Source organism: Clostridioides sp. ES-S-0054-01, from assembly GCA_021561035.1.
In the GTDB taxonomy this organism is placed as follows: Bacteria; Bacillota; Clostridia; order Peptostreptococcales; family Peptostreptococcaceae; genus Clostridioides.
This window is the reverse complement of the sequence record CP067346.1, coordinates 270,343-385,685: the sequence shown is the minus strand read 5'-3', so window position 1 is coordinate 385,685 and position 115,343 is coordinate 270,343. Positions and strand designations below refer to the sequence as shown.

Sequence of the window (115,343 nt, the reverse complement as noted above, 5' to 3'; positions counted from 1 at the left end):
CGATTGCTCTAACAGATCCCCTTAACCTTCCAGCACCGGGCAGGCGTCAGCTCCTATACATCGTCTTGCGACTTAGCAGAAACCTATGTTTTTGGTAAACAGTCGCTTGGGCCTATTCTCTGCGGCCACCGGATGGTGGCACCCCTTATCCCTAAGTTACGGGGTCATTTTGCCGAGTTCCTTAACAACAGTTCTCTCGCTGGCCTTAGGATACTCTCCTCACCCACCTGTGTCGGTTTGCGGTACGGGTACCTTTAACCTCGATAGAGACTTTTCTTGACAGTGTGAAATCAGCTACTTCGCTACTAAATTTCGCTCCCCATCACATCCCAGCATTATCAAAGCGGATTTACCTACTCTGACTGCCTCAATGCTTGGGCACACATAACCAACAGTGTGCTTAGCTTATCCTACTGTGTCATCCCATCTCTCAAACGGTTATCGGTAGTACAGGAATATCAACCTGTTGTCCATCACCTACGCCTTTCGGCCTCAGCTTAGGTCCCGACTAACCCAGGGCGGACGAACCTTCCCCTGGAAACCTTGGGTTTACGGCCTGTGGGATTCTCACCCACATCTCGCTACTCATGCCAACATTCTCACTCCCATACTGTCCACATGTCCTTACGGTCATGCTTCAACCCGTATGGGAAGCTCCCCTACCCATCATAATGATGCCGTAGCTTCGGTAGTAAGTTTTAGCCCCGGAAATCTTCGGCGCAGGATCACTCGACCAGTGAGCTATTACGCACTCTTTGAATGAGTGGCTGCTTCTAAGCCAACATCCTGGTTGTCTGTGCAATCCCACATCCTTTACCACTTAACTTACATTTAGGGACCTTAGCTGACGATCTGGGCTGTTGCCCTTTCGACTATGAATCTTATCACCCACAGTCTGACTCCCAAGTATAAGATGACGGCATTCGGAGTTTGATAGTCTTCGGTAGGTGCAATACCCCCTAGGACATTCAGTGCTCTACCTCCGTATCTCTCACCTTGAGGCTAGCCCTAAAGCTATTTCGGGGAGAACCAGCTATCTCCGGGCTCGATTGGAATTTCACCGCTACCCACAAGTCATCCCCGAGCTTTTCAACGCTCGTGGGTTCGGACCTCCACGAAATTTTACTTTCGCTTCATCCTGCTCATGGGTAGGTCGCCCGGTTTCGGGTCTACGTCAAGTAACTGAACGCTCAGTTAAAACTCGCTTTCGCTACGGCTCCACACCTTAAGTGCTTAACCTTGCTACTTAACGTAACTCGTTGGCCCGTTCTACAAAAAGTACGCGGTCACACAAGAAATGTGCTTCCACAGCTTGTAAGTGCAGGGTTTCAGGTTCTATTTCACTCCCCTCCCGGGGTTCTTTTCACCTTTCCCTCACGGTACTATACGCTATCGGTCACTAGGTAGTATTTAGCCTTGGAGGGTGGTCCCTCCTGCTTCCCACAGGGTTTCACGTGTCCCGTGGTACTCTGGATCATATCTGAAGTCTTCTCGTTTAACATACAGGACTATTACCTTCTGTGGTGGGTCTTTCCAAACCTCTTCAATTACGATACCTCTTCGTTATGATATGTCCGCAACCCCAATAAAGAAAACTTTATTGGTTTGGGCTAATCCGCGTTCGCTCGCCGCTACTTACGGAATCGAATTTCTTTCTCTTCCTTCAGGTACTTAGATGTTTCAGTTCCCTGAGTTCCCCTCATTAAGCTATGTATTCACTCAATGATACTTAGACATTACTCTAAGTGAGTTTCCTCATTCGGAAATCTTCGGATCAAAGTTTACGTGCAACTCCCCGAAGCTTATCGCAGCTTATCACGTCCTTCATCGGCTCCTAGTGCCAAGGCATCCGCCCTGCACCCTTAATAACTTGACCAGTTAAAAAGGTTTCATAGATTAAAGTCTATCAACTTGATAATTTTAAAAAGTTATCAGCTTTATATATTACAAATTAGATGTCATATCACTAAATATATATGCAGTTTTCAAAGTGCTAACGCACAGCGCCAACGGATAAATCCCGTTGCTTAAAGTGCTAACAATGAGTATTCGTAAAAACGAACCCTCAAAATTAAACAGTAGGTAATTCTCCTTAGAAAGGAGGTGATCCAGCCGCACCTTCCGATACGGCTACCTTGTTACGACTTCACCCCAGTTATTGATTCCACCTTCGACGACTTCTTCCAAAAGGTTAGATAATCGGCTTCGGGCGTCTCCAACTCCCGTGGTGTGACGGGCGGTGTGTACAAGACCCGGGAACGCATTCACCGCAGCATTCTGATCTGCGATTACTAGTAACTCCAGCTTCATGTAGGCGAGTTTCAGCCTACAATCCGAACTGAGAGTAGCTTTAAGGGATTAGCTCCACCTTACGGCTTGGCAACCCTCTGTACTACCCATTGTAGCACGTGTGTAGCCCTAAGCATAAGGGGCATGATGATTTGACGTCATCCCCACCTTCCTCCAGGTTATCCCTGGCAGTCTCTCTAGAGTGCCCAACTTAATGATGGCAACTAAAGACAAGGGTTGCGCTCGTTGCGGGACTTAACCCAACATCTCACGACACGAGCTGACGACAACCATGCACCACCTGTCACCAATGTCCCCGAAGGGAACTCTCCGATTAAGGAGATGTCATTGGGATGTCAAGCTTAGGTAAGGTTCTTCGCGTTGCTTCGAATTAAACCACATGCTCCGCTACTTGTGCGGGTCCCCGTCAATTCCTTTGAGTTTCACTCTTGCGAGCGTACTTCCCAGGCGGAGTACTTAATGCGTTAGCTGCGGCACCGAAGGGGGTAACCCCCGACACCTAGTACTCATCGTTTACAGCGTGGACTACCAGGGTATCTAATCCTGTTTGCTCCCCACGCTTTCGTGCCTCAGCGTCAGTTACAGTCCAGAGAGCCGCCTTCGCAACTGGTGTTCCTCCTAATATCTACGCATTTCACCGCTACACTAGGAATTCCACTCTCCTCTCCTGCACTCAAGTCTCCCAGTTTCAAGAGCTTACTACGGTTGAGCCGTAGCCTTTCACTCCTGACTTGAAAGACCGCCTACGCACCCTTTACGCCCAGTAAATCCGGATAACGCTAGCCCCCTACGTATTACCGCGGCTGCTGGCACGTAGTTAGCCGGGGCTTCCTCCTCAAGTACCGTCATTATCTTCCTTGAGGACAGAGTTTTACGACCCGAAGGCCTTCATCACTCACGCGGCGTTGCTGCATCAGGCTTTCGCCCATTGTGCAATATTCCCCACTGCTGCCTCCCGTAGGAGTTTGGACCGTGTCTCAGTTCCAATGTGGCCGATCACCCTCTCAGGTCGGCTACTGATCGTCGCCTTGGTAAGCCGTTACCTTACCAACTAGCTAATCAGACGCGGGTCCATCCTGTACTGGCTAACCTTTGATATTCAAGAGATGCCTCTCAAATATGTTATCCCGTATTAGCATACCTTTCGGTATGTTATCCGTGTGTACAGGGTAGGTTACCCACGCGTTACTCACCCGTCCGCCGCTCTTTACCTAAGTAAATCGCTCAACTTGCATGTGTTAGGCACGCCGCCAGCGTTCATCCTGAGCCAGGATCAAACTCTCAAATAAAAGTTTATCAGGCTCAGATACTATTGTTATCAAAATATCTGGCTTTATGGTTTGTTTCTTAATATAAATTAACCTACTGTTTAATTTTCAATGTTCGTGTTTATTTCTTTTTCCTTTTCTTAAGGACAAGTAATACTATATCATCTTAAAAACAATTCGTCAATACTTTTTTAAATTATTTTTTAAATTATTTATTTTTTTATATTATATGACTTCTTAAACAATAGTTATATTATAGGATTAAATACTTTTGATATATATATTTTCTCATAAAAATTGTAATTAACAATCTGCATTATTATGATTATTATAATTCTTATCCAACTTAATCTAAGCTTATATAATAGAAATAAATTATCTATTGTGTAAGTTTAAAAATCATAATATAAAAACCAAACAATGGTATTAAATAAACATAATAGATATACATTTATATATAATAAAAGAAAAAGCATCAATAAAGTTAAGATAAATTTATTAATACTTTCCTTTCATCATTAATACAGCTTTATATTTTTTGAATAATATATGTCTACATTTATAATTTATCTCATAGCTCTCATGGCATTTAATACTGCAATAAGCGCTACCCCTACATCAGCAAATATAGCTTCCCACATAGTAGCTATCCCTCCAGCTCCTAATATCATAACTATAACTTTTACTCCTAACGCAAATATTATATTTTGCCATACTATTTTATTAGTCTTATTTGCTATCTCAATTGCTTTAGATATTTTACTAGGTTCATCTGTCATAAGAACTACATCTGCCGCTTCAATGGCTGCATCTGAACCTAAACCTCCCATTGCTATACCAACATCAGCACGAGCTAGTACTGGAGCATCATTTATTCCATCACCTACAAAAGCTATTTTTTCTTTTTCAGTTCTTCCTTCATATAAATCTTCTAATCTATCAACTTTTTCATTAGGAAGTAAATTTGAGTAAACTGTATCTAATTCTAATTCTTGAGCAATATTTTTTGCTACTTTCTCATTATCCCCAGTTAACATTACAACTTCTTTTACTCCTATTGATTTTAAGCTTATTATAGCATTTTTACTATCTTCTTTTATTTCGTCAGATATAACTATATAGCCTCTATACACTTTATCAACAGCAATATAAACTACTGTGCCTACTTCTTTAGCTGGTGAATACAATATATTTTCCTTTTTCATAAGTTTTTCATTACCTGCTAATATAAGTTTTTCATTATGTTTTACTCTGATTCCATAAGCTGCTATTTCCTCATAGCTGTCGATTGTATCTAAATCAATTTTTTTATTATAGTAACTTAATATAGATTTAGCTATTGGATGGTTTGAGTTTACTTCTGCAATAGCTGCAAATTCTAGTAACTCTTCTTCTGATATACCTTCAGGATTTAACTTAGTTACATTAAATACACCTTTAGTAAGTGTTCCTGTTTTATCAAACACTACTGTATCTACACTTCTTAAAGCTTCTAAATAATTACTTCCCTTAATAAGGATACCATTTTTAGATGCAAATCCAATTCCACTAAAGAAACTAAGTGGTATTGATAAAACTAGTGCACAAGGGCAAGAAACAACCAAGAATATCAATCCTCTATACAACCAATCACTAAACACTTCACCTGAGATTACAAGTGGTGGAACAAATGCTATCAATAAGGCTGCTATTACTACTATTGGAGTATAATATCTTGAAAATTTAGATATAAAGTTTTCTGTTTTTGATTTTTTAATACTAGAATTTTCAACAAGGTCAAGGATTTTTGAAACTGTTGATTCTCCAAAGTTCTTTGTAACCTCAATACTTAGCAAAGCATTCTTATTTATAACACCAGATAAAATTTCATCTCCTTTTTCAACTTCTCTTAGTACTGATTCACCTGTAAGTGCAGAGGTATCTAGCATAGAAATACCATCTACTACAATACCATCTAGTGGCACTTTTTCACCAGGTTTTACTACTATTATGTCACCCACATTTACTTCTTCTGGTGACACTACCTTAACTTCAGAGTTAACTTTCAGATTTGCATAATCTGGTCTTATTTGCATAAGTGAAGTTATAGATTTTCTAGATTTACCAACTGCAACACCTTGTAAATACTCTCCTATTTTATAGAATAGCATAACCCCTACTGCTTCTGATAGTTCTCCTATTGCTAACGCTCCAACTGTTGCTAGAGCCATCAAAAAGTTCTCATCAAATACTCTTCCCTTTGATATATTTCTTATTGCTCTTAAAAGCACATCACCACCTACTATTACATAAGCAACTATAAATACTATATTACTAAATTGACTTTCATAACCTGTAGCTGTTTGATATATACCAAATATATATACGAGAGCTCCAATTATAAGTGGAATCAATTCTTTCTTATTTGTATCATTTGCAGTACCTACTTTTTCATTAGTTCTGGCTTTTACTTTGTCAGTGGACTCTAATTGTATATTAAGTCCTGGTTCTGTTGAATCTATTATTTCCTTTATTTTGTTTATAACAGTATCCTCTTCAAAGTCATTAATTATATTTACTGTAAGCTTTTTATTTACAAAATTCAAATTAGAAGATTCAACTTCTTTTAATTTAGAAACTTTATTGTTAATCTCTTCTGCACAATGTGCACAGTTCAACCCTCCTAATATAAATTCTTTTTTAATTAATGCCTTGTTAGATACATTTTCTTTAAAACTTATCTGTATATCAAGACCTGGTTCTGTTGAATCTATTATATCTATTATCTTTTCTATAGTAATATCCTCATTAAAGCTATCCTCTATATTTACTGTAAGTTTTTTATTTATAAAATTTAAGTTGGAAGATTTAACTTCTTGTAGCTTAGAAACTTTATTATTAATCTCTTCTGCACAGTGCGCACAGTTTAATCCACCTAATATAAATTCTTTTTTAATTATATTATTTGTTTCCATATACATTCACTCCTCTCGTTTATCATTTATAAGTCTCTCTAATATGATTTAATCCACAATCAAATATTTGACTTATATGACTATCATCTAGTGAGTAATACACTGTCTTTCCTTCTCTTCTGAACTTTACTAACCTAGCTTGCTTTAATACTCTAAGTTGATGTGATATTGCAGAATGAGTCATATTTAATAAACTCGCTATATCACATACACACATTTCATTTGCAAATAATGCATATAGTATTTTTACTCTAGTCGTATCCCCAAATACTTTAAATAATTCTGCTAAATCATATAACATTTCTTCATCTGGCATAGTTGATTTAGCTTCTGTTACTATTTCTTCATGTATTATATTACAACTACAATCATTTATCTCTTCTCTCATTTTTAATCCTCCATTATTTAAACATATGAATAACTGTTCATATGTTCATTATATGTTATCATGTCTAAATTTGCAATAATAATTTTTATTTATTTAATAACAATTTGAATGCACATATTATAAACTTTTTTAATATATATATTATTAGAATAAGTTTTTGTAAACTTTTTTATAGTTTTCTAGGAGGTGCAAGTTTAATATGAGTAACAAAAAAAGAAAGGATTTAGATAATAGTTACATGCCTTACTTAGACCCAGCGAACTATGCAGATTATATTACTAATGAAGAAATTCCCCAAGATGAATTGAGAAATGACCCTCAAATTTCTAATGGTTATACAAAAATACCTAATAACCAGAACATAAATAACCTGTATCCTAATAACGAAAATAATTATCCTAAAAGCAATAATTCCCCAAACAACTTGCCTAACACAAATAATACATCTGGAAATATGAATTACAATACATCTAATAATATGCCTAATAACTCGAACTATAGTACATCTAATAATATGGGTACACCTAATAACACATCTAGCAACATGAATAACAATATGGGTATGCCTAACAATATGTCTAGCAACATGAATAATAATATGGGTATACCTAACAATATGTCTAACAACATAAATAATAATATGGGTATGCCTAACAACATGTCTAATAACATGAATAGTAATATGGGTATGCCTAACAATATGAATAATAATATATACGGTAATACAGGTATGCCTAACAATATGAATAATAATATGTATGGTAATATGGGTATGCCTAACAACATGTCTGGCAACATGAATAATAATATGGGATATAGTATGAATATGGGTATTCCTAACTTCTCATGTAATCAAAATATGCCTCCTAATGTACTTATGATGATACCAGGTGTTATATGTCATAATACAATGCAAGGTATGCCTGTAGTTATGCCTAGTACTATGTCTCCTAATATATCTCCAATTCCTTATGGCTCTAATAATATGTCCATACAAGGCATGCCACAAACTACTAACATAGAGGAATTTGATGAGGAAGAAATGTAATATATTTTTTCAAGTAAATTGTATAAAATTTTAATAATTGACCATAATAATAAATGTATTCCTCATAATATTCCCCCAATATTATTATAGGTATAGAAAGTTGACTGAATATAATTTTATTCGGTCAACAAATATTAACATAATCTAATAAAATAAATATAGAAAAAATCAGATAAAATTAAATTTTATCTGATTTTTTCATTTAAAAGTATATTAGTAAAATGTCACTACAGACTATAACTATTATTTAATTTTGTATTTATGAAAATACTGACAATATAAAAAATCTTTTTGCTTTCTATTAAGTTAATTAACTCTATACTATAATCACTCTAATAAGTGACTATTTAATAGAAAGTACTGCTTTGAACAAGCTATATATATTTTGACTTTCTGGAACTAGTATGACAGAATATATAATTAATAAAGTAAAACAAAAATTTGAAAATAAACATGTTTGTGTCGAATGCACCTCAAATTGTATTAGACTTTGTAAAAAGATATATTTATAATCCACACAGCTGTTGAGGACAGCTATATAAATTATGATTTATCAAATTTACTAATCAAAAAATTAGATTCTAAAGGTTCCAAAGTATTTTATAACAAATCACATGAGGAAAATTATAAATTTTTTTATTTTTCTAATAAACTGTATAAAATTTTAATAATTGACAACAATAATAAATGTATTCCTCATAATATTCCCCCAATATTATAGAAATAAATTTAAGCGAGATTAAATTCAGTTAATCTCGCTTAAATAATGTCTAAAATTATTATTCTAAAAAGTCATCAAAATCTAATGAGCCTGATTCTGCAAAATCATATAATGCATTTTGCTCAAAGAAAAAATTCTCTTCAAACTTAATATAGTTACTATAGTTAGATTGACTTATTTCATTGATATAATTGCAATCATTTTCATTATAAGTACCAATAAAAAACTTATTTCCCATTAAGTAATATATAGCTTTCATATCATTATTTATTATATATACATTTTCCTTAACATGGTCATTATTAAAATTAAATCTAGTAAAAAATATGCCCTCATTCATATCACTTTTCAATAAAAATGGGTTTTCTCTATAAAACACTTTTGCAAATTCTTCAGGAGACTTTACACTATATACACTCACAAATTCATTCTTAGAAATCTCATCAAATACCTCAAAATCATACATAGGTTCTTTATCTGATACTAATAAAGAATTAATTCTAAAACCAGTTTCATGGCACTTACTTATACAAAAAGCAATTTTACACATATAATATCCATCATTATCTTCATATAAAGCTTCACTTATATATCGACCTTGACCTTTACTACTCACTACATTTTTAAGTAATGTACCATTTATATTTGTAATATGCATATTTGCAATCTCATCACTTCCAGAAAAGTACTTTAGACTTTCTCTATCCCATGCTATAAATCTCATGGTCATATAGTTTATAAATTCAACTTCTTCATCAACTCTTTTACATATTTTATTATATAATATTTCTATAGTTAAATCTGTTTTATAGCTTTTTATAATATCAATATACTCATATTTATCTCCTGGCAATAATTTATCATAGTAAAGATTCTTATTCCCAAAATAATATACTAAGAATAAAGATTCATCCTTCGTTAACTCAACTCTATCTGAACCAAATCCTCCCATTAATCTTTCTTCTTCCATATATGCTTCTTCCTGTGTTGGATTTTTTAAACTCACATAATCTGCCAAACCTAATCCTTCTGCATCTAATAAAAAATATTGACAAAAGTGATTATTTTTATCATCTATCCAATTTATTATAAGACCTAAACTGCCCATAAGTCTAGAATTTGTAGCCTTTGCAAAATTAAAATTCATATAGTCACATCCTTTAAACTTTAAAATACTTGTTTTTTAATATATAAATTATTATACATATATTTTAACAACTTAGGTACAATTTATAATATAATATAAGGAAATGATTAATTGAGGTGGTCTTATGAAAAATATAGCAGCTTTTTTTGATATAGATGGTACTCTTTATAGAGACTCTCTTATGGTTGAGCATTTTAAGAAATTAATTAAATATGATATAATTGACCAAAAAAATTGGTATAAACACGCAAGAGACACTTTTATGGATTGGGATAAAAGACAAGGTAATTATGATGATTATCTATTAGAAATATGTAACCTTTATGTTGATTCATTAAAAGGATTAGATAAAACTTGCATCAATTTTACAAGTGACCAAGTAATTAAATTAAAAGCAGATAGAGTTTATAAATACACACGTTCAAGAATTGATTGGCATCTAAATCAAGGGCATATAGTTATATTTATATCTGGTAGCCCAGGGTTTCTAGTTGAAAAAATGGCAAAGAAATATAATGTAACTGATTTTCTAGGAAGTGATTATATATTTGAAAATAATATATTTACAGGAAAAGTTATTCCAATGTGGGATTCTATAAGTAAGAATAATGCTATAAATGATTTTGTTGTAAAGTATAATTTAGACTTATCAAACTCATATGCTTATGGAGATACTAATGGTGACATAAATATGTTAAAAAGAGTTGGAAATCCAATTGCAATAAATCCAACAAAGGAACTTTTATCTCAAATATCACTTGATAAGGAAATTTCTAAAAATGTTGAGATAATAGTAGAAAGAAAGGATATTATTTATTCTTTATCTACAGATGTAAATATAGTGGATATTTGATTTATATTATCTATTTTAAAAACTTATATTATATCTAATACACAAAAAGCTTTGATTTTTAGTCAAAGCTTTTTGTATATTGCACTAAGGATATATTGAATTTAGCTTTATATCCAAATACATATTTAGATACGGTGTTTACATTTATTCAAATTACAATCTTAGTGAACTACCATCTACTTTATTAAAAAATATAAAATTAACTGTTATTTTTAAATAGAATTTTTCTTAACTTATTATTGTAATAACCTACAAAAGAACTATAAACATAATCATATACTATAAAGGCTACCTCAAATAAGCCTATAATAAAAATATTTATTGGAATATAAACTATTGTTCTTAATAAAAAATACAATATAAGTATCATTATATTTGCAAACACCAATTTCATAAAATACTCAATATATATCGACCTATCTTTTTCTATAAGATATTTTACAATACCATATATTCCAAAGGTAAGTGAATATACAAGCCATTGAGACTTACTTGCCATTACTATAAATCCTAAAGCTATAGAACCTATATAAAAAGCTACTCCACTTTTGAATCCCCATTCCATTATTACAATTGATACTAAAAGTGATGCTAACCCCATAATAAACAATGTATTTACAGGAATAATATTTGTAAGAGTCAGCAGTATCACATTTAATGCTAATAAAACTCCTCCATAAGCAACTTTTATACTCATATTTATCATCCTAACAACAAGTTATTAAATCTCCACCAAAACATTCGCAACATGAATCTAAACACCAAAGCTTAGCACAATTTTCACAACAATCGTCACCTAGACAACAGCAACAATCATCACAGCAACAGCAACAACATCCATCTAAATCATTACGTCTTCTTCTATTATAATTATCAGCTCTGTTGTTATATTCATTTCTATATTGTGTATAACTTCTAAGTGCATCACTATATTCACTATTTTCAGGCTCCATAAACTTTGCTCTTTTTAAGAAGTCTTCGCCTTCTTCATAATATCCTATGTTCATTGCAGAAAAACCAGTTAAATAATACCATTCTGCACATTTGTCAGTCAAAGTTTTCAAAAAATCATATGCTTTTCTAAATTCACTGTTTTCTATAAAAGCTCTTGCTCTCATAAAATTTTCATTATTATAAGTATTACTGTACACTTTTTCCACCTCTACTTTCTAATATATTCATATATCTTAAATAAACACCAGAATAAATTATATTTTCTATTATTCCAACATTTTTATTTAGATTTAGATTATCAATTCCTTTAGCTAAAAATCCTAATGATGTTACTATTATTTTTTTTACTTTTTCTTTTAACTCATCATTTTTATCTATATACTCTATAAATGGATTGTATCTTCCTTTTTTAAAATCTTCATCTAAATCTTCATAGGCATCTAGTAGATATATATACTTACCTATATTAAAGCCTATCATTCTTAAGTTTCTCTCGTTTTCATCTTTTTTATAAGCAAATACTTCACCCATTATATTTCCAAATATACTAGATACTTCATCTATATTTATATTTTTATCTTTTTCTAACTTATTTAATTCATTTAACTGTTGTTTTATATACTCTGCCTTTTCAGGATACTTTTCATATGCTAATTTTAATTTGTTTTTATATATATAATATGCTAATTTATCTTTTATGCGTTTATCATCCATTAAATTATCTTCCAATTTATAATACGTTAAAAGAATATTCATACTTGCTGCATATTCTGTAATATCATTTGTAATTACCTTTTTCTTTTTAAATGGATTAACTATACATACTTCCTCTGTGCTTATAGACTCTGGGTTATATACTGCTGTTAATAAAACAATTAAAAATGTTATATCATAATTCAGAGAAAATCTAGAAATTTCTCCATGATTTCTTTTTAAGTATTTACATAGTCCACAATAATAAGCTTTGTAATAGTCATATTCTCTAAATGTTAAATCCATTTTGTTTATTTTAACATATCCAAACATAAATACTCCTTTTTTGTACTATTTTTTATTTAGATTATATATAGTATAACACTTTTTATCAAGATTATATAAGATACAGTATTCTAAAAAACTTAAAAAATTCCTTCTAATCATTGTATCTTAAATTTAAAATAATTAGAAGGTTAAGTTAAAAATAATATTAAATTATATACTTATATTAACTCATACAAGTTAATTATGCTTTATATCAATTTAAAATTTAAATAATTGGTATATATTCAAAACTACCTACAGTATCCTTCAATTCCTTTTTTGCTTTATTTATAACCAATTCATCAAGCATCACATCATTTATTGAACACGCTATAGATTTAGATGCTAACAACATAGCTTTAAATCCCATATCAGAACCTGCACTAGCACAAGACTGCCATGTATGAGCAGAAATACCAATAGGCCAAACTGAGCAAGAACATTGTGCTGTAGGAATTATGTAACTAATATCTCCAATATCTAGTGATAATGATATACAGTTATTATGAGTAAATGTATCATCTGTAACCTCATCATGTAAATTCATCTTAGTAATATCCTTATTTCCACTTAATACACTAGAAACACTAATTCTTTTATCTATATACACTGTTTCAGCTAATTTTTCTGCAAAATAGTAGTCATCTTCGCTATAATTTTGTACTCCTACCAATCTCATGTTTTGTGATAGGATATTTGTTAATATTGTATTTGGAATATAATCATACACCCCACTTATAATATTATATTCCATACTAGTACCAGTCATTAATGCTGCCCCTTTTGCTATATCAACAATTCTGTCAAATACATCTCTTACATGCTCCATTTTAACTCCTCTTATGTAATACCACACTTCTGAAAAATCTGGAACTATATTTAGCATTTTTCCACACCATCTAATTCATCTATACTAAAATCATGTTTTTTTAAATATTCCTTTTGTAAGCTTGAAGCATAATATTCTTTATATTGAAGTTCTGGATTTTTCCATATTTTATCTGATATATCTCTTAATTCTCCCTGTATCTCATCTATATATTCCATTAAAAACTTTTTATTTAAATCATCCATATTAATTATATAAACCTCCCTGTTTCTAATAACTTATCTACTTATCAACCAAAATGACTAATTTTAACTGATTTAAAAATATTTTCTACTGTACATCAATTTTATACAATAAAACCTCTTGACTTGTAAGTTTCGTTTTATCAAGTAAGAGGTTTTCAAATTTTATAAAATTTTTAACATGTTAGCCAATCAAGCATATTGACCCATAATTTATTATAGTATTTCCAGTCAGTAAATTCTTTTGAACCCCAATGAGGTGCACAATCAGAACTAAATACAGCAGATTTTCCTTTTCCAAACTCACCAACAGCTACAAATGGGTCTCCTCCAATAGTTGCTAGCACAGGGCAATTATCTCTAGCAACTGTCTTATTATATCCTAAAAACTTTGGCCATTCTGTTGGTATATCTTTTAATACTGGATGTTGAGAGTCAACAACTACTGGAATTATTCCTGCTGGTTTTTCTACTCTATCATCTTTATCTATCATTGTTATTGGTAATACATCTTTAATAGCAGTTTCACCAAATCTAGCTTTTGCATCTATACCTGTAAATGACATGTATCCACCTACCATGATTAATGCCCTACCATTATTTACGTAATCTTTGATTAGTTCAAGTCTATCTGGATTACTATTGCAATCTATAAAAGTACTATTAGATAATAAGAACGTATTAGAACCTATATCAGATAATATTATACAGTCATACTCATTTAATTCTTCTAATTTATATGGGAAGCTATCTGCTGCTACATGTGCAGGCATATGAACTGTCTCATATCCTCCAGATTCTATTGCCTCTTTTAACCACTTTACAGCTTCTTCATAGTGAGTTGTAACAAATGTATCAAACCCTTTTATATGAGTTATATTTTTTACCCAAGATTCCCCTACTATTAATACTTTTTTCATTTATATATTCCTCCTACTTTTATAAATTTAATATTAGACTTGCATACATAAGTATACTATCTAGATACTCCTTAATTTCAACATATTCATCTATTGAATGGCATTGTTCTATTGAGCCTGGACCTAATATAAGTGTTGGTATTTCAGCTAAATTTTTCATCAATCTCGCATCATTCCCAGCTGTCGAACCTCTTATTTCTAATTTTTTCTCTAGAGTTTCTTCTAGTATTTTATGAGCATTAACTACAAAATCAGAATTCTTGTCCATCTCAAAACCTAATCCTGATTGATATATATTTATATTTGGCTTATTATCTTTAAGCCACAAATCCCCATTAGCTCTTGTCATTATGACATTGGTCACGTCATTTACAACTTGTTCATAACTCATTATATTTGGTAAGAAGTGTACACATAAGTTAAATACACACTTATCTGGCACAGTAGAACCTGCTGTCCCACCATTTATCATACCTAAATTTATTGTAGGTGATGGTAATAGTGGATGCTTATATATCATAAGCCAGTTATGTTCTAATTCTTTTATATCTTGAAGGAGTAACATAGCCTTCTCTATCGCATTAACACCCTCCCACTTACTACCACAGTGAAGAGATACACCTTTAACCTCAACTTCAAAGAATACAAATCCCATATGTGCAATTATTAAATTCTGTTCTGATGGTTCACAAATTACACAGTAGTCTCCATCAATTCCATTCATAACTGCATTTATAGTACCATTTCCCCCACCTTCTTCATCTACTACTGACATTATCTTCACATTACCAGGTATATTTAAACCACTATCTTTTATAAGCTTTACAGCTAATATTGATGCTATAAGCCCAGATTTCATATCTGCAGTTCCAAGACCATAAAGCTTCCCATTATCTTCCGTCCCATAGTATGGATTATATCTCCACTTACTTATATCGCCAGGTGGCATAGTGTCTACATGACCATTAAATACAATTGTCTTTCCAGGTAAATTATCACTGTATTTGCAAATTAAATTATATCTATCTTTATAATTGTGACCTAGATTTCCTTCTTTATAGGTATCTTTTGCTTTTTTAATTAGCTCTTCACTCATTTCTTGTCTATCTACACTAAAACCTATGTCATTTGCAAGTTTCTCAATATATTCCTGTCCCTCTTTTTCAAATCCACCTAATATTCCATGACCAATATCTTCAGTCTTTATACTTACAAGTTCTTTTAAATAATCTATATATTCTTGTTTTCTACTATTTAATGTATCTAAGAGAATTTTTTTCATATTTCCTCCTAAGATTTATTTTTACATTTAAAATTTCAAGTCTAATCTCCTCTATTTAAACCATAGTAAACTTTTTCACTTAGTATATTCCCATTTAATATATAAAGATATATGCAAATTAAAGTATAAAAATATACAAAAACTTAATAATTTTTATAGTTCATCAACTAAAATTTAATTACTATTTAGCTTTAGCCGATTTTTTTAATCTTATATTATTTATCCATATAGCAAATAACATTACCAAACCTTTTATAATCATTTGATTATACGAAGATACACTTAATAAGTTTAATCCATTTCCTAATATTCCTATTATTCCAACACCTATACATGTACCTACTATAGAACCAGAGCCACCCATCATGTTAGTACCACCAAGCACAACTGCTGCTATAGCATCCAACTCTGCTCCATCTCCAACAGTAGGTGAACCTGATGCCAAACGTGATGATAGTATTATTCCAGCCAATGCTGTTAGTAATCCAGCTAGTGCATATACTTTTACTATCACTTTATTTACTTTTACTCCACATAATCTAGCAGCTTCTTCATTTCCACCTACTGCATGTACATGACGTCCAAAATTAGTTCTTTTTAATAGAAAATGACCTATTATTACAACTATAATCATAATTATAACTGGTATTGGTATTGGTCCAACATATCCTCTACCTAACATCTTAAATGCGTCCGTATTTACTGATATAGGTCTTCCTCCTGTAAATACAAAACTTATCCCACTTATTATCGTCAACATGGCTAAAGTTACAATGAATGGTGGTAGTTTTTGTGTTGAAATAATCGCACCTTTTATAATTCCTAATATTGCGCCTATTGCCAATGCAAGTATCATACCTACCCATATAGGTGCATTATAATTTACTACTGTTGTAGCCCAAAACGTACCTACTAGAGCAATTACTGCCCCTACACTTAAATCTATTCCTCCTGTAATTATTACAAATGTCATACCCACTGCAAGAATTGCATTTATCGATATCTGTCTTCCAACGTTAATTAAATTATCTAAAGTTAAAAAATTAGATGAAGCTACACTCATTATTATAAAAATTATTACAAGCCCTATAGCTGCACTCCCTTGATCTCTGAATGTACTTGTTAATTTTGTTAATAATGGAGAGGATTTGTCTTCTTTATGCTTAGTTATTGAACTCATTAATTTTACCTCCGAAAGCCAATTTTAATACATTATTTTCAACCATTTCTTCACCTTCTAAAAATCCACTTATATGACCTTCTCTCATAACCATTATCCTGTCACTCATTGATATTAATTCTGGTATCTCAGAAGATATCATTATGATACTTACACCACTCTCTACTAAATCTCCCATTAGATTGTATATCTCTGCTTTAGCATTTACATCTATACCTCTAGTTGGTTCGTCCATAATTAATATATCTGGTTGTAATAAAAGCCATCTTGCTATTATAGCTTTTTGTTGGTTTCCACCACTTAGACTCTGTATAACTTGATTCATATGTGGCGTTTTTATCTTTAATGCTTCTATGTATTTTTCTAGTACTTCTTTTTCCTTTTTTCTGTCTATAAATGATTTAAACTTAGATATCTTTTTTAATCCAGCCATAGTTGTATTTTCTTTGACACTCATTTGTAAAAATAATCCAGTACCTTTTCTATCCTCTGTTATTAATCCTAGCCCATTTTCAATCGCATCTGATGGAGTTTTAAATTTTACTTCTTTATTATTTAAATATATTTTCCCAGAATCATACGTTCCAAGTCCAAATATAGCCTCTACTATTTCACTTCTCTTACTTCCAACTAGTCCACCTATTCCCAATATCTCGCCTTTTCTTATATTAAAACTGACATCGTTAAAAACATTGTTCTTAGTTAGATTTTCCACTCTCATAATTTCTTCTTTTATTTCTACTTTTCTTTTCGGAAAAAATTGGTCTAGCTTTCTATCTATCATTAAATTAACTAATTCTTCCTCGGATGATACATCTTTGGTATTCAAAGTCGAAATCGTTTTCCCATCTCGCATTATAGTTATTCTGTTACAAATCTCAAAGAGTTCTTCCATCCTATGGGAGATATATATTATACTGACTCCACTATCTTTTAAATCATTTATAAGTCTAAAAAGTATTTCAGTCTCCTTTTTGCTTATTGAAGATGTAGGCTCATCCATTATTAAGACCTTAGTTTCTGATGATAAAACTCTTGCTATTTCTACCATTTGTTTTTGAGCTATACTAAGCTCTTTGACTAAACTATTTGGATTTATATCTATTCCCATATTATCGAAAATCTTTTTAGCCTCTTCATTCATTTTTTTGTCATTGGTTAAGACTTTGCCATTTATTTCTTTTCCCATAAAAATATTTTGTGCTACTGTCAACTCATCAAATACTGTTAATTCCTGATAGATTGCATTTATACCTATCTTTTTAGAAATATCTGGTGATATATTCTCTATTTCTTTACCTTCAAAAATGAATTTACCAGAAGTTTTTGAGTGAGCACCAGTTAAAATCTTTATCATTGTTGATTTACCAGCACCATTTTCACCCAATAGTGCATGAACTTCCCCATGAAATAACTCAAAATTAACATTATCTAATGCTCTGACACCAGGAAATTCTTTAGCAATATTACTTAACTTCAGAATTGTATTACTCATAATGACACTCCTTTTTAAATAGGATTTCTTTCAAATAATCTCATTTTATTTTACTAATTCTTAAAGTCTTTTATATTTCCTTTATCATAAAGTAAAGCTGGTACTGGTATATTTTTTTCTACCTTTTCCCCTTTTATAGCTTTTACTACTGCTTCTACAGCTAAACGTCCCATCTCTTTAGGCTGTTGTTGAATCATAGCAAGAATAGTCCCATCTGTTATTCCACTTGATGCTTCTTCAGTTAAGTCAAACCCTACAATCTTAACATCCTTATTCTTTGCAGATTCAAGTGCAGCTTTAGCTCCTAGTACACTATTTTCAGCTGTTGCATATATTATATCTACATCTGGGTTAGATTGAATTAAGTTTTCTACTGTATTAAGAGATTCTTCTCTGTCATATCCTGGTTGTGAATTTAATATCTTAACATTTGCTGAACCTTTTAATGCATCTTTAAATCCATCTATTCTCTGCATTTGTATTTGAGATTTTAAATCTGTTACTATCGCTATTTCTGATTTTCCACCTAATTTTTCATCTATGTACTTTTTAGTGTATTCCCCTAACTTTTTACCAGCATCATAACTAACTGTTCCTACATAACTTGTAATATTTTCAGTATTTAATACAGCATCTACTGTAACTACTGGCATTTTTTCAAACGCTCCTTCTACTGCTGGTACTATAGCTGAGTTATCTGTTCCAAGTACTATCATTCCATCTACGTTTTGTTGTATAAAATCTTCTATTGCTGATGTTTGCTTAGCTACATCTTGGTCTGGGTCATTTACTATAACTTTCACACCTAGCTCTTTGGCTTTTTCTTTTATTCCCTCATCAATATCTATAAAAAATTGATGTTGAAGAGTTATTGTAGATACTCCAATAGTTAAATCTTTCTTGTCTGAACCACCTTTATTGTCTGATTTACTTGGTCCTTCCATTGAACATCCTGTTAACATTCCTATTGCTAGCATTCCAGCAATTCCTAAAGATAAAACTTTTCTCAATCTCATAATTAACCTCCATTTTTAATAGTTTTAATTTTAAACAAATTAGATTTCTATTTATTAATATTTAAATATTTTTCAACATCTTCTCTATAAGGCATACCAGATTGTGCTCCTAATTTTGTTACAGAAAGACCTGATACTACTACTGCATATTCTACTGCTGTATATAGATTTTTACCTTCTGTTATAGCCACTGACAATGCTCCATTAAATGTATCTCCTGCCCCTGTGGTGTCTTGAACATCAACACTTATACAAGATACATGCTTAATTTCTTTACCATCATAAAATCTAGCTCCATTTTTTCCTTCTGTTATCACAAGTTTATTAGGATATTTTTTTAATATTTCCTCTATCTCTTCCTCTGTGTCAAAAACTATCTTATATTCATGTTCATTTGGCGTTAAGTAAGTTACTTTTTCTATTATATCTCTATCTAATTTTATTGCAGGTGCTGGATTTAATAAAACCTTTATCTCATTTTCAAAACAGAAATTTACTACATAATTTATTGTTTCTAATGGAATTTCTAATTGCAGTAATACTATATCTGCATTCTTTATCTCCTCTTCATTTTTTTTAATTAACTCTATATCTACTAATTCATTAGTACCTGATACAACAACAATACTATTATCATTTTCACATAGTGTTATGACAGCAACACCAGAGCTTTTATGTTTATCTTTAGATACTAGACTATAATCGACTTTATTATTTCTAAAATTTCTTATTAACTCCTCACCTAAGCTATCCTCACCTACACATGATATCATTTTTACATTTGCGCCTAACTTAGATGCTGAAATAGCTTGATTAGCACCTTTTCCACCAGGTGATGTAAAAAAACTATTACCTAGCACTGTTTCTCCTTTTTCTGGTCTTTTATCTACAGAACATACCATGTCCATGTTTACACTTCCTATGACAACTATGTTTCCCATTACATTACTCCTTTACATATCTATTTATGTCTTTTATACTGTTATTCATTTTCTTTTGTTGAATCTCTTATGACTAATTCTGGTTTGAAAATCAATTCATCAAACGATTCTTTTTTATCTCCTCTTAAACAATTTATCAATATTTCACTGGCTTTGTATCCTATATCATAAGAGGGTTGTCTTACTGTTGTAAGAGAAGGGCTTATTAAACTAGATGTTTGAATATCATCAAATCCCACAACACTTACATCATTTGGTATACTTAATCCTCTTTCTTTAAGACCTCTTATAACACCTATTGCAATTAAATCATTTGCACAAAATATTGCATCAAAGTTTATTTTTTCTAAATTTTTTATAAATTCTTGTCCCCATTCAATCTTATATTTTCCCTCAAATACATAATCAGGATTGTAGCTTAAATTACACTCGATTAGAGCCTTTTTATATCCTTCTAATCTATCTACTGCTATTTCATTTTGAAGTGGACCACTTAGGTATATTATTTTCTTATTTCCAATATCTAATAAATGTTTTGTAACTATATATGCACCTTCAAAGTTGTTTATTTTAACAATTCCTTTTAAGGTTTCTTTGTTCATGCTTATCTTCTTATCAATCAACACAGTTGGTATTTTTATATCTTTATAATTTGCTTCTTTCCAGTTTGTATTTGAAGAAGCTGCAAATATAATTCCATCTATCATCCTCTCTGATAGTGTTCTTATTCCTTCATATTCTTTTTTAGCATCTTCATCTGTATTACATAAAATTATGTTATAGCCTTCTTCATTGGCTTTATCTTCTACACCTCTTGATACATCTGTAAAGAATGGATTTCGTATATCTGGTATAAGAAGCCCTATAGTATTAGTTTTTTTAGTTACTAAACTTTGTGCTAATTTGTTTGGTACATAATTTTTCTCTTTCATTATTTTCAAAATTTTTTCTCTTGTTGCTTGACTTATATTTTCATCTTTATTATTAATGACTTTTGACACAGTTGTTTTAGAAACACCAGCCAATTCGCCAATTTCTTTTATAGTTATACTCAAGAAGTTCACCCCCATAGTTTAGGAAACCGTTTTACTTAACCGGTTACCTAGATATTAGCACATCCTTTTTTCCTTTGCAACTATTTTGTATAAATTTTGATATTTTTCTTATTTTTCAAAATACTGTGATTTATAATTCAACTTTAGTATTTTAATTAATATGCAAAAAAATTAATATACCTTTATTATTATTTAAAAGTATACTAATTAATTTAAGTAATCTTTATTAAAATTCAAGTCCTTGTTCTATAATCATTTTTTTATCATTTTCAATCCCATTTCCGACAGTTGTCAAATAATCACCTACAATTGCAGAATTTACACCCCCATTAAATCCAACTTTGTCATATCCTTTTAAAGATAACCTTCCACCAGCATACCTTATGTATACATTAGGAATTATAAATCTAAAGACTGCTGTTGTTTTTAATTTTTCCATAGGAGTATTCTTAATAGGATTTAAAATATTTATTGGAATTGATTTTACATTTTATTTTTTATATAGGTTTACTATTAAACAAAAAAATACTGTTCTAAAATAGTATTTGTATAATATCTTATACGTATCATTATTAAAACAGTATTTTTTATTAAAGAATCATTCTTATTAATTTATAAAACTATTCTTGTCTTAACGCCATCCAAGCTTTCAATTGTGATAACCTCTAAGCCTTCATATTCTCTAAACAACCATTTTAAATCCTTCATAGCTTGATTAACCTGACTTTTTGTTAGATTATTTATAAAATATTCTTTTCTAGTTTCCTCATACTCTTTGCTAGTTAAAAAGTTTCTTAGAAAATTAAATGCAAATACACTTGGAATATTGTTTACATTGGCTTTCTTGCTGTTTTCTTTCTCATAGTAAATTTTCATAAATGCATACTCCTTTGATACTTTTAAATTTCTCTTACAATAATTATATGCATCTAAGTCCTACTATTCTTATAATTTTATTAATTCATATTCTTTACTTCCCATACCCATTTCACATGCATAGTCTATTATTCTAGTTCCATTTACATGAGGATGCTCATGTTTGAACACATCATGACCCATTTCCTTACAAATCAAATCATAACATGCTTGTTCAATAGCTACAGGGTCTGTTGATGCTAATATGCCTATATCATGTGCAATTGGTCTACCTGACCAAGGCACACAGTCACAAAGTGGAGTTACATTCATAACAAAAGTTATATATCCTACCTTATCTTTTTTGTTTGATACTGCTCCATAAGCGTATTCTGCCATCTTTTCGACAAACACATCTGAGTCACTTTCCCATTGTATAGTTACTGCTCTAGTTGGACAGACAGTTGGGCATTCTCCACATCCATAACATACATCAGAATCTATAATTGCCTTCTTATCTACTATACTTATAGCTTTTGTAGGACAAGAATTAACACACTTTCCACAACCTATACACTTCTCTTCCTTTACTACTGGAGTAACATCAGAATGTTGCATTTGCTTTCCTGCTGCACTTGCACATCCCATAGCTAAATTTTTTAATGCTCCTCCAAAACCTGCTGCTTCATGACCTTTAAAATGACTCATTACTATCATTGCAGAAGAATTATAAATTTCTCCACCTATTTTTACACTTTCAAAATGTTTTTTATCTATTTTTACATTCTCATAATTTCTACTATATAATCCATCTGCAATTATTACTGGTGCATTTACAACTGCATAAGCAAATCCATTTTCTATAGCAGTTGTAAGATGGTCTACAGAATTTGTTCTACTCCCTGTATACAGTGTATTTGTATCTGTTAAAAATGGCTTTCCTTCGCAGTCTTTGACCTTATCAACCACTTGTCTAACTGCCACAGGACTCATATATGTAGTATTTCCCTTTTCTCCAAAGTGAAGTTTAATTGCGACTTGGTCATTCTTTTCTATTAAATCTTTGAATCCTGCTTTATCAAATAATCTTCTTACATTGTTTGGTACATTTTTATTTTGCGAATTTGAGTATAAATCACAAAAATATACTTTTGACTTTTCCATATCTACACCCCTTTAAAATATTTACTTAAAATAATTTTATCACTTTTAAAATGATTTTTAGTATATTTTACCACAATTAAAGATTCTTATCTTTATTTAATGAAAACAATATTATTTTAATCCTTCACTACTTTAAACTCTATATACTAAACATCGTAAATAACTGATAAGCATTAGATTATAATCTATATCTCTTTTTTTAGATAGTTCCTTAAGGTAATAACTTAATTATTATAAAGTATAATGATGACGACTAAAATAAAAAAGTAAGTGTCTCAAAATGAATTTTTAGTTTATAAGTAACTTTTTTGTATAAAATCAAATATGTTTTTATAATTTTAACAATAAAAAAGAGACTTATTTCTCTATTTTGAGATAGCCTCTTTTTTACTTAAATATATTCTTCTACAATACTAAACACATTTTTCCACAATACAGTACTATTTGTATTTATAATAAAAATATCCTTAAACTGCTTTTTTATTAAACAAAACAACAGCTAATAACAGACATACTATCGAAATAACAATTGTTACAATGATTGGAATAATAAATTCTGGAGCTACCACTTTACCTGAAACTAAATCTATATTTTTTGATAATATGAAATTAGGCGTATAAGGTGCAATCTGTTTAGGAATAGAAATCAAACTCAAAATAGCAGTTGCTACTAATACAAGTAACACACTTGCAAATGCTGGTCTAAATAGTACACACCCAAGAATTAATATGGTAATATACATAATACCAATTAACCATAAGTTAAATGCTGAAAATATAATATGATTAAGATTTGCAGTTGGCCAAAAATACATTGTATATCCATAAGTACATAAAAAGCTCAACCAAAAACCAATTGTCATAATAATTACTGCAATAGAAAATTTAGACAATACTACAGATGAACGTGATAACCCTTTAGTCAACATAATAACGAGTGTCCCTTTAGAATATTCGTTTGATAAAATATTGCAAAAAACAATTAGAGTTAAACTCATTCCAAGACCAGAAATATTTCCAGAAAACTGTGTCCAAGAATCTAAAGCAGTTGGTACAGTAGTAACTTTTAAAGTTGGGGCAAAATGAGCAATCAAGTCTGGCATAAATTTTGCAGAAAGAGGACTCATTATTCCAAATACTAAAAATAAAATAGTCAAACTAAGTAATTTATAATTTCTTACGTTCTCTTTAAACTCTTTTTTTGTAAATGCTATGTATTCTCTCACTTTACTACCTCCAAAAATAAATTTTCAAGTGACAATTCTATTAATTCCATCTTTACTGGACAAAGATTTATTTCTGCGAGTGTAGATATAACTGTTTTTTGTATTGCTTTTATATCTTTACCATGCAAAACAATTTCCATATTAGTTTCTTCTGAATCTTTTAGTAAGGATTTAATGCCATCACTAGACTTAAACTTTTGAATTTCATCATTACTTGCAAACTCCAGTAAAAGTCTATCCTTTCCGTGCATACTTTTTATTTCTGAAAGTGTACCACTAAGAGCAATACTTCCTTTGTTTAATATAGCAACATGGTCACAAATTCTTTCAACATCTGATAGTATATGTGTTGAGAATATTACCGTTGTTGAGTCTTTGATTTTAAGCATAATATCTAATATTTCTTTTCGACCAACAGGGTCAAGTGCACTTGTTGGTTCATCACAAATAAGTAATTTTGGACGTGAAAGCAAAGCTTGAGCTATACCAAGTCGTTGCTTCATTCCACGAGAAAATCCACCTATTCGTCTCTTTTCATTACCAAGCCCCACAAGTGACAACAACTCTTCACTCCTTATCTTTATTTCTTTTTTTGAAAGCCCCGTAATTTCACCGCAAAGAGAAAGATATTCAAGTGGTCTCATATAGTTGTAAAACTCTGGAACATCAGGCAGATAACCTACATGACGATTAGAACTTGTTCTTCCATAGGTCACTTTCTCACCACAAACATCTATAGTTCCACTATCTGGTTCAAGTAACCCAAGTACAATTTTCATTGTTGTAGTCTTACCTGCACCATTCTTACCTACAAACCCAAAGACTGACCCTTCTGGTACAGTAAAATTTAGATTATCTATTATCTTTCGATTACCAAAACTTTTTGATAACCCATTTATTGAGACAATATTCATCATTCTTCACCTCTTCCTATTGTAAAATACAAAATTGGTCCTATTAGATTAATAAACAGTACTACAATAATCCATATTGCCTTATTTCCAATTTTATAATTTGGATGTCTCAGTACATGAACAAGTGCAGTAATTATAAGTATTAAATCTAAAATAATAACAGGAATCAAAAGTGGTAAGTATTCCATCAAATTTTCCATAATCTTATTCCTCCAATAAAGATAATTTTTCTATAAGAAATTTGTATTCTTTGTTTTCACTTAATACAGAAAACATTGGATTATTTTTAATAGCAGCAACAATACCCGATTTTACGATTGTATCATCACGTGTAATACCTGTTCCAATTTCAGAAATCCATCTGTCAAGTTTATTAAAAAAGTCATCACCATGTATTATAATTGGGTATATATCACGTGTTGCTAAATCTACATATTTTCGTAATGATTTAATAACTCCTTCATTATCCCCATGTATTAAATTAATTTGTGCCTGTGTTAAATATGCAGAAAGCATAATAGCAGGAGATAATGTATCAAGTTCAAATATATCTGAAATTGCTAGAATACGTCTTTCTATTTCTTTCATTTGTAATTTATCTGCATTTTGCAAAATACCCACTAGATTTTGAACTAGTGATATAAGGTTCTGATATGCCCCAAGTTGAAATGTTTCTCTTGCTTCATCAATTTGACCATTCATCATTTGCCCCTGTGCAAGAAGTATAGATTCATTTATCATGGGAAAATTGCTGTTTTGCAATAAATCAACCACTTGTATGGGTTGATTTAACAATATATAACAAGTTGCCTCCATACTTTTTGCTTGACGGCAAATATCTATGTCATTACAAGTTTCCTGTATACGAATAAATATTTCTAATGCTTCACTAATTAATAGCTCACGCTTTTTTTCATCTACAATATCATAGTGATTAACTATTAAAAGACTCATCCGAAAAATCAAAGGAAAACATGAATAATATTTTTTTATGATTTCTCTTATTTCATCCATTACTTCATCAAATGGTTTAACCGTAAAGTCTTTGCACAGTTTATTATACAGTTTATTAATATCTTCCTTCATCATTTGAGGTTCATAGCATATTAACTCATCAACTGTAATGTCGAAATATGTCGCGAGTTGCGGTAAAAAGGTTATGTCAGGATAGCTTTGTCCAGTTTCCCATTTAGATACAGAAGCTTTAGAAACGCCTATATAATTTGCAAGTTCATCTTGTGTAATTCCTTTTTCTTTACGCTTTAAAATCAGCGTTTTTGCGATGTTTAATTCATTCATGTCAATCCCTCCTTATATATAATTATATCCTTAAACATGTAAAGCTAACAAGCGATTTGAAGTTGACTTTTGACGAAAAAATCAACCACAGAGAAACAAATAAACAAGTATCTAAAATATATATTTAAATATATTTTAAAAATAATTTGTAAAATATGTAAACTTTGTAAACAAAATCCATATTATATATAAAACTAGTAGTTAATCTATCTAAATACAGTTTTTATTTATCACGTTTTTTAATATTTTGTATAAAATATCTTTTAATATAAGCACCTTATTTTCATTTCTCATTTCATATTCTTTTTAAAATACTGAATATAACTCTTCGATTTTCCATTTAATTCTTTTATAAAGTTATTATTCGTATTTATTCCTCTAATTATAACAGGCAACTATCATGTATTGGTATTTGTCTATTATATAAAATTCTATAAAAGAAAAGCAGTCAATCATTTAGATTAACTGCTTGTACATATATCTTATTAAACTGTATAAACTATAATTTTTATTATTCTCCATTTTCATCCCAAGTCGTAAATCCCCATCTACTATCTGGATAAGTATCAATAGACTTTTCTCTAATCATATAACCAATTTTATAACACTCTTTTGTTATTTTATTAGATAGTATACAGTCTTCTCCATTTAGCTAATTCCATTCAATTAACTTTTCAACCTTAACTTTTATAAAATCATCTTTTTTAATAACTTCATACTTATTTTCTCTTCAACATCATCAGATACTATTCAATCTTTAGGTGATTGAATAGTATCTGATGATGTTGAACATTTAAATAAAGTTGAACTCATTTTTTCTCTCTTTTTAAGATATCTATATATTTGCACATAAAGTCTCTTCTCCTTTTACAATTCTAATAGTTTTATTAAAGCCAAGGTATATATCTCCATATTCTTTCGTATATGATTTATTGGTACTCTTTCATCTACTCCATGACCACCAGTTTTATACGCTAAGAACTTAGGTCCAAACGCCACCATATCTTTAAACCAACTTGCATATGTGCCACCACCCATAGCAATTGTATATCCATTTTCATCTGTTACTTCTTCATAGGCTCTCAATAATTTTTTAAGTACTAAATTACTCTCATCCACATAATGTAAGTCTTTATGAGCAATAACTTCTATTTTCCAACCATTACAAAAAAACTTTTTGAATCTATCTATTATATTATTTAAAACTATATTTTTACCATACCTTATATCTAACTCACATACGATTCTTTCCTCATTTACCTTTAATATTCCTAAATTTAAGGTAGTGTTTTTGAATACCTCATCATATTGATTAATCCCCAATGCATCTCCATAATAGTCACTACAAAGGTATTTTGAAACTAATTCTATATCTTCTCTATACTGAAAATCCATATTATCTTCAACTATCTTTATTATCATTTTAGATATAGCATTTTCTCCCTTTTCAGGATTACTTGCATGCGTAGCTACTCCTTTAGTAGTTAACTCTGAAATAATTCCATTAATAATTTTTGCAGTACAATGAGATGGAACAACATTTTCTTTAGTTCCTCCACTTACTATTATGTAAGGCTTACTTTTATCAATTTTAATCTCTTTTTCTATCCTTATATGAACCCTTCCTTTTTCTCCATTAACCACTGGATACATAGCATCTGGAGTAAAGCCCATACTTGGAATTTCTTCACCTTTATCTAAGTAATATTTGATACATTCCATACCTGTTTCCTCATTTGTACCAAAAATTAATCTTATTCTTTTATTAATTGTAGGATACATATCCTCTATGTTTTTCAATACATGTATAAGCATAGACACAGCCCCCTTATTATCTATGGCACCTCTTCCATAAATAATATTGTCGATTACTGTTCCCGAAAATGGCTCTACACTCCACCCATCTCCTGGTGGAACTACATCTAAATGCATTGGAATCCCTATCAATTCTTCTCCTTCTCCAATTTCTGCATATCCAATATAATTATCAATATTTTTAACGCTAAAACCCAAACTAGCGCAGTAATCTAAAGTTTTCTCTAAAGATTTTTTAGGTCCTATACCAAAAGGAGATTGTGAAATAGGTTCACCTTGTTGTGAGTCAATTTTTATTAATTCTTTTAGGAATTCTACGGTTCTATTTAAACTATTATCTACACTTCTACTTATATCCATAAATCAACCTACTTTCTGTTTTTTTAAAGCCTGTTCTTAAAGAACAGGCTTTTAGCATTAAAAACTATTTTCTTGTGAATACTAACTCACAAACTTCATCATCATGAGCACATTTTTGAGCAAACTCTAATCTAACACCTTGTGCACAATCAACTCTTCCATAGTCACCGTAGCAAGCTAATCTACAAATTTCTTTTCTTTCTTCTTTAGTTAATCCATATTCTTTCCAAGCAGCATCTAATGGACAGTGATGGAATTTTAAAACTCCATTCTCATCTGTATTTTCTACTAATTCCATTTCAAACACTTTTTGTCCTTTACTGTTATATAACATTTCTGCCATTTTTCCTGGAGTATCTGCTACGCTATATTTTTGACCTCTCATTTTACCAAATTCATATATTGCTTCTTTACATATATCATCTGGATTAACTCCTAATTTTTCAGCTTCTTTCATAAGAAGATAGAACCATACTGCTCTTTCTCCTGTTGCTCCTCTAACTCCTTCTAAATATTCCTTTTCTGTATACATTTTTTCTGACATTTCTTTCTCCTCCTAAAATTAAATTCTATATTTTAATCATTGTAAATTAGAATATTCCAATAAATGACCCTACCAATGCTACTACAACTAAAATTACTAATAACTTAGTTATTGTCCACTTCTTGTATTTCATTCCCCAATATACAAAGAATACAACACCTAGTGGTAATAAACCTGGAGCAATCATGTTTAATGTATCTTGAACAACAATTGCTTTACCACCAATATCAAATGATAATGGAGTTGAAAGCTTAACTGTAGTTGCAGATAATGCTCCCATCATAAACATTCCTAGAATCGAAGCACCATCAATTATCTTATTGACAATACCACCTGATAAAATTTTCTTAATTGAATCTCTACCCAAAGAATATCCTAAATGAAATAAGTAATAACCTTCGCAAAATAGTAATATACTAAACATTATTGGGAAAAATGCACCTATAACACTTCCTTCTGCTCCAAATGAAGCACCTAAAGCTAAGAATATTGTTTGAAATGTACCAAAATCTAAAGTATCTCCAATTCCAGCCAAAGGTCCCATAAGCCCATTCTTAACACCTGAAATAACTTCTCCTGGGATTTTTCCTTCAGTAGCCTTCTCTTCTTCCATAGCTAAAACTGTACCGTGAATTAAACCTCCCCATATAGCTTGAGTATTGAAAAATTGTAAGTGTCTCTTTAACGCATCTACTAAATCTTCTTTTTTCTTATATAACTTTTCTAAAGCCGGAGTGAAACTTGCACAAACTGCTAATGCTTGCATTCTTTCAAAAGAGTTAGATAATTCTGCTGTCCACCACCATCTTAGATATGTTTTTGTTACATCTTTTTTCGTAAGTACTTTTGTCTTATTAACTTCAGTTGTACCTTGTTCATTTTTAACTTCTTTATTTTTTATTTCTTGCATCATACTTCACCCACCCTTTTATCTTCTTTCATAAATGTAACTAAAAGAGCTATACAAACACCAAATATTGCAGCAGCAGTAATTGAAATTTCAAAATATTGAACCATAAAAAATCCTATAATAAACATTGGTAAGAATTTATTTTTACCTATAGTAAATATTGTTGTTGCAAAACCTAATGCAGGTAATATACCACCCATTACTGTTAATCCATTCATCAACCATTGTGGTATAACATCTAATAATGATTTAACTAAATCTGCTCCAAAAAAGTTACATACAAAAACTATTGGAAATCTTAAAACAAACCCAAATATTAAAGAGTAAAGTGTTGCACATCTCCATATACCTTTTGTGTTACCTTCTTCGGCATACTTATCTGCCTTATGAACTAATACAGCATTACCAGTTCTTCTTAAGTTATTAACTAATACTCCTATAACACCTAAAGGTACCGCAATAGATACTGCAACTTCTGCATTAACACCAGTTTGAAGTGCTACTGGTATTGCAATAAGAGCAGCTAAACATTTATCTGATGGAATATTTCCTCCTGCTGCTACCATTCCTAGATAAACCATTTCTATACTTGCACCAACAATCATACCAGTTGTTACATCACCCCAAAGTAATCCAAGACTAAAACCTATAAATAAAGGGGACTTTAGTGTTGAAAAAAGGGTATACCCTGCAAGACCTGCTGCAAACCAATACCATAATCCTGTTATAATTGCCAACATCAAAACAGATTCCATTTATAATTCCTCCTAATTTATAATTTTTATTTAAATTTCTTTAACGCATTTTCATATGTCATAGATGATTCCTCTGGTATAACTTGTAAAACTATTTCAACCCCATCTTCATTAAGTTCATTTAGTTGTTCTACATCTTCATTTCCTAATGAAACAGCTGTAAATACCATCTTCTTTCCTGCTTCATTTGGGATACCTCCTAATTGAATCTTTTCATATTTAAGTCCAGCCTTATACGCCTTATTTGCCATATCAACGTTCTTAAATAGAATAAATATATTTTTATCTCCTAAAGTATTGTTTTGGAATGCTTGTCCTGCATCTTCTGCTGTTAAAATATCTACTTCTACTCCTGATGGCGCTGCCATTTTATATATGTCAGCCATAAATTCATCTTGACCTAAGAAGTCATCAACTATTATTATTTTTTGAGCTTGAGCGATTTTCACCCATTTTGTTATAACTTGTCCATGAATTAATCTGTGATCTACTCTTACTAATGTTATTTTTGCCATTATATCCACCTCATAATTTATATTTTTTTAAATTCCTTAATTAAATCCACACAAAGGTTATTATTTTTTTTGACGATTCTTTCTGGTAATGTATGTACTTTATCTTCTTTGCTTAATTCTTCATCTACGATTAAAATTGTCTGTAAGCTAAGTCCATTTATTGCATCTATCCCTCTTCTTATAGCAACAGATATTGCAATACTTGATGTAGATCCCCCATACAAATCTGCTATTATAATTTTCACATCCTCTTTATCTACTACTTCTTCAACCTCTTTCATGAATACAGAAACATCTTTTTCAGAGCTTAGTGATAAAACTTCGTATTGATTTGATAATCCAAAATTTTTATTTGCTTCTTCTATTAATACCTTTCCCCAAGTTCCATGGCAAAGTATGATTGCCTTATATTTATTCATTGTTAAACAAACTCTCCTTTATAGCGATTAATACTATGATTTAATTCTACTTCTTCCTCATCAGGTACCATTTGAATTGATACATTTATATTTTTTTTAATAAATTTATCTATTAAAAGAAACTCTTTTTTATTAATGTATACATTTTGAGATATTTTCTTTTTTCCTATTCCTGTAGGTATTCTTCCAATAATAAGTTTTTTAATATCAATTCCTTCTTCTCTCATTCTATTTGCAGTATCTAAGTTTTTAATTAATACAAAAACGTTATCATCAGCTTGGTTATTATAAAAATACCTCCTTGATTCACTTACAGTTAATATTGATAAATCAATATTCTTTGGTGCTGCCATTTTTACCAAACCTTTAGCAATAACATCATTGGTTGTTTCATCATCTACTACTACTATTTTTTTAACACCTAGATACTTAACCCATTTATATATCACTTGACCATGTATTAATCTATCATCACATCTGCAATATTTTACTAAAGACATTTTTAATCGAACTCCTTTTTCTATTACATTGAGCTAAGAACTTTATTAATATGATTTATACCAGTTTTCCCCGCTTCAATACATGCCTCTGCTAACTCTTCTAAACTTTTTCCCTCTCTATTAATTAAAGCTTCAAGTAGCATTGTAAGATTTACTCCAGTAAGTGCATGAAACTTTCCACCTTTTTTAAGGTTTAAACTTGCAACATTACTTGGTGAACCTCCTAATAGGTCAGCTAATACTAAAACTCCGTCACCTTCATCTAATTCATTTAACTTTTCTACAAAATTTCTATTTAAGTCTTCAATATTATCATTCCTATTTAGTTTAAGTGCTGCTGTTCTTTCTGCTGGTCCTGCAATAAGTTCACAGCTTTTTATAATTTCTTCACTAAAACTCCCATGAGTCATAACTATTATACCTATCACCAATCTCACCTCACTTTTCTTGTCACTTTTTATATAAGCAACTACCGTGCCAACTTATGTGTATCAATAACAAATGGCTATTATACGGGATTTAATTAAACCTTTTCACTTAATTTATAAAAAAAACTTACTCTTTCAATATGTATCAAAACTTTTTTCAAACCTGTATCAAATCTGTATCAAAAAGAAGTAAAAAAAGGTAGCCTTTTGGCTATCCTTAAATTTTGTATCAACTTTTGAATTTATCTGTATCATACTGTGATTCAAATATATCTAATATATTTGCATATTCCATATCTGAAATAATTATATCGAATATCTCTTCTACAAGCTTAAAACTTTCTTTTATAACTAAATATAATTCTTTACTTCTACCAATTCTTTCTTCATATAATTTATAAACTAAAGACTCTTTTATTATTACTCTTTCAATCATACATGAACAATGAAATATAAACTTTACTAAAAGCTCATCTTGGATTACTAAAGAATAATGTTCGCTAATTCTATTAATTACTTCTTTTAATATAAAATAAGCCTTTTCCCCATTTAAAAAAGTCAAAGTTTTACTAATATTATCAATTAGTAATCTATCAAAATATCTACCACCATTATCTTTTTCAGCATATGTAATTTCCATATCTCCATAATGTTTCTTTATAGATTCTATAATATTAAAATATAATTTCTCTAATGTCATTTCCGGAGTTAGAGCCTTTCTAGTTGCTTCTATTACAATAGGTGTACTTACCATATCTATTGCTTTTACTTCTTTTCCAGTAGCATCATGAATAACTTTAGCAAATGTTAAAATAGACCCCATATCAGTTAGAATTAAAATTCCCTTTCCTTTGTCAATTTTATTGGCTATTTCTACAGCTTGGACTAAAATATCCTGAACTCTATCTTCTAATCCCATATTGATTGCCACTGCATGGTTACAATCCAGTAAAGTATTAGCTACATTCACCATGCTAGATGCCGTAGATTCTCCATGCATTATAACTAATATTGCTATACTCTCCTCATTTAATCCCACATAAGATAAATAAAGAAACGTTGCTAAAAAAATTGCTTCATCTTCTGGAAACTCAACTCCATACATTAACGACACGTTAGATAATATTTCCTTTGCTATGTTATATTCATATGCTCTTTCCTTCATAATTTCATCTTTATTAGGGTGCTTTACTATGTTTCCAATCTTTATTCTTTCAATTAAATTCTGAATATGTAAGGCTATAGCTTTTATTAATTTATCTAATCCTTCTCTTTTGCTCCATTTATCATGCTTTTGTAAAATATACTTCACAGTAGTTGCAATTGAATCATTAACAATATTGTTATAGGCTGTTTGATTACTACTATTATATATAAAAGTATTCATTAAATTATAGGAATACTTCTGTATATCTTCATCTATAACGCTTCTAATTTGTGACTCTTTAATACCTTCTTGTTGAAGTTTATTCCAAGTTTCTTTTATCATTCCATAGAAATCTAAATCATATTTTTTATTTTCTATTAATAAATTTTCACTTTCAAAATTCTTTTTTTCTGGTAAAAAAGTAATATCATCTTTCCCAATAAAACTGAAGTTTTGTACAAACTCCTCTTTTCTATTATTTCCATATAATGATTCTCTAATATTGTTTGGTAGAAGAGAGAGTCTTACATATACACATTCCCTTTTATAGGTCATATAATCTAAAAAAGCTCTTGCACAAATTAATTGTATGTCACTTTTTAATTGTCCTATATTTCCCTTACACTTATATAAAATAAATGCCTTAATAACTTCTTTTGAAACCTTTAACTTAACACCAATCCTAATACTTTCTTCTTTAAAAAAATAACATATAAGCTTCATTCTCTCTTGAAAACCTCTTTCCTCTAAAGATGGAATCTTTATAGTTACAGGTATTCTTCTTAAAAACGTATCCAACATTGCTGTCTCTGGGTCTTCTGTAGTAGCTGCAATTATCATAACCCTACACTCATGTACCTTATTAGCCTCTCCTAACCTTCTATATATACCTTTATCCATAAGCAGAAATAGCATTTCTTGCCCCTCTGCAGATAACCTATGAACTTCATCTAAAAATAATATTCCATTATTAGCCTCATGTACAAGACCATACTTATCTTTATCAGCTCCAGTAAATGCTCCTTTTACATATCCAAAAAGCTGTGCTAATAATAAGTGCTGATTATCAGAATAATCAGCACAGTTAAATATGATAAATGGTGTATTATCACTATCTTCTTTTATAGTTAAACTATACTTATACATATATTCTGCAAATATAGATTTACCAACTCCTGTAGGTCCTATTATTAATGTACTCAACCCCTTAGGTGGATATATTACTGCTGCTTTAGCTTGCTCTATCTGGGACTTTAAGCTTCCGTCACAGCCTATTAAATTAAAAATATTGTTCTCTTTTTTTATACCCTCTACAATATACTCATCTTTGATAGAATCATTTTCACTATATTCGTTTATAGAGTTAATATTATCAAATATCCCTTTATTTAGTTTCTTTCCTAAAATACTCTCAATACTTTCTTTATATAAGTACTGAACAGGTTTTCCCTTTATCTTTATAATAGTACTTTCCTTTATTAATTGATTTAATTCCTTACTAGCATTACTTCTATTTATACCTACTTCAGTAGCAATATATTCTGCATCAAATCCAAATCTAATGCCATTATTAAGGTTCAAGTGTTCTTCTGTTAACCTTTTCAAGCAAATTAAAACTTTTTCTTTCCTTGATAGCTTCTTTTGTATCATAGTTAACCTCCCGTATAAGCAGTAATACTGTTAAATATTATTAAGCTTAATTCTATAATATTTTAATATTTTTGTCTAATTGTGTAACTATTGATTTTGTTTCCTGTTCGTTTTATAATATAAATTACGTTACCATCATCTTTTATAGAGGAGGAATTTAAATGCAATAAATAAGCATGATAATATTAAAATATTAGGCCACCTTGGAAACCCAAACTACCCAATCGACTATGAATTAATCATTAAATTAGCCATGGAAAAGAATATCTTAATAGAAATAAATAATTGTTCTATCAAAGGTGTCTCAAGAAATGGTAGCTCGGATAATTGCAAGTATATTGCCACACTTTGCAAAAAATATGGTACTAAAATCATACTAACTTCAGATGCTCACATTTGTTTTGATATAGGTAATTATGAGTATTCTGAGAATATCTTAAAAGAAATTAATTTTCCAGATGAATTAATAATGAATTATCCTAAAAAACTTATTAATCATTTTCACCAAAAAGGTAAATTACTAGATGTTGATTATACAAATATTTGAGTAATAATACATACTTAATTTAACTCTTATAAAAACCTTAGTACTATTTATATTATATTAAATGAGGAAATTATAATGAAGAGTCTATTTAATAAACTAATAAATAAGGATATTTCTTTAAATACTTTTCTCTATATTCATATGTCTGAGAAATTAAACTCCTTTCAAGTTAAAAAAAATTATATTTCAATTATAAAGCATTAAACTCAACTGTTATATAAAGTAGAGTTTGAAATATATTTTAAAGAGACAAATCTGGTGAATTTATGCCAAGTTTTATTGTCAAATCTATTGACAAGTAAACTTGGTATGATATAATGAAAATACCAAGTAAACTTGGCATCCAAATAGGAGGTGTCTTATATGAATAAAGAAGAAATTTTAAGTAAAAGTCGTCAATCTAATAGAGATGAAGGATTAGAGTATATTGAAAATAAGGGTAGAAAAGTAGGATATTCAATTTTCGTATGTGTCTGCTTTTTCATTGAAATATTTAATGCCTTTACTGGACAAAAAAACGATGCGATACTTGCTTTATTTTGGACATTTGGGCTTTCTGAAAATGTAATAAAGTACCAATTCACACATGAAAAAAAGAATTTAATTTGGGCTATTATTTTCTTAATTTCAACTATATTCTCATTAACTAATTTTGTTTTATCATCTTTGAGGTAAACGTATGAATGAAGAATTAATATTAAAAAATCACTTAAAAACGGCAAGAGCAGAGAAAAAATTATCTCAAAGCCAACTAGCTGAAATGGTTGGAGTATCAAGAAACACGATTAGTTCAATAGAAACAGGTCAGTTTAATCCAACAGCAAAATTAGCACTTATTTTATGTATCGCTCTAGATAAAAAATTTGAAGATTTATTTTACTTTGAATAAAATATATTGTAGTCATAAAATATAAAACTATCTATGACCATTGCATATTTTATTCATTGGTTAAACTTAAAATAAAAATATTTAAATAAATAAAACAAAAAGAGTAAATGATTAGATATTTATTATCTTATCACTTTACTCTTTTATTTGTTTTAAAGTCTTATCCATTTTATATTTCAAAAACGAATGCTCTATCTCTATTCCAGCAATATCTTTTATTTCTTCAAAAGTTAATTTAAACGATTGACTACCATTTTTCTGAACATATTCCCATAAAGAACTATATTTGCTCATCTTATATCACTCCTTTTAAAATTATATTTTATCTATTAATTTATATTCTATCACTACTAATGTATAAAGTAATGCTACTTATTATTTATATACAAAATATGCAAATAATAAGTAGCAATTTTTTATAATCATCATATTTTCTTCAAATTGAATAAAAATCAACTATAGTTAAAATATTTTTTAAAGTAAGTCTACCCCACCATAAAATAAATTTTAATTGTCCTTATTTTTATTATGTAATTATTCAAAATAATATGTCATTATTGAAATACACATCTAGTAGCTAAAATTTTTATACATTGATTATTTAAAAATCTTTTCATTGCATTTAAATTAAATCTATCAATATTTCGGTAGTAACGTTTTCTTCCTTTTCATTATGGATATCAATTCAATTATAATTAAAGTTCTACATCAACTTTTTTACCACTCATTGAACAACAACTAATTTTTGCCTTATCAATAGAAAATATTTCAAATTTGCCATCTCCTACAGAGTACATCTGGCTTAAACTTGGCATTATTTCAAGTGCCTTAGCTTGTGTCTCTTTTGATGTAACGAATACTGCTTGACCCAAAATACGTAGAGTATTAAGGTTTTGGTCTATACAGCAAAGCTCAACCTTTGGATTAAAAATAAGTTGCTTAAACATCTCCTTCTGATTAGATGTGCAAAATGTAAGCTTGCCATCATATTCCATAACAAATCCTAGAGGACGCACATGTGCTTGATTGTTCTCATCAGCTGTTGCTAAATAATAAACTCCCGCTTTGTTCAAAAATTCTAATACTTTCATAATTTTTACACCCCTTTTAAATACTTGTATTAAGGATTATCCTTTGATATAATTTTAATATAAAATACAGAAAAAACAAGTATGCAGTTTTTTCTGATAAAGTATAAAAAAGATACTAATATAAATAAGGAGTAATTATAATGAATTTAGATAATGAAAAGAATATGACTACAAATATTGAAGAATTAACCTGTCCAATACGCTATGCATTAGATATTGTCGGTGGTAAGTGGAAATTACCTATTATATGTATGTTAGCAGTTGATAATCCGATTAGATATAGTAGCATAAAAAGAAAACTAGATGGAATTACAAATACTATGTTAGCTCAATCATTAAAAGACTTAGAGTCTGATGGCATTATTCATCGTAAACAATATAATGAAATCCCTCCAAAAGTTGAATATACATTGACAAGTAAAGGTAAAAGTATTGTGCCTATTTTACAACAACTTGCTAATTGGGGAGCTAGCAATATGCAAGAAAAAAATATGTGTGGACTTAGTTGTAAGGAATGTCGAAAAAGAAAGTAAATTGGGGGCTGTAAGTAGATTTGTGTAAAAACAAATTTACCTATAGTCTTTTTGGTATACAAAATTGGTAAATTTGGAATAATATTCATATAAAAAATTTTGGAGGTTTTGAAAATGAAAGATATAATTGTTCCAGATGTTGATTATCAAACAGAAGTTAAAAAATGCAAGACAATGGAAGATGTGGTTGGGAAAAATGGCCTTATGCAAAAACTATTCAAAGATGTTATTCAGCAACTATTAGATGCAGAAATGGAGGAGCATTTAGGTAGAAATAAATATGAAAGAAAAGATATGTGTGATAAAAATTATCGAAATGGATATAGTTCTAAAAATGTAAGTAGCAGTTTTGGAGAGGTAAATTTAGATATACCAAGAGATAGAAATGCTGAGTTTGAGCCGAAGGTTGTAAAAAAATATGAAACGGTTTGTAATGAACTAGATAAAAAAATAATTGGTCTTTATGCATGTGGCATGAGTGTAAGAGATATTCAATCAGAAATGGAAGAGCTGTATGGAATAGATGTATCACCATCAATGATATCTAAAATAACCGACAAGGTTGTGGAGGCTGCCGCCGAATGGCAAAGTAGAACTTTAGAATCAGTTTATCCAATTGTATATATGGATGCTATGCATTTTAAGGTAAGAGATGATAATAAAATAGTTTCTAAAGCTGCATATATATGTATGGCTTTAGATATGACTGGAAAAAAAGATATTCTAGGTATTTGGATAGGTGAAGCCGAAGGTGCTAAGTTTTGGTTATCAGTCTGCAATGACCTTAGAAATAGAGGGCTTGAAGATATATTGATTGCCTGTATGGATGGTCTAAAAGGACTTCCAGAAGCAATAAAAACGGTATATCCAGATGTAAGTATACAAACCTGTATAGTTCATCAAATTAGAAATAGTTTTAAATATATAGCATCAAAAGACCAAAAAGAATTTATGAAAGATTTAAAATCAGTTTACAAGGCATTTAATGAAGAAACAGCACTCTTGAACTTGGATTCCTTGAAGGAAAAATGGTATCAAAAATATTCAGTAGTAATAGATTCTTGGTATAATAATTGGAGTAATTTATCAACATTCTTTGCATACCCAGAAGATATTAGAAGAATTATATATACTACAAATGCACTGGAAGGTTTTAATAGGCAACTTAGAAAATATACTAAAGTCAGAACAGTATTTCCTACAGATGAGTCACTTAGAAAATCATTATACCTATCAACTATGAAAATTATTGAGAAATGGAACTCTCCAAATCAAAATTGGTCAGCTACATTAGGTCAACTTACAATAATGTTTGGAGATAGAATTCCTAAAAATTATATAATATAATTTTTTTGAAAAATGGTACATTTAGTGTATAAAAACCTAAATTTAACATACAATAAATGTGTATAAAATACCATTATTAGTATTTCCTGATAATAAAAAAATATTACTAGAATTGAAAATTTCCAGTAATATTTAATAGCAAAAATATATATTTACACAAATCTATATACATTCTCGTAAATTGAAGTTTATTAGATTATTTGCAACAAATTTTATTCTTGTCTATAGCATTTTCAATCCTTCTTATATCTTTATCACTCAATTTAATGTCTTTAGATTTTAAAGAATCCAGTAATGTAACCCTTCTTAATGCTCCAACCAAAGTTATAATATCATCCCTTTTGATAAAACCCATGCAAGAGCTACTTGTGGAATAGTAGCTTCTTTTTCATCTGCTATTTCCCTTAAATTCTCTAGCAGTTGGTAACTTGAGTACTTTTACTAGTCAGAAATAGCTCCTATAGTCTCTTCTACTTGTATTGCTAAATCTATTCTTGCAGGTTGATAAAGGTTTATGTAATCTAGATTTAATCTCTTAAGAGTCTATATTACATGATTTTTTATATTAAAATGATTGACATCAAGACCATACATTTGACCATTAGGTGTAACAAAAGCCCCTATTTTTACAGATACAAAAATTTTTCTAATTTATATAAGTTATTAAAAGTTAATATAAAACAGAATGAGTATATAAATCATCCTGTTTTATATCTTAAGCTCTAAATTTAATCAGTTCAAGTGTATCATTCAATACGGATATATTATCTACTTGAATCATCAACCACTTACTACCATTAAAAAAATTTATCTCGTTGTATATTTGTTTGATATAATCACAACAAGTATTGATAAATAAATCGACTTCTACTCTATTACTCTCATTTACAATAACCAAAGCCTTAAAAGAACCCTCTTGTGGATATAAAGTACATAATGATTTACCTCTTTTTTTGTACTTTATATTCCAACCTCTTTGCATTGAACATTTACTATATTCAAGCTTAGGTTCTACATTATAAGTTGAAGTCACAACATTATTTAGCTTGTCCCATAAGGGGCTATTGATAAACTCTTTGATTTACTCAAGTGTTGGTTTATTATCTTGAAAAAACATATCTTGCCAATCCATATTCATCACCCTTTCTATTGTTCAATAGGCACTGGAATAATCCAATGTTCCATATATGCCACTTCAGGTGTAGTAGGATAATACATTTCAATCGCAAAATCAGTAGCTATTAAATTATGATTCCTCATCCATCTTTCCATAAACTTATCCGCTTTAAAAACAGCTGAATCAACTAACTCATTAAAATTTTCCGCTTCAAATCCACATACTAAATACTCTTTAGCTGGTAACTCAAAAGTACTGTATCCTTCCACCGATGTACCTGACTCCACTTCTATACCTGCCATATACATACAATTTCCTTCTTTTGCATTTCCCATATAAAGAGCAGCAAATTCATTTCCACCTGGAATTTGATTTGGTATATTATGTTTTTGATTTCCAAGTTCCATCCATAATTCCTTCGCTGTTGCGATACCAGTTGTTTCACCTCCCATTAGCTGACAAATAGGTATTTCTCCTTCTATTCCAATAAAAGTCCTTGGATTACTCAATTTTCTGCGAGTTACTTCAATTACTATATCATCTGCAATTAATGGCACACCTTCATCAACCATAATATAATTTAAAATTAATTCTGGCTTAACAAACTGATTAAGTTTTACTGGATTTGTTCTATATTCTTCTGGAGTTAATCCATATGCTTTTTTAAAAGAACGTGTAAACGTCTCATGACTTTCAAATCCAAAACTTAATGCTACATCAAGTATACGATTCTTATGTTCTGCTAAATGTTCAGAAGCTTTTGCAAGACGACGAAGTTTTATATACTCCATTACTGTTTTATTGACTAATCTTTTAAATAGTCTTTGATAATAAAATGGTGATAAGTTCGCTTTATTTGCTAGCTTATTAATTGATATTTCTTCTGATAACCTTTCTTCTATTAAGTCTAATGTGATTTGAATAGATTCCCATGCATGCAAGTTATAAGTACCTCCTAATATTGTTATTAATCTTATACCTTTATATTATCAAAGCTAGAAAAAATGTTCTTGATATACAGTGCCCTTTTTAATTTTTTATCTAATAATACTGAGTTTTATTACTTTTTAAGCAAATATAAAATACATATGAACATAAAATATAGCAAATCTCATCTAAAGATTTGCTATATTATATATTTTATTAAGCTATTTTTAAATACTTCATTTATTTCCTTATGAAAAAAATCTTTCATATCGTCTATTTGTTCTTTATCATATACATACTTACCATATCCAAATTGACCATATTTAAACTTTCTATCTTCATTTTCCATTGGTAATAGTGTATCTGGATAAATTTCTAATATTCTATTTTTTGCTTTAGTTGTATATCTATGAGATATAACTTCAAATATAATTTTTTTATCAAAATCCTTTGGCAAAGCTTCTTTTATGTTTCTAATAAGACTTCTATATTCTTCTTTCCAACCTTCATATAGAAAAACAGGTGCTATTATAAAACCAATCTGATAACCAGCTTTAGCAAGTTTTACAGCTGATTCTATTCTTTTATTAGAAGACGCTGTATAATGTTCATGTCCTTCTATAATTCTAGGAGTGTTTATACTGAATCGTATTTCTGTATGATTATTATGTTCGACATCCAATAAGCTATCTACATCACTGTATTTAGTAACAAATCTAAATCTTCCCTTTTCTTCTCTCCCAAAAAACTCTATTGTTTTTTTCAATGAATTAGTATACGGTTCTACTGGAACTGGGTCTGATGTAGCTGCACCTTCAAATATAGTAACTTGTGGTTTTCTATCTTCAATATATTTCTTTGTTTGTTCAAGTATTTCATCTACATTCACAAACACCCTTATAAATGGTTTATCTCCTAATTGTGTATTTAAATAGCAATATTCACATCTTCCCATACATCCACTAACAAGTGGTAGTTGATAATTAGCAGAAGGTTTACATGTTTGAAACTTCATACTTTTCCTAATCCCAACTACCATGGTCTGTTTTCCACTTCTATATTGCTCATATAGATTTTCACCTGGAATATGTTCCTTAATTCTATTTGACGATATATTAATTATCTCTACATCTTTTTTATCTTTAAATTTATTATATATACTTTTGCCGACATCAGTATCTAAGGCATCTTTTTCGAATATTATTCTTTTGGGATTAAACATTTATTTCACCTCTACTTAAAGTTTTTAAATTAAAGATTTTTATAAAATATTACTTAGTTAATCTTCCCTTTTTTAAACTCCTTTATTTATTATAAAGTAAAATAAAAGTTTAAGATAAATTTACTATATATGCCTTATTAGTTACAAATTTCTTACTGATAATAAATGTTTTTATCTAAAATTAAATATATAATATTAAGTTATAGAGATTTGTAGTATATTTCCCTTATTTGTTCCTTATTAAAAGTTTTTGGATATCTCTTAATATTTGCAACTGATATTTTCATACAATTATCAGTTAACCAATCTATATCTGATTTTTCAACACAGCGTAATTATGTATTAAAACATAAATTACAAAACAATCTTTTACTTAATTATATGTATTATTTTATCCTATATAAAGTTAACTCTATTTAACCAAATACAAATTTTAATGATAATCTATTTAAATATTTAAAACTTAATCAATGATAAAAAATAAAGAAGAATTAAACAAAGATAATTTCAATTATCTTAAAATAACTCTTCTCATAATATTAGATACTTTTTTCAAATTTACTTTAATATATTTAATCTTATAACTCTATTAACATGTTCATAAGTTTATTACTTCTTTGAACGAATGAATCTAATTCATCTGGTTTTAATTCTTTATTAGAAAGTAAAGCTAAATCTGCTATCTGATTACAGATAAGTGTAATCTTATCTTTCTTTTCATCATCATCTTTAAGAGAAACTAATTTTTTGATTATTGGACTGTTTTCATTTATAACAAGAGTCTTTTCTTCCTCAAAGTTCATTCCTAAATCCATTCCAGCAAATCTTGATTGCATTTCTGCCATTCTAATAGATTGTTCCGATACTAACACCATAGCTGGAGTGTCTTCATTTTTCAATCCTTCTACAGAATAATTCTTAACTCTTTCTCCAACAGCTTCTTTAAATAAGTCTTCTATCTTGGCTATCTCTTCTTTGTTTTCTTCACCATCTTTATTTTCATTCTTATCTTTTAATACATCAGAAAGGTCTGCATCTATTCTATTAAACTTCACACCATTTTCTTTATATTCCATAAATGAAATAAAATGAGTATCTATTGATGAGTTTAACACAACAGCATTTAAGTCGTATTCTTTAAATAATTTAATGTATTGCGATTGTTGCTCCTTATCACTTACATAAAATACTTTATTTTCATGTTTATCCTTACATTTTTCTAGATAATCTTGTAATGTTATATATTCATCATCAATAGTTTTAAATAATATACATTCTTTTACTTTCTCATAGAAACTTTCATCTTTTAAGCAACCATATTTAATAAATATTTGTATATCATCCCAGAATTTATTGTATTCTTCTCTTTCATTTTTACAAAGAGATTTTAACTTATCAGCTACTTTTTTAATTATATGTTTAGAAATTTTACTTACATCTCTGTCATTTTGTAAGAAACTTCTTGATACATTTAATGGTAAATCTGGGCAGTCTATAACACCTTTTAATAAAAGTAAAAATTCTGGTATAACTTCTTTTATATTGTCAGCCACAAACACTTGATTGTTGTATAACTTTACTTTTCCCTCAGTCAATTCAAATTCATTTTTTAATTTAGGGAAGTAAAGTATACCCTTTAAGTTAAAAGGATAATCTACATTTAGATGTATCCAAAATAACGGTTCATCAAATACATGGAATACTTTTCTATAAAACTCTTTATATTCCTCATCAGTACAGTCTTTTGGAGATTTTAACCATAGAGGGTTAGTGTCATTTAAAGGTTCAATTACTTTTGCATCTACAACTTCTTCTTCTTTTCCATCTTCCTTTTGTTTTTTAGCTTTTTCTTCTGCTTCCTTAGCTTCTCTTTCCAATCTTTCAACATCTTCTAAATATATTTCTACTGGTAGGAAAGAACAGTATTTATCTATTATCCCTCTTACAGTAAATTCATCTAAAAACTCCTTACTATCATCATCAATAAATAGTGTTATAGTAGTTCCTCTATCATTTCTAGTATCTGATTCAGATATTTCATATTCTGTACCACCTTCAGATATCCATCTTACAGGAGTTGCTCCTTCTGTATATGAAAGTGTGTCTATTTGTACCTTTTTAGACACCATGAATGCAGAATAAAATCCTAATCCAAAATGACCTATTATATCATTTGACTCTTCCATTTTATCCTTATATTTATTAAAGAAATCTTCAGCACCTGAAAAAGCAACTTGATTTATGTATTTTTTTATTTCTTCTTCAGTCATACCAATTCCATTGTCGATAAATTTAAGTGTACCTTCTCCTTTATTTACAGATACTGTAATTTTATAATCTGGTGACTTATTTTCTGATATTTCTCCTAATGATACAAGTCTTTTGTGTTTACTTACTGCATCACATCCATTACTTATAAGTTCTCTTATAAATATGTCTTTATCAGAATATAACCATTTTTTAATTATAGGAAAAATATTTTCTGTATGAATTGAAATACTCCCTTTTTCAAACTCCATTTTTTATCCCTCCTCATTTTATAATTACTATTTTAATTTTTTTAAAATAGTATGTCAATATATTATAAGCAAATTATTTTAAAATGAAATAATTTATTTTTCTTATTTAATTTAATTATTCTTCTTTTAAAATTTCTTTCACTTTTGAGTTATTATACATGCTATTAGGTACCTTATTAACCAACTTCTTTAATGTCAATTTAGAACTTTTTAAATCGCCATTGTTATAATACATCATACCTAAGTTATAATAAGACTCATCAAAATAAGCATCTTTTTCTGAGTAATTTTCTACATACATTTTATAATATTCTTCAGCTGTTTCATAATCTTTTAACTTTTCACTAAGAAGAGCAACTTGATAAGTTGCTTCTGATGTGTTTCCCTTATTTTTACCTATATCTGCAACTTTCTTATATAGTTTTATAGAAGATTTAGTTTTCTTTTCTGACTTTAAATTATTTGCCTTAGACATCAATTCATCCTCTGTAAATAAGTCAGAATCTTTATCATCTTCATTTTCTACAATATTTTTTTTAGATTTTACATCCTCTTTATTGAGTTTTTTATTACTCTTATTGACATCCTCATTTTCTTCTATATCATTTTCTTTATTACCTAAACTAGAATCTATTGACTCCTCATCCTTAGTTCCATTATTTTTAGATATTTTATCAGTTAAATTATTCATCTTATAAGAACTATATATATTTTGTCCTATTAATAATATTCCTAATATTATTGCTATATATAGGTACTTATTTTTTTTAATACTTTTTTTCTTATTAGAATCTGAACTTTTCTGATTTTTGCTTGAACTCTTTTCTTTAGCTACATTTTTAGTAGCATCAATTTTATGGCTATTACTACTTTTATGCAAAAACTCATTCTTATAAGTATCTACATTTGCATTACTCTTAATTTGTATGTTAGCACTATTATATATATCTAACGTACTATTTTCTTGATTTAATAAATAATTTTCTTTATCAATAGTCTTCAAGATTTCTAAACATTCATCAAATTTTATATATTCTTCTTCCTTATCATAAAGTAAAGCAAGCAACTCATAAGGTTCTATTAAATCACAGTATTGTTCAGTTATAAGTTTAAAACCTTGTATAGCTTCTTTATACATTCCTTTGTTTATTAACCTTATAAGTTGATTGTACTTTTCAAAGAAAATTAAAAACTCCTCAGATGTAAGCATGTTTATATACTTTTCACACAGAGCAGTTTTTTCACAAATTAAACTCTTATAGAAACTTTCTACAGCCTCATCAAAATTACATTTTAGTAAGTTTACAAGACCTATGAGATTTAATATATCAACATCATCTGGGTTTAAATCTCTTGCTTCTTTTAAAAATTTCAATCCACTTGATATACAATTATTATTTATATTATTAATAGATTCATTATATAGAAAACATGAGTCTTTTTTATTGAATTTTAATATATCTTTTTTTATATCATTTAAGTTTAAAATAAATACCACCTCATGCATTAAGTATTAGTTAATGTTATTTCTAAACAAGAGATTTTACCATATCTTCCTCACTTACTATACTTGTTACTTTTACACCAAAGTTCAAATCTACTACCACTACTTTTCCATAAGCCAAGACTTTATTATCTATTAGTATTTCTACGTCTTGATCTGCTAAAGTGTCCAGTTCAATAAGAGAACCTTTATGTAAATTCAAAATATCTTTTAGGCTCATTTTAGTTCTTCCTATAACTACAGATAATTCCAACTTAAGGTCAAGTATCCTCTGTATATTATTTCGGTTAGCTTCAGAGACATCTAAAGCTAATTCATCATCTCCATCAATTTCACTTCCGACTTTATCATTTAACAACATCTTTGCTTCTTCATCTGAAATAAGATTACTATTGTCCATAACTACACCTCTTTTCCAACAGCATCATTTATTTTTACACCTTTTTTACTTGATATAAATCCTGGTGTTGCTGTGTATGATTTTGAATTTTCTATAAATACATCTATATAATCATTTATTTTTTTATTTGTTACTATTACATCTCCAACCTCTAGTTTAAGTAAATCTTCAACATTAATTGATACTTTACCTACCTCTGCAATAACTGGTAATTCTATATTAGATATACTATTGTAAATTTTTTGGGTAAATTCTTCTGAATTATCCCCTGCATCATTATCTAAAAATTCTACTACAGAGATACCTTCTAAGAGAGCCTCTAAACCATTGTACGGGAAACAAAGAGAAACAGTACCAATATACTTATTATCATTTAAGACTTTTAAATCTACAACGCATACAGGTGCAGTTGGAGAACACAATTGTGGTAAATTAATATGTGTATGTGTATCCAATACTTGTATATTTTCAAAGCCTTCAAATAAATGCATATTTCTTACTAAATCCTCCATAAGATGTAAAAGCACTTTCTTATCAAGTTCTGTAAAATCTCTATCACTATCTTTTACGACTCCATTCCCTCCAGCAGTTATATCAATCCACATATCAGCTACACTTCTATCTATTCTAAAAGAAAAGTTTTTCATAATAGGTTCCATTGCATTTTGTACTACTACACATGAAGCTGTCACTCTATCTAAAAAAGTTTGATAATTTACTTGGTCTATACTATCAACAACCATGTTAGAATTACACTTAAGTTCATAAACTATATAATTTTTATATTTTTTACAGAATTCAGCTAATAAAAAATTTAAACTAGTTAAATTTTCTCTTGAATAACTCTGAGGTTTGCCGAAATCATACTCTTTCATATCATACATGAATATTCCTCACCTTACATAATTATTTAGCTCTTAAATTATTAGCTATTTGCCACATTTCATCTGCTGTCCTTATTCCTTTTGAATTCATTTGAAATGCTCTTTGAGTGACTATTAAATCGACAAATTCTTCTTGTAAAGAAACATTTGACCTCTCCCTATATCCTTGAACTATATCTACTTTCTCAACTTGTTTAATCTGTGCTGCATCAGTTGCAACGAACAGACTATCTCCTTCAGATATAAAATTTTGAGTTCCTATAGGTTGATATAAATTTATTTTGCCTATTTTCTTATTATCTACGAATAAATCTCCATTTCTTGAAACTGTTAAGTTTGTACTATCTATATTCGTATTATTATAGTTATATCCTGCATCAAATTGAACATCTAATGTATTTCCATTGTCATCTACAATCTTACCTAAAGCATCTACATTAAATCCACCATTTCTTGTATATGCATATGTACCATCTTTTCTTATCACTCTAAAGAATCCTTCTCCATCTATCGCCAAATCACTCTTACTACCTGTAGGAACTAATGCACCTTGTTCATAAATTCTCATGGGAGCTGATGCCTTAGCTCCTGTTCCAGTCGATATATCTTTACCATTTGTAGGATATGATGGTCTGTTTAGTACTTCATCCACTAAATCAGAATATCCCATATTTATTTTTTTATATCCTGTTGAATCAGTATTTGCTATATTGTTAGATATTATATCAAGTTTACTTTGATTTGCTGATAAAGCTGTTTTACTAGTATAAAACATTGTGTACATAAAAATTCACCTCCTATTACCTATCTTACTGAACCAATCTCACTTGCTATTTTTGCTAATTTAGAATCCATAGCTTGAATTATTTTTTGATTTGCCTCATACTCTCTTGATATTGTCATCATATTATTAATTTCAGACACCATATCTACATTAGAAGACTCTATTGAACTTTGTATTGTAAGTGCATCATTTACTTTTATAGCTCCTCCTCCAGAATACAAGTTATCTCCCTCTTTTTTTAATTTATTATAGTCATTAAAATCTACAATATTAAATTTGTACATAGCATTTCCGTCCAGTGATATTGTATTATCTTTTGCTACTTCAAACTTTTGATTTCCTACATTTATATGACCTACAGCACCAGTTGCAGTATTCGTCCCAAGTACATAATACCCTTCACTTGTTATAAGGTCACCTTGATTATCTGTTCTGAAATTTCCATTTCTAGTATAAAATTGATTTCCAGCTACATCACTAACTAGAAAAAATCCCTTACCTTGAATAGCTACATCCATTTTATTATCAGTAGTTTTTATAGGACCTTGATTAAAATTTGTGATAGTTTCATCCATAGAAACACCTGGACTTATATCGCCTATAGCTTGCTTTTGTTTAGTTCCATTTGCATAATTATTATAACCTTCTAGTTTTAATTCATCAAAACTTTTAGTTAAAAGTTGTTTACTTTTATATCCATTTGTATCCATATTAGCTAGGTTATTGACAACAACATTTTGCTTTTGTTGATTAGTTATCATAGCAGAAACTGCTGTATATAATCCTCTTATCACGTTATGACCTCCTTCTTTTGTAAGTACTTATACAGTATTATCTATTCTAAAACTTTCATCTCACTTTCATATTTCATACCTAATGTTCTGGCTTTTTTTTCTATCTCTGCCTTACTCATATCATTATTACTAAAAAGCATTATACATAAAGTTGATATTAATATACCAATCCCTATTCCCAATAATACTTTTTTATCAAATAATAATATTCTTATATTTTGTAACAACTCCTTATTAATAACAGCTCCCCCTTTCCAATATCCAGCACCTTACATATTTCTACATCATCATAGCCGGAATTTATAAGATGTTTCACTTTAAGAGATAGCTCATTTTCTTGTTTTACTTCCTTTTTTGATTCTATAAATATGCTTTCCTTTATTTCTTCATTAGTCTTTATTAAGTTATAATTTTCATAAACTTTTATATTATTATTACTTCTTATTTCAGCAAGTACTTTATCTAAAAAGAATCTTCTTTTTTCTGCAACTATTAATCTATCATCTGATTCATATTCTTGCTCAAATATTTTGTCAAAGTATTTATTATCCTTATTTTTTGGTTCCTTATGTAAATTTATAACTATAGTTACTATTATTAAAATAGACACTACTATTAATATAATTTGTATCATCTCATCAATCACCATCTATATAGAATATTTAAGTTCTTTTATTTTATTTCTTAGGTTTCTTATCGATTTTCTGTGGAGTTGTGAAACTCTTGATTCTGAAACACCTAGCACTTTCCCTATCTCCTTTAGATTTAAATCTTCATAATAGTACAGTGAAAGTATTAATTTTTCCCTTTCCTTTAAATTACTAATTGCTTTAGATAGAATCTCTAACTTTTCTTCTTCTTCTATTACATTTTCTGGAATCTCTTCTTCTCTATCACTTATTACATCTTGTACAGTTTCATTTGTATCTTCAAAGACTACATAGTTTAATGACACAATGTTTAGCATGTCTATATTACTTTCGATATCATGAAGTTCTTTTTCTGAAACATTTAATTCGTTTACAATTTCATGTGAAGTTGGCTCTCTTAATAATTCAGATTGCAACTTTTCTACCACTCTATTATACTTATTTACTTTAGTTAAATTATGTTTAGAAATCGGACTTTGATTTCTGATTTCATCTAATATGGCAGATTTTATCTTTATATAAGAATAACTAGAAAATTTTGCTCCCTTTTCAGCATCAAATTTATTTATTGCATCAATCAATCCAATGACTCCACTATTTACTAAATCTTGATATTCAAAACCTTTCCCTGGTATAAAAAATTTTTTTGCTATACTCTTTACAAGAGGCATATTCTCTTTTATTAATTCTTCTCTATTCATTAACTACGCCTCCTTAGCTTTTAAATATACTAAACATCTTTCTTAGTAAACCTTTATTATCAACAATATCTTCTCTTGACTGACCTACTATTCTCTTTGCTATAGTTATAATACATTTTGATGCAATGCTTGTAGGATATTCTAAAATGAATGGTATCTGTTTTTTTACACATACGCCTACTTTTTTATCATCTATTATATATCCATACAATTCTAAATTAAGATTTAGAAATTTATCCACAACTGTATTTATTTTATTATATGTGGATTTTGCTTCTTCTAAATTAATTACCCTATTGATTATTATGTTTGCACTTCTCTTTATACCAAAATTACTTATAGCTTTCAATAAACTATATGCGTCAGTCAATGCCGTCGGTTCTGGAGTTGTTATTAAGAAAAATTCAGTACTACAATATATAAATGACAATAGGCTTTTACTCATACCAGCTCCTGTATCAATTATTATAAAATCCACATCATGAATCTGTTCTATGATATGTATAAACTTATTTCTTTGGACTTCTGTAAAGTCTTCTATATGATTAAGGGCAGAACCTCCAGATATTATATTTACACCATACTTAGTCTGTGAAATTATATCTTCTATGTTTTTCTCACCATTAATTACATCAATTATAGTCCCCTTTACATTCACCCCCATTATTATATCTATATTAGACATACCTATATCTGCATCTAGTATAAGAACTTTTTTATTAAGTTTGGTCAAACATATAGACAAATTTGTAGCGAGATTACTCTTTCCAACTCCACCTTTACCAGAAGCTATTGTAATTATCTTAGGTGTATTGTCATTCTCTACTATAAATTCATTAAGTCCTCTTTTTTCTATTGCCATTTTTCTCAAAATTTGAGCTTGGTCTATCATATACTTTCAACTCCTAATAATAATCTTATAATCTTATCTTCATTAGGTTTTATAATATCATCAGGAACATTTTGTCCTGTTGTAATATATGATATTGGTTTTTGTGCATAATTCATTATATTAAATATTGAGCCATATGTGTTTGTTTCATCTAGCTTTGTAATTATTAAGCTTTTAAAATTCACATTTCTATATGAATCTATAATTGCTTTTGTATCACTTTCTCTTGTTGTACAATTCAAAACTAAATATATATTATCAATTTCAGCTTTATCTATGAGATTTTTGATTTCTAGTATTTGCATAGAGTTTTTATACCCTCTACCTGTTGTATCTATTAATACAATATCACAATCTTTCATCTCATCAAGTGCCAACTCCATCTCATCAGGGCTTATTACTCCTTTAAAAGGAATATTCATTATGTCCGTATATATCTTTAACTGTTCTACAGCACCAATTCTATATGTATCTATAGTAATTACTCCTACTTTTTTATTTTCCCCAAAAACTAATTTTGCAGCTAGCTTTGCTATTGTAGTTGTTTTACCCACGCCTGGTGGACCAACTAGAGCAATTTTCCCATTTATCTCTTGATTTTCTATTTTAACTCTTTTTTTTAGACTTTCTACTAAATTCTTACTTGTATCAATCCCATTTAACTTCATTTCTTGCAAATCAATTCTTATAGATTCCACAATCTCTTCATTTAATTCTAGGCTTAGTAGATTCTTACATATTTTATCTATATCATCATCTCTCTTATCATCAAACCCCATATTACTTATAATTGACTTTAATTGTTCTATCTCTCGTTTTAAATCTTTTTGTTCTACGTTTTCTCTCTTTTCCCATCCAATTGTTAGTTCAATATCTTTCTTGGCAAAAATACCTTGTATTCCAGATTTTCTTACTTCTTTTTTATCTATTAATGTAATATTATCGCCCAATTCCATTTTGGCTAGATTCATAGCATCCTGAATTGTGTTAGCTGTATACTTTTTCGTCATCATATATGCTCACCACACCTTCTGCTTTGATTTTAATATCGTTAGGTATTTCATTTAATGATAGTACAGTCAAATTAGGATATACAATTTCAACTAATTTTCTAAAAGGAGCTCTTATCTTTGGTGATACTACTATTACTGGTATATTATGATTGAAATATACATTGTTCATTACTTCTTGTATACTCTCAAATATTTTATTTGTGTTTTCTGGGTCAACTGCTGGATAAGTTCCATTTACAGACCTTTGTAAATTATTAGATACCAGTTCCTCAGTTTCTGGAGATAATGTAGCCACTACAATTGCCTTATCTTCATCTACTAAATTAGTGCAAATACTTCTAGCCAGAGCTATTCTTACATATTCAGTAAGTAACTCTATATCTTTTGTATTTCGAGACTGGTCTGCAAGTGTTTCAAGGATTGTAACCCTATCCTTTATATTCACTTTTTCTCTTAACAGATTTTTAAGCACTTTTTGAATTTCACCAAGTGTCATTAAATCTGGTATCAATTCATCTACTACAGCACTATAATTTTCTCTGGCTGCATCTATAATAGTCTTAACTTCTTGTCTTCCCAGCAATTCATGTGCATTGGATTTTATTATATCTAGTAAGTGGGTTATAAGTATTGTGGATGAATCTACAACTGTATAACCTTTTAACTCTGCATCTTCTACCTTGTTACTTTCTATCCAGAGTGCCTCTATTCCAAAAGTAGGCTCAATTGTCTTTATTCCAAATATATTAAAACCTTGATTCATAGGGTCCATACATAAAACCATATTAGGCATTATCTCATACCCACCAACTACATTTCCTTTTATTTTTATATTGTATTGGTTTGGATTTAGTTGTAAATTATCTCTTATTCTTATAGGTTGTACAACTATACCCATGTCTATTGCACATTGTCTTCTTATTGATGCTATTCTCTGAAGTAAATCTCCTCCTGCTGATTCATCTGCTAAAGATATTAAACCATATCCAATTTCTACTTCTATTGATTCTACATTTATTAAGTTTGTCACATCTTCCACTTCATTTTTATCTGGATTTACCATATCAGGTTTTTCAAAATCCAAATCTTCTAAAGTATCTTTCTTTTCTCTTCCTAAAAAGTAACCTGCTGCTATAGCACCTATACCCAGTGAAAAAAATGCTGGTTTAGGTAATCCAGGCATCATACCAAGTACAATTAAAACACATCCAGTCATCATTATTGCCTTTGGTATTGCTGTTAATTGTCTACCTACTAATCCACCAAAGTTTTCATCTGTAGAAGCTCTTGTTACGATTATACCTGCTGATGTGGATATTAATAGAGCTGGTATCTGACTTACAAGACCATCTCCTATGGTAAGTCTTACATATGTCTGTGCTGCATCCATAAGAGTCATATTTAGCATTACAGCTCCTATTACAATTCCACCTATTATGTTTATTGCTGTTACTATAAGACCTGCTATGGCATCTCCCTTTACAAACTTATTTGCTCCGTCCATAGAACCATAAAAGTCTGCTTCTTGTTGGAGTTCTTTTCTTCTTTTTCTAGCAGTTTTGTCATCTATAACTCCTGCATTTAAATCTGCATCTATACTCATCTGCTTACCTGGCATTGCATCTAACGTAAATCTAGCTGTTACTTCAGATACTCTTCCAGAACCATTGGTTATAACAACAAACTGAACAATTAATATAATTAGGAATATAATTATTCCTACTACGTAATTTCCTCCTACAACAAAACTTCCAAATGCTTCTATAACTTCACCTGCATAACCCTGAGTTAAAATCAATCTAGTTGACGAAAGATTTAATCCCAATCTAAATAGTGTCGTTACAAGTAACACTGTTGGAAATATAGATAAATCAAGTACATTTGTTGTAAACAATGTCATTAATAAAATTAGCACAGATAAACTTATGTTAATTGCCAGTAAAATATCTAATACAAATGTAGGTAATGGCACTATCATCATAAGAACAATTCCTACAACACCAAAAGCCACTATTACGTCCATATTTTCCTTTAGATTAAACTTATTCATTACTTATCCTACCTTTTTGAGACTTTGTATCTATTTTTGATTTTATATACTGCTACTAATATCTCTGCAAAAGCTTGATACATGTCTTCTGGAATTTCTTGGTCTATTTCTACTTGTTTATATAATAACCTAGCAATAGGTTTATTTTCTATTATAGGGATGTCATTTCCCTTTGCAATTTCCCTTATCTTAAAAGCTAAATAATCTGCACCTTTTGCCACTACTACTGGAGCTTGGTCCTTCCCTTTTTCATATCTTACTGCTATAGATAAGTGGGTTGGATTGGTTACTATTACAGTAGCACTTGGCACTGCTTGCATAGTCCTTTGAGATGAAATTTGTCTTTGTTTTTGTTTTATCTTAGCTTTTATTTCTGGGTCTCCTTCTGAGTTTTTATATTCATCTTTAACTTCTTGTTTTGTCATTCTCAGTTGCTTTTTATGACTATATCTTTGATAAAAATAATCTGCAACTGCTATAACTATCATAGCTACACAAATCTTACTCAATATGGAATATACTAAGTCTTTGACTGTGTACATTAAACTTGGCAGATATATATTACCTAGTTTTAATATGTCCAAATAATTATCTTGAAAGAATCTATATCCTATATAAGCTAAAATAGATATAATCGCTGTATCCTTTATTAAAGTTGATAAACTTCTCATAGAAAACATGTTTTTGAATCCGCTAACTGGATTTAATTTTGATATATTTGGCTTCAAAGTTTCGCCAGTAAACAATATTCCCACTTGAAATAGGTTAGCTGCTATACCTAAAACTAAGAATGGAATAGCTATTGGCAAAAATATCTTAAAAAAATCCATTAATCCTACTATAACTAAGTTTTCTAGATTTGAATAATTTATGTTCATATAAAAATCCAGACTCAAAAAATAATTAAGTGAAGATTTAAGTGTATCTACTACATATGAAAATAATGTAGGTACTAATAAGGTGAATGCAAGTAGAGTCATTGCAACGGGTAATTCTCTACTCTTTGCTATATTACCTTTCTTTCTTTGTTCTCCTTTTTTCTTTGGAGTAGCTTCTTCTGTTTTATCTGTTGAGCCCATAAAAAACATAGGAGCTAGTGCAAAAGTTCCTTCATACATCTTTGGTATTTGACTTAATAAATGGCTTATTTGGTTGACAATTAAAGGTATTGATATGATAAATAGTGCAATACCAACCAATATTTTTAATGGCATACCAACTATCATTACATTTAGTTGAGGCACACTTCTCGATATAAGCCCTAAGATAAAATCTGCCATAAGTAGACAAAGTACAATAGGTATTGCTATTTTAAATCCAGTTAAAAAGCACTGTACAAATATGTTTATTATATAATCTATATTATTATCTACAAATGATTTTCCTATTGGAATTAACTCAAAACTATACCTTATACCTCGAATTAAAACATGATGACCATCCATGCTAAAAAATATCATAAGTGCTGTCCAGTTCATAAGATTATCAATTAAAGTCGTTTGAGTTAGTGAGTTTGGGTCAAACATATTAATCATTGATAATCCCATCTGTTGGTCCATCATAGAACCTGCCATTCTGATACTATAAAAACATAGATTGGTTATATATCCAAGTATAATCCCTGTTATAGTCTCGTTTATACCATATAACGTAAACAATATAATGTTGTCTATATTTGTTGCATATTCAATTTGCATAGTACTTGAAATCAATATTGATATAATGATTGCAAAGAGTGACTTAAATAAAGCAGGTGTTCCAGCTGGAAATAGTATTCTTAGTGTTCCAAAGAATGCTACTATTCTAATAAATACAAAAATCATATATATCCTACTTATTTAGTTATAAGAGATATCATATTGAATATCTCAGAAGTAAAGCCAGTAAGAGTATGTAACATCCAGCTTCCACCGATAGCTACTACTAAGAGAATTGCTATTAGCTTTGGTACAAATGTCAATGTTTGCTCTTGAATTTGAGTTGTAGCTTGAAACACGCTTATTAAAAGCCCAACTACAAGAGAAACAATGAGTACTGGAGCTGCAATCATAGCCCCTGTAAACATACCATTTTTAAGAACACTCATTATCATAAATTCACTCATGCTATTTTTCTCCTATCTAAACCCCAATATCAATGTTTTTACTATCAAGTTCCATCCATCTACCATTACAAATAATAATAACTTAAATGGTAATGATATCATGACTGGAGGCAACATAAACATACCCATAGACATCAAAACACTTGCCACAACAAGGTCTATTATCAAAAATGGTATATATATTAAAAATCCTATTTGAAAAGCAGTTTTTAGTTCACTTATAGCAAATGCTGGAACTACAACAGATAATGGTATATTTTCACGAGTTAGTTTCTTTTCTTTTAAACCAGCTTGCTCTACAAATAAATCTAAGTCTGTCTGTCTAGTTTGCTTTAATAAAAACTCTTTAATAGGTCCTTCTGCTTCCTTCATAGCTTCTTCCATAGTGACTTCTTCTTTCATATATGGTTGTAATGCCTTTTCGTTTATCTCATTTAATACTGGTCTCATTATAAATATTGTCAATACTATTGCAAGCCCTACCAAAATTTGACTTGGAATTGCTTGCTGTGCTCCTAATGCTGATTTTAAAAACGATAAACTTATAACTATTCTGACAAAGCTTGTCATCATGAACATTACAAATGGTAAAAACATTAATGCAGTTAGAAATAAAAACAATTGCATTGAACTTGTATATGGTACATCAGCCAAAGGTAATTCTGATAATAGTTCCATTTACTTATCTTCCTTTTTTGTAAATTTTCCAATATATCTACTGAAATCATATTTCATTTTGATTCTTTCCATTTTAAAATCTTGAATTTTAAAATTTCTTTCTTTAATGTCGTCTTCTATTTTTGATATTTCTTCTTTGGTTAAGTCTTTTATTTTATTCATACTAGAGGAAGAAGATGCCATAATGCATCCTTCTTCACCCATTTTTAAAATTATTATGCTATTGTTTTTACTTATACTTACAATATCTAATATTTTTACATACTTATCATTGTATTTTTTTAATAAAGTTCCTTGGCTAATTTTTAAAGATAAGACTATCAATATTAAAATTATTGGGATACATATTAATATCTTTAATAAATAAAGTACCATGTCTTACCATCCTTTTATTGCACTACTATATTTGTGAAATATATACTTTGAATTACATTTTCACCTAGGCGTGTATTTAATATATTTTTTATTTCTTCTTTTATGTTATTTAAATTTTCAGCAGTAAAATCATCTGCTCTTTTTGCCATAAAGCAATTTATGATATTATCCCTAATTAAAGGTGTATTTTTTTCTATATCTTTATATGAAGAATCATAAGATACAGTTATTGATACTTTTAGATATCTTACACCTTCATCAGCTAGTTTAAGTATCATTTCTTCTAAGTCAAGATTTTCTGTCTTTACTTCATCTTTAACTTTTCCTGTTGGAATAAACAAACTCATAATCTTGTTAACTTGTTTATTTCCACCTTCACCTAATATAAAAAACCCTGCTCCTGCTGAGAGAATAATCAGTATCAAAATAATTATAATAATTTTTTTATTTTTGAACAAACCTCTTCCTCCTAGTCAATAGTTATAAGTATATTAACTCTTCTATTCTCAGCTCTTCCCTTTGCTGTTTCATTTGATACCAAAGGTTGATACTCTCCACATCCTGTTGCCGAAAATAGCTTAGGGTCCATGCCCTTTTCTTCTACAAAGTATCTTACAACACTTACTGCTCTACTAGAAGATAAATCCCAATTGGATTCATGTGTACTTGATTTTACAGGTACATTATCAGTATGGCCTTCTATAACTATCTTATTTTTCATCATTTTTATCATGTCATATACTTTATTGAGAGTAGCTTTACTATTGACTTTTAACTCAGAAATCCCAGAGTCAAATAAAATTGAATCATCTAGCTCTAGTAAAACCCCTCTACTATCATCTTTAACTGTTACACTATTTTGTAAGTTAGAATTATTAACCTTATCTTTTAAATCCTGTTCTAAATTTGACTTATCATTTTTATCTACCAAAACACTATCTATTGGAGATTTTTCACTTGTACTTGAACCTGTACTAAACATACTCATCCCAGAAAATTGACCTTTTAACGCATCTGCTATATTTTTGAATTTTTCCATATCTACAACTGATGTTGCATACAATAATACGAAAAATGTAAGAATTAGTGTTATTGTATCTGAATAAGTAGCTAACCATGCATCTGGATTTATCTCATCCTTTTTCTTATTTTTTTTACGCGCCATTGCTCATTGCTCTTTCTGTATTTTTATTGGATGTCATAATTTCTAGTCTCTCGTTGCTTGAAAGGTATGTTGCTAAACGCTCCTCAACTACTATACTGCTTTCTCCAGATTGTATGCTTATTATGCCTTCTAGCATCATTTCCTTTACGTAAATTTCTTTTTCGCTCTTTGCATCTATATTATATGCAATTGGGTTTAAAGCGATATTGGCAAGTAAAGAACCATAAAATGTCGTAATTAATGCCTTTCCCATACCAGATGCTATTAAATCTGGAGATGTAAGGTCAGCTAGCATTTGTATAAGACCTATTAGCGTACCCAACATCCCAAATGCAGGTGCAAAAGTACCCCAAGTTTTAAATAGTTTAGAGTATCTGTTATTTGTATCTTCAACAGAGTCTATTTCTAGTTCTAAGATGGACCTTATCTCATTGATTTCCAGACCATCAATACATAACTCTAATCCTTTCTTCATAAATGGGTCTTCTATTTCCATTACATCGTTTTCTATTGATAAAAGACCTTCTTTTCTAGCTTTTTTAGAAAGTGTTTTAAATTGTTCCAATAAATCTAATTTTGATATACTCATTGTTTTAAATGAGTACTGTAATGCATTTTTCATAAGTTTTATATCATCTATAGTAAATGTAATCATTAGCGCTCCAAATGACCCAAGCACTGTAATTAATATTGATGAAAAATCATAAAAATTCTTTAAACCTGAACTACTTCCTTTTGCGGCACCAACTAGAACTAATACTGTAGATAATATTAGTCCAATAAATGTCAGTGAATCTGTTTTTTTCATTATTTTTCGCTCCTAATATAACCTACATTTATTTTTCTTTTATATTTTATTACTTTATCTACTATCTCATCTACTGACTCTTTTACAAGATTTTTTTCTCCTGTTGTAAGGAGGATTCTACTTTCTGGCACAGAGTCAATTCTCACAATAAGATCTGAATTTAATATGTAGCTTCTTCCGTTTAAATCTGTTACTCTTATCATAATATGTACCTACTATCTCTTAAGATTTATTATTTCTTGAAGTATCTCATCTGACGTCGATATTACTTTACTGTTTGCTTGGAAAGACCTACTTGCTATTATCATTTCTGTAAATTCTTCTGCTATATCTACATTTGAAGCTTCTATAGCTCCTTGTACTATTGTTCCTGTAGCTCCTGCTATTTGTGGGTCTCCTGAGTTTGCTGACGGTTTGAATAAGTTTCCTCCAGCTGCATCTAACCCTGCTGGATTTTGGAATGCATATATTTGTACTTTTTGAATAGTTCCTTTTGATGTATCTGTTCCAGGTTTATCTCCTACTTTAGCATCATCAGGAACTTCATATATAAACTGAGTTCTCTGACCATTACTTAATAAAAACTCTACAGTACCATCTTTCGAGATAGTGTATTCTAAGACGTTTTGAACAGTACCATCTGGAGCTATATTTTGAAGTGGTATTACAATAGGTTCTTTTCCTTTTGCATCACCAACCGGAGTAAAGTTACCTGTAGCATCATCATACTTACCATCATAAATCTCACCTTGTAACATATACCCCTCACCATTTGTAAGTCTTCCACCCTTAATATCCTTCAAAGCACCATCTTTTGCTGTAAATCCTGTATCTAAGTTAAAAGACCCATCTCTTGTATACATAACTGTACCTTGCCTTACCACTGGAAAATACCCATCTCCATCTATCATTAAATCTGATCGTCTATTAGTTGCTTGTACATTTCCTTGTGTCATGTCTTTATTTATGCTTGATATCTTACTACCTACACCTACTTGTCCTAAGTTTGTTCCCCCTAATGCAGCTGTTGGGGCACTTGCATATAGCATAGTTTGATAAAATGAATCTGATATTCTAGCAGAACTTTTCTTAAAAGAAGTAGTCCCTGCATTTGCTACATTGTTACCTATTACATCTAGCTTTGTTTGATTTGCTTTCATGCCACTTACACCTGAATACATTGCTTTTATCATAAATATACCTCTTTTCTAGTTTAATATTATGCTTCTTCTGGAGAACTTTCTTCTTCATCTGAAGTTGTGTTTACTTCTCCTATTTTAAGTAATTTTTCATATTTAACATCTACAGTTTCATCATTTCCATCTACCTTTAATTCTAAGTGTACCTCTCCATCTTTTATGTATGTAGACTTTACTACACCTACAATGTTTTCATCTTCTTCCTCTTCTCCAGATACTTCTACTTCTTTGCCAATTAGTGATGTTGCCATACTCAAAGTGGAGTTTATTAGAGTGGAGTTACTTAAGGCTAAAAGTACATCTAGCTTATCATTTATAGCTGACATCTTTTCTAAAGTTGCAAACTGTGCTAATTGTGATACATACTCTGTTGGGTCTTGTGGATTCATTGGGTCTTGATTACCCATCTGTGCTACAAGTATCTTCATAAACAAGTCTTTATCAGCATCATCACCTTGTCCAATAATTGGAGTCCCATTATCTGTTACTGTCTGATTCCCTTTACTTCTAACTTGTTTATTAGCAATATCATTAATATTTCTTTCAAGTTGACTTAAGTTATTTGACCTATAGTTTCCTTGAGTACCTGCGAATGCTGTTGCTACTCCGTACATACAATATTTCCTCCTTACTTAAGCTAATAAATCTACTCTATCATCATCAATAATATTTTCTTTAATCTCATCTTCTATAACGATATTGTTATGCTTATTATTTGTACCTTGCTTATTCATATTTTCTTGCTTATTTTGTCTATTCTGTTGTTCAAATGCTTTATCAAAAGTATCAGATGTACTTCTATTATCACTATGCATTTGCACTGATACATCCTTTATATTTACATTTGTAAGTTCAAGGTGTTGCTTTAAATCTGTTATATTCTTATTTATAGAGTCAAATACATCTTTGTTGAAAACAGTCACAACAGCTCTCATACTTTCACCATCTTTTAGCAATTGTATGTTCATATCTCCTAATTCTTTTGGTCTTAATTTAATTGTCAATTCTTGTATATCATTTGTTTTCATATGTTTAATGGCTCTTATAGAATCGTCCATTACATTTGATTCTATCTGTTTTAAATTGACATTATCATTTTTAATTTTATTAATATCAACACTTTTATTTATTGCTTGACCAAAATTCCCGCTCTTATTTCCATTGACTCCTGCTAGTTTTTCCAAAATATTAGAACTATCATCTCTTTGCTTATTTGAGTTAAGATTGTCCATTCTATTGCTATCAAAATTATACAAATCTATACTTTTAGTATCATTTTCTGTAGTTTTACTAATTACTTCAAAATTTTCGTTAGCATTATTATCTAAAAGTTCTCTCAACTTCATTATGTCTAAATTTTGCATGTCATCAGAATTATTCATATTAGCCTTATTTAGCTCTGAATTTTGATTTGCAATCTTATTCAATATATTCTTATAAAGTTTAAGTTCTTGTTTTAATTCATCTGATATGTTTAGTTTTTCTATATTATCCAATATAGAGTTTATATCTTTATCTTTTTTATCATTATTTTTTAAAAGATTCAATAATTGTTGTAAAATATCATTATTCTTACTGCAATCTTTTTCATATGTACTTTCATCCTCTAAGTGATTACTTTTATCTTCATCTAAATGACATTCATTATCACTATTTTCCGGTTTATTTGAACTGACATTTTGCTTGCTTGTTTCTCTTCTATCTTTAACGTTTTTATTGTCTGTTGCCTTATATAGATTATCTTCAAATTTATTATTTTTTATATTTTTATTCTTAGATGAACTTTTTTTATCCCCAATATCTTTAATAATATTATAAGAATCTGCTTGTATCTTCATACAATAATATCCTCACTTCCTACCATTCTTATAGAACTTGTCTATTTCTCAAATAACTCATACTTGCAAACTCATCATTAGTGTTTTGTTCTTTTAAATTTGCTTCTTTATAGTACTGTCCATACTTTTTTTCTTTTAATTTTTCTAATGATTTTCTTTCTATCTGTTTGTCTATAAGCTGCTTTCTAGCTTTTTCAAGTTCATTTGTTGACTTATCCAACTCCTCTGATAAATCCATTATAGAGTTATTTAAAGCTAACAAATAGTTAATAGTTATTTTTTGATTTTGAATACTATCGTTATTTTTACTTATAGAATATTTGCTATAATTACTTTCTAAGTTTTCTAAATTAGTCTCTATATCTATTTTTTTTTGTTGAATCTTAGCAAATTCCATTTTTATCTCTTCTTCGTCTTTCATTTTTAAGTCTAAAACTTTCTGTAATCTAAACTTAAAATTTTTATCCAATTCCATCACAACCTATTCAAATATTTTTTTAAATTATTTATTCAAAGATGCTTCTCAAACTACTTATAGTTTCATTAAAAGAACTCTTTTCATTTATCCCTTGTTTTAAAAAATTAATAATATGCTCATGATAATAAATTGCCTCATCTATTTTTTTATTTGTACCTGAAGCATATGCACCTATATTTATCAAATCTTCTGCTTCTCTATACTCAGCAAGCATATCTCTTGCAAGTGATGCTATTTTTATATCTTCTTTTGAGGCAATCTCATTCATAAGCCTACTTAAACTATTCAATACATCTATAGACGGATAATGATTCTTATTTGCCAAATCTCTAGATAAAACTATATGACCATCAAGTATCCCTCTTGTGGTATCTGCTATTGGCTCATTAAAGTCATCTCCATCAACTAGTACTGTATAAAATGCAGTTATAGAACCTTTATCTGATGTCCCGGTTCTCTCCATAAGTTTTGGCAAAATGGCAAATACAGATGGTGTATATCCTTTTTGAGCTGGTGGCTCTCCTATTGCTATACCAACTTCTCTTTGTGCCATAGCAAATCTAGTTACTGAATCCATCATAAGTATTACTTTTTTATCCTGGTCTCTAAAATACTCTGCTATTGCAGTAGCAGTAAGAGCACCTTTTAACCTAACCAAAGGGGCTTTATCTGATGTTGCACATACAACAACAGATTTTTTCATTCCCTCTTCACCTAAATCTTTATCAATAAAATCTAGTACTTCTCTCCCTCTTTCTCCAATAAGGGCAATTACATTTACATCTGCTTTTGCATTTCTAGCAATCATACCTAGAGTCGTACTCTTACCTACTCCACTTCCTGCAAATATGCCTATTCTCTGCCCTTCACCACAAGTAGTAAATGCATCTATTGCTCTTACACCTGTTTCCATTATATTTCGTATCTTTTTTCTCTTCATTGGGTCAGGAGGTTCATTGTTCAAGTTGTATCTATCTCCTAAAACAACGTCTGAGTTGTCTATAGGATTTCCAAGACCATCAAGTACTTTACCTAGTAAATTATCACTACACATAACACTTAAAGGTATCCCCTTAGAAATAACTTTACAACCAGGCGCTATCAATGTTAATTCTCCCAACGCCATTAATATGACTTCTTTATCTTTAAAACCCACTACTTCACAATTCACCGGTTTATTAACTTGATTATATATAACACATAGCTCCCCAACAAAAGCTTTTATCCCTTCAACTTCTACAGTAAGCCCTATTATCTTTTTAACTCTACCTTCTGATATAGTGAGTTCTAAATTTTCTATTTTCTTATTTATTTTATCAAAGTCTATATATATATCAGTTTTATACATACTTTATTCACCAAGCAATTCTTCTTTTAGTTTTTCCATAGCACAATCGATACCAACTATTATTCTTCCATTTTCCTTTTGGATGATAGCATTTCCTTTATCTATACTATCATCTGCAATAACAAATACACTTGACTTTAATGATGTTTCTTCTTTGAATAATTCAAATTCTTTCTCTATATTATCTTTATAGAAAGAATTACATCTTACTATGAATGAACTACTCCCTTCATAATCTTGAATGATTTGCTTTAATAAATCACTCATAGATTCTTCATCTTCAAAGTGCTTTTTTAGAACAGAACTAGCTATATTAATAGCAAGTCTTATAATCTCTTTATTTTTCTCTTTTATGTAATCAGTCATCTTCTCATTAGCTTGTAATAAGATTAAATTTGCCTGATTTTTTATAAAATCTGCTTCATCTTTAGCTTTTTGGGTATATTCATTGTATGACTCTTTATATCCATCCTCATATCCATTTTTTTGACCTTGACTATACCCTTTTTCATACGCTTGTTTTTCTATATTTTGTGCATTTATTCTTGCTTCTTCTAATATCTCATTCTTTTTTATCTCAGCAGATTCTATAGCTTCTTTTATTACCTCATCTCTAAATCTACAGTCATTATCTTTGTTTACGTTTGATTCTCCCACTCTAACTTTATCTATTATGGTTAAATCTAGTACTCCTTTATACGATGCTTTTTTACTTTTAATAATTTTATTATTCAACAAAGTCATCACCAAAATTCCTTACAATAGTTATGGCACCTTCTTTTTCAAGTTTTCTTACGCTATTTACTATCTTTTGTTGAGCAGCCTCAATCTGTGTAACCTTTATAACACCAACCATTTCCATCTCTTCTTTAAGTGCATCTGCTGCCCTAGAAGATTGATTTCTATATATAGCATCTGAAATCGCATCATCCACACCTTTTAAGGCATATACTAAATCTTTCATAGTTACTTCTTTTAGCACTTTTTGTATACTTATATCATCCAGCTTGACAATATCTTCAAAGATAAATATATGAGATTTAATTTGTGCTGCTAAAGCTGGGTCTTTTTCTTCAATAGTTCTCAAAATATTCTTTTCTGTTTTTCTATCAGAGTTAATCAATATTTGTACTAAAGTAGATACCCCTCCATAATCCTTAAAATCATCACTACCCATTGAATGTAATTTAGCTTCTAATGAATGTTCAATTACTTTTATCACTTCTGGAGATATTGAACCCATTGAACTTATTCTCATAGCTACCTCATTTTGTAAATCAAGATCTAAATATGCTAAAACCTCTGCCCCATTTTCAGGTTCCATATGTGCAAGTAAAATGGCTATAGTCTGTGCACTTTCATTTCTAATTATTTCTAATATCTTCTTTACATCTAGTTTTATAATATGTTTAAAAGGCTTTGTACTCGTATTTATTGATATACCTTCAAGTAATTTATTTGCTTTAGCGTTTCCCAAAGCATTACTTAACAGCTCTCTTGCATATTCAAGCCCACCTTCTATAACATAATCTTTTGCTCTATTTATTTCTACAAACTCTTTTAAGATTTCTCTTCTTTCTTTTGAAGCTATTGAAGAAATATTTGCAATTTCCAAACCTATTTTTTGAACTTGTTTATCAGGCAGGCTTTTTATTATATCACTAGACACACTTGGGCCTAATGTCATTAATAGTACAGCAGCTTTTTTTAAACCCTCACCTTCTATCTTTTCATTCTTATCACTTTCACTTATATCACTTAAGTCAAACGCATTAACATTTGTAATTTCCGTGGACACTTTCTATCCCCCTTACTCATTTAACCAAGTTTTTATTATCTCTGTTACTTGGTCTGGCTTTTCTTCTGCATACATTTTAACAGCTTCCTCTAATGTCAGTTCTGGATCATCTCCTAATAGAGGATTATCTTTCCTATCAATAGAATCAGATTTAGGGCTATAATCTTCATCTTCATAATCCATATCTTCTTGTTCACTTCTCTTCTTATATATTAAGTATCCAATAGCACCAACTGCTACTACTGCTACTACTCCAATAACTGCTTTTATTATATTCTTTTTAAATCCTTCTTTTTTAATATCTTCTAGCTCTTGTTTAGCTTCTTTCTTCCCTTCAGGGTCAAATACCATTGAAACAACACTAAGAGTATCTCCCCTCGCTCCATCCATACCTATAGCATTATTAACAATATCCTCTACATCAGCTTGAACACCTTTAGCTATTTTTCCATCTATAGCGACAGAAGCTGTCAATCTTTTAAGTTCTCCAGGCGCAACTATAGTATGAGTTTCAATCTTACCTGTTTCATACTCAAAACTCTCATCTAAACTATCTTCTGTATTAGTACCATTGTTATTTCCTTGGTTGTTCATGTTAGCATCTACACCTTGAACATTATTTGTAGCAGATTTAGATGAATTTTTCGACCTTGTCTCCTTTATTGCAACTTTATCAGGGTCAATCTTTATTTCAGTTTTTTCAGCTGTATCAAAACTTAAATCAGCATTTACTGTAGCCTTTACTTTTCCTGTACCAAATATTGGTTCTAACATTTCTAAAATAGACTTTTCTAATTGTTTATTCAATGCTTGTTCAGATGCCTTATTTTTATCAACACTAATACCACCATTTATTGGTTGATTATTTTCATCAACTTCTTCATCGTCTAAAATACCTTCAGATAATAAATTCATTTTGTTATCAATGACCTGAACATTTTTTTCTGGTATATTTGTAACACTTCCTGATATAAGTGCCATAACAGATTTTATCTGATTTTTCTCTAAAGTTGTTCCTGGCTTTAACATCAAATAAACTGCTGCACTTCCTGGAACAGCCTCCTTTTCAAATACTGATGACTCTCCAAATGTTATATGTACTCTAGTATCTTCCACTTGTGGAAAACTCTTAATTGTTTTTTCTATTTCACCTTGTATCATTCTTTGTTTTTTAATCTGAAACTCTTCATCAGTAAGTCCTATTGATGACTTATCATCCATTAGTGCAAATCCTTTAGAACCACCTGTAAGACTTGGTGCTAACTCCAATCTTAACTTATCAACTTCTGTTCTAGGTACATAGATTGTACTTCCCTTTACCTTAGTATCTATCTTTTTAGACTCTAATTCTGCTGATATATCTGCAGCATCTTGAGCATCTAGTTCTGAAAATAAGACTGCATACTTATTTTTGCTCGCAGATATTGCTGTAAATACTAGCGCTAAACATATAGCAACAATCCCTATACCTAATGCTACTTTAGTTCCCTTTTTTAGAGAACTTATCTTTGTCCTAGATTTAGCAACTTGCTCCTTAATCTTATTTTTAAAACTGGCTATCATTTATTATTACTCCTGTTCAAAAGACTAAATTTGTACCTTATTCATTTCTTGATATGCATCATGAATCTTATTTCTAACTTCTATTAAATATTGCATAGATAGTTGTGCTTCTTGACCTATTAACATAACTTCATGCATAGAGACATCTTCGCCTTTTATAAATTTTTCTTTCATATCATCTGCTGTTACTTGTTGAAAATTAACTTTATCTATAGTATCTATTATTACATCTTCAAAGTTCTTTTTTTCTTCTTTATTATTAATATTTAATAGTTTTGTTTCTCCAATTAAATTATCTAACTGTGCTCCTTGCACTATATTGTTAATCTGTGTAATTGGCATAATTTATCCCTACTTTCCTATTTCTAAAGCTTTAGATATCATAGACTTCTGAGCATTCAATGTATCTACGTTAGAATCATATGCTCGTGAAGCTGCTATTAAATCTGTCATTTCAACCAATATATTTACATTTGGATATTCTACATATCCATTTGGCTTTGCATCTGGATGAGATGGATCATATACTTCTTTAAGAGGCGATTTATCATCTTCGACAGATGTAACTTTTACTCCTAGCATACCTAATTTATTATCATAGTTTTCTTCAAATGAAACAACTTTTCTTCTATATGCTTCTCCATTTGGACCTCTTGTAGCATTTATATTAGCTACATTTGATGATATGATATCCATTTTCAAACTTTCTGCTGTTAGCCCACTAGCAGATATTCTCATTCCACTGAATACACTCATCTTCTAATTACCTCCCACTTATTATTGATTTTGTCATTGCTATTTTCCCATTTGCAAAACTTATCAAAGCATTATATTGTAATGTTGCCATTGCTTGGTTTACTTTTTCCTCTTCTATGTCTACATTATTGCCATCTACCCTTAATCCTTTCGAATTATCTGTTTTTTCCTCTATTTTTGGCATTTTGTCATTTAATGTTTCTTCAAAAGTTACATAATGTCTTTTATAGCCTTCAGTATTTATATTTGCTATATTATTTGCTATTGTCTGACTTCTTAGATTAGTTGCATCTAATCCCATTTTTATAATGTCATATGTATTCACACTCACTCCTCCTTCAAATATATTTTATCTATTTTGTTTATTAATAAAGAATTAAGTTGCTATACTACAAAAAATGACTTCTTTATTCATCCAAATTAATTACATTTCTATTACATTAATACAATAATGTATCATTTTAGTAAGAAAACCAATATTTTTTCAGTGAAGCCCCATGAAAATATAAAAAAATTTTAATATGTATTTAAATATTTCTTCAGAAAGTTGCCTTTTTTTGTAAAATAGTAACTTTTTTAGATAATTTATCTTTATTTTAAGTTATAAATTGGTAAAATATGTTATTATATGTACTTCTACTGTAATAAAGTACTTTCTCCATAACAAAATGACCGCCAAAAAGGCAGTCATCCTAGACTCATCCTACGTATACAGCATACTTAGGATTCTTTTTGGCAACTGGCTGACATAGTTTGTGTACACAAACTTTAGTCCCTATAGCTTTGCGTAACTAGATTTCTCTAGTTTTGCCTGTTTAGTTTTAATCTAAGTATACAATAAATAACAAATTTTTTAAACATTTTTTTAAGTATTTTATTATATTAATGTATTAATATTTATTTCTTGATATATTAATTAATCTATATAATTGTATATTTATTTCAATTTTATTAAATAAAATTACTTTTTATAACATACAGCATTAAAAAATCAATATTTTTCGATTAAAATTACATATACAATATACTTAGTTTTTTAACATATCTATATGTTATTGTTTTAATATATAGACACTTTAATTTTGATTAGTAGGTAGCATATATCCAATAATTAGTTTTAAACTTATATAATTCAAATATTTACTTATTTCTACTAAATAATATATCTATCATCAAATATTATTCCAATCAAAAATAAGCCAACAATCGAGAATATATCCCAAAATCTCTAAAATAAATAGAGCTTTATCTTGTTGGATTATTCTTAATTATTCATAAAGTTAAAAATATACTAAATTATTTATTTAATATATAACGACAATCTACAATAGGTTTTTTAGTATATAAATTAATATTTTTAAATTCTTCCCATGCAGTTACTATTACTATAACATCAACATATCCTAACAAATCTTTCGTTGATTTAGCATAATTTATATTAAATTTATAATGTTTGTGAAATTCTTCATTTGCCACTGGATCATATACTAAAATATCTTTATACCCTCTTTTTATTAAAATATCAATTATTTTTGCACTTGATGTGTCACGGACATCATTAGAATTTGGTTTGAAAGATAAGCCTAATACACCAATTTTAGTCTTATTATTTGTTAATGATTTTTCAATTTTATCTACTATATATTTAGGCATCTCATCATTAATTTTAATAACATTGTATAGTATATTTGCATCAAATTCATTTTTCTTTGATATTGAATAAAGAGCATTTGTATCCTTTGGTAAACAATAACCACCATATCCACAGCCAGGATACATATATGAAACTATTTCACAACCATCCCAACGCTTATCTTTATGAAATATATTAAAAGCCTTAGATATATCTATATCTCCAATATAATCTGCAATCATAGACATTTCATTTGAGAAGCTAATCATAGTAGCTAAAAATGAATTTGACAAATACTTAATAAATTCACTTGTATTCAAAGAAACAAAATATAATGGAATATTTGCAGTCTTATATAAATTATACAACTTTTTCTCTACCTTTTTATCATCAACTCCAATAACAATACGATCTGCCTTAATAAAATCTTCCCAACAGTGACCTTCCCTCAAAAACTCAGGATTATTAGCAACACCAATTTTGCAATTATTATTTAGATTCTTTTTTTCAATGAATGGTTTGATTTCTGTTAATGTCGTAGATGGTGGAACAGTTGACTTAATAATAAATGTCCTAAACTTATCATCATCTATTGAAAGTATTGCCTCTTCTAAAGCATTATATAAGTAAGTTAAATCTGCCTCTCCATTTTTGCCATAAGGTGTTCCTACACAAAAAAATATATACTCACTTTTTTTCATAGCTATTTTTAAATTATCAGAAACAAAAAAATTTTTATTGAGAGTTTGTTTTAACACGTCCTCTAGATTAGGTTCCATAAATGGCACTTTCCCACTTCTTATAATTTCTTTGTGATCATAATTTATGTCAATACCATAAACTTTATGTCCCATTTGTGAAAAACCTAATGCTGTTGTTAATCCAACAAAACCAAGACCAAAAACTGTTACCATAAATATTCATACTCCTCACTTTCTTTAATAAATTTTAAAAATCTCTTGACACCCATATTTACATCTATTTCTGGATTATAATTTAGTAGGACTTTAGCTTTGTCTATATTCGGACATCTATGTTGAGGATTATGAGTCAAATAGTGTTTCTCATTAGATTTATTATATGTAATATTCCCTGTATATTTAAATACTTCTTCTCCATTTTCTTTATAAATATTTGCAAGTTCTTCTATAGATATTTCTGGATTTGAAATTCCTATATTAAAAAAATCATATTTTCCATAAAGCAATATCTTCAGATAACCATTTACAGCATCAGCTATATAGCAAAAAGTTCTCGTTGGTAATCCATTTGATAATATTTCAATGTTTCTATTTTCTTTTACTGCTTTTGCAAAATCAGCTGGTACACGTTTATCACTAATTCTCATACCTGGACCATAATTATTAAATGGTCTCACAACTCCGATTGGCATATTATATTTTTCACTAAATAACATACAAATAGTTTCTCCAAATCGTTTTGACTCATCATAACAAGATCTTGGTCCAGTTATAGAAACATTCCCATTGTAATTTTCAGTTGTTGGTATATTATTAGAATCAGGATTTCCATAAACTTCACTTGAAGAGTAAAATAAAAATCCCTTTATTAATTTTTCTTTATAAAATTCTAATAAAGACCTTAATCCCCAAATATTTGCATCTATTGTTTCAATTGGAAACTTACGATAAAATGTAGGAGAAGCAATTGAAGCCATATGAATAACATAATCCACATTTTCAGCATCTTTAATATCTGAAATATTATCTTTTGATATGTCAAATTTCTCAATCTGAAAAATGGAATCTTCCTTAAAATCTTCTACCCATTTTGGGCATCCTAACATAAAGTTATCAATTGCAATAACTTTCTTTAGATTTAATTTCATTTTATTATGTTGAAAAAACCTCATAAAATAATATCCTATAAAACCAGCAAAACCTGTTATTAGGATTGTAGAATTGCATAGTTTTTCTTTTTCATCACTAGATAATTTATTGAACGTATAATCTAAATCATACCTTAGTGTTTTACATATCATATCATTCTCTCCTTTATTAATATATCCTTTAAAGACAATCAAAATTTGTCACCATAGTCTCCAAAATGCATTATTATTCTTCCAAAGCATATTGAGATTGTTCATGTCTCTTTCATTATCCATACATGCCCATAATCCTTCATGCTTATATACTGCTATTTCTTTATTTTTAGCTAAATCTTCAAATAATCCATATTCTAAATCACAATTATCATCTTCTGTAAGAAATTCTAACAGTTTTTTATTAAACACCATAAAACCCCCATTTATCAATCCTTTTGATGTCTGTGATTTTTCTTCAAATGATTCTAGTACATTTCCATCAGCTACTAATTCTCCAAATCTAGCTGGAGGTCTTACACCTGATATGGTCAACAATTTTCCCATACTATTATGAAAACCTATCAATTCTTTTACATTTATATTTGCTAAACCATCTCCATAAGTCAATAGATTTATGTCATCTTCTAAGTATTTTTCAATCTTTTTAAGCCTTGCTCCTTTTTCTGAACTTATACCAGTATCAATTAATGTCACTTTCCAATTTTTTTCATCATTAGTATTAAGAAACTCAATATTTCCATTACCAATTTCAATAGTAAAGTCATTATTTTTAAAATCATAATGTAAAAAATAATCTTTTATGACATCTGCTTTATAACCTAAACATATTATAAAATCATTTATGCCATAATATGAATAAATTTTCATTATATGCCATAATATTGGTTTTCCACCAATATCTATCATAGGTTTAGGAACAACATTTGTTATATCTCCTAACCTACTACCATATCCACCTGCCAAAATTATTGCTTTCATATTAAACTCCTTATTCTAAGCTACTATTTGTATATTCAAGAAAAGTCTGCCATTTTTTATCTTTATCTGATAAAATAGGATTACTTGTATTCCAATCTATATTTACAGAATCCCATCTTATACCTTCCTCATATTCTGGCGCATACATAGAAGATAATTTATAAACAACCATTGTATCGTCTTCTAAAACTTCATATCCATGAGCAAATCCAGCGGGAATATATGCCATATTTCTTTTTTTTGAATCTATATGAAAGTTAACAGTTTGTCCATATGTTTTTGATCCTTTTCGGATATCAATAGCAACATCTAGTATGCTTCCTTTCAAACAGTAAATTAGTTTACTTTGTTCAAATGGTTCATTCTGAAAATGTAAACCTCTTATTACTCCTTTACTAGAGGTTACAAATAGATCTTCTTTAAACTCTTCCAAAATTCCTAAATCTTCAAAAGATTTTCTATGATATGGTTTAATTGTTATACCTCTATTATCTTCAAATACATTTGGGAAAATTTCTATACAATTTTCTATATTAGTTTTTTTTATCCTATACATATCTATCCTCTCTTCACATCAGAATTTTTTTCAATATTCATCATAAGACTTATTCCTTCATACAAATCCATTGTAGATACATTTTTCAATATGTTTTCTCCATTCGTATACACTTTCATCATTTCTCTATCTTTATAAGGTAATTTTCCCAATTCAATATTTAATTTCTTTCCAATGACAGATTGAAATATTTCTATAACTTCTTTCAATTTATATATTTTTTTAGGCAACACTAAAAATTGTTTGTATTCTTTAGATTTTAGTTTTTGTATAGTCTCAATTGCAATTAAATAGGCTTTTATTACATCATCAATATAAACTAATCCTAATTCTTGTTCTCCGCCTGACATTTCCAAATTTTCTCCACTTATTGCAATTTTTTTTAATAAATTAATAACTTTAGGTCTAAAATCATATGGACCATATGTATCTATCAATTTCAAAGTTATCATTCTCATATTTGATACCTCAATATAATACTTTGAAATTGATTCAAATGCTTCTTTAGTAGCTGCATATAAGTTAACAGGATTATAATTACAATCATTATAATTTTGCCAATGAGTGCCTGTGTTTATAAAACAATTAACTTTTGCATTGATAGAAGCTTCTATTAATTGTGTAGGAAATACTACATTACTATTAATTAAATCTATAAGTTGGTTTGAAGCATGGCTTCCTAAATACAAAGAAGCTAAATTTATAACAATATCAGGTTTAATATTTTTTAATATATTATTCAATTCTATTGTATCTCCATTAAATACATATAGACTTATATTTTTTTCTATCTCTGATATTGAATCTAATTTAGAACTTTCTCTAACGAGAATATGAACATCATAATTTAACATATAAAGTTTTTTTGCTAAAAATGATCCTATATACCCAGTTGCTCCTGTTAATAAAATTTTTTCTTTATACATATGCAATTATATCCTTTTTTTTATTTTTTCTGCATATTTATCTAACTCATCTTCTGGTTTTGAAACACAATCTATTGCTCCACATTTTTTACATACATTATTAAAAAATCTGTTTCCATTGAGTTGCATCAATAAAAAATTTCTCCTTTTCTCTCCATTCCAAATTTCTAAAAGGGTGTTTTTATGTATATTTCCTAAATCAGATGGATTTTCTAATGAACAACATGGATAGACATCTCCATTTGGCCAAACAACAAAAGTAAAAAATCCTTGAGAGCAAACTGTTATTTTATCATGTTTTTCTCCATATGCATTAATATCTTCAGTATCTCTCAAAATCATACTATAATTTACTCCATCAAAAACAGGTCTAATATTTTCGACAAATATTTTATCGCAAATATCGCCAAAAATATTATAGAAGTTTTTTTCTTCATATTTATCCAATGCTAAATCAGCTATTTTAATACATATTTCGCAATCCTTTTTATTATCATATAAAAATTTCATATTCTTTACAAAATCATTGAAATTTATCCTTGTATTACAAGTTTTTTTATACATTTCTTCAGATAAACCTTGGATAGAAATTCTTATTTTATCTAAACCAGAATTTATAATTGATAGTATTAATTTTTCATCCAATAATGCTCCATTTGTTATAATTTCTACTCTTTCTGCTATTCCACTTTCTTTAACATATTTAATCATATCAGGTAATCTTTTATTACATGTTGGTTCTCCAGTACCTATAAAACTTACTACTTTAAATTTCCTCTTAAACTCTTTAGCTTGATTAATTATTTCTATAAATGTATCCCATTTCATAATTGATGCTTTAAAACCCTTCTTCTCAAGTTCTCCATTACTTAATGAATGTGCACAGTATATACATTTAAAGTTACATACTGTTGATGGAGATATGATTAATGTAAATGGTGCATCTAAAGGAATAACTTCACTCAATTTCACTCTTTCTAGACCATAACCTGGTTCAATTTTTGCTATCATAATTAAACTTTTACTCCCTTCATACAAGTTTACTTAAACAAATAATTTTATCTACAAACTTATTCAAATAGTTTAAATATCTATCATTTGGATAATATTTAATAAATTGTCTTATAGAACTTTTATTTTTTTCTTTTAAAATATACATCTCCTCTTCTATTTCTTTTATATAATCATTTAAATTTTCATACCCATAAAATAGTCTTTTCTTATCTCCTAAACATGATAAGAACCACTCATATGGATATTTACCAAAAACATCATTAAAGCTATATTTTCTTTTAGAATTTTTCATAACTTCATCATATACACAATTTAATTTATTTACTGTATTATCTACGCTAAATTCATTTTGAACATATCTTTTGGCATTTTCTCCAAGTCTTTTTCTTTCGCTAGGATTTTCAAAAATATATTTTACAGAATTTTTATACTCATCTAAATTATTTACTAATATGCCAGTCTCCATATTTTTTATTAGATATTTTTCAGCACATTGATTTAATGAAATTACGGGTAAACCCATATACATTGCTTCTAATAATACGTTTTCTGTAGTTCCAAAATGATTTTTATTTAATAAGTATGAAAATATATCAAATTTAGACATTTCTTCTGCAACATTATCAGTATAATTTTTAAATTCAATTTTTTTATATACTTTTAATTTAGATATATTTTTCCTAATTTCACTAACATATTCACTATCACCAATCATTATAAATTTGGAAACATCAACATCTATACTATTATAATAATTAGCAAATTTCGGATTTAATTTACTATAATTTAGAGTTCCTATATATCCAATATTAAATCCATCATGTTTACTTTTTTCTATGTTATTAAAGTCATCAAATCCTCCAGAACTGTTTATAACTGTCGTATTTTTTCTTGCATATTTTTTTTCAGTTTCAGACCATTGAGGATTTTCATAAGAATACTCAGATGTAAATATAAATTTATCAGGTATTTTTATAAATTCAAAAGGTATATTAGGATAATTACAACCTGATATATGACTCCAAATTACTAACCGTGTATCAATATTAGGAAAATTATTTAAAAAACCTGCAAATTTAGGATGATGCCACCATTCTAATTGAACTATATCAGATTTTTTTATTTCATTTGATATTATAGATAATCTATCTGAAACAATTACTTCAATACCCTTTTCAATACATATATTCAAAAAACTTTTTTTTTGTGGCTCTTCTAATAGAATTATTTTATGTTTATAAATATTTCCTTTAGTGTTAGTGGCAGAATATTTACAAACATTTGCTAAAACTTTTCCAACACCACCCCCTAAATGCGTTGTTATATGCAAAATATTATACATTTAAATTCTCCAGTTTAAACTTATATGATGTTTTCTCCAGATTTAAAAGTATTTCTTCAGAATAGTCATCTATATTATCTGCCATTCCATATTTTAATTGACCACAATTTTTACATATAGAATAATTATCTATATTTCCCTTTAAATGGGCTTTTCTAATATTAAAAACTTCTTCACTATTCCAAATTTTGAAAAAAGAATCTTTATTTACATCGCCTAATATATTTGAATGTTTCCAATCTAAAAAACAAGAACTAACACTACCATCAGAATTTATTGTTAAAGAATAAAATATATATGGGCAGATATGGATATTATCTATTTTATTACCATATATACCATACTCAAAATCTTCCTTAGAATTGTCTATTTCTAAATCTGGCCATATTGGTGTAACTTTGTCAATTGATATTTCATCACAAATATCCCCAAATATATCATAAAACTTTTTTTCATTTAATCCTGATACATTAGTATCTGTTGTTTTTATATGTACTCTACAATTTTCTTTATTTTTATATAAATTTTTTATATTTTTTACATACTCATCAAAATCTATTTTTATTCCAGACGTTTCATAATATTGTTTTTCATTAATTCCTTGTACAGATATGATAATAGCATCTAATCCTGAGTCTATTAGTTCTTTATTTTTCCCAATACTTAATAATGAACCATTTGTTGTAAAATCTACTTTTTCACATACATCATTTTTCTTTGCATAATATATCATTTTAGGTAGATTTTTATTAAGTAAAGGCTCTCCTTCTTTATATAATCTTAAAACTTTTAACTTATCTGGAAATAATTTTAAATCACTTATAATTTTTTCAAATAATTCATATTCCATTATTTTATGAAATGTTTTGCTTTTATCTCTATTAAAACAAAATTTACACTTAAAATTGCAAGCTGCTGAAGGATCTAAAAAAATATGAAATGGAGTTTCTAGTGGAATCACATCTTGTAAAGCTGTTCTATTTTCTGTTCTGATTCTTGAAACTTTTTTTGCTTTCATTTTATAAACTTCTCCTTTACTTTTTTCTTTCATTAGGGATAGCATATAATACACTTTGTGTACCACAGTATCCATGTAATCTAAAATAAAACGAATAGTCATTTAAGTTATTTATTAATAAATCTGGAATTTTATATACACCATCACTATTATGATATGTTGTAATTACTAGTATTGGTCTCATTTTACATATTATTTCCATGCTCCCTTTTAAAACATCTAGTTCCATTCCTTCTACATGTACTTTTATAAATGTAGGATCCAAATTTATTAGAAATTCATCTAAGTTAACAATCTCAACTTCCTCTTGAAAATTTTCACTTGCTAGATTAACAAATTTACTTGCTAATCCTAGATTATTTCTCAATAATCCAATATACTTTGTTTCTCCAACTCCATATTTAAAAATGTTTATTTTATTATTATAAATAGTATTAAGGTCTCTAGTTATTTCTTGTAAATTTTGATAACTTTCTAAATTTGGTTCAAAAGCAATTATCTTATTAAATTTGCCATTTACTTTTTCTATAAATTGACTCAATGTATTTCCCGTATAAGCTCCACAATCTATGTAAACTTCATTTTCATTCAAAACACTCATAATTTCATCTATAAAAAACTTATTTTCTGTATTTATATCTAAATTCTTAAATTTGATTTCTTTCTTACAGATTCGCCAACATAACCATTGTATATAATATAATTTTGACTCGATATCTTCAAATTTGTTATAAATTTTTGATATTTTCTTCTTTTCTACTTCTGATAAGTCTTCTAAAATCCATCCATTACTAACTCCCACTTTATCTTTTAGCATTTCTGTAATGTCATAAAAGTGACAGATATTCTTACATCCTATTTCTTCTAAATATTCTTTAATTTCATTATATTGAATCTTGACAATACATATAGCAAATATACTATTTTCCTTATCTTCTCTACTCAGATAATCTGGATTAATAATATTTATTCCATTTATTTTCTTTCCATGTAAATCAATATTTTTATCAACAATATATCTTGGTGTAATATTTATGCTACTTAATACTTCACTTGCCATATTGCCTAAATTCCCTGCCCCATATAATATAATCTCACTTTTATTTAAGGTATGTTCTAAATCATTATTATAATGCTTATGATTTAACAATTCATTAACTATTAAATCTATATTATTCAAATTTTCTAAAATATCTAACATATAAATACTCCTCTTATTATTTGTCTATCCAACAATATAAAACAGTCTCTACTAACGTTGGTGCATGTTGTCTGATAGCAATTTTATATTCAGGGACTATTTTTTTCAAATATGTAATTATTTCAAGAATATCATCTGGTTTGTGGTAAACACTTATAGCTAATTTAGGTTTATATTGTTTTATTATATATTCACCTCCCTTTAACATTTCTAATTCATAACCTTCTATATCTGCTTTTATAAAGTTTACTTCTCCTTTATCCAAATATTTATCTAAACTATAAACATCTACTATTTCATCTACCATTTTATCTACTTTATTGGAACTTGCTTGTAAAAAATTATTACTAGATGGTACGTCTTCATTTATATGATATTGTACTTTATTGTTAAACTCTCCTAATCCAGCATTTATACATTCAATTTTGTTATTTTCTAATCCCCACTCTTGAATTAATCTTTCTACTCTAAATTTCATTGCTTTAAATTGTCTCTCTCCTGGCTCAAATGCATATATCTTTTTAAATTGACCAATATTACTCCAAATAAACTGTTCAATAGTATCTCCAACAAAAGCACCTGCATCTACAAAAATATCACTTACATTATTAGTAAATATTGGTAATGAATAAAATGCATCCTTTTCCATAATTTCTTGACAATATTTAGTATCACCAGTAGCCATGCACTTCATTATATTTTTATATGTTTTTTTTGATTTTATATCTTCCAAATATTCTTCATATATTTTTTTATATTCTTCATATCTATCTCCTAAAATAAAATTATCAAATGAAATAGAATATAAATCCATATCTTCAAGCTGCTTTTTTATTTCTTTTACGCAATGTCTAGCTGTAATAAAAATAACTTTTTCTTTTATTTCATATAGTTTATTTGGAGAGATTACTAAGATTTCATCAACATATTTTCCTTGTTTATTTACATCATTATCACAATAGTAAGATACAGAAATACCTTTACTTTTTAAATATTTAAAAACCATGTTACCATAAAACCCAGTACCAAATAAAACAATGTTTTTACTACATAAATAATTCATATTTATATTTAAATCAATAAATTTTATCCATTCTGTTGAAAATTCTTCACCTTTTAGTATTTTATTCATAAATAATACCTCCATTTGTTTATATATTTTCTTAATTCATTATTAAAACTCAATTATAATAGAATATAAAATATCTAACTAATCTATTTATTGCAGAACCTGCTTAGATTTTTTTAACTCCATTACATAGTTATTTATATACATCTGACTAAAATTTTCTTCTTGTATTTTAAACTTTTCTAAAACCGAATCTATCAGCTCCATACCTTCTTTTTCAATATAATGCATTTCTGCTTTTATATTTTTTATACATAAATCTATGTCTTTTAATTTATTATTTAAGATGTTCAAATCCATAGCTTGTATATTTTGTTTTTCAAAATCAAGTTCAATATTTAAAATATGTAATAGCGACTTTATATCATAATTATTTTTTAACTTTAAGATTATACTTCCGTTTTCATCAATAAATTTACTTAATGAAGATAATAATTTATATGGATCTTTATATAAATTCAATTCTCTCCCAACTATAACATAATCAAATTTTTTATTTTCGTAATATTCATCAATATATTCTACTCTATCAACTATTACATCATCACATATAGTTTTTAAATCTATCCAATATTTAGCTTCCTGAGAAAATGCAGATAGTTTAGTTTTGAAAATATTACCTTCTCTTAACTTGTTCTTTACTTCTAATATAGGAGTTCCACAAAGAGTATCTATACCTAAAACATTATATATTTTGTTATCTAATTTATCAGCTTCTATAAATGAGATCATAGTTGGTTCATAATTTGAAGCATCTTCTGTGCTTATTCCATAGTATTTATCTTCAAAAAAGTTTTTGCCTTTGTATATTCCATTGAATTCAACTTCTATACCTTTATCTGATTCTCCACCTCTATGACTTATAAATGTATCTTTACAAAGTATTGCTTTATAACCTGCTCTTCTTACTCTAAATGTTAAATCATCATCTGTATAATGATGAATAAATCCATAGTCTACATAACCCATAATATCTAAACATTCTTTTCTAAATAAAGTTCCTAATGTAATTAATCTTAGCCTTTCATGCCACTTAGTTGGATCTGATATGTTATACTTTTCTGCTTTTTTTTGCATATCTTCTAAATTATCATATTTTAAATCAATTGATTGTAAATTGCTCACAAAATCTAATACTGGATTAACCATTCCTATTCTAATATCAGATTCAGCACATTTTAACATATTTGAAAGCCAATTTTTTGTAACTAATATATCATTTGCAATAGCAACTAAATATTTTCCCATAGCTTCTTTAAATATAAGTGGACCTGAATATGCTGCACCAAGATTTTTAGTTATTCTTATTATTTTTTTATTTGAATGTTTTATTGATTTAAAATATTCATATGTTCCATCACTTGATCCATTATCAACTAGTATTAGTTCATAATTTATATCTTCTGTGTATCTTAAAATACTTTCAATACATCCTTTGGTATATTTCTCTAAATTGTTATATGCCAAAACATAAATACTTACTAATGGATACTCTTCTGTCATTAGTTTACTTAAAGTATTTCTTCCTTCATATATATTTTCTGGGTAATTTGGTGTATCCTTATAAAAAGTATCTTCTATAAGTGTAGTTCCATATTTATTTTTATATATTAAATTTTCATTCTTATAGTAGTTATCAAATTCTAATTCTCTTTTCTTATATATATCCTCAAGTATATTAAAAAGCTGTGCTTGTTCATCTTCATCTACACTCTTCATTATCTGCTTGTACATATCTATAGATTTATCAAAATCTTTATTTTTTTCATATGCATATGCTAAATTATAATATATATCTAAATTTTCTTCTTTTAGTAATATTACTGCTTGTTCCAAATTCCTTATAGCTATTTCATACTCTTCCATTTGTATAGCTAAAATAGATTTTAAATTAATAAAATCTACATTTCTATAAAATCTACTGTCATAAAAACAAACAGCATTTAAAGCTTCTTCTAGATTATTAGAAATTAAATACTCCTCTATACTATTCATTATTTTATTTGGAGTTCCATAATACCTTAAAAACATATTCTCAAAATTATCAATCTTGCTTTCTTCACCAAGCTCGGTTAACTTTTCAATAAAATATGTAGGAGAATCTTTGTCTATACTATTTATTACTCTTCTAACATCATTTGATATAGCAATATGAGCATCACTGTATTTTATATATTTTATATCAGCATATTGTCCTGATTTATCATATATAAGTGATATAATTGAAGGTTTATCTTCCTCTAAGTGCATTATAGCTAACCTACAAATTAAACTTTGTAATGCTGTTCCAGTAGCAAGTATAATATCTGGTATCCCTAAAATATCAACTAATTTTGTATATTCTAAAGCTTTCTCAAATTCACCAAGTCTATCTGAAGAAAAAAAATGACATTCTTGAAAGTTCTTTGACCATTCTAGATATTTTATTTCAGATTCCAAGAATATACGAGTTTTATGACCTCTACTTGTTAGAATTTTACTTAGAACAGCTATATTTTCTTCCAACTTACCAATATGTTCTACATATGATAGAACTATATCTATAATCATATTATTTACACCTACTTTTATTATTAATTAAGTATCCAAGGTTAATCTCATTCTCTCTATAACTTTTTCAATAGAAAAATCATCCACTGATTTTGTAGCATTTAATTTTAAACGCTCCAATTCATAAGCAGATAGTTTTGATATAATTTCTATCTTTCCCTTAAATGAATCCACATTTCGTAAATCTGCTAAATATCCATTATATCCACCTTTGCCTCCATATAGTATTTATAACTTAATTAATTTAACTACCTCAAAGTACTGTAATCTTATACTACTTTTATCTTAAATATAGTTATTTATTATATTTCATACAGTATGAGATATTACTTAATAAGCATAACTATATTTTAATAATTCATATACTCCATAATATTTTACTTTATAAGGAGTCTATGATTAAGCAATAACTTATTACATCTTTCAACTTACATAGGCCTTGATAGTATACTAAAGGTATCTTACTTTTATCATTAAAAAATCTATTTATAGTTTAAGTTGAGTTCTCTAAGATATTTAATGTTAAATATGATGTCCTCATTATCTAGGCTTAGTGAATATGCTTTTTTAAACATAAAATCTGCCTCTTCATAATTGCCTTCCATCATATTAATTATTCCATTCATATTTAAAATTTCAGACTCCTCATCAAAAAGTTCTAAATACTCACCAATCATAGATTTTGCATTTTTTATATCTCCACAATTTATTATATTTTCTATATTTATAAGAAAATCTTTTTTTAAAACATTAAATTCTTTTGTTGTGTTGAGCTCCTTTTCAAAATCTTTTATAAGTAATTCAATTATTTTATTACAGTATGGATATTCATATAATAACTGTTTCAAATCTCCTATGTAACTTATTTTATTATCATTTTTTATATCTTGTAAAATTTTTAGTTTTAAAACAAATCTTTCAACATCTCCATTTATATATTTTATTATCTCATAATTATTAAAGTTAGTGTATATATTTTTTATATATTGATAAGAATACATCATATAAATATAAAATAGTTCTTTATATTTCTTTTCATCTAAAATATTATTTTCTAAAACGACCTTTACAAATACTCTATATACTTTTATTTTATTAATATCAAAAGTATTTGGTTGTTTTAGTACATATTTATATAATTTCAATATGAAACGTTTATCATAATTAACACTATATTGCATATATCTCTCTATCCAAACATAGTCCATATTATAAAATATATCTAACAAATTTATATCATTTTCATGAGCTATAATTATAAGTGGAGCATAAATAAATGTATTCTCACTCTCAAGTATGTTTTTGCATTCATCTAAAGATAGATTCCTATCTAACCTTATTTTGTTAAATCTCCCATAGTTTCCATCCATTGAGCACAAAATTTTATATATACTATTTTTTTCACATTCTCGAATATTTTGTATAAATATTTCTATACTTTCATAAAAGTATTTTTTTTCTACTGGAGATATTGGTAAATCATTATAGTAATCAAGAATATTTTCAAATATATCAAGCTTATATAGGGACATAAAAAGACTAAAGTACACATCTTTCATTTTCTTTTTATCCTCAATATTTTTAAACTCTTTTATTACTAAATCATATTTTTCTAACTTATAATAAATTTTTATTAATGTAATAGTTGCAATATCTTTAAAACTTACTGCATCAGTATCTGAAAATAAACTATTTGCTTGAGTACTTACTTCATAATTATCAACTAAATAAATAAATCTTTTATATGAATCTATACTATTTTCATATTTCCCTAAACTAACTTCTGCTTGTGCCAAATAATAATATATATCAATATTATTCATATCTTTATTTATATACTTTAAACATAATTTCTCACACTTTTTATGTTTTCCTAAATATAAATATATTTTTGCTAAACTAGTAAGCACATATCCTGGAACAAAGTCATAACTTTTATACAAATTGTTACTTCTTTCCAAATAAAATAGTGCATCATGATATTTTTCTAATATAATAAAATTCTTTCCAAGTTGATAATTAACATATGGATTATCTTTATCTTCTTCTAACTGTTGTAATAGAAGTTCTTCGTTTCTTTTAACTTTTTGTATCCTAAATTCTTCATCTTCAAATATATATCCATAGTGGTCAAACTCTGCAATATTATGAAATACAGGATCTTTATATAATGGTTGTTCATGAACTCTACCTACAAATTTAAAGTTGTCATTTCTAAATAACCTTAATACAGAAGAATAGCCATAAGAGCTTTTTTCTAAAGAATAGATATTTTTTAACTGTATTGATGCTGACTTAAATTTCTTACACAAATCACTATTAAAAAATTCTATCATTTTGGTACAATCTGTTAATACTTCATCAGCATCTAGTATAAATACCCATTGGCCTTTAGAATATGAAATCGCCTTATTTCTCATACTAGAAAAATCATTATCCCATTTATGAAAATAAACTTTCTCAGTATGTTCTTTGGCTATCTTAACAGTATTATCAGTTGACCCAGTATCCATTATTATAAGTTCACTATCTATGGAATCTCTTAGTTGTTTTAATGCTTCTAATGTTTTATTTAACATTTTTTCTTCATTTTTTACCATCATTACTATACTTAATAACATAAATTTTTCCTTCCAATGCATATTTATTAGAAAAATTAAAGAGTAAAGCAATGCTTTACTCTTCATAATATTAATAATAAGATTTATCCTAATAATTGTAAAACTCCTTGTGGTTGTTGATTAGCTTGAGCAAGCATTGATTGTGATGCTTGAACTAATATATTCATTTTAGATAAGTTAACCATTTCTGAAGCAACATCTGTATCTCTTATTCTTGATTCAGCTGCTGTAACATTCTCTAGAGTATTATTTAAGTTATTTTGTGTTGATTCTAATCTATTTTGTTGCGCTCCTAATTTTGCTCTTGATGAGTTTAATGACTTAAGAGCTGCGTCTAAGCTAGATACCATATCTTTAGATGCATTTGTTCCAGAAGCTCCATCTGCATTCATCTTTCCTATTGAATCACTAGTTATCCCAGCTGCACTCATTATACCTGAAGTATTTACTAACTCGATTGTTATCTCATTGTTATTATTAGATGTACCTGAAACATTAGTTCCATAGTTTGCTCCAACTTGTAATCTTATTGATGAAGAAGATCCGTCAAGCAGTTGCTTTCCATTGAACTCTATTGAACTTGATATTCTTTCAATTTCGTCTTTTAACTGCTTTAACTCATCAGCTATCTTTTCTCTTTCTTCTGCCTTATTAACTTCATTTGCAGCTTGTAATGATAAAGTTCTCATTCTTTGTAATATGTTTCCAGTCTCTTCTAATGCACCCTCTGCTGTTTGTACAACAGATATACCATCTTGAACGTTTCTCCCCGCTTGGTCTAAACCTTTTATTTGAGCTCTCATTTTCTCAGATATTGCAAGTCCAGCAGCATCATCAGCAGCTCTCTTAATTCTAACACCAGAAGATAACTTTTCCATAGACTTACTTTGTCCACTTACGTTTCTTCCCATTTGGTTATTTGCTATCAAAGCACTTACATTTGTATTAACTCTCATTATTTTACCCTCCTTAGTATAGTTGACATCCTTGTCATTTCTACTCTTAACTTTTTATATTACTTGTTCATTTATATTATCGGACAAGTTAATCTATAACTTTATACTTTTTTACTAAAAAGATTTACTTTTTCTCTATTTAAACTATAATACATTGTATTTACCTGTTTAGTAAGCTTGTATTCATGTAATTCTTTTTTTACTTCTGATAATTGCTCCTGTAAAGCATCCTTTATTTTATCATCAATTTCAATTAGTTCCATACTATTATAAAGATGTATAAATTCATTTCTATCAAATTCACTTATACTATTTATAATATTTTGTCTTTCATTTAAACGATTACTTATATTTTTATATTCTTCTTTTTCAATCAAATTTATAATTTTTAAAGATATATCTTTATATAAATTTATTTTTTCTTCTAATTTGTCCATAATTAATTACCTTGTGCTTGTGAGAAGTAGCTCATTTGTGAAGAATACTGATTCAATAAAGACTCCAAAGCTGAATATTTAGCATAAAGTCTTTTTTCCTTATCATTCATCTTTTCAACTAGCCTACTTATGTTTTTTTCTTGTTCTGCAATTTGTTCTGAATATACATTTTTAGTAGCAGAAGCAGTATTTTCTATGCCTGATTTTTTAGCAAGTTTAGAGGTTGAATACACAGAATACTCAGATACAATATCTTTTAATTTTTCAAACATTCCCTTATCATCATGATTTGAAGAATATCCAGCTAAAGCTTTATATACCTTGTCGCTATCATCTATAAGGGCATTTGAAAAAGTATCTTTATCAAATGATATTTGCCCTTTTTTATTATAATTCTTAGATTCATTAATACCCATTTTTCTTAAAGCAAGAATAGTATCTGCATCTCCAAAGAACATAGATTGTATATCTTCAACAAAAGCTCTTAATTCATCATCATTTCTAAGTATACCCTCTTTAGCCTTCTTTTCCCATTTTTCTATTTCTTCAGTTGTCATATCTTCTTTTTGCTCATCTGTAAGAGGTGGATAATCTTTTGGCTTTTTGGTAGTGACTAGTCCATATACCTTATCCATTAATGCATTATAATCATCTACAAATGCCTTCATATTTTTAGTAGCTTCTTCAGTGTCAGTAACAGAAACTAATTTAGCACTTCCTTTTGAATTTACATTATAATCAATGTTGTCTATACTAAATGAATTATGTTCTTGGCTTATGTGTATTACTCTTCCATATTCATCAGTTACATCAGCTTCTAAATTTTTTCCCTGCACTACTGCAGATTTCTTTCCACTAGCATCAGTCGCAAAGGTAATACCATTATCATTAGCAATTTGATCAGCTAACTTATCATTTCCTACTACCTCCAGATCAATGTTTGATGATGAACCAGTCTGTTTTCTTGAAATAATCAATTCACCTGTCATTTCACTATAAGAAGCTTTTATATCATTATCTGCACAAAGTGAATTTATTTTGCTTACGATAGTGCTTGTAGTATCCTGTTCAGATATTGGTATATTTACACCACCTATATTTAGAGAACTAGCTCCACTAGCATTTGGAGGAAATTGTTGAACAACAGGATCACTTGAATTCAATTTAATAGTCACTTTTGCTGGTTCAGCCATTTGAGAGACTGCAAATTGATAATTTATTTTTTCTGCACCAGCTGAACCTTTTGCTACTATAATACTTTCATCAGAACTAGTTATGCTTGTAGCAGAGTATACTTTTTTGCTTGTTATACTATTAGGAGAATCTACATTTAAATACTTATCATAAAGATTCTTTGACTCTTTTATAATATCTCTATATATTTCTTGCTTCCATTTAACTATTTGTTGATCTTGTTTCGCTTTATTAACTTTTTCCTTATCTCGTGTCATACTAGCTTCTATTATACCTTCCATATCAAAATTTCCTGAAAGGCCTGTAACTCTTATTGGACTTATACTTGACATATATTTATCCCCCCATCATGATTATATTTATAGTTTATTATATACTTCATGCCATGTATCTCTTATTTGTTCTACTATTGGCAATATATCATCAATCACTTTAATATCTTTATTTACATCAGCCCTTACTAATTCATGTTTTATGAACTCATAAACTTTATACATGTCCTTTGCCCATTGTCCTACATTTTGGTCTAATGTAGCCATTAATTCTGCAAATATGTTTTGAACTCTAACAAGTTCATTATGTGCTTTTAAATAGTCCTTATTTAAAAGTGCAACTTTTGATACATTAATATATTTGACTGTACCATCGACAAGCATCAATAGTAATTCTTCTTTTGATAACCCATTTAATTCAGTTAAATTTAACTCCATTATTTATACCTACTTCTTTCTTCTTTACTCTTTTTATCAGCTTCGTGCCATGTATCTTTAATCTGCTCTATTACAGGTAATACATTATCTATTATTTGTATATCCTTTCTGATATTTGCTTTTGAAAGTTCATATCTTACAAAATCATAAACTCTATACATATCTTTCGCCCATTGTCCTGCATTTTGGTCTAATGTAACCATTAGTTCTGTAAATATATCTTGAACTCTTATAAGCTCTCTATGTGCTCTTCGTGTATTTTTATCTATAATGGCTCCTCTGGCTATTTTTGTGTATTTTACTGCCCCATCAACAAGCATAAGCAACAGCTGTTCTTTTGACGCCATAAAAACAGCATTTTGCTTATAAGAATTATAAGGATTCTCTCCATACATATATTGCTTCCTCCAAGTGTTTATTTTAAATATTTTAAAATTTTTATATTTTTATTTGTAGCTTTTATATTTTCATTTTTTACTTTTTCATATATTTCTTTTCTTAATATGCTTATATTATTAGGAGCAGATATGGCTAACTTTATGTTATTTCCATCTACTCCTACAACTTTTACTTCTATATTTTCTCCTATAAGTACTGCTTCATCTTTTTTTCTTGAAATTACTAGCATCCACTATCACCTCTCAATAATGGATGCCATATTGAATATTCCTCATCCTGTAAAATTATTTGCATTCCACAATTATTTCTTACATTTATTACTATAGGAGCTTTCATGTTCACAGTTGATTCTTCAAGTGTTTTCCCAATAGTGATTATATTAAGTAACATAATATCATTTGGAGATTTTACTTCAAGTTTTTCTATTGTTTCTTGATTTAAGACTATTTCATACTCCTTAATAATTTCAAATGGTGATACAACAATAAATCCTATACCATCTTCTTCAGTAGAATTAAATTCTTTTAAAATGTCGTTATCTTCTATATCTAAAAGCTCGTATTCTCTTAAGTTTTCAAACCCTAGTATTCCTTTTTTTAATGTAACCTTCATCATATCTGCGTTATTTTACTATATGTAATCTAATATAGATACATTAAATAACTTTCCTCCTGTTTGTAGTGAGGCTTGATAAGTTAATTCCGCAGCCTTTAATTGAACAAGTTTTTCTCCATAATCTATCTCTTCATTTTGTGACAGAACATCTTTTAACTGTATCAAACTTTCATCATTTTTTTCCTTCATAGCATCTACTGTATTAGCTTTTGTACCATATATAGACCTAACATTTACTGTATTATCTATTAGATTCTCCATGTCACCTAAGCAAGTTGTTGTCAACTCTTTTATAGCTGCATCATCTGGATTTGCTAGTTTTTTTGATATATTATTTAGTTTTTCAAACGGGTCAGTTTTTGTTGGGTCAAATCCAAGACTACTCAGCTTAACATTATAATCTACTCTTATTCCTTGAGCTACATCCATACTCAAAGAATCATTTAGTTTATTAAGATTTAGGCTAGAATTAAACTTCAAACTTACTGAGCCATCAGCATTCTCTATACACTCAACAGGTGGTGTACCTGTATCTGAACCTGAAAATATGTACTTACCTTCATGTGTTGCATTTAAAGCATTTGCTATTTCTTTCATTTTTCCATTGATTGAATTGCTAATAGTTTTTATTTCGTCATCTGAATATGAACCATTACCACTTGATACCAGCCCCTTCTTTATATCTGCTAATAAATTACCAAGCTGGTCTAATGAAGTATCAGTCGCTTCTAACCAATCTGCTGTATCTTTACAATTTTCGATATAAGTTTCCATAGTTTTTATTTCACTTTTTGAATTCAATATCTTTATTGCCTTATATGGATTATCAGATAGCTTATTTATCTCTTTCGTTGTGATAACTTGTTTATTAACCTTGTCTAATCTTTGTAAATTATCTTGTAATGAATTTAGATAATTACTAGACATCATACCTGTACTAACTCTCATTATGAATTCCCCCTTTTATTAGATTATCCCATTTATTACAACATCCAATAACTGTACTGCTGTTGACATAACTTTTGCACTAGCTTGATAAGAGCGTTGTACTTTTATGAGTTCTGTCATTTCTTCATCTAAAGATACACCTGAAACACTCATTCGTGAGTTATCAATATTATTCATAATTTTACGTTGATTCAATTCATCTTGATTAACTTTTTGAGAATCTAAACCTACTGATTCTGCAAAAGCTTTATAGTGGTCACTTATTGTGCTTACTTTTCCACCAACTGCCCCAATATCTATTTTTTCATCCTTTAACTTAGCAATCTTTGAAGCTTCTTCAGTAGTAAGCTTCAATTCATTTGGGTTACTTTTTATCGCTGGATTTACTTTTATGATATCTTCACCATCTACATTTGAAGTTATAAAAAAATCTTTTACAGTTATTCCAGCAGATGTATTATAAACATCATTTATCTGTTTAGCTAATCCATCAGATACATCTTTTAAGTCACTTTTATATGTATCAATTTTACCATGCATTTCAAATAAACCTTGTAAAGTTCCTGATACACCTGTTTTCCAGGTTCCATCTGCATTTTTCAATTCATTAAGTTCTAATTTACCATCTGCAAGCATATTTTTAACGTCACTATTTTCAAGGTCTAGCTTAAAACTCAAATCATCTAAAATTCTATCTCTTTCATCAAGCAAATCATTTGGCATAGAGCCAGAACCAGATATAATATCAATAGATTTGTTTAAATCTTCAAGACTCTTTAACATGTCATTTATTTGTTTTATCTCAGTGTCTATATTAGAATCTATCTCTCCTTTTAACTTATCAAGCTTCTTATAACTTTCGCTTATTAAAGTTGCTAAATTCGATGCATTTTCTACCACTAGACTTTTTTTACTGTCACTATTTACATCCTTTGATAATGACTCCCATCCTTTAAAAAAATCATCTATACCTGCAGATATTCCATATTCTGATGGTTCATTTAGTATAGTTTCTATAGTATTATAATAATCATATTTTGAAACTGTATTCCCATATTTATGAGCTTCTGCTCTAAATTGGTAATCATAAAAACTATTTCTAGCTCTTGTTACATCTGTTACATGTACTCCAGTACCTAATTGTCCTCTTGAAATTGAATTACTCAAACTAGGCATATACATTGGACTGTTTGTAGCAAATTCAGTCCTTTGCCTAGAATAACCATCTGTATCTAGATTACTTATATTATGAGTAATTGTCTGTATTGCTTTTTGATGTGAATTCATTCCTGAATTAGCTGTATTTAAAATGGAAAATAATCCTGCCATATTTCTCCTCCCAATATCTATTTTCTAATGTTTCCATAAGAATTATAAGTTGTAGTTTGTTTATCAACTGGTTTTATGAAATTAATCATTTTTTTCGTAAAAATAAGTTCTTTCTTTATTAAAGAGTCATTTGATTCTTGTTGATTCCTAGCTAAAGCAATAATGTGCTTTAAGTCTATATATATTTCTTTTAAATATTCATCATTACTATTTTCAACAACTTCACTCATTGAAACATCATCTCCAAAAAGTTGTCTTCTCTTTATTTCTATAGATGCAAGTTCTCTACTAATATCTTCTAATTTCGGGTTCAACCTATTTAAGTTTTCCAAGTCTTTTTCAATTATATAATCAAATTGTTCTTTTAGTAATTCCATCATATTACTAAGTATCTTTTTTTCTTCATATATTATGACTTTTAAGTCTGTAATCATGACTTTATCCTCGCATCTCCTCTATCATTTTTTTAGCAATTTCTTCTGGCTTTATTTTGTAAGTTCCACTTTCCAATGCGCTTTTTATTTCTTCTATTTTTTTATTTCTAGTCGCTTCATCATTCATATTTGATACGCTTGCCATTTCCTTTGCAAATTTAGATAGTTCTATCTTGTCCGTTTTACCAGTTTTTTGAACTTGTTGCACCTTCTTTGTATCTGATTTATTCTTTAAATAATTATTTATTACAATATTTGAACTTACACTTTTAATATCCATAGCTTCACCTCCAAAATCACATCCCTATATTTTAGTTATCGCTCAAAAAAGAAAAATATTTATACAATCCAAATAGATTTTAGATTTTTTATAAAAATCCCCTTAGTTAAACTAATATAGAATAACCTAAGGGGATTTTTTTATTATTAATTTATGTCTGAATCTTCTATTTTAGATAATCTTACAGATAACTTTTCATTTGTAATAATACTTTCTCCATAAGCAAATAATCTATCATTTGCATATATATCTAATTTTTCATCTACATTCTTATTTAATTTTATTATAGAACCTTCTTTTAAATCTAATATATTTTTTATTGTTTCTGTTGTGTTTCCTATAGAAACGGCCACATTTACTTTTGCATTAAAAACATTTTGATTTTCCTCTATAACCCCAGTCTTTTCTTCTATTAATTGACCAAAATTCAATTCATATATATCTTCTTTTTTGCTATTCATAAAACTTTTCTCCTCGTGTAATTTCACCTATACATATCTATCAATAAGCCTTGTATCATATCAACAGTAGAAACAATATCTATATTTTCTTTTTCTTCACTAAGTAACTTACTAGTCATATCCTCAAGTTTATTATCAATAACCTTTACATTCTTATAATATTGATGTTCCCAAAAACTACCATTTTTATCAAGTGAATACATATTATCCACAACAGATTTTAGGTATTCTTTTACTGCATTTTTATACCTACTAATATCACCATAATTTTGTGTAAGTACAAGCCTTTCCCCAGCTTTTTTTACACTTTCTAAATTCCTTTTTATATCTTCTAGTGAAGAAGATTGTTTTACAAAGTTCAAGCTATCAGAGAATTTATTATTTTCCTTTGTTTTTTTAACTTCGATACTTCTACTTGGACTTATATTTAGCTTGTCTATGTTTATACCCATAATAAATCCTACCCTCTATAATATTTCATGACTTTAGGAATATAATTTTGTGTCTCTTTCGGCATTTTATACAAGTCAGAAATTGATTCTACTCCTCTGCTTCTCATTCTACCAGGTCCACCATTATATGCCATCAATCCCATTTCTATGCTACCTCCAAACATATCTATATATTCCTTAATATGTCTAGTTCCAGCATCTATGTTTTGTTCTATGTTAAAAGGGTCTGTTACTCCCAAATCTCTGCAATTTTCTGGCATAAGTTGCATAAGACCCTTAGCACCAGCAGAAGATACAGTGTTTGGATTAAAATCCGACTCAACTTTAATTATTGCTTTTATAAGATTTGCATCCACATTATATTTCTTTGATGCTTGCTCTACAGCATTTTCAATTCTTGACTTTACACTTTTATCTTTTGTATCAACTTCAATAAATTTACCAACTGCATTATTTGCCACACTATCAAGTTCATTAAATAATTTTTCAGAATTAGATGATAAATTATACCCATTAGAAGTTTGTTGATTATTCTGTGATAATGCTTTTAACAAAGTCATCATAATCATATCAAATCCAGATGAATTATTATATCCACAGTTACACTGATTTGTGGTATTACTACCAGATAGTTGTGTCAATGCCAGTATATTAATTAGTGAACTTATTTCGTTCAATATAAAACTCCCCCTTTCTAAATTTTATAGACTTAAAAGCTAAACTCATAAAATTCAAATTCCTTGAGTTCCTATAATATTTATTTTACAAATAATCATAATTTATTATTAGCCTAGTTACATAGTATTCATTTTCTTAACCTAAACCTATTAGCTTAAACAAAACATATGTAAAGACTATACTACACAAAATCCTCCTCCTCCTAGTTTTATATAAAATTTATTAAGTCCTTAAATTTAATTTAATCATACTATCATTATCGGATAAACAAAAGAAATATTTATATTTTACATAATATCTTATTTTATTTTCTATAGGTAATATATTCCACCAACATATAAACGTTCTTTTCCCAATTGACCATTAGACCCTGTTATTAATATTTTCATTAATTGTATTTCCCTCCAATAAATATTCAATTTCTCTTAACAATTAATTATAACATAGCTTATATTTCAACTTGAGTAGAATATATTATTCTTATATAAATAAAAAAGAGATGTAATATTAAATGCTTATCATAATATTATTACACCTCTCTAAGTTTAAATATCCAAAATATAAATTGTAATTACCAATTAAATATAAAAACCTTATCTAAAATACTTAACTCCAGATTCAAATATTTTTTGGTCTTTTTCACCTATGATATTCTTATACACTGCCTCACCAATTCTCTCAGAATGTCCCATTTTACCAAATACTCTACCATCAGCACTAGTTATACCTTCAACAGCATAGAATGAACCATTTGGATTAAATTCAATATCATAAGTAGCTTCATTATTAAAATCAACGTATTGAGTTGCTACTTGTCCATTAGCAATTAATTCTCTCATAACCTCTTCACTAGCAACAAACTTACCTTCTCCATGAGAAACTGCTATATTGTGAATATCACCAACATTAGTTTGAGCCAACCAAGGAGATTTATTAGAAGAAATTCTAGTTCTAGCAATCTTAGCTTGATGACGACCAATATTGTTGTAAGTAAGTGTTGGTGCATTTTCACTTTGAACTCTTATTTCTCCATAAGGAACTAATCCTAATTTGATTAGTACTTGGAATCCATTACAAATACCTAGCATTAAACCATCTTTTTTAGTTAAAAACTCATTTATAGCTTCTTGTACTCTAGGATTTCTAAATACAGTAGCTATAAATTTCCCAGAACCATCTGGCTCATCACCTGCACTAAATCCACCTGGTAACATTATTATTTGAGAAGATTTTATTTCATTTACTATTGTATCTATAGAATCTTCTATATCTTTATAAGTTAAATTCTTAAATACTCTTATATTTGCATTAGCTCCTGCTCTTTCAAATGCTCTTGCAGAGTCATATTCACAGTTTGTTCCAGGGAATGCTGGTATAAATACTCTTGGAGTAGCTATACTTAATGATGATTTTTTAGCCTCTCCTTGTGATATATAACTTATAGTTTCTATCTTTGATTTTACTTCTTCTGCTTTAGTTGGGAATATAGGCTCTAAAGTACTACAATGTGCTTTATATAATTCATCTAATGAAATTTCTTCACCTTTGATGAATAGACTAGCTTCTTTAACTGTACTTCCAAGCACGATGTAATTATATCCATCTAGTACACTTAAATCATCATTTGCTAATTCAAGTATTATATTTCCATAACTAGCTTCAAATAATTTACCATCTGTAAATGCTTTTTCAGCTTCTTCACTAAACTTAAATCCTATTTTATTACCAAAAGCCATTTTACTTATTGCTTCACCCACACCTGCAAATCCTAATGCATATGTTGATAAAACTTTATTTCCATGTATAAGTTCTCTTACTTTATCTAAGTTTTTCTTTAACTCTTCAAAGTCTATAACATCATTTTCTGATTTATTTACACATAACATTACTATTTTTGAGTCTGCTTTTTTAAATTCTGGAGATACTACTTTCTTAGCGTCTACTGTATCAACAGCAAATGAAACTAATGTTGGTGGAACTTCAATATCTTTAAATGTACCAGACATGCTGTCTTTTCCACCTATAGCAGGTATCTCAAATTTACTTTGTGCATAAAATGCCCCTAAAAGTGCTGAGAATGGTTTACCCCATTTTTCTGGATTGTTACCAAGTTTCTCAAAATACTCTTGGAATGTAAGTCTTGTTGTACTGTAATTTCCTCCAATAGCAACTAATTTACAAACAGATTCTACTACTGCATATAAAGCACCATGGAATGGGCTCCATTTTCCTACCTTTGGATTGTATCCATAAGTCATGATTGTAGAAGTATTAGTTTCTCCACCAAGTACTGGTATCTTAGCAACCATACCTTGAGTTGGAGTAGCTTGGTACTTTCCACCAAATGGCATAAGCACTGTATTACCACCAATTGTATTATCAAACATATCAACTAATCCTTTTTGAGAACAAACATTGAGGTCAGACAATACTTTTGTAAATTTATCTTTCATACTTGCACACTTAACGTCTTTTACTATTTCATTAGAGCTAAAAAATGTGTTTTCTTCATCTACTTTAGTAACATGGACATCAGTAGTTTGTTTTACTCCATTTGTATCCAAAAACTCTCTATTTATATCTACAATTGCTTTTCCATTCCAGAACATTCTTAAATATCCTGTATCTGTTACTGTAGCTACATGTGTAGCTTCTAAGTTTTCTTCTACTGCTAATTGTATAAATTTATCTTTATCTTCTTTTTTTATAGCTACTGCCATACGCTCTTGTGACTCTGAAATTGCAAGTTCAGTTCCATCAAGTCCATCGTATTTTTTAGGAACTAAATCTAAGTTTATATCTAAGCTATCAGCAATCTCTCCTATAGCAACACAAACTCCGCCTGCTCCAAAATCATTACATCTTTTTATCATTTGAGCAACTTCTTTATTTCTAAAGAATCTTTGTATTTTTCTTTCATTAGGAGCATCTCCTTTTTGAACTTCTGCACTACAAGTTAAGATTGATTCTTCACTATGTTCTTTAGATGAACCAGTTGCTCCTCCACAACCATCTCTTCCTGTTTTTCCTCCAAGAAGAACTATTACATCTCCTGCTTCAGGTCTTTCTCTTACTACATTTTCTTTTGGTGCTGCTGCTATAACTGCACCTATTTCCATCCTCTTTGCAACAAAGTTTTCATCATATACTTCTGCAACTTGTCCAGTTGTAAGACCTATTTGGTTGCCATATGAACTATAACCATGAGCAGCTTCTGTAGTTATTTTTCTCTGCATAAGTTTTCCAGGCAAAGTATTCTCCAAAGTTGTTCTTGGGTCAGCACTTCCTGTAACACGCATTGCTTGATAAACATAACTTCTTCCTGATAATGGGTCTCTTATAGCTCCACCTAAACAAGTAGCTGCCCCACCAAATGGTTCTATTTCAGTTGGATGGTTGTGAGTTTCATTTTTAAACATTACTAAATATTTTTCTATCTTACCATCAACTTCAACATCTACATTTATACTACATGCATTTATTTCTTCACTTTCATCTAGGTCATTTAATTTTCCATTTTTCTTTAATTCTTTTACTGCAACAGTGGCTATATCCATTAAACATATATCTTTATGTTTGTTTACATATACATTGTCTCTTGAGTTAAGATACATTTGATACGCTTCTTTTACGATATCATTAAACTTACCATCTTCTATTTTTACATTTTCTATTTCAGTCATAAAAGTAGTGTGTCTACAATGATCAGACCAATAAGTATCTAGAACTTTTATTTCTGTTATAGTTGGATTTCTCTTTTCTGTATCTTTAAAGTATTTTTGAACGTGTTGTAAATCTCCTAAAGTCATTGCCAACCCTTTTTCACTTACAAACGTTCTTAATCCATCTTCATCTAAATCTATAAATCCATCTAATACTTCAACTGTTGTTGGTATTTCAGTTTCCATTTTTAACGTTTCTGGCTTTTCTAAAGATGCTTCTCTACTATCTACTGGATTTATACAGTAATCTTTTATTTTAGAAAACTCTTCATCAGTTATTTTACCTGATAATATATAAACTTTTGCTGTATTAATAGCAGGTCTTATCCCTTGATTTACTATTTGGACACATTGAGCTGCCCAATCACCTCTTTGGTCATATTGACCAGGAAGAAATTCTATTGCAAATACTCTTTCGCCATTTAACTCTGGTATTTCTTCATAATATACTACATCTAGATTTGGTTCAGAAAATATTGTCTTTGCTGCATTTTCATAAACTTCTTCTGATATTCCTTCTACATCATATCTATTTAATATTCTTAAATTTTCTATATTATCTATGTGTAAACTTTCCATCAAGTCTTTTTTTAAAGCTTTAGCCTCAAGGTCAAAACCTTCTCTTTTTTCAACTAGTACTCTTCTAACCATTGAGTCTTTATTTTCAGTATTCAACATACCTTATCCTCCATTTTAGAAAAATTATCTTCCTATGTCTGTTCTATAGTGCATTCCTTCAAAGTTTACTTTTTTTATATTTTCATAAACTTTTTCTGCTGCATCCTTAACAGTAGCTGATTTTGCAGTTATACCAATTACTCTTCCTCCATTAGTAACTAAATTACCGTCAAGCATCTTAGTACCACTGTGGAATACTACTATATCATCATCCAAGTTTTCAAGACCAGTTATAATTTTTCCTTTTTCATAACTGTCTGGATACCCTCCTGATGTAAGCATAACACATACTGCTTCATCATCACTATAATTTATTTCTATATCTTTTAATTTATTATCCAATATAGCTTCCATTATTTCATGTAAATCTGTTTCTAATCTAAATAAAACAGATTGTGTTTCAGGGTCTCCAAATCTTACATTATATTCAAGTACTTTCTCTCCATCTTCAGTTATCATAAGACCAACAAATAAAATACCCTTAAAATTAAGTCCGTCTTTTTTGAAGCCTTCTAAAGTTTTTTCTAATACTGTCTCTTTTACTTTATTTGCTAATTCTTCTGTATATATTTCACTAGGTGAAAAAGTTCCCATTCCCCCAGTGTTTGGCCCTTGTTCATAATTGTTTACTTTCTTATGGTCTTTTGCACTTGCCATAGGAACTATTGTATCATTATCTACAAATGCCAAAATTGAAGTTTCTATTCCTTTTAAAAACTCTTCAATTACTATTTTATCTCCAGCATCTCCAAACTTCTTATCTGACATCATTTCTTTTAAAGTTGCTATAGCATCTTCTCTATTTTCAGGTATTACAACACCTTTTCCAGCAGCTAATCCGTCCGCTTTTATTACTACTGGATATCCAAAGCTATCTATTTCCGATATAGCTTCTTCTAAGTTTGTATATTCTTTATATTTTGCAGTAGGTATGTTATGTTTTATCATAAAATCTTTTGAAAAAGCTTTGCTTCCTTCAAGTTGAGCACATTTTTTATTAGGTCCAAAAACTCTCAACCCTTCTTTTTCAAACTCGTCTACTATTCCCATAACTAGTGGTACTTCTGGTCCTACTATTGTCAGACCTATTTCGTTTTCTTTTGCAAATTTTAAAAGTTCTTCTATATTAGTATCACCTATATTTACACATTCTGCTACATTTGCAATCCCTGCATTACCTGGTGCGCAATAAATTTTTTCTACATTCTTTTCTTTGCTTAGTTTCCAGCATATAGCATGCTCTCTTCCGCCACCGCCTACAACCAATATCTTCATAATATCCTCCTTAGTGTTTGAAGTGTCTTATTCCTGTAAATACCATAACCATATCATACTTATCACAAGCTTCTATTGAATCCTTATCCTTTATAGAACCTCCTGGTTGAACTACTGCTGATATTCCATATTCATGAGCTAATGTTACACAATCATCAAATGGGAAAAATGCATCTGATGCTAAAACAGCCCCTGTAAAATCTTTGTCTTTGTTATTTTCAAGAGCATTTTTTAATGCCCAAATTCTTGATGTTTGTCCACAACCTAAAGCTAGAGTTTGCCCATTTTTAACTATTGCAATTGCATTTGATTTCATATTTTTTACTACTCTCATGCCAAACTCCATGTCCTTAAGCTGTTCATCTGTTGGTTTTGCTTTTGTTACATTTTCACTTTTTTCTGCTAGTATATTATTTCTATCTTGTATTAATAATTTTCCATCTAAATATTTCATTTCATATGGTTGTAAACTATTTTCTATCTTAGCTAATTTTAATATTCTTAGATTTTTCTTTTGCTTAAGTATCTCTAAAGCTTCTGGTTCAAAATCATATGCTACTACTATTTCTAAGAATATTTCATTTAATTTTTCTGCTGTAGCTTTGTCTATAGTAGAAGTTATTCCTACTATTCCACCAAATATTGAAACTTTATCTGCTTCATAACATTTTGTATATGCTTCAAAAGCATCTTTTCCTAATCCTACTCCACATGAATTAGCATGTTTTATAGCTACTGAAACTACTTCTTCGCTATCTTTAAATTCCCTCATTACTTCTAAACATCCATGTAAATCGTTTAAGTTGTTAAAAGAAAGTTCTTTACCGCCTAATTGCTCATAATTTAAGATTGGATTTTTTGCATTTGATTGTGAATATAAGAAACCACTTTGATGTGGATTTTCTCCATATCTTAAAGTTTGTTCTTTTTGGAAAGTTAAATTTAATATGTCAGGATACGTATCTCCAACTTCTCCAGCAAAATAACTAGATATTAACGCATCATATCTTCCTGTAGTTGAGAAAGCTTTATATGATAATTTTTTTCTGTCTTCTAATGTCATTGTGTCTGTTTTTAATTTTTCTATTATAGAATCATAATCCTTTATATCTACTACTACTATTACATCTTTGTAGTTTTTAGCAGCAGAACGTATCATAGATGGACCACCAATGTCTATGTTTTCTATCATTTCATCATGGCTTTTTCCAGCTTTTAAAGTTCCTTCAAAATCATATAAATTTACAGCTACTAAATCTATTGAATGTATTTTGTGTTCATTTACAGTTTCTACATGAGATTCTTTATCTCTTTTGTAAAGTATCCCACCATGTATATATGGATTTAATGTTTTTACTCTTCCATCTAATATCTCTGGAAAGTTTGTAACATCTTCAACTTGTATTACATTAACTCCATTTTCTTTTAATGTCTTAAAAGTATTTCCTGTAGATATAATTTCATAATCTAGCTTATTTAACTCTTTAGCAAATTCCACTACACCAGTTTTGTCAGTTACACTTATTAAAGCTCTCTTACTCATTTATAAACACTCTCCTACCTTGAAGTTTTAATTTATTTTCACAAAAAATACTTATACTTTCTTTTAAAATCCTATGTTCAACTTCTAACACTCTTTTTGCAAGTGTCTTTGCATCATCATCTTGATTTACCTTAACTACATCTTGCATTATGATTGGTCCAGTATCAGCACCTTCATCAACAAAATGAACTGTAGCACCAGTTACTTTAGCTCCATAATCTATCACACCTTGATGAACCCTTTCTCCGTAGAATCCAGCTCCACAGAATGAAGGAATTAATGATGGATGTATGTTTATCATTTTGTTTCTAAACTCATTAACCAGCTTTGGGCTGATTATTTTTAAATAACCAGCCAAAACTACTAAATCTATTTTATTTTCTTTAAGAATTTCTATTATCTTGTCTTCATTAGTTTCACAAATTGCCTTTATGTTATGATTTTTAGCTCTCTCTAAGCCATAAGCATCTTGCTTACTTGAGATAACTACTTTAACCTGGCCTTTTATTTCTCCAGACTCAGTGCCATCTATAACTGCTTGTAAATTTGTTCCTCCACCAGATATTAAAACTCCTATATTTAGCATAATTCTACACCTTCATGACTATCTACTACTTCACCAATTATATACGCTTTATCTTCTAATAATTCACTGTATTTTTTATCTACATAAGCAGCATTGTCATTTTCTCTATTATTTATAAAGTCTACAACATTTTTAGCATCTTCTTTATTTACTATTAAAACTAGTCCAATACCCATGTTGAAACTCTTATGAAGTTCTCTCTCATCAACAGCATTAAAACCTTCTATCATTTTAAATATAGGAGGCTTCTCCCAAGATTTTTTATTGATATCTAGCCCTAACCCTTTAGGTATAACTCTTGTTATATTCTCTATAAGCCCTCCACCAGTTATGTGAGCTATAGCTTTTATGTCATGTTTAGCTAATACATCTAAAGCTAATTTAACATATATTTTAGTTGGTGTTAAAAGCGCTTCCCCAACTGTCATTCCTAGTTCTTCAACATATTGTTCCATTTTATAATTGTAAGTTTCCAAAAATATCTTTCTTATAAAAGAAAATCCATTACTGTGTACTCCACTTGAAGATATACCAACTAATACATCTCCTGATTTAACATTGTTTCCAGAAACAATCTTTTCTTTGTCTGCTATTCCTACAGAAAATCCTGCTAAATCATAATCATCTTCTCCATACATTCCAGGCATTTCAGCAGTTTCTCCACCAATTAATGCACAACCAGACATTTTACAGCCATCTGCAATTCCACCAACTATTTTTTCTATATGCTCAGGAACTAATTTCCCAAGAGCTATATAATCAAGGAAGAATAATGGCTTTGCTCCTTGACAAATTAAATCATTTACACACATTGCAACTAAATCTATTCCAACAGTATCATGCTTGTCCATCATTTGAGCTATTTTTAACTTAGTCCCAACACCATCTGTAGATGCAAGCAAAACTGGTTCTTTCATTCCCACAAAATCTTTTAAACTGTATAATCCACTGAAGTTACCTAAATCTCCAACTACATTTCCATCATAAGTTCCTTTTATTTTACTTTTTATAAGGTCTACTGCTCTATTTCCTTCGTCTATATCTACACCTGATTCTTTATATGTTAACATGAAAGTAGTTCCTCCTTATCAATTTTCTTAACTGGGTATTCTCCATCAAAACAAGCTTTACAGAAAGTAGACTTATTTTCTGTTGCATCTAACATTCCTTCTATATCTAGGAATTTTAAACTATCACATCCAATATATTCTCTCATTTCTTCCACGTTGTTACTTGATGCAATTAATTTAGAACGATTTGGAGTATCTATTCCATAGTAACAAGAGTAAGCTACTGGAGGAGATGTTATTCTAAGATGAATTTCTTTTGCTCCTGCTTCTCTTAAAGATTTTACTAATTGTTTAGATGTAGTTCCTCTTACAATTGAATCATCTACTAAAATTATAGATTTTCCTTTTATTATTGTTGAAAGAGGATTTAATTTTATTTTTACAGCTATTTCTCTTTCTTCTTGTGTAGGTTTTATAAATGTTCTTCCTACGTATCTATTTTTAACTAAACCTTCACTTATTTTTAATCCACTAGCATTTGCATAACCAATAGCTCCTGGCCAACCTGAATCTGGAACTGGAACTACCATATCTGCATTTACATTTTCATTTTGAGCTAATCTTTCACCACATTTAATTCTGAATTCATATGCATTTACATTGTCTATAGTTGCATCATTTCTTGCAAAGTATATGTGTTCAAATATACAACTCTTCTTAACTGGCTTGTAATTTTCTGAATAAAAGTATGATTTTAATTCTCCATCTTTAACTACTATTATTTCTCCTGGCTCTACATCTCTTATAACTTCTCCACCAAGTATATCTATTGCACAATTCTCTGATGCAAATATATATTCGTCACCCTTTTTACCAAGTACAAGGGGTCTAAATCCATGTGGGTCTCTAACTGCAACCAATTCTTCTTGACTCATTATTACAAGAGCATATGCACCTTTTATATAATCCATTGTCACTTTTAAACTTTCTACTATATCCCCTTTATAATATCTCGCAAGTATATATAAAATTACTTCTGTATCTGAATTAGTTTGGAACATATATCCATCTTCTTCTAGCATGTCTTTTAAATAATTTGCATTAACTAGATTTCCATTATGAGCTATGGCTAATTGTCTTTTTCTACAGCTTCCAACTAAAGGTTGACAGTTAGAAACATGACTTCCTCCAGCTGTTGAATATCTAACATGTCCAATCCCTATGTTTCCTTTTAACTTAGACAATTCACTTTCCTTAAAAACATCTCCAACTAATCCCATATCTTTTTTGTACTTAATTTCTCCATCATCTAAAAGAGCTAAACCACAGCTTTCTTGCCCCCTGTGTTGCATAGAATATAAAGAATAATACAGTTCTTTAGTTACATCTTTATTAGAGTAAATCCCTAAAACTCCACACATACATTTGCCTCCTATTTATTATTCATTCTTGAAAGTACTTCTGTATAACCTTCTACAAGGTCTCCAAGGTCTCTTCTAAATCTGTCCTTATCTAACTTTTCATTTGTATTTACATCCCAAAGTCTACAAGTGTCTGGTGACACTTCATCTGCCAATATTATATTTCCTTCAGAATCTTTACCAAATTCTATTTTAAAGTCAACTAACTTTAGGTTTAATTTTAAGAAAAATGCTTTTAGTAACTCATTTATTTTTAAAGTTTCTTCTCTTAAGAACTTTAATTCTTCTCTAGTTGCTAATTTCATTGCTACTGCATAATCGTCATTTAACATTGGGTCACCATAATCATCATTTTTATAACTTATTTCAAAGATTGGCTCATCAAAAACTACACCTTCTTCAAGACCAACTCTTTTACAGATAGAACCAGCAGCAATATTTCTTACTATTACTTCTAATGGTAAAATCTCTACTTTTTTAACTAACATTTCTCTATCTGATAAACTTTTTATAAAGTGAGTATTTATATTATTTTCTTTTAACATTTCAAAGATTATTGTTGATATCTTATTATTTAGTATACCTTTTGAAGATATTTCTGCTTTTTTCTCTCCATTAAATGCTGTTGCATCATCTTTATAATAAACAACATATTCATTTTCATTATCTGTAGAATATACTTGTTTTGCTTTTCCTTCATATAATAACATTTCTGCTACCCCCTTAAATTTTTGTCGTCTTCTAGCACCTTTTGTGCCATCTCTTCTCTATATGATTTCAAATCCTCTTTTAATTTTGGATATTTTAAAGTCATTATTTGTAATGCCAATAAAGCTGCGTTTAAACCTAAATCTATTGTAACTGTAGCAACTGGTATTCCTTTTGGCATTTGAACTATCGATAAAAGTGAGTCTAGTCCATCCATAGTTGATGATTTAATAGGTAATCCTATTACAGGAATTAGTGTTTGTGAAGCTATTACACCTGGTAAATGTGCTGCCTTTCCTGCTGCTGCTATTATTACATCAGTATCATCTTCTATTTCTTTTAGGAATGTTGAAAGTTGTTCTGGTGTTCTATGAGCTGATAATGCTCTTGCTACAACCTCTATTCCATATTTCTCAAGCAGTTTTATCCCTTCTTCTAATTTTGGATAATCTGATTTTGAACCCATAACTACTGCTACTTTCATTAGACTTCCCCTCTCCGTTTATAAGTTATTTTATACTCTAAATCATTCGTATTATTATACGAATTATACACCTTAAATTTTATATTAATATACATATATTATCAACTCTTTTTTGAAATTTTTAAAAAAAAATATTTCTTGTGTTTTTTTCATTCGCCGCGTATCGAACTTTATTTATATTTTTTTGTTAAAATAAAAAATGGATAGTCTCAAGATTGATTTTTTTAATCAACTTTTAAATTTAACTCCTTTTTTGAATTTTTATATATTATTTTTTGTTACTTCTTTTTTACTTTATCAACTCTTTTTTAAAAGAATGCCTATTAAATATCATGATATAAACCTCCTTTTCTAATATTATTTATATATTAGCTAACAGTAAATCATTTTTTAGAGATGACAACAGACTTATGATTACCAAATACTACTGCATCATATTTAACTTCACTCATTTGTATAATTATAGGCATTTCTTTTTAACTATTTCATCGTTTCCGTAAATATCTCAAGCCTCACTAGGATATTGCTCCATTATCTTAAACTATCTGACTCATAAAAATCTACTAATGTCATATTAGGTTCTTTTTTCTTTATTTATTTTTTAAGCTATATTATATGTAGCTTCTCCATGTAAGTCTATAGTTGCTAATATATTGATTTTAGTTGTTTCCCTCTTTTAGGATTCGTACACGATATAAATATTATTAGAATTGATATTAAACATAAGCTTAATACTTTGGTTTTATTTTTAAAATTCATTTTGTCATCCTAAAAAATTTTATGAGTTGACTAAAATTTGATATAAATAGAATATAAGATACTGTAAAAAAATGTTATGGTTATTTCATTAAAAAGGAAGACATAATATTAAAGAATAAATTACAATATAGGAGATGATTAAATGAGAATACTTTCAGAAACTGAAAAAATATCTTTAGCAGCCGTTATAAAAATGGAATCTGATGGATTACTTATGCAAAGAGCAATAAATATGTTAATATCAGATGAAGACCTAAAAAGACAATCAGAATCTAGTATATTAGCAACAGAAGGAAGAATTAAAGCTATACAACAATTTATAGTTGAAAATGAAATACTAATTTCTGAGGAGGTATAGACAATATGAGAAATATGATAGAAAATCTAATTAAAAACAATACTTATATAGATGATAAAGTAATAATATTGAGTATGCTTTCATCTGCTAAAGCATCTGCCAATATGTATCTTAATTCTGCATTAACAAGTAGTACACCTGAATTGAGAGCTATATATTCAGCTTCACTAACTCAAATGGTTGAAGGCCATACAGCACTAACAGAATTAAGTATTAATAAAGGATGGGCTAAACCATATGATAAACCTATTCAACAGTTAACATGTAGTTATAAGGAATCTCAAAACGTTATCGATTAGGCTAAATAAAATATATTCCTAATTATTTAATTTTAACTAGATAATAAAAAAGAGATATCTCAAAATAAAAATTTGAGTATCTCATTTTTTGTACAAAAAAAGAAAATAGGCTACCGAAAAATCTTTTTTATTAAATTTGATATACAGAAATTCTTACTACCTAAATTCAGTAGTTCTATTTTAAAAGTAGAATGTTTATTAAAATACAATAAACTGTATCTATTTAATATCTAAATAATTTTTAATATTAATATTTAATATTTCTCTTTATATGATTATATACTATCTCTCTATAATACTCTAAAATGTCATTATATTTAATCTCTTTACCTTCCTTTTTATCAAAAACAGAATCACTATATTCATCAAAATTAATTGTTCCATCTATATTAGTAATATCTTTTGTTTCTAATATATAACAATATTTATCATTATTAACCATAGCTTTATAAGTCTGACCAGGATATATTGATTCACTATAAGTGAACTCACGACCTTTACCCCCTAGTGTCTTTGGAAGTACACAATCATACTTCGATAAATCATATTCTATATTCGCCAACTTCAAAGTTATAGGAATTAAATCCATATTACTTATATACTCAGTATTATCATTGGATACACTTCCAGACCCTCTAACCATTAATACATTATTAGTTATATTTGATTTTAATAAAAAATCATCTTTGCCTAAAAATGAAGCTCCATGGTCTGAAAAAATACTAATTAAATACTCTTCTTCAGAGTAATTTTGTAATATATAGTCATAGATTTGCTTCAAATTACGATCTAATTCTCTAAGAACTACTTCATATTTTTTAACAGTTTCCTCATGATATTCTTGTCGTACACTTACACCTAAGTCCATCTTTGACAAAGATGTCTCTATGTCTAAAGATGTTTGATTAACAATATTATAATCAATTCCACGGCATTCAATATCTTCTAATGGCTTGTGAACATTGTTTAAAGACATAAATACGAATTGATTCGTTTCTTTAAATGACTCAATATGTTCAATAACATCATTAATTAATATTGAATCAGAAAATCCTAGACTATTCTTAAAAACAGTTCTGTCAAATCCTCTAAAACCACTACTGTATGGAGCAATTGCATATGATCCACCTATATTTGCAGTGAAGTATTCATTTTTTTTCATAATCTCACTAAATAAATCTATGTCATCTGGAAATTTATATCCTGTACTATGATGTATAAAGTGATGATTAGTTGTGTATAGACCTGTAAATACACTTGTAAAAGATGGATATGTCCACTCTCCTGTTGTATAGCAATTTTTAAATATAATTCCTTTATCAAAAAACTCTTTTGTATAAGGCATTGATTTATATTCTGTTTCTGATAAATATTGTTGAGATAAAGAATCTATAAATATAGTGAGAACTAATTTTTTATTATTTTCTTTAAATCCTAATTCGATTGGTTTTCCAACTATAATATCTTTATCTGAATTCAAACTAACTCCTTTGTCTACTCTATAGTACTTAAAAAAACCAGGTGGATCTACTTGTTGTGATTTAAAATTAGTATTTCCAACTTTAAAATCAATAACTTGATTATATTCAGTTGTAGCTATTGGAACAATATATTTCCCATTATCTAAATTAAATTTCTTTGTAGTCATAGATTTAAAACTCTCTATTGGACATATAGAATATAAATTAGGAATGTTAAGATTCATACATAATTTTTTTTGAAGGTCTCCTAAATAATTATAATATGTATCAGAATAAAAACATATATAGTCATTATATTCAATGTTTGAATCTTTATTAAAATACTCACCTACCATAACTTTCCATTTACCATCATAAAAGTATGTAGGAAAACTAATAACACTTAACTCAATAAATCCAAAAAATCTTTTTAAGTCCTCAATAACACTTATGTCTTTTATATTTTCAATGCAATAATCAATAAGATTTTTTACTTGTTCATTAGCATAAACTAATTTATCATCTACATATTCTTGGAGCTTAGCAAAATGTTTTAAGAATGTCACACTTAATATAGCTGCTTTAATAGCATCAGAATATTTACCCTTAGCAATCAAAATATTTGCTAAATAAAAGTTATTATCATAATTATTGGGTCTGAATTTCAAAGCCTTTCTAATATGTTCTTCCGCAAGTTCATATTCTTCTGCAAAAAAATATGTGACTGCACGCGCAGTGTGAATCTCACTGTCAAAAGGTAATGCTTGCTCATATTCATTAATATAATCTAGTGATGTTTTTACATCAAAAGATTCTTGGTTCATTATTTTATTTAAAATTCCCATATAAATTCCTTCCTAACCTACTTAGAGTATTGTAGAGACTTATTCATCATAAAATTATTATTTTGAACTATACATCTTTCTGAAAACTTCAAATCTTTTTCAGTATCTATCTCAAAGCAATCCTTAAAATCTATTTTCTTAATATACATATTTAAATCTTCTTTATTTTGCATCACAACATCATCCCAAAATAGACTTTCAAAATCTCCACTTCCTATTGTTTCCTCTATTTTTTTTGCTATAGTATTTCCATCTGTCAAGGACCAATATGATACACCACATAATATATATCCACTATTATCACCCACATACATATCATAAATCTTGTTATTTTCATCAAATTTAAATATAAATTCATTACTAAAATTTTCCCTATAAAAGGTAAAATAAGTAGATTTTTTTATATCTGGGTCTATAAAGTTATTATATAAGTACACATCGCCCTCTATAACATAACTATCAGGTAAATGCTCTCTTAATAAATACATAGTATAAATATTATTATACATATTGTACTTATTATTATATATTAATTCCACATTATATTTTTCTGCTAGATAGTAAAATTCTTCTTTTAGATATCCTACAGCTACTTTTATATCTCTTATCCCCTTTTCCAATAGACATTCTATTTGGTTTTCTATCATTGGTTTTCCATTAACTTTAACTAATGGTTTAGGCAATTCTAAAGTTAATGGTCTCAATCGCGTCCCCATTCCAGCTGCTAAAATTATTGCTTTCATATATAATCCTACCTTCCAATTGAATATTGTGCTTGTTTATAAAATTTAATCTAGTATTTATTCTTGTTATTTTAAGGATTTAAATATAATATAAATTTTAACTTGTCATCCTCATTATAATTCATCAAAATCTATATAACTTAAATTAATAATAACTTACCTTATTTATCGGACAATTTGTTAAAAGATTTATATTATCGATACAAAAAGTTTTCTAAATCAACAAGGGGCTGTCGCATGAGCAAATTAAATTTGTTCTGTGAGAGCTCTTTTTTATTTATCTTAATAGGTGTATTTTTAATTATTTTATATAAAGTTTATGTTCTAAGTAAAATTATGCATGACAAATAAAGGTATAAAAATACCTTTTTTTCAGATAATCTTTGATTATAAATAATAAATTTAGAATACTTTTTTTAAACGATGAAGATATACTCCATGTTTATTTTTTATTATTTTATTATGTAGATTATGTAGTCTAGAAATATTATGAGCTATCGCTACAATAATACATTCTGATAAAACATTTTCTTTACCTCTGCTTAAAAATCTTCTAAATTTCATATTTTGTTTTACTTGAGCGAAAGCGCCTTCTGCCTGTATACTTCTATTCACTCTAAGTTCACACCCCTCCGGACTCATAATTCTCTTTAAGTTTTCTTTTCTTTTTTCATGAAATAACTTAGGTATTTGTAAGTTTTTAGTCCTATTTTCAAGAGAAATATTGCCATTACTTCTCTTAATACAACTGCTTTTATATTGACAATCACAACATTCTTCACAAGTGTAACAGGTTATCTTACTTTTATAGCCTGTTTTTGATTTACTATTTATTATTTTATTTGCAATTAGTTTTTTATTATTTTTGCAAATATAATAATCATTTTTTTCATCATAATCCATATTATCAATATGTCCAATATTATTTTTATATTTTCTAGTTTTACTAATTTTATAATTTGCAGGTTTTATGAAAGATAATTGATTATTACACTCTAAAAATATATAGTTTTCTTCACTTTCATATCCAGAATCAGCCACTATTTTAGGATATTTAGATTTTGTATAGTCTTCAATAGATTTTAAAAATGGTATTAATGTTGTAGTATCAGTAGGTTGATGTCCTGAGTTTACCCAAATTATATATTCTGAATCTACACCAAATTGTATATTATATGCTGGTTTCAATTGTCAATTCTTCATATGGTCTTCTTTTATTCTCATAAAAGTCGCGTCATTATCTGTTTTAGAATAACTATTTCGCTCACCCATTACGTTCACCCATTATATGAAGGTCTTTAGTATATTTTTTCAATCTATCAATATAATTATTTAATTGCTCTATAGATTTTTTCTTTCCTTTTCCATGAACAAATGTTATATTTGATTCTTCTGATATTTTTTTAGCTTCTTTAAAAGTTGCTTCAAATGATAGATTTTGATTTTATCTTTATAAATTATTTTAATACCAAAACCAACCTCACATTTTAATATGAAGTCAGATATATTGCTCATCATTTTAGCCATATTTTTATTTATAGCTTTTTTCCAAACAAAAGTATATCTATTGACAGATGACTCTATTTTTGTGCCATCAATAAATAGAATATCTTTTAAAATCTCTTTGTTATCTCCAAGAAAGTTTGTAAGCTGTGCAATCAAATTTTTGCTTATTGGTGAAAAATGAATACTATGAAATCTTGTAATTGTTGAATGGTCTGGAGCGGAGGCTCCACCTAGAAGATACATAAAGTTAATATCTATTCTGCATGCTTTCTCTATTTCTCTTGAAGAATAAATACAGTTCATGTTTGCATATATTATGACTTTCAAAAGTTGTCTAGGGGTTACTCTATTTCCTCTAATTCGAGAATAAGTCTTATATAATTTTTCTAAATTCATCTCCTCAATAATTTGACTTAATAACCTTACAGAATCATCTTTTGGAATCATGTAATCAATATTTAGTGGCAACTTAAATTGATAATTATCACCATAAGTAGTATAATCAGTTTGTATAGTATTTTGTTTTAGTATACAATTATTATACAAGAATCTCAGGCTCTTTTGAACTTAGGATTTATTTTTTTATACAAAAAAGGACATAGCACTATTGTCTAGTGTGACAGCCCCTTTTTCTAAATAATTTATTTTGTAATATAAGATAAATTGCTTAAAATTTAAGTAGATAATTTTATGTATCTATTTTTAATTATTTTATACAATTTTATTATTAGCGTTTTATTTACTACATACTTTTATAAATAAGGACAATAAATCTATATATTCTAGAATTACAAAATCAGGTTTATAAAACAACTCTTCTACTCCATGCCCTCTATGGTTCAACCATATACTCTTCCAACCAGCTTTTTTAGCACCTACAACATCATTTTTATAAGAATCACCCACATAGTATGTATTTTCTCTTTCTAAATTCATAACATTCTCAGCCACTCTAAAAATATTAGTATCTGGCTTAGAAAAACCAACCTCACTAGAGATAAAAATATTACTTTTATTAACCCATTTCTCAACATTTAACTGCTTTAACTTCATTCTTTGATGGTCTGATGGACCATTAGTTATAATTCCTAGATTAATATTTCTTTCTTTAGAAAAATTTAAAACTTGCTCAACTTCTGGTATTAAGGTAATTTGTGATTGTTGATATACATACTCATCTTGAAAACTTTGTGCATCTTTTTCTGTAATGGAATTTCCCAACTCCTCAAAAGCTTTCATTATTCTATAAATATGCATTTCTTTAATTGGCATCTCTCCACTCTCTGTCAAATGGAACACTTCGTCACTATACTTTCTACTACTTATATATAAATCTTCAATAGAAACATCCTTTATTGAAGAAAACACTTTATTATATGCAATATAAAAAGGCGTCAATTGATTATATAAAGTATCATCTACATCAAAAATTAAATTAATCAAAATATTAGTCCTCCTAAATTTAATAGTGGTAAGTATAATTATAACTATAAATACCTAGTATAACAACACTCACCACTATAAATCCTATTATTTATTTAAAATCCTTGTAGTAACACCTTTTAAATTATAACATTCTGCATAATCACGCAAAGGACGTTTAATATGGTCTACAACAAATCTTTGACCATCAATGTTGTTCTTACTTAAATTAGCATAAAGCACTTTTATTTCTTTTTTAACATCATCATTATTAAATGTATAATGTCCTGCAATATCTAATATTTCATTAGATAAAGCTTCATTCTTAAATATCTCTTCAGCAGTTAAATCTTTTTGTTCTCCTATTACCCATTTTCTCCAACGTCCACATTCGATTGCATTTACAAGAAGAACATGTCTGATATTAGAAGATTTCTCAACTAGACCCTCTTTTTCTAATTTACGCTCAACTTCTGCTAGTTTTAAATATGCTCTAGTTTCTTCAGTACCATATTGAGGAGCTACATTTGTAGCAATAATTTGAGATGGTATATGTTCTAATAACGTTACATCATCTAAGTAATCACCATTATGCTCTTTTAAACCAACTCCATATTTCTTAGCCATTTGAGCTAAATCATAAGCATTTCTAAAGTTAAAAGTTCCTACTTGTTCTGTCTTTCTAGTTAAAGTACCAGTTTGACCAACTATAAATGTTG

General features: G+C 28.7%; 112 protein-coding genes, 2 rRNA genes, 5 pseudogenes and 1 riboswitch (2 of these 120 only partly in view). Of the genes and pseudogenes, 9 read left to right on the top strand and 110 right to left on the bottom strand.

Annotated features, from left to right (window positions below; translation table 11 throughout):
• From JJC02_02190 to JJC02_02175, 4 genes are all read right to left on the bottom strand, one after another.
• A 23S ribosomal RNA gene (locus tag JJC02_02190) occupies positions 1 to 1,876 on the bottom strand; it reaches 1,021 nt to the left of the window's first position.
• Between the two features lie 220 nt (positions 1,877 to 2,096).
• Positions 2,097 to 3,599: ribosomal RNA gene (locus tag JJC02_02185) — 16S ribosomal RNA — on the bottom strand.
• The 16S and 23S rRNA genes sit together here, the layout of an rRNA operon.
• 545 nt (positions 3,600 to 4,144) lie before the next feature.
• The gene (gene cadA / locus JJC02_02180; GenBank protein UDN55025.1) at positions 4,145 to 6,532 is read right to left on the bottom strand and encodes a cadmium-translocating P-type ATPase; all 2,388 of its coding nucleotides are present in this window, start codon (positions 6,530 to 6,532) and stop codon (positions 4,145 to 4,147) included.
• A gap of 22 nt (positions 6,533 to 6,554) precedes the next feature.
• Complete coding sequence (locus JJC02_02175) at positions 6,555 to 6,920, bottom strand: helix-turn-helix domain-containing protein (protein ID UDN55024.1); 366 nt, start codon at positions 6,918 to 6,920, stop codon at positions 6,555 to 6,557.
• 199 nt (positions 6,921 to 7,119) lie between these two features.
• Here JJC02_02175 and JJC02_02170 point away from each other — a divergent pair, with 199 nt between their 5' ends.
• Positions 7,120 to 7,968, top strand: a complete 849-nt coding sequence (locus JJC02_02170; protein ID UDN55023.1) for a hypothetical protein — start codon at positions 7,120 to 7,122, stop codon at positions 7,966 to 7,968.
• 779 nt (positions 7,969 to 8,747) lie between these two features.
• On the opposite strand, the gene JJC02_02165 is transcribed toward JJC02_02170, so the two are convergent.
• A complete protein-coding gene (locus JJC02_02165) occupies positions 8,748 to 9,836 on the bottom strand; it encodes a hypothetical protein (GenBank protein UDN55022.1) in 1,089 nt (362 codons plus the stop codon).
• Between the two features lie 124 nt (positions 9,837 to 9,960).
• Here JJC02_02165 and JJC02_02160 point away from each other — a divergent pair, with 124 nt between their 5' ends.
• Complete coding sequence (locus tag JJC02_02160) at positions 9,961 to 10,689, top strand: HAD-IB family hydrolase (protein ID UDN55021.1); 729 nt, start codon at positions 9,961 to 9,963, stop codon at positions 10,687 to 10,689.
• Between the two features lie 199 nt (positions 10,690 to 10,888).
• On the opposite strand, the gene JJC02_02155 is transcribed toward JJC02_02160, so the two are convergent.
• The 28 genes and pseudogenes from JJC02_02155 to JJC02_02020 all read right to left on the bottom strand — a co-directional run bounded on the left by JJC02_02155 (position 10,889) and on the right by JJC02_02020 (position 36,124).
• Positions 10,889 to 11,386, bottom strand: a complete 498-nt coding sequence (locus tag JJC02_02155; GenBank protein UDN55020.1) for a hypothetical protein — start codon at positions 11,384 to 11,386, stop codon at positions 10,889 to 10,891.
• Positions 11,387 to 11,396: 10 nt separating this feature from the next.
• Positions 11,397 to 11,840 carry a hypothetical protein gene (locus JJC02_02150; GenBank protein UDN55019.1) on the bottom strand — a complete coding sequence of 148 codons (444 nt, stop codon included), beginning with the start codon at positions 11,838 to 11,840 and terminating at the stop codon, positions 11,397 to 11,399.
• Positions 11,830 to 12,669 carry a hypothetical protein gene (locus JJC02_02145; protein UDN55018.1) on the bottom strand — a complete coding sequence of 280 codons (840 nt, stop codon included), beginning with the start codon at positions 12,667 to 12,669 and terminating at the stop codon, positions 11,830 to 11,832. The genes JJC02_02150 and JJC02_02145 overlap by 11 nt, the downstream gene beginning before the upstream one ends.
• Positions 12,670 to 12,889: 220 nt before the next feature.
• A pseudogene (locus JJC02_02140) lies at positions 12,890 to 13,737 on the bottom strand (hypothetical protein).
• A 173-nt stretch (positions 13,738 to 13,910) separates the two neighbouring features.
• The gene (locus tag JJC02_02135) at positions 13,911 to 14,654 is read right to left on the bottom strand and encodes a cytoplasmic protein (protein UDN55017.1); all 744 of its coding nucleotides are present in this window, start codon (positions 14,652 to 14,654) and stop codon (positions 13,911 to 13,913) included.
• 19 nt (positions 14,655 to 14,673) lie between these two features.
• The gene (locus JJC02_02130) at positions 14,674 to 15,936 is read right to left on the bottom strand and encodes a M20 family metallopeptidase (protein UDN55016.1); all 1,263 of its coding nucleotides are present in this window, start codon (positions 15,934 to 15,936) and stop codon (positions 14,674 to 14,676) included.
• Positions 15,937 to 16,117: 181 nt separating this feature from the next.
• Positions 16,118 to 17,116, bottom strand: coding sequence for a ribose ABC transporter permease (locus JJC02_02125; GenBank protein UDN55015.1), 999 nt, complete (start codon positions 17,114 to 17,116; stop codon positions 16,118 to 16,120).
• Positions 17,100 to 18,611 (bottom strand): sugar ABC transporter ATP-binding protein, encoded by a 1,512-nt coding sequence (locus JJC02_02120; protein UDN55014.1) that lies wholly within the window; start codon positions 18,609 to 18,611, stop codon positions 17,100 to 17,102. The genes JJC02_02125 and JJC02_02120 overlap by 17 nt, the downstream gene beginning before the upstream one ends.
• Before the next feature lie 53 nt (positions 18,612 to 18,664).
• Positions 18,665 to 19,627, bottom strand: coding sequence for a substrate-binding domain-containing protein (locus tag JJC02_02115; protein ID UDN55013.1), 963 nt, complete (start codon positions 19,625 to 19,627; stop codon positions 18,665 to 18,667).
• A gap of 47 nt (positions 19,628 to 19,674) precedes the next feature.
• The gene (gene rbsK / locus JJC02_02110) at positions 19,675 to 20,568 is read right to left on the bottom strand and encodes a ribokinase (protein UDN55012.1); all 894 of its coding nucleotides are present in this window, start codon (positions 20,566 to 20,568) and stop codon (positions 19,675 to 19,677) included.
• 41 nt (positions 20,569 to 20,609) lie between these two features.
• A complete protein-coding gene (locus JJC02_02105; protein ID UDN55011.1) occupies positions 20,610 to 21,638 on the bottom strand; it encodes a LacI family DNA-binding transcriptional regulator in 1,029 nt (342 codons plus the stop codon).
• Positions 21,639 to 21,849: 211 nt separating this feature from the next.
• Positions 21,850 to 22,122, bottom strand: a pseudogene (locus JJC02_02100) (biotin synthase BioB).
• 113 nt (positions 22,123 to 22,235) lie between these two features.
• Positions 22,236 to 22,499: a hypothetical protein gene (locus JJC02_02095; protein ID UDN55010.1), complete on the bottom strand. Its 264-nt coding sequence runs from the start codon at positions 22,497 to 22,499 to the stop codon at positions 22,236 to 22,238.
• 69 nt (positions 22,500 to 22,568) lie between these two features.
• A complete protein-coding gene (locus JJC02_02090; protein ID UDN55009.1) occupies positions 22,569 to 23,642 on the bottom strand; it encodes a DUF362 domain-containing protein in 1,074 nt (357 codons plus the stop codon).
• Positions 23,643 to 24,109: 467 nt separating this feature from the next.
• Positions 24,110 to 24,868, bottom strand: coding sequence for an ABC transporter permease (locus tag JJC02_02085; GenBank protein UDN55008.1), 759 nt, complete (start codon positions 24,866 to 24,868; stop codon positions 24,110 to 24,112).
• The gene (locus tag JJC02_02080) at positions 24,865 to 25,782 is read right to left on the bottom strand and encodes an ABC transporter ATP-binding protein (GenBank protein UDN56362.1); all 918 of its coding nucleotides are present in this window, start codon (positions 25,780 to 25,782) and stop codon (positions 24,865 to 24,867) included. The genes JJC02_02085 and JJC02_02080 overlap by 4 nt, the downstream gene beginning before the upstream one ends.
• Positions 25,782 to 25,982: a PLDc_N domain-containing protein gene (locus JJC02_02075; GenBank protein ID UDN55007.1), complete on the bottom strand. Its 201-nt coding sequence runs from the start codon at positions 25,980 to 25,982 to the stop codon at positions 25,782 to 25,784. Before JJC02_02075 ends, JJC02_02080 begins: the two co-directional genes overlap by 1 nt.
• A 4-nt stretch (positions 25,983 to 25,986) precedes the next feature.
• Positions 25,987 to 27,081: a helix-turn-helix transcriptional regulator gene (locus JJC02_02070; protein UDN55006.1), complete on the bottom strand. Its 1,095-nt coding sequence runs from the start codon at positions 27,079 to 27,081 to the stop codon at positions 25,987 to 25,989.
• Between the two features lie 511 nt (positions 27,082 to 27,592).
• A complete protein-coding gene (locus JJC02_02065; GenBank protein ID UDN56361.1) occupies positions 27,593 to 27,715 on the bottom strand; it encodes a DUF2185 domain-containing protein in 123 nt (40 codons plus the stop codon).
• 233 nt (positions 27,716 to 27,948) lie between these two features.
• The gene (locus JJC02_02060; GenBank protein UDN55005.1) at positions 27,949 to 29,256 is read right to left on the bottom strand and encodes a M20 family metallopeptidase; all 1,308 of its coding nucleotides are present in this window, start codon (positions 29,254 to 29,256) and stop codon (positions 27,949 to 27,951) included.
• A gap of 64 nt (positions 29,257 to 29,320) precedes the next feature.
• Complete coding sequence (locus tag JJC02_02055; protein ID UDN55004.1) at positions 29,321 to 29,800, bottom strand: L-2-amino-thiazoline-4-carboxylic acid hydrolase; 480 nt, start codon at positions 29,798 to 29,800, stop codon at positions 29,321 to 29,323.
• Between the two features lie 46 nt (positions 29,801 to 29,846).
• Entirely contained in the window at positions 29,847 to 30,710 is an 864-nt protein-coding gene (locus tag JJC02_02050; GenBank protein ID UDN56360.1) for a PTS system mannose/fructose/sorbose family transporter subunit IID, read from the bottom strand.
• Positions 30,710 to 31,465, bottom strand: a complete 756-nt coding sequence (locus JJC02_02045) for a PTS sugar transporter subunit IIC (protein UDN55003.1) — start codon at positions 31,463 to 31,465, stop codon at positions 30,710 to 30,712. The genes JJC02_02050 and JJC02_02045 overlap by 1 nt, the downstream gene beginning before the upstream one ends.
• A 26-nt stretch (positions 31,466 to 31,491) precedes the next feature.
• A complete protein-coding gene (locus JJC02_02040) occupies positions 31,492 to 31,980 on the bottom strand; it encodes a PTS sugar transporter subunit IIB (GenBank protein ID UDN55002.1) in 489 nt (162 codons plus the stop codon).
• A gap of 17 nt (positions 31,981 to 31,997) precedes the next feature.
• Positions 31,998 to 32,399: a PTS mannose transporter subunit IIC gene (locus tag JJC02_02035; protein ID UDN55001.1), complete on the bottom strand. Its 402-nt coding sequence runs from the start codon at positions 32,397 to 32,399 to the stop codon at positions 31,998 to 32,000.
• 2 nt (positions 32,400 to 32,401) lie between these two features.
• Complete coding sequence (locus JJC02_02030) at positions 32,402 to 32,899, bottom strand: PTS sugar transporter subunit IIB (GenBank protein ID UDN55000.1); 498 nt, start codon at positions 32,897 to 32,899, stop codon at positions 32,402 to 32,404.
• A 23-nt stretch (positions 32,900 to 32,922) separates the two neighbouring features.
• A complete protein-coding gene (locus tag JJC02_02025; protein ID UDN54999.1) occupies positions 32,923 to 33,327 on the bottom strand; it encodes a PTS sugar transporter subunit IIA in 405 nt (134 codons plus the stop codon).
• Between the two features lie 229 nt (positions 33,328 to 33,556).
• Positions 33,557 to 36,124 carry a sigma 54-interacting transcriptional regulator gene (locus tag JJC02_02020; protein ID UDN54998.1) on the bottom strand — a complete coding sequence of 856 codons (2,568 nt, stop codon included), beginning with the start codon at positions 36,122 to 36,124 and terminating at the stop codon, positions 33,557 to 33,559.
• Between the two features lie 157 nt (positions 36,125 to 36,281).
• Here JJC02_02020 and JJC02_02015 point away from each other — a divergent pair.
• From JJC02_02015 to JJC02_02005, 3 genes and pseudogenes are all read left to right on the top strand, one after another.
• Positions 36,282 to 36,671: pseudogene (locus JJC02_02015) on the top strand (phosphatase).
• Positions 36,672 to 37,034: 363 nt separating this feature from the next.
• A complete protein-coding gene (locus JJC02_02010; GenBank protein ID UDN54997.1) occupies positions 37,035 to 37,346 on the top strand; it encodes a hypothetical protein in 312 nt (103 codons plus the stop codon).
• Positions 37,347 to 37,350: 4 nt separating this feature from the next.
• Positions 37,351 to 37,560, top strand: coding sequence for a helix-turn-helix transcriptional regulator (locus tag JJC02_02005; GenBank protein UDN54996.1), 210 nt, complete (start codon positions 37,351 to 37,353; stop codon positions 37,558 to 37,560).
• A 135-nt stretch (positions 37,561 to 37,695) separates the two neighbouring features.
• Here the strand turns inward: JJC02_02005 and JJC02_02000 are convergent, their stop codons facing one another.
• Positions 37,696 to 37,854: a hypothetical protein gene (locus tag JJC02_02000; protein ID UDN54995.1), complete on the bottom strand. Its 159-nt coding sequence runs from the start codon at positions 37,852 to 37,854 to the stop codon at positions 37,696 to 37,698.
• Between the two features lie 401 nt (positions 37,855 to 38,255).
• Positions 38,256 to 38,651: a pyridoxamine 5'-phosphate oxidase family protein gene (locus JJC02_01995; protein UDN54994.1), complete on the bottom strand. Its 396-nt coding sequence runs from the start codon at positions 38,649 to 38,651 to the stop codon at positions 38,256 to 38,258.
• A gap of 140 nt (positions 38,652 to 38,791) precedes the next feature.
• Here JJC02_01995 and JJC02_01990 point away from each other — a divergent pair, with 140 nt between their 5' ends.
• Complete coding sequence (locus JJC02_01990; protein ID UDN54993.1) at positions 38,792 to 39,184, top strand: helix-turn-helix transcriptional regulator; 393 nt, start codon at positions 38,792 to 38,794, stop codon at positions 39,182 to 39,184.
• Between the two features lie 114 nt (positions 39,185 to 39,298).
• Positions 39,299 to 40,531: an IS256 family transposase gene (locus JJC02_01985; GenBank protein UDN54992.1), complete on the top strand. Its 1,233-nt coding sequence runs from the start codon at positions 39,299 to 39,301 to the stop codon at positions 40,529 to 40,531.
• Between the two features lie 196 nt (positions 40,532 to 40,727).
• On the opposite strand, the gene JJC02_01980 is transcribed toward JJC02_01985, so the two are convergent.
• The 70 genes and pseudogenes from JJC02_01980 to purE all read right to left on the bottom strand — a co-directional run bounded on the left by JJC02_01980 (position 40,728) and on the right by purE (position 107,232).
• Positions 40,728 to 40,886, bottom strand: a complete 159-nt coding sequence (locus JJC02_01980; protein UDN54991.1) for a hypothetical protein — start codon at positions 40,884 to 40,886, stop codon at positions 40,728 to 40,730.
• A 360-nt stretch (positions 40,887 to 41,246) separates the two neighbouring features.
• Positions 41,247 to 41,663, bottom strand: a pseudogene (locus JJC02_01975) (DUF3788 domain-containing protein).
• A 14-nt stretch (positions 41,664 to 41,677) separates the two neighbouring features.
• Positions 41,678 to 42,589 carry an AraC family transcriptional regulator gene (locus JJC02_01970; protein ID UDN54990.1) on the bottom strand — a complete coding sequence of 304 codons (912 nt, stop codon included), beginning with the start codon at positions 42,587 to 42,589 and terminating at the stop codon, positions 41,678 to 41,680.
• Positions 42,590 to 42,774: 185 nt separating this feature from the next.
• Positions 42,775 to 43,797, bottom strand: a complete 1,023-nt coding sequence (gene splB, locus JJC02_01965; protein UDN54989.1) for a spore photoproduct lyase — start codon at positions 43,795 to 43,797, stop codon at positions 42,775 to 42,777.
• Between the two features lie 578 nt (positions 43,798 to 44,375).
• On the bottom strand, positions 44,376 to 46,316 hold the full coding sequence (gene htpG / locus JJC02_01960) for a molecular chaperone HtpG (GenBank protein ID UDN54988.1): 1,941 nt from the start codon (positions 46,314 to 46,316) through the stop codon (positions 44,376 to 44,378).
• A 115-nt stretch (positions 46,317 to 46,431) separates the two neighbouring features.
• A complete protein-coding gene (locus JJC02_01955) occupies positions 46,432 to 47,814 on the bottom strand; it encodes a tetratricopeptide repeat protein (protein UDN56359.1) in 1,383 nt (460 codons plus the stop codon).
• Positions 47,815 to 47,845: 31 nt separating this feature from the next.
• Positions 47,846 to 48,220 carry a FliM/FliN family flagellar motor switch protein gene (locus JJC02_01950; GenBank protein ID UDN54987.1) on the bottom strand — a complete coding sequence of 125 codons (375 nt, stop codon included), beginning with the start codon at positions 48,218 to 48,220 and terminating at the stop codon, positions 47,846 to 47,848.
• A gap of 2 nt (positions 48,221 to 48,222) precedes the next feature.
• Positions 48,223 to 49,104: a FliM/FliN family flagellar motor switch protein gene (locus JJC02_01945; protein UDN54986.1), complete on the bottom strand. Its 882-nt coding sequence runs from the start codon at positions 49,102 to 49,104 to the stop codon at positions 48,223 to 48,225.
• A gap of 22 nt (positions 49,105 to 49,126) precedes the next feature.
• A complete protein-coding gene (gene flgG / locus JJC02_01940; GenBank protein UDN54985.1) occupies positions 49,127 to 49,888 on the bottom strand; it encodes a flagellar basal body rod protein FlgG in 762 nt (253 codons plus the stop codon).
• A gap of 20 nt (positions 49,889 to 49,908) precedes the next feature.
• Positions 49,909 to 50,682: a flagellar basal body rod protein FlgG gene (gene flgG / locus JJC02_01935; GenBank protein UDN54984.1), complete on the bottom strand. Its 774-nt coding sequence runs from the start codon at positions 50,680 to 50,682 to the stop codon at positions 49,909 to 49,911.
• A gap of 41 nt (positions 50,683 to 50,723) precedes the next feature.
• Positions 50,724 to 50,909, bottom strand: a complete 186-nt coding sequence (locus tag JJC02_01930; GenBank protein ID UDN54983.1) for a flagellar protein — start codon at positions 50,907 to 50,909, stop codon at positions 50,724 to 50,726.
• Positions 50,894 to 51,316, bottom strand: coding sequence for a flagellar protein (locus JJC02_01925; GenBank protein UDN56358.1), 423 nt, complete (start codon positions 51,314 to 51,316; stop codon positions 50,894 to 50,896). Before JJC02_01925 ends, JJC02_01930 begins: the two co-directional genes overlap by 16 nt.
• A 15-nt stretch (positions 51,317 to 51,331) precedes the next feature.
• Positions 51,332 to 52,033 (bottom strand): FliA/WhiG family RNA polymerase sigma factor, encoded by a 702-nt coding sequence (locus JJC02_01920; protein UDN54982.1) that lies wholly within the window; start codon positions 52,031 to 52,033, stop codon positions 51,332 to 51,334.
• A gap of 13 nt (positions 52,034 to 52,046) precedes the next feature.
• On the bottom strand, positions 52,047 to 52,925 hold the full coding sequence (locus JJC02_01915; protein ID UDN54981.1) for a MinD/ParA family protein: 879 nt from the start codon (positions 52,923 to 52,925) through the stop codon (positions 52,047 to 52,049).
• On the bottom strand, positions 52,922 to 53,938 hold the full coding sequence (flhF, locus tag JJC02_01910) for a flagellar biosynthesis protein FlhF (GenBank protein ID UDN54980.1): 1,017 nt from the start codon (positions 53,936 to 53,938) through the stop codon (positions 52,922 to 52,924). The genes JJC02_01915 and flhF overlap by 4 nt, the downstream gene beginning before the upstream one ends.
• Positions 53,913 to 55,988, bottom strand: coding sequence for a flagellar biosynthesis protein FlhA (flhA, locus tag JJC02_01905; GenBank protein ID UDN54979.1), 2,076 nt, complete (start codon positions 55,986 to 55,988; stop codon positions 53,913 to 53,915). The genes flhF and flhA overlap by 26 nt, the downstream gene beginning before the upstream one ends.
• Before the next feature lie 8 nt (positions 55,989 to 55,996).
• Complete coding sequence (locus JJC02_01900; GenBank protein ID UDN54978.1) at positions 55,997 to 57,811, bottom strand: fused FliR family export protein/FlhB family type III secretion system protein; 1,815 nt, start codon at positions 57,809 to 57,811, stop codon at positions 55,997 to 55,999.
• 11 nt (positions 57,812 to 57,822) lie between these two features.
• On the bottom strand, positions 57,823 to 58,092 hold the full coding sequence (gene fliQ / locus JJC02_01895) for a flagellar biosynthesis protein FliQ (protein ID UDN54977.1): 270 nt from the start codon (positions 58,090 to 58,092) through the stop codon (positions 57,823 to 57,825).
• A 12-nt stretch (positions 58,093 to 58,104) separates the two neighbouring features.
• Entirely contained in the window at positions 58,105 to 58,770 is a 666-nt protein-coding gene (fliP, locus tag JJC02_01890; protein ID UDN54976.1) for a flagellar type III secretion system pore protein FliP, read from the bottom strand.
• Positions 58,771 to 59,145, bottom strand: a complete 375-nt coding sequence (locus tag JJC02_01885) for a FliO/MopB family protein (protein UDN54975.1) — start codon at positions 59,143 to 59,145, stop codon at positions 58,771 to 58,773. It abuts the gene before it with no gap.
• Positions 59,146 to 59,159: 14 nt separating this feature from the next.
• Positions 59,160 to 59,603: a flagellar basal body-associated FliL family protein gene (locus JJC02_01880; GenBank protein UDN54974.1), complete on the bottom strand. Its 444-nt coding sequence runs from the start codon at positions 59,601 to 59,603 to the stop codon at positions 59,160 to 59,162.
• A gap of 11 nt (positions 59,604 to 59,614) precedes the next feature.
• Positions 59,615 to 60,310 (bottom strand): OmpA family protein, encoded by a 696-nt coding sequence (locus JJC02_01875; protein ID UDN54973.1) that lies wholly within the window; start codon positions 60,308 to 60,310, stop codon positions 59,615 to 59,617.
• Positions 60,300 to 61,118 (bottom strand): MotA/TolQ/ExbB proton channel family protein, encoded by an 819-nt coding sequence (locus JJC02_01870; GenBank protein UDN54972.1) that lies wholly within the window; start codon positions 61,116 to 61,118, stop codon positions 60,300 to 60,302. Before JJC02_01870 ends, JJC02_01875 begins: the two co-directional genes overlap by 11 nt.
• Positions 61,118 to 61,321 carry a flagellar FlbD family protein gene (locus tag JJC02_01865; GenBank protein UDN54971.1) on the bottom strand — a complete coding sequence of 68 codons (204 nt, stop codon included), beginning with the start codon at positions 61,319 to 61,321 and terminating at the stop codon, positions 61,118 to 61,120. The genes JJC02_01870 and JJC02_01865 overlap by 1 nt, the downstream gene beginning before the upstream one ends.
• Positions 61,322 to 61,333: 12 nt before the next feature.
• Complete coding sequence (locus JJC02_01860) at positions 61,334 to 62,311, bottom strand: flagellar hook-basal body complex protein (GenBank protein UDN54970.1); 978 nt, start codon at positions 62,309 to 62,311, stop codon at positions 61,334 to 61,336.
• A gap of 26 nt (positions 62,312 to 62,337) precedes the next feature.
• Entirely contained in the window at positions 62,338 to 62,931 is a 594-nt protein-coding gene (locus tag JJC02_01855) for a flagellar biosynthesis protein FlgD (GenBank protein UDN54969.1), read from the bottom strand.
• Positions 62,932 to 62,949: 18 nt separating this feature from the next.
• Positions 62,950 to 64,155 (bottom strand): flagellar hook-length control protein FliK, encoded by a 1,206-nt coding sequence (locus JJC02_01850; protein ID UDN54968.1) that lies wholly within the window; start codon positions 64,153 to 64,155, stop codon positions 62,950 to 62,952.
• A 28-nt stretch (positions 64,156 to 64,183) separates the two neighbouring features.
• Positions 64,184 to 64,630, bottom strand: coding sequence for a flagellar export protein FliJ (fliJ, locus tag JJC02_01845; protein ID UDN54967.1), 447 nt, complete (start codon positions 64,628 to 64,630; stop codon positions 64,184 to 64,186).
• 31 nt (positions 64,631 to 64,661) lie between these two features.
• Positions 64,662 to 65,981: a flagellar protein export ATPase FliI gene (gene fliI / locus JJC02_01840; protein ID UDN54966.1), complete on the bottom strand. Its 1,320-nt coding sequence runs from the start codon at positions 65,979 to 65,981 to the stop codon at positions 64,662 to 64,664.
• 3 nt (positions 65,982 to 65,984) lie between these two features.
• The gene (locus tag JJC02_01835; GenBank protein UDN54965.1) at positions 65,985 to 66,725 is read right to left on the bottom strand and encodes a flagellar assembly protein FliH; all 741 of its coding nucleotides are present in this window, start codon (positions 66,723 to 66,725) and stop codon (positions 65,985 to 65,987) included.
• Positions 66,709 to 67,779 carry a flagellar motor switch protein FliG gene (gene fliG, locus JJC02_01830; protein UDN54964.1) on the bottom strand — a complete coding sequence of 357 codons (1,071 nt, stop codon included), beginning with the start codon at positions 67,777 to 67,779 and terminating at the stop codon, positions 66,709 to 66,711. Before fliG ends, JJC02_01835 begins: the two co-directional genes overlap by 17 nt.
• Before the next feature lie 12 nt (positions 67,780 to 67,791).
• A complete protein-coding gene (fliF, locus tag JJC02_01825) occupies positions 67,792 to 69,342 on the bottom strand; it encodes a flagellar M-ring protein FliF (GenBank protein ID UDN54963.1) in 1,551 nt (516 codons plus the stop codon).
• A gap of 24 nt (positions 69,343 to 69,366) precedes the next feature.
• Positions 69,367 to 69,684 (bottom strand): flagellar hook-basal body complex protein FliE, encoded by a 318-nt coding sequence (gene fliE, locus JJC02_01820; protein UDN54962.1) that lies wholly within the window; start codon positions 69,682 to 69,684, stop codon positions 69,367 to 69,369.
• A gap of 9 nt (positions 69,685 to 69,693) precedes the next feature.
• Positions 69,694 to 70,098, bottom strand: coding sequence for a flagellar basal body rod protein FlgC (flgC, locus tag JJC02_01815; protein ID UDN54961.1), 405 nt, complete (start codon positions 70,096 to 70,098; stop codon positions 69,694 to 69,696).
• A 7-nt stretch (positions 70,099 to 70,105) separates the two neighbouring features.
• Positions 70,106 to 70,423, bottom strand: a complete 318-nt coding sequence (gene flgB / locus JJC02_01810) for a flagellar basal body rod protein FlgB (protein ID UDN54960.1) — start codon at positions 70,421 to 70,423, stop codon at positions 70,106 to 70,108.
• A 406-nt stretch (positions 70,424 to 70,829) separates the two neighbouring features.
• A riboswitch (cyclic di-GMP riboswitch) is annotated at positions 70,830 to 70,920 on the bottom strand.
• 474 nt (positions 70,921 to 71,394) lie between these two features.
• The gene (locus JJC02_01805) at positions 71,395 to 72,645 is read right to left on the bottom strand and encodes a nucleotide sugar dehydrogenase (GenBank protein UDN54959.1); all 1,251 of its coding nucleotides are present in this window, start codon (positions 72,643 to 72,645) and stop codon (positions 71,395 to 71,397) included.
• Positions 72,639 to 73,733, bottom strand: coding sequence for an NAD-dependent epimerase/dehydratase family protein (locus JJC02_01800; GenBank protein ID UDN54958.1), 1,095 nt, complete (start codon positions 73,731 to 73,733; stop codon positions 72,639 to 72,641). Before JJC02_01800 ends, JJC02_01805 begins: the two co-directional genes overlap by 7 nt.
• Before the next feature lie 48 nt (positions 73,734 to 73,781).
• Complete coding sequence (gene rfbF / locus JJC02_01795; GenBank protein UDN54957.1) at positions 73,782 to 74,555, bottom strand: glucose-1-phosphate cytidylyltransferase; 774 nt, start codon at positions 74,553 to 74,555, stop codon at positions 73,782 to 73,784.
• Between the two features lie 10 nt (positions 74,556 to 74,565).
• Positions 74,566 to 75,111: a dTDP-4-dehydrorhamnose 3,5-epimerase gene (rfbC, locus tag JJC02_01790; GenBank protein UDN54956.1), complete on the bottom strand. Its 546-nt coding sequence runs from the start codon at positions 75,109 to 75,111 to the stop codon at positions 74,566 to 74,568.
• A 2-nt stretch (positions 75,112 to 75,113) separates the two neighbouring features.
• Positions 75,114 to 76,037 carry an NAD-dependent epimerase/dehydratase family protein gene (locus JJC02_01785; GenBank protein ID UDN54955.1) on the bottom strand — a complete coding sequence of 308 codons (924 nt, stop codon included), beginning with the start codon at positions 76,035 to 76,037 and terminating at the stop codon, positions 75,114 to 75,116.
• 6 nt (positions 76,038 to 76,043) lie between these two features.
• Entirely contained in the window at positions 76,044 to 77,048 is a 1,005-nt protein-coding gene (locus JJC02_01780; protein ID UDN54954.1) for a radical SAM protein, read from the bottom strand.
• Between the two features lie 19 nt (positions 77,049 to 77,067).
• Positions 77,068 to 78,393 carry a glycosyltransferase gene (locus tag JJC02_01775; protein UDN54953.1) on the bottom strand — a complete coding sequence of 442 codons (1,326 nt, stop codon included), beginning with the start codon at positions 78,391 to 78,393 and terminating at the stop codon, positions 77,068 to 77,070.
• Positions 78,386 to 79,411, bottom strand: a complete 1,026-nt coding sequence (locus JJC02_01770; GenBank protein ID UDN54952.1) for a radical SAM protein — start codon at positions 79,409 to 79,411, stop codon at positions 78,386 to 78,388. Before JJC02_01770 ends, JJC02_01775 begins: the two co-directional genes overlap by 8 nt.
• A gap of 16 nt (positions 79,412 to 79,427) precedes the next feature.
• Entirely contained in the window at positions 79,428 to 80,612 is a 1,185-nt protein-coding gene (locus JJC02_01765) for an FkbM family methyltransferase (protein UDN54951.1), read from the bottom strand.
• 16 nt (positions 80,613 to 80,628) lie between these two features.
• Positions 80,629 to 81,744: an FkbM family methyltransferase gene (locus JJC02_01760; GenBank protein ID UDN54950.1), complete on the bottom strand. Its 1,116-nt coding sequence runs from the start codon at positions 81,742 to 81,744 to the stop codon at positions 80,629 to 80,631.
• Positions 81,745 to 81,831: 87 nt separating this feature from the next.
• The gene (locus JJC02_01755) at positions 81,832 to 84,291 is read right to left on the bottom strand and encodes a glycosyltransferase (GenBank protein UDN54949.1); all 2,460 of its coding nucleotides are present in this window, start codon (positions 84,289 to 84,291) and stop codon (positions 81,832 to 81,834) included.
• Between the two features lie 27 nt (positions 84,292 to 84,318).
• Complete coding sequence (locus tag JJC02_01750; GenBank protein UDN54948.1) at positions 84,319 to 84,465, bottom strand: hypothetical protein; 147 nt, start codon at positions 84,463 to 84,465, stop codon at positions 84,319 to 84,321.
• Positions 84,466 to 84,773: 308 nt separating this feature from the next.
• A complete protein-coding gene (locus tag JJC02_01745; GenBank protein UDN54947.1) occupies positions 84,774 to 86,912 on the bottom strand; it encodes a glycosyltransferase in 2,139 nt (712 codons plus the stop codon).
• An 83-nt stretch (positions 86,913 to 86,995) separates the two neighbouring features.
• On the bottom strand, positions 86,996 to 87,868 hold the full coding sequence (locus JJC02_01740) for a flagellin (protein ID UDN54946.1): 873 nt from the start codon (positions 87,866 to 87,868) through the stop codon (positions 86,996 to 86,998).
• A gap of 101 nt (positions 87,869 to 87,969) precedes the next feature.
• A complete protein-coding gene (locus JJC02_01735) occupies positions 87,970 to 88,305 on the bottom strand; it encodes a flagellar protein FliT (GenBank protein UDN54945.1) in 336 nt (111 codons plus the stop codon).
• 2 nt (positions 88,306 to 88,307) lie between these two features.
• Positions 88,308 to 89,831, bottom strand: coding sequence for a flagellar filament capping protein FliD (gene fliD, locus JJC02_01730; protein UDN54944.1), 1,524 nt, complete (start codon positions 89,829 to 89,831; stop codon positions 88,308 to 88,310).
• Between the two features lie 27 nt (positions 89,832 to 89,858).
• A complete protein-coding gene (gene fliS / locus JJC02_01725; GenBank protein ID UDN54943.1) occupies positions 89,859 to 90,209 on the bottom strand; it encodes a flagellar export chaperone FliS in 351 nt (116 codons plus the stop codon).
• Positions 90,209 to 90,604, bottom strand: a complete 396-nt coding sequence (fliS, locus tag JJC02_01720; protein ID UDN54942.1) for a flagellar export chaperone FliS — start codon at positions 90,602 to 90,604, stop codon at positions 90,209 to 90,211. The genes fliS (JJC02_01725) and fliS (JJC02_01720) overlap by 1 nt, the downstream gene beginning before the upstream one ends.
• A gap of 20 nt (positions 90,605 to 90,624) precedes the next feature.
• Positions 90,625 to 90,837 (bottom strand): carbon storage regulator CsrA, encoded by a 213-nt coding sequence (gene csrA / locus JJC02_01715; protein UDN54941.1) that lies wholly within the window; start codon positions 90,835 to 90,837, stop codon positions 90,625 to 90,627.
• Entirely contained in the window at positions 90,831 to 91,223 is a 393-nt protein-coding gene (locus JJC02_01710) for a flagellar assembly protein FliW (GenBank protein UDN54940.1), read from the bottom strand. The genes csrA and JJC02_01710 overlap by 7 nt, the downstream gene beginning before the upstream one ends.
• Positions 91,224 to 91,238: 15 nt before the next feature.
• Complete coding sequence (flgL, locus tag JJC02_01705; protein ID UDN54939.1) at positions 91,239 to 92,171, bottom strand: flagellar hook-associated protein FlgL; 933 nt, start codon at positions 92,169 to 92,171, stop codon at positions 91,239 to 91,241.
• A gap of 18 nt (positions 92,172 to 92,189) precedes the next feature.
• On the bottom strand, positions 92,190 to 93,500 hold the full coding sequence (gene flgK, locus JJC02_01700) for a flagellar hook-associated protein FlgK (GenBank protein ID UDN54938.1): 1,311 nt from the start codon (positions 93,498 to 93,500) through the stop codon (positions 92,190 to 92,192).
• Between the two features lie 17 nt (positions 93,501 to 93,517).
• Positions 93,518 to 93,934 (bottom strand): flagellar protein FlgN, encoded by a 417-nt coding sequence (locus JJC02_01695; GenBank protein ID UDN54937.1) that lies wholly within the window; start codon positions 93,932 to 93,934, stop codon positions 93,518 to 93,520.
• Positions 93,935 to 93,938: 4 nt separating this feature from the next.
• On the bottom strand, positions 93,939 to 94,214 hold the full coding sequence (flgM, locus tag JJC02_01690; protein ID UDN54936.1) for a flagellar biosynthesis anti-sigma factor FlgM: 276 nt from the start codon (positions 94,212 to 94,214) through the stop codon (positions 93,939 to 93,941).
• A 146-nt stretch (positions 94,215 to 94,360) separates the two neighbouring features.
• Complete coding sequence (locus JJC02_01685; protein ID UDN54935.1) at positions 94,361 to 94,675, bottom strand: FliM/FliN family flagellar motor switch protein; 315 nt, start codon at positions 94,673 to 94,675, stop codon at positions 94,361 to 94,363.
• 23 nt (positions 94,676 to 94,698) lie between these two features.
• The gene (locus tag JJC02_01680) at positions 94,699 to 95,127 is read right to left on the bottom strand and encodes a YaaR family protein (GenBank protein UDN54934.1); all 429 of its coding nucleotides are present in this window, start codon (positions 95,125 to 95,127) and stop codon (positions 94,699 to 94,701) included.
• 8 nt (positions 95,128 to 95,135) lie between these two features.
• Positions 95,136 to 95,804 (bottom strand): transglycosylase SLT domain-containing protein, encoded by a 669-nt coding sequence (locus JJC02_01675; GenBank protein UDN54933.1) that lies wholly within the window; start codon positions 95,802 to 95,804, stop codon positions 95,136 to 95,138.
• A 594-nt stretch (positions 95,805 to 96,398) separates the two neighbouring features.
• Positions 96,399 to 100,205, bottom strand: coding sequence for a phosphoribosylformylglycinamidine synthase (locus tag JJC02_01670; GenBank protein ID UDN54932.1), 3,807 nt, complete (start codon positions 100,203 to 100,205; stop codon positions 96,399 to 96,401).
• 24 nt (positions 100,206 to 100,229) lie between these two features.
• On the bottom strand, positions 100,230 to 101,480 hold the full coding sequence (gene purD, locus JJC02_01665) for a phosphoribosylamine--glycine ligase (GenBank protein ID UDN54931.1): 1,251 nt from the start codon (positions 101,478 to 101,480) through the stop codon (positions 100,230 to 100,232).
• Positions 101,481 to 101,490: 10 nt separating this feature from the next.
• Positions 101,491 to 103,023: a bifunctional phosphoribosylaminoimidazolecarboxamide formyltransferase/IMP cyclohydrolase gene (gene purH, locus JJC02_01660; protein UDN54930.1), complete on the bottom strand. Its 1,533-nt coding sequence runs from the start codon at positions 103,021 to 103,023 to the stop codon at positions 101,491 to 101,493.
• Complete coding sequence (locus tag JJC02_01655) at positions 103,016 to 103,609, bottom strand: phosphoribosylglycinamide formyltransferase (GenBank protein ID UDN54929.1); 594 nt, start codon at positions 103,607 to 103,609, stop codon at positions 103,016 to 103,018. Before JJC02_01655 ends, purH begins: the two co-directional genes overlap by 8 nt.
• The gene (locus JJC02_01650; protein UDN54928.1) at positions 103,603 to 104,679 is read right to left on the bottom strand and encodes a phosphoribosylformylglycinamidine cyclo-ligase; all 1,077 of its coding nucleotides are present in this window, start codon (positions 104,677 to 104,679) and stop codon (positions 103,603 to 103,605) included. The genes JJC02_01655 and JJC02_01650 overlap by 7 nt, the downstream gene beginning before the upstream one ends.
• Positions 104,673 to 106,040: an amidophosphoribosyltransferase gene (gene purF, locus JJC02_01645; protein ID UDN54927.1), complete on the bottom strand. Its 1,368-nt coding sequence runs from the start codon at positions 106,038 to 106,040 to the stop codon at positions 104,673 to 104,675. The genes JJC02_01650 and purF overlap by 7 nt, the downstream gene beginning before the upstream one ends.
• A gap of 11 nt (positions 106,041 to 106,051) precedes the next feature.
• The gene (locus tag JJC02_01640; protein UDN54926.1) at positions 106,052 to 106,750 is read right to left on the bottom strand and encodes a phosphoribosylaminoimidazolesuccinocarboxamide synthase; all 699 of its coding nucleotides are present in this window, start codon (positions 106,748 to 106,750) and stop codon (positions 106,052 to 106,054) included.
• A 5-nt stretch (positions 106,751 to 106,755) separates the two neighbouring features.
• A complete protein-coding gene (gene purE / locus JJC02_01635) occupies positions 106,756 to 107,232 on the bottom strand; it encodes a 5-(carboxyamino)imidazole ribonucleotide mutase (GenBank protein UDN54925.1) in 477 nt (158 codons plus the stop codon).
• Positions 107,233 to 108,133: 901 nt separating this feature from the next.
• Between purE and JJC02_01630 the strand changes: the two genes are divergently transcribed.
• Together JJC02_01630 and JJC02_01625 are read left to right on the top strand one after the other, a co-directional pair.
• Positions 108,134 to 108,349 (top strand): hypothetical protein, encoded by a 216-nt coding sequence (locus JJC02_01630; protein ID UDN54924.1) that lies wholly within the window; start codon positions 108,134 to 108,136, stop codon positions 108,347 to 108,349.
• Between the two features lie 5 nt (positions 108,350 to 108,354).
• Complete coding sequence (locus JJC02_01625; protein UDN54923.1) at positions 108,355 to 108,648, top strand: spore coat protein; 294 nt, start codon at positions 108,355 to 108,357, stop codon at positions 108,646 to 108,648.
• A 247-nt stretch (positions 108,649 to 108,895) separates the two neighbouring features.
• Here JJC02_01625 and JJC02_01620 read toward each other — a convergent pair whose 3' ends face one another.
• The 5 genes and pseudogenes from JJC02_01620 to JJC02_01600 all read right to left on the bottom strand — a co-directional run.
• Entirely contained in the window at positions 108,896 to 110,953 is a 2,058-nt protein-coding gene (locus JJC02_01620; protein UDN54922.1) for a sulfatase-like hydrolase/transferase, read from the bottom strand.
• A gap of 17 nt (positions 110,954 to 110,970) precedes the next feature.
• The gene (locus tag JJC02_01615; protein ID UDN54921.1) at positions 110,971 to 111,696 is read right to left on the bottom strand and encodes an NTP transferase domain-containing protein; all 726 of its coding nucleotides are present in this window, start codon (positions 111,694 to 111,696) and stop codon (positions 110,971 to 110,973) included.
• A 402-nt stretch (positions 111,697 to 112,098) separates the two neighbouring features.
• A pseudogene (locus JJC02_01610) lies at positions 112,099 to 113,733 on the bottom strand (IS1182 family transposase).
• Between the two features lie 204 nt (positions 113,734 to 113,937).
• Positions 113,938 to 114,645, bottom strand: coding sequence for an HAD family hydrolase (locus JJC02_01605; protein ID UDN54920.1), 708 nt, complete (start codon positions 114,643 to 114,645; stop codon positions 113,938 to 113,940).
• Between the two features lie 87 nt (positions 114,646 to 114,732).
• On the bottom strand, positions 114,733 to 115,343 hold the final stretch of the coding sequence (locus JJC02_01600; protein UDN54919.1) for a class II D-tagatose-bisphosphate aldolase, non-catalytic subunit. 655 nt of this gene lie beyond the right edge of the window; 611 of the gene's 1,266 nt are visible here — the last part of the coding sequence; the start codon falls outside the window, past its right edge; its stop codon occupies positions 114,733 to 114,735.

What these genes read in the sequence shown, in the direction of transcription:
- JJC02_01885 (UDN54975.1), bottom strand. Translation starts at nt 59,145, where the DNA reads ATGGTACTTTATTTATTAAAGATATTAATATGTATCCCAATAATTTTA.
- JJC02_01780 (UDN54954.1), bottom strand. Translation starts at nt 77,048, where the DNA reads ATGATAGCAAAAATTGAACCAGGTTATGGTCTAGAAAGAGTGAAATTG.
- fliS (UDN54942.1), bottom strand. Translation starts at nt 90,604, where the DNA reads ATGTATGGAGAGAATCCTTATAATTCTTATAAGCAAAATGCTGTTTTT.
- JJC02_02060 (UDN55005.1), bottom strand. Translation starts at nt 29,256, where the DNA reads ATGGATATAAGTAGAAGTGTAGATAATAGTTTAAATAGAACCGTAGAA.
- fliJ (UDN54967.1), bottom strand. Translation starts at nt 64,630, where the DNA reads ATGGAATTGGATAAAAATTTTAAGTTTAGATTACAGAAAGTTTTAGAC.
- JJC02_02135 (UDN55017.1), bottom strand. Translation starts at nt 14,654, where the DNA reads ATGAAAAAAGTATTAATAGTAGGGGAATCTTGGGTAAAAAATATAACT.
- JJC02_01620 (UDN54922.1), bottom strand. Translation starts at nt 110,953, where the DNA reads ATGGGAATTTTAAATAAAATAATGAACCAAGAATCTTTTGATGTAAAA.
- JJC02_02000 (UDN54995.1), bottom strand. Translation starts at nt 37,854, where the DNA reads ATGAGCAAATATAGTTCTTTATGGGAATATGTTCAGAAAAATGGTAGT.
- JJC02_01785 (UDN54955.1), bottom strand. Translation starts at nt 76,037, where the DNA reads ATGTATAAAGAAAAAATTTTATTAACAGGAGCAACTGGGTATATAGGA.
- fliD (UDN54944.1), bottom strand. Translation starts at nt 89,831, where the DNA reads ATGTCAAGTATAAGTCCAATAAGAGTTACAGGCCTTTCAGGAAATTTT.
- JJC02_01755 (UDN54949.1), bottom strand. Translation starts at nt 84,291, where the DNA reads ATGATTATAGATATAGTTCTATCATATGTAGAACATATTGGTAAGTTG.
- JJC02_02175 (UDN55024.1), bottom strand. Translation starts at nt 6,920, where the DNA reads ATGAGAGAAGAGATAAATGATTGTAGTTGTAATATAATACATGAAGAA.
- flhA (UDN54979.1), bottom strand. Translation starts at nt 55,988, where the DNA reads ATGAATAAGTTTAATCTAAAGGAAAATATGGACGTAATAGTGGCTTTT.
- fliP (UDN54976.1), bottom strand. Translation starts at nt 58,770, where the DNA reads ATGGAACTATTATCAGAATTACCTTTGGCTGATGTACCATATACAAGT.
- JJC02_02105 (UDN55011.1), bottom strand. Translation starts at nt 21,638, where the DNA reads ATGGGGGTGAACTTCTTGAGTATAACTATAAAAGAAATTGGCGAATTG.
- JJC02_01615 (UDN54921.1), bottom strand. Translation starts at nt 111,696, where the DNA reads ATGAAAGCAATAATTTTAGCAGCTGGAATGGGGACGCGATTGAGACCA.
- rfbF (UDN54957.1), bottom strand. Translation starts at nt 74,555, where the DNA reads ATGAAAGCAATAATTTTGGCAGGTGGATATGGTAGTAGGTTAGGAGAT.
- JJC02_01655 (UDN54929.1), bottom strand. Translation starts at nt 103,609, where the DNA reads ATGCTAAATATAGGAGTTTTAATATCTGGTGGAGGAACAAATTTACAA.
- JJC02_02055 (UDN55004.1), bottom strand. Translation starts at nt 29,800, where the DNA reads ATGTCAGAAAAAATGTATACAGAAAAGGAATATTTAGAAGGAGTTAGA.
- flgG (UDN54985.1), bottom strand. Translation starts at nt 49,888, where the DNA reads ATGTACACAATGTTTTATACTAGTAAAACAGCTTTATCAGCAAATCAA.
- JJC02_02120 (UDN55014.1), bottom strand. Translation starts at nt 18,611, where the DNA reads ATGAGTAATACAATTCTGAAGTTAAGTAATATTGCTAAAGAATTTCCT.
- JJC02_01860 (UDN54970.1), bottom strand. Translation starts at nt 62,311, where the DNA reads ATGATAAAAGCAATGTATTCAGGTGTAAGTGGCATGAAAGCAAATCAA.
- JJC02_01625 (UDN54923.1), top strand. Translation starts at nt 108,355, where the DNA reads ATGAGAAATATGATAGAAAATCTAATTAAAAACAATACTTATATAGAT.
- JJC02_02020 (UDN54998.1), bottom strand. Translation starts at nt 36,124, where the DNA reads ATGATACAAAAGAAGCTATCAAGGAAAGAAAAAGTTTTAATTTGCTTG.
- flgL (UDN54939.1), bottom strand. Translation starts at nt 92,171, where the DNA reads ATGAGAGTTAGTACAGGTATGATGTCTAGTAATTATCTAAATTCATTA.
- JJC02_01680 (UDN54934.1), bottom strand. Translation starts at nt 95,127, where the DNA reads ATGGGTATAAACATAGACAAGCTAAATATAAGTCCAAGTAGAAGTATC.
- JJC02_02070 (UDN55006.1), bottom strand. Translation starts at nt 27,081, where the DNA reads ATGAATGAATTAAACATCGCAAAAACGCTGATTTTAAAGCGTAAAGAA.
- JJC02_01920 (UDN54982.1), bottom strand. Translation starts at nt 52,033, where the DNA reads ATGAATAGAGAAGAATTAATAAAAGAGAATATGCCTCTTGTAAAGAGT.
- rbsK (UDN55012.1), bottom strand. Translation starts at nt 20,568, where the DNA reads ATGGGAAACATAGTTGTCATAGGAAGTGTAAACATGGACATGGTATGT.
- JJC02_02010 (UDN54997.1), top strand. Translation starts at nt 37,035, where the DNA reads ATGAATAAAGAAGAAATTTTAAGTAAAAGTCGTCAATCTAATAGAGAT.
- JJC02_02095 (UDN55010.1), bottom strand. Translation starts at nt 22,499, where the DNA reads ATGAAAATTTACTATGAGAAAGAAAACAGCAAGAAAGCCAATGTAAAC.
- JJC02_01925 (UDN56358.1), bottom strand. Translation starts at nt 51,316, where the DNA reads ATGATACAAATTATATTAATAGTAGTGTCTATTTTAATAATAGTAACT.
- JJC02_02145 (UDN55018.1), bottom strand. Translation starts at nt 12,669, where the DNA reads ATGTTTGGATATGTTAAAATAAACAAAATGGATTTAACATTTAGAGAA.
- JJC02_01835 (UDN54965.1), bottom strand. Translation starts at nt 66,725, where the DNA reads ATGACTTTGTTGAATAATAAAATTATTAAAAGTAAAAAAGCATCGTAT.
- JJC02_01770 (UDN54952.1), bottom strand. Translation starts at nt 79,411, where the DNA reads ATGAAAGCAAAAAAAGTTTCAAGAATCAGAACAGAAAATAGAACAGCT.
- JJC02_01685 (UDN54935.1), bottom strand. Translation starts at nt 94,675, where the DNA reads ATGAATAGCAAAAAAGAAGATATATATGAATTGAATTTTGGTCAATTA.
- JJC02_01980 (UDN54991.1), bottom strand. Translation starts at nt 40,886, where the DNA reads ATGGGTTTTATCAAAAGGGATGATATTATAACTTTGGTTGGAGCATTA.
- JJC02_02075 (UDN55007.1), bottom strand. Translation starts at nt 25,982, where the DNA reads ATGGAAAATTTGATGGAATACTTACCACTTTTGATTCCTGTTATTATT.
- fliE (UDN54962.1), bottom strand. Translation starts at nt 69,684, where the DNA reads ATGCCAATTACACAGATTAACAATATAGTGCAAGGAGCACAGTTAGAT.
- JJC02_02035 (UDN55001.1), bottom strand. Translation starts at nt 32,399, where the DNA reads ATGAATAAATATAAGGCAATCATACTTTGCCATGGAACTTGGGGAAAG.
- JJC02_02045 (UDN55003.1), bottom strand. Translation starts at nt 31,465, where the DNA reads ATGGAATCTGTTTTGATGTTGGCAATTATAACAGGATTATGGTATTGG.
- flgM (UDN54936.1), bottom strand. Translation starts at nt 94,214, where the DNA reads ATGGATATTAAAAGTGTAAGTTCAAATATTGTAATAAATAATTATTTA.
- purF (UDN54927.1), bottom strand. Translation starts at nt 106,040, where the DNA reads ATGTGTGGAGTTTTAGGGATTTACTCTAATAAAGATGTAACTAAAGAA.
- fliQ (UDN54977.1), bottom strand. Translation starts at nt 58,092, where the DNA reads ATGAGTGAATTTATGATAATGAGTGTTCTTAAAAATGGTATGTTTACA.
- htpG (UDN54988.1), bottom strand. Translation starts at nt 46,316, where the DNA reads ATGGAGTTTGAAAAAGGGAGTATTTCAATTCATACAGAAAATATTTTT.
- JJC02_01640 (UDN54926.1), bottom strand. Translation starts at nt 106,750, where the DNA reads ATGTTATTATATGAAGGAAAAGCAAAACAAGTATATTCTACAGATAAT.
- purE (UDN54925.1), bottom strand. Translation starts at nt 107,232, where the DNA reads ATGAAAGTAGCAGTAGTTATGGGTTCAAAATCAGATTATCCAAAATTA.
- JJC02_01865 (UDN54971.1), bottom strand. Translation starts at nt 61,321, where the DNA reads ATGATAAGAGTAACAGATTTAAACGGAAGAAGCTACATATTAAATTCA.
- purD (UDN54931.1), bottom strand. Translation starts at nt 101,480, where the DNA reads ATGAAGATATTGGTTGTAGGCGGTGGCGGAAGAGAGCATGCTATATGC.
- JJC02_02115 (UDN55013.1), bottom strand. Translation starts at nt 19,627, where the DNA reads ATGAGATTGAGAAAAGTTTTATCTTTAGGAATTGCTGGAATGCTAGCA.
- JJC02_01740 (UDN54946.1), bottom strand. Translation starts at nt 87,868, where the DNA reads ATGAGAGTTAATACAAATGTAAGTGCTTTGATAGCAAATAACCAAATG.
- JJC02_01765 (UDN54951.1), bottom strand. Translation starts at nt 80,612, where the DNA reads ATGTTAGATATTTTAGAAAATTTGAATAATATAGATTTAATAGTTAAT.
- fliF (UDN54963.1), bottom strand. Translation starts at nt 69,342, where the DNA reads ATGATAGCCAGTTTTAAAAATAAGATTAAGGAGCAAGTTGCTAAATCT.
- JJC02_01710 (UDN54940.1), bottom strand. Translation starts at nt 91,223, where the DNA reads ATGATGAAGGTTACATTAAAAAAAGGAATACTAGGGTTTGAAAACTTA.
- JJC02_01990 (UDN54993.1), top strand. Translation starts at nt 38,792, where the DNA reads ATGAATTTAGATAATGAAAAGAATATGACTACAAATATTGAAGAATTA.
- JJC02_01805 (UDN54959.1), bottom strand. Translation starts at nt 72,645, where the DNA reads ATGGTAACAGTTTTTGGTCTTGGTTTTGTTGGATTAACAACAGCATTA.
- cadA (UDN55025.1), bottom strand. Translation starts at nt 6,532, where the DNA reads ATGGAAACAAATAATATAATTAAAAAAGAATTTATATTAGGTGGATTA.
- JJC02_02090 (UDN55009.1), bottom strand. Translation starts at nt 23,642, where the DNA reads ATGGAAAAGTCAAAAGTATATTTTTGTGATTTATACTCAAATTCGCAA.
- splB (UDN54989.1), bottom strand. Translation starts at nt 43,797, where the DNA reads ATGTTTAATCCCAAAAGAATAATATTCGAAAAAGATGCCTTAGATACT.
- JJC02_01900 (UDN54978.1), bottom strand. Translation starts at nt 57,811, where the DNA reads ATGATTTTTGTATTTATTAGAATAGTAGCATTCTTTGGAACACTAAGA.
- rfbC (UDN54956.1), bottom strand. Translation starts at nt 75,111, where the DNA reads ATGTATAGGATAAAAAAAACTAATATAGAAAATTGTATAGAAATTTTC.
- JJC02_01745 (UDN54947.1), bottom strand. Translation starts at nt 86,912, where the DNA reads ATGTTATTAAGTATAGTAATGATGGTAAAAAATGAAGAAAAAATGTTA.
- JJC02_01855 (UDN54969.1), bottom strand. Translation starts at nt 62,931, where the DNA reads ATGTACGGAGTAGCAACAGCATTCGCAGGTACTCAAGGAAACTATAGG.
- JJC02_02160 (UDN55021.1), top strand. Translation starts at nt 9,961, where the DNA reads ATGAAAAATATAGCAGCTTTTTTTGATATAGATGGTACTCTTTATAGA.
- purH (UDN54930.1), bottom strand. Translation starts at nt 103,023, where the DNA reads ATGAGTAAGAGAGCTTTAATAAGTGTAACTGACAAAACTGGTGTAGTG.
- JJC02_02165 (UDN55022.1), bottom strand. Translation starts at nt 9,836, where the DNA reads ATGAATTTTAATTTTGCAAAGGCTACAAATTCTAGACTTATGGGCAGT.
- fliI (UDN54966.1), bottom strand. Translation starts at nt 65,981, where the DNA reads ATGTATAAAACTGATATATATATAGACTTTGATAAAATAAATAAGAAA.
- JJC02_01630 (UDN54924.1), top strand. Translation starts at nt 108,134, where the DNA reads ATGAGAATACTTTCAGAAACTGAAAAAATATCTTTAGCAGCCGTTATA.
- JJC02_01875 (UDN54973.1), bottom strand. Translation starts at nt 60,310, where the DNA reads ATGGCGCGTAAAAAAAATAAGAAAAAGGATGAGATAAATCCAGATGCA.
- flgC (UDN54961.1), bottom strand. Translation starts at nt 70,098, where the DNA reads ATGAGTGTATTCAGTGGAATGAGAATATCTGCTAGTGGGCTAACAGCA.
- JJC02_01775 (UDN54953.1), bottom strand. Translation starts at nt 78,393, where the DNA reads ATGTATAATATTTTGCATATAACAACGCATTTAGGGGGTGGTGTTGGA.
- JJC02_01985 (UDN54992.1), top strand. Translation starts at nt 39,299, where the DNA reads ATGAAAGATATAATTGTTCCAGATGTTGATTATCAAACAGAAGTTAAA.
- JJC02_01735 (UDN54945.1), bottom strand. Translation starts at nt 88,305, where the DNA reads ATGGACAAATTAGAAGAAAAAATAAATTTATATAAAGATATATCTTTA.
- JJC02_02155 (UDN55020.1), bottom strand. Translation starts at nt 11,386, where the DNA reads ATGAGTATAAAAGTTGCTTATGGAGGAGTTTTATTAGCATTAAATGTG.
- JJC02_02005 (UDN54996.1), top strand. Translation starts at nt 37,351, where the DNA reads ATGAATGAAGAATTAATATTAAAAAATCACTTAAAAACGGCAAGAGCA.
- JJC02_02040 (UDN55002.1), bottom strand. Translation starts at nt 31,980, where the DNA reads ATGGCAAAAATAACATTAGTAAGAGTAGATCACAGATTAATTCATGGA.
- JJC02_02030 (UDN55000.1), bottom strand. Translation starts at nt 32,899, where the DNA reads ATGTCTTTAGTAAAATATTGCAGATGTGATGATAGATTAATACATGGT.
- JJC02_01695 (UDN54937.1), bottom strand. Translation starts at nt 93,934, where the DNA reads ATGATTACAGACTTAAAAGTCATAATATATGAAGAAAAAAAGATACTT.
- JJC02_02050 (UDN56360.1), bottom strand. Translation starts at nt 30,710, where the DNA reads ATGCAAGAAATAAAAAATAAAGAAGTTAAAAATGAACAAGGTACAACT.
- csrA (UDN54941.1), bottom strand. Translation starts at nt 90,837, where the DNA reads ATGCTAGTAATTTCAAGAAAAAAAGATGAAGCAGTACTTATAGGAGAA.
- JJC02_02125 (UDN55015.1), bottom strand. Translation starts at nt 17,116, where the DNA reads ATGAGTTCAATAACTAAGCATAAAGAAGACAAATCCTCTCCATTATTA.
- JJC02_01670 (UDN54932.1), bottom strand. Translation starts at nt 100,205, where the DNA reads ATGTTGAATACTGAAAATAAAGACTCAATGGTTAGAAGAGTACTAGTT.
- JJC02_01995 (UDN54994.1), bottom strand. Translation starts at nt 38,651, where the DNA reads ATGAAAGTATTAGAATTTTTGAACAAAGCGGGAGTTTATTATTTAGCA.
- JJC02_02130 (UDN55016.1), bottom strand. Translation starts at nt 15,936, where the DNA reads ATGAAAAAAATTCTCTTAGATACATTAAATAGTAGAAAACAAGAATAT.
- JJC02_01945 (UDN54986.1), bottom strand. Translation starts at nt 49,104, where the DNA reads ATGTATGATATGAAAGAGTATGATTTCGGCAAACCTCAGAGTTATTCA.
- JJC02_01650 (UDN54928.1), bottom strand. Translation starts at nt 104,679, where the DNA reads ATGTTAACATATAAAGAATCAGGTGTAGATATAGACGAAGGAAATAGA.
- JJC02_01760 (UDN54950.1), bottom strand. Translation starts at nt 81,744, where the DNA reads ATGAATAAAATACTAAAAGGTGAAGAATTTTCAACAGAATGGATAAAA.
- JJC02_01850 (UDN54968.1), bottom strand. Translation starts at nt 64,155, where the DNA reads ATGAAGATACAAGCAGATTCTTATAATATTATTAAAGATATTGGGGAT.
- JJC02_01915 (UDN54981.1), bottom strand. Translation starts at nt 52,925, where the DNA reads ATGATAGACCAAGCTCAAATTTTGAGAAAAATGGCAATAGAAAAAAGA.
- JJC02_01870 (UDN54972.1), bottom strand. Translation starts at nt 61,118, where the DNA reads ATGAAAAAAACAGATTCACTGACATTTATTGGACTAATATTATCTACA.
- JJC02_01950 (UDN54987.1), bottom strand. Translation starts at nt 48,220, where the DNA reads ATGGACAATAGTAATCTTATTTCAGATGAAGAAGCAAAGATGTTGTTA.
- JJC02_02080 (UDN56362.1), bottom strand. Translation starts at nt 25,782, where the DNA reads ATGAATATTGTCTCAATAAATGGGTTATCAAAAAGTTTTGGTAATCGA.
- flgK (UDN54938.1), bottom strand. Translation starts at nt 93,500, where the DNA reads ATGGCAGGATTATTTTCCATTTTAAATACAGCTAATTCAGGAATGAAT.
- fliS (UDN54943.1), bottom strand. Translation starts at nt 90,209, where the DNA reads ATGGAGTTAAATTTAACTGAATTAAATGGGTTATCAAAAGAAGAATTA.
- JJC02_02170 (UDN55023.1), top strand. Translation starts at nt 7,120, where the DNA reads ATGAGTAACAAAAAAAGAAAGGATTTAGATAATAGTTACATGCCTTAC.
- JJC02_01800 (UDN54958.1), bottom strand. Translation starts at nt 73,733, where the DNA reads ATGATATGTAAAACACTAAGGTATGATTTAGATTATACGTTCAATAAA.
- flhF (UDN54980.1), bottom strand. Translation starts at nt 53,938, where the DNA reads ATGATGACGAAAAAGTATACAGCTAACACAATTCAGGATGCTATGAAT.